At 72.5% G+C, this 113,339-nt stretch carries 106 protein-coding genes and 1 pseudogene (1 of these 107 cut by a window edge); 60 read left to right on the top strand and 47 right to left on the bottom strand.

Annotated features, from left to right (window positions below; all coding sequences use genetic code 11):
- Positions 1 to 2,224 carry the 3' portion of a LuxR C-terminal-related transcriptional regulator gene (locus ACSP50_RS25840; protein WP_014692239.1) on the top strand. It extends 164 nt beyond the left edge of the window, so only the last 2,224 of its 2,388 coding nucleotides appear in the window; its start codon lies beyond the left edge, outside the window; it ends in the stop codon at positions 2,222 to 2,224.
- On the opposite strand, the gene ACSP50_RS43135 is transcribed toward ACSP50_RS25840, so the two are convergent.
- Entirely contained in the window at positions 2,217 to 4,679 is a 2,463-nt protein-coding gene (locus ACSP50_RS43135) for a LuxR C-terminal-related transcriptional regulator (protein WP_014692238.1), read from the bottom strand. The two genes, ACSP50_RS25840 and ACSP50_RS43135, sit on opposite strands and share 8 nt — an antisense overlap.
- Positions 4,680 to 4,838: 159 nt before the next feature.
- On the opposite strand from ACSP50_RS43135, the gene ACSP50_RS43130 reads away from it, so the two are divergent.
- Positions 4,839 to 7,328, top strand: coding sequence for a heparin lyase I family protein (locus ACSP50_RS43130; protein WP_014692237.1), 2,490 nt, complete (start codon positions 4,839 to 4,841; stop codon positions 7,326 to 7,328).
- Positions 7,329 to 7,385: 57 nt separating this feature from the next.
- On the opposite strand, the gene ACSP50_RS25825 is transcribed toward ACSP50_RS43130, so the two are convergent.
- Entirely contained in the window at positions 7,386 to 8,345 is a 960-nt protein-coding gene (locus ACSP50_RS25825) for a LysR family transcriptional regulator (RefSeq protein ID WP_014692236.1), read from the bottom strand.
- 88 nt (positions 8,346 to 8,433) lie between these two features.
- The gene (locus ACSP50_RS25820) at positions 8,434 to 9,000 is read right to left on the bottom strand and encodes a hemerythrin domain-containing protein (RefSeq protein ID WP_014692235.1); all 567 of its coding nucleotides are present in this window, start codon (positions 8,998 to 9,000) and stop codon (positions 8,434 to 8,436) included.
- 68 nt (positions 9,001 to 9,068) lie between these two features.
- On the opposite strand from ACSP50_RS25820, the gene ACSP50_RS25815 reads away from it, so the two are divergent.
- Together ACSP50_RS25815 and ACSP50_RS25810 are read left to right on the top strand one after the other, a co-directional pair.
- A complete protein-coding gene (locus ACSP50_RS25815; protein WP_014692234.1) occupies positions 9,069 to 10,373 on the top strand; it encodes a M20/M25/M40 family metallo-hydrolase in 1,305 nt (434 codons plus the stop codon).
- A 38-nt stretch (positions 10,374 to 10,411) separates the two neighbouring features.
- Complete coding sequence (locus ACSP50_RS25810; RefSeq protein ID WP_014692233.1) at positions 10,412 to 11,080, top strand: hypothetical protein; 669 nt, start codon at positions 10,412 to 10,414, stop codon at positions 11,078 to 11,080.
- A gap of 40 nt (positions 11,081 to 11,120) precedes the next feature.
- Here ACSP50_RS25810 and ACSP50_RS25805 read toward each other — a convergent pair whose 3' ends face one another.
- From ACSP50_RS25805 to ACSP50_RS25790, 4 genes are read right to left on the bottom strand one after another with little or no spacing between them, the layout of a single operon-like run.
- The gene (locus ACSP50_RS25805) at positions 11,121 to 11,312 is read right to left on the bottom strand and encodes a DUF5703 family protein (RefSeq protein ID WP_043512189.1); all 192 of its coding nucleotides are present in this window, start codon (positions 11,310 to 11,312) and stop codon (positions 11,121 to 11,123) included.
- Between the two features lie 53 nt (positions 11,313 to 11,365).
- Entirely contained in the window at positions 11,366 to 12,007 is a 642-nt protein-coding gene (locus ACSP50_RS25800) for a response regulator transcription factor (protein ID WP_014692231.1), read from the bottom strand.
- Positions 12,004 to 13,080: a sensor histidine kinase gene (locus tag ACSP50_RS25795; protein WP_052311949.1), complete on the bottom strand. Its 1,077-nt coding sequence runs from the start codon at positions 13,078 to 13,080 to the stop codon at positions 12,004 to 12,006. Before ACSP50_RS25795 ends, ACSP50_RS25800 begins: the two co-directional genes overlap by 4 nt.
- 7 nt (positions 13,081 to 13,087) lie before the next feature.
- Complete coding sequence (locus tag ACSP50_RS25790) at positions 13,088 to 14,083, bottom strand: aldo/keto reductase (protein WP_014692229.1); 996 nt, start codon at positions 14,081 to 14,083, stop codon at positions 13,088 to 13,090.
- A gap of 138 nt (positions 14,084 to 14,221) precedes the next feature.
- Between ACSP50_RS25790 and ACSP50_RS25785 the strand changes: the two genes are divergently transcribed.
- The 6 genes from ACSP50_RS25785 (at position 14,222) to ACSP50_RS25760 (ending at position 19,418) form a co-directional block, all read left to right on the top strand.
- Positions 14,222 to 15,274 carry an LLM class F420-dependent oxidoreductase gene (locus ACSP50_RS25785; protein WP_014692228.1) on the top strand — a complete coding sequence of 351 codons (1,053 nt, stop codon included), beginning with the start codon at positions 14,222 to 14,224 and terminating at the stop codon, positions 15,272 to 15,274.
- Positions 15,274 to 15,966: a histidine phosphatase family protein gene (locus ACSP50_RS25780; RefSeq protein ID WP_014692227.1), complete on the top strand. Its 693-nt coding sequence runs from the start codon at positions 15,274 to 15,276 to the stop codon at positions 15,964 to 15,966. The genes ACSP50_RS25785 and ACSP50_RS25780 overlap by 1 nt, the downstream gene beginning before the upstream one ends.
- 109 nt (positions 15,967 to 16,075) lie before the next feature.
- Positions 16,076 to 16,678, top strand: coding sequence for a DUF3090 domain-containing protein (locus tag ACSP50_RS25775; protein WP_014692226.1), 603 nt, complete (start codon positions 16,076 to 16,078; stop codon positions 16,676 to 16,678).
- The gene (locus ACSP50_RS25770) at positions 16,675 to 17,490 is read left to right on the top strand and encodes an SCO1664 family protein (protein ID WP_014692225.1); all 816 of its coding nucleotides are present in this window, start codon (positions 16,675 to 16,677) and stop codon (positions 17,488 to 17,490) included. The genes ACSP50_RS25775 and ACSP50_RS25770 overlap by 4 nt, the downstream gene beginning before the upstream one ends.
- 54 nt (positions 17,491 to 17,544) lie before the next feature.
- A complete protein-coding gene (mshC, locus tag ACSP50_RS25765; RefSeq protein WP_014692224.1) occupies positions 17,545 to 18,795 on the top strand; it encodes a cysteine--1-D-myo-inosityl 2-amino-2-deoxy-alpha-D-glucopyranoside ligase in 1,251 nt (416 codons plus the stop codon).
- 332 nt (positions 18,796 to 19,127) lie between these two features.
- On the top strand, positions 19,128 to 19,418 hold the full coding sequence (locus ACSP50_RS25760) for a hypothetical protein (protein ID WP_014692223.1): 291 nt from the start codon (positions 19,128 to 19,130) through the stop codon (positions 19,416 to 19,418).
- A 206-nt stretch (positions 19,419 to 19,624) separates the two neighbouring features.
- Here the strand turns inward: ACSP50_RS25760 and ACSP50_RS25755 are convergent, their stop codons facing one another.
- Together ACSP50_RS25755 and ACSP50_RS25750 are read right to left on the bottom strand one after the other, a co-directional pair.
- Positions 19,625 to 20,335, bottom strand: coding sequence for a response regulator transcription factor (locus ACSP50_RS25755; RefSeq protein WP_014692222.1), 711 nt, complete (start codon positions 20,333 to 20,335; stop codon positions 19,625 to 19,627).
- Positions 20,323 to 21,477: a sensor histidine kinase gene (locus ACSP50_RS25750; protein WP_014692221.1), complete on the bottom strand. Its 1,155-nt coding sequence runs from the start codon at positions 21,475 to 21,477 to the stop codon at positions 20,323 to 20,325. Before ACSP50_RS25750 ends, ACSP50_RS25755 begins: the two co-directional genes overlap by 13 nt.
- A 111-nt stretch (positions 21,478 to 21,588) precedes the next feature.
- On the opposite strand from ACSP50_RS25750, the gene ACSP50_RS25745 reads away from it, so the two are divergent.
- Positions 21,589 to 22,938, top strand: a complete 1,350-nt coding sequence (locus ACSP50_RS25745; RefSeq protein WP_014692220.1) for an alpha/beta fold hydrolase — start codon at positions 21,589 to 21,591, stop codon at positions 22,936 to 22,938.
- A gap of 4 nt (positions 22,939 to 22,942) precedes the next feature.
- Here ACSP50_RS25745 and ACSP50_RS25740 read toward each other — a convergent pair whose 3' ends face one another.
- Entirely contained in the window at positions 22,943 to 23,734 is a 792-nt protein-coding gene (locus ACSP50_RS25740) for a GntR family transcriptional regulator (protein ID WP_014692219.1), read from the bottom strand.
- Positions 23,735 to 23,886: 152 nt separating this feature from the next.
- A complete protein-coding gene (locus tag ACSP50_RS25735) occupies positions 23,887 to 24,756 on the bottom strand; it encodes a PAC2 family protein (RefSeq protein WP_014692218.1) in 870 nt (289 codons plus the stop codon).
- A gap of 114 nt (positions 24,757 to 24,870) precedes the next feature.
- Between ACSP50_RS25735 and ACSP50_RS25730 the strand changes: the two genes are divergently transcribed.
- The 3 genes from ACSP50_RS25730 to ACSP50_RS25720 are packed head-to-tail and all read left to right on the top strand — an operon-like array spanning position 24,871 to position 26,250.
- A complete protein-coding gene (locus ACSP50_RS25730; protein WP_231956716.1) occupies positions 24,871 to 25,425 on the top strand; it encodes a hypothetical protein in 555 nt (184 codons plus the stop codon).
- A 58-nt stretch (positions 25,426 to 25,483) separates the two neighbouring features.
- Entirely contained in the window at positions 25,484 to 25,813 is a 330-nt protein-coding gene (locus ACSP50_RS25725; protein ID WP_014692216.1) for a helix-turn-helix transcriptional regulator, read from the top strand.
- Positions 25,810 to 26,250, top strand: coding sequence for an SRPBCC domain-containing protein (locus tag ACSP50_RS25720; RefSeq protein ID WP_014692215.1), 441 nt, complete (start codon positions 25,810 to 25,812; stop codon positions 26,248 to 26,250). The genes ACSP50_RS25725 and ACSP50_RS25720 overlap by 4 nt, the downstream gene beginning before the upstream one ends.
- 153 nt (positions 26,251 to 26,403) lie before the next feature.
- On the opposite strand, the gene ACSP50_RS25715 is transcribed toward ACSP50_RS25720, so the two are convergent.
- Both ACSP50_RS25715 and ACSP50_RS25710 read right to left on the bottom strand, forming a co-directional pair.
- Complete coding sequence (locus ACSP50_RS25715; RefSeq protein ID WP_014692214.1) at positions 26,404 to 28,938, bottom strand: ABC transporter permease; 2,535 nt, start codon at positions 28,936 to 28,938, stop codon at positions 26,404 to 26,406.
- The gene (locus ACSP50_RS25710; RefSeq protein ID WP_014692213.1) at positions 28,938 to 29,705 is read right to left on the bottom strand and encodes an ABC transporter ATP-binding protein; all 768 of its coding nucleotides are present in this window, start codon (positions 29,703 to 29,705) and stop codon (positions 28,938 to 28,940) included. The genes ACSP50_RS25715 and ACSP50_RS25710 overlap by 1 nt, the downstream gene beginning before the upstream one ends.
- Positions 29,706 to 29,995: 290 nt before the next feature.
- Between ACSP50_RS25710 and ACSP50_RS25705 the strand changes: the two genes are divergently transcribed.
- Positions 29,996 to 30,631, top strand: a complete 636-nt coding sequence (locus ACSP50_RS25705) for an HAD family phosphatase (protein WP_043512183.1) — start codon at positions 29,996 to 29,998, stop codon at positions 30,629 to 30,631.
- On the opposite strand, the gene ACSP50_RS25700 is transcribed toward ACSP50_RS25705, so the two are convergent.
- Both ACSP50_RS25700 and ACSP50_RS25695 read right to left on the bottom strand, forming a co-directional pair.
- A complete protein-coding gene (locus ACSP50_RS25700) occupies positions 30,615 to 31,331 on the bottom strand; it encodes a response regulator transcription factor (RefSeq protein ID WP_014692211.1) in 717 nt (238 codons plus the stop codon). The genes ACSP50_RS25705 and ACSP50_RS25700 overlap by 17 nt on opposite strands.
- On the bottom strand, positions 31,324 to 32,529 hold the full coding sequence (locus ACSP50_RS25695) for a PD-(D/E)XK nuclease family protein (protein ID WP_014692210.1): 1,206 nt from the start codon (positions 32,527 to 32,529) through the stop codon (positions 31,324 to 31,326). Before ACSP50_RS25695 ends, ACSP50_RS25700 begins: the two co-directional genes overlap by 8 nt.
- Positions 32,530 to 32,630: 101 nt before the next feature.
- Between ACSP50_RS25695 and ACSP50_RS25690 the strand changes: the two genes are divergently transcribed.
- The 3 genes from ACSP50_RS25690 to ACSP50_RS25680 all read left to right on the top strand — a co-directional run bounded on the left by ACSP50_RS25690 (position 32,631) and on the right by ACSP50_RS25680 (position 35,423).
- Positions 32,631 to 33,782, top strand: a complete 1,152-nt coding sequence (locus ACSP50_RS25690; protein ID WP_052311721.1) for a site-2 protease family protein — start codon at positions 32,631 to 32,633, stop codon at positions 33,780 to 33,782.
- A 65-nt stretch (positions 33,783 to 33,847) separates the two neighbouring features.
- Positions 33,848 to 34,768 carry a tRNA (adenine-N1)-methyltransferase gene (locus tag ACSP50_RS25685; RefSeq protein WP_014692208.1) on the top strand — a complete coding sequence of 307 codons (921 nt, stop codon included), beginning with the start codon at positions 33,848 to 33,850 and terminating at the stop codon, positions 34,766 to 34,768.
- 64 nt (positions 34,769 to 34,832) lie between these two features.
- Positions 34,833 to 35,423 carry a hypothetical protein gene (locus tag ACSP50_RS25680; protein WP_043515408.1) on the top strand — a complete coding sequence of 197 codons (591 nt, stop codon included), beginning with the start codon at positions 34,833 to 34,835 and terminating at the stop codon, positions 35,421 to 35,423.
- Here the strand turns inward: ACSP50_RS25680 and ACSP50_RS25675 are convergent, their stop codons facing one another.
- A complete protein-coding gene (locus ACSP50_RS25675; RefSeq protein WP_014692206.1) occupies positions 35,424 to 35,711 on the bottom strand; it encodes a ferredoxin in 288 nt (95 codons plus the stop codon). It lies immediately after the preceding gene.
- A gap of 174 nt (positions 35,712 to 35,885) precedes the next feature.
- Here ACSP50_RS25675 and arc point away from each other — a divergent pair, with 174 nt between their 5' ends.
- The 11 genes from arc to ACSP50_RS25620 all read left to right on the top strand — a co-directional run bounded on the left by arc (position 35,886) and on the right by ACSP50_RS25620 (position 47,475).
- Entirely contained in the window at positions 35,886 to 37,667 is a 1,782-nt protein-coding gene (gene arc / locus ACSP50_RS25670; RefSeq protein ID WP_014692205.1) for a proteasome ATPase, read from the top strand.
- A gap of 63 nt (positions 37,668 to 37,730) precedes the next feature.
- On the top strand, positions 37,731 to 39,005 hold the full coding sequence (locus ACSP50_RS25665; protein ID WP_014692204.1) for an acyltransferase: 1,275 nt from the start codon (positions 37,731 to 37,733) through the stop codon (positions 39,003 to 39,005).
- A gap of 47 nt (positions 39,006 to 39,052) precedes the next feature.
- Complete coding sequence (gene dop / locus ACSP50_RS25660) at positions 39,053 to 40,570, top strand: depupylase/deamidase Dop (protein ID WP_014692203.1); 1,518 nt, start codon at positions 39,053 to 39,055, stop codon at positions 40,568 to 40,570.
- A gap of 109 nt (positions 40,571 to 40,679) precedes the next feature.
- Entirely contained in the window at positions 40,680 to 40,895 is a 216-nt protein-coding gene (locus ACSP50_RS25655) for a ubiquitin-like protein Pup (RefSeq protein ID WP_014692202.1), read from the top strand.
- A 147-nt stretch (positions 40,896 to 41,042) separates the two neighbouring features.
- Entirely contained in the window at positions 41,043 to 41,885 is an 843-nt protein-coding gene (prcB, locus tag ACSP50_RS25650) for a proteasome subunit beta (RefSeq protein ID WP_014692201.1), read from the top strand.
- A 32-nt stretch (positions 41,886 to 41,917) separates the two neighbouring features.
- Positions 41,918 to 42,715, top strand: a complete 798-nt coding sequence (prcA, locus tag ACSP50_RS25645) for a proteasome subunit alpha (RefSeq protein WP_014692200.1) — start codon at positions 41,918 to 41,920, stop codon at positions 42,713 to 42,715.
- Positions 42,716 to 42,851: 136 nt separating this feature from the next.
- A complete protein-coding gene (pafA, locus tag ACSP50_RS25640) occupies positions 42,852 to 44,210 on the top strand; it encodes a Pup--protein ligase (protein ID WP_014692199.1) in 1,359 nt (452 codons plus the stop codon).
- A 312-nt stretch (positions 44,211 to 44,522) separates the two neighbouring features.
- A complete protein-coding gene (locus tag ACSP50_RS25635; protein ID WP_014692198.1) occupies positions 44,523 to 44,717 on the top strand; it encodes a hypothetical protein in 195 nt (64 codons plus the stop codon).
- Positions 44,718 to 45,221: 504 nt separating this feature from the next.
- Positions 45,222 to 45,872, top strand: a complete 651-nt coding sequence (locus ACSP50_RS25630; RefSeq protein WP_014692197.1) for an O-methyltransferase — start codon at positions 45,222 to 45,224, stop codon at positions 45,870 to 45,872.
- 167 nt (positions 45,873 to 46,039) lie between these two features.
- A complete protein-coding gene (locus tag ACSP50_RS43125; RefSeq protein WP_043512179.1) occupies positions 46,040 to 46,360 on the top strand; it encodes a hypothetical protein in 321 nt (106 codons plus the stop codon).
- Entirely contained in the window at positions 46,282 to 47,475 is a 1,194-nt protein-coding gene (locus ACSP50_RS25620) for a GGDEF domain-containing protein (protein ID WP_014692196.1), read from the top strand. The genes ACSP50_RS43125 and ACSP50_RS25620 overlap by 79 nt, the downstream gene beginning before the upstream one ends.
- Before the next feature lie 7 nt (positions 47,476 to 47,482).
- Here ACSP50_RS25620 and ACSP50_RS25615 read toward each other — a convergent pair whose 3' ends face one another.
- On the bottom strand, positions 47,483 to 48,025 hold the full coding sequence (locus ACSP50_RS25615; protein WP_014692195.1) for a signal peptidase I: 543 nt from the start codon (positions 48,023 to 48,025) through the stop codon (positions 47,483 to 47,485).
- Between the two features lie 67 nt (positions 48,026 to 48,092).
- Between ACSP50_RS25615 and ACSP50_RS25610 the strand changes: the two genes are divergently transcribed.
- From ACSP50_RS25610 to ACSP50_RS25595, 4 genes are all read left to right on the top strand, one after another.
- Positions 48,093 to 48,752: a hypothetical protein gene (locus tag ACSP50_RS25610; RefSeq protein WP_014692194.1), complete on the top strand. Its 660-nt coding sequence runs from the start codon at positions 48,093 to 48,095 to the stop codon at positions 48,750 to 48,752.
- Positions 48,753 to 48,832: 80 nt separating this feature from the next.
- Positions 48,833 to 49,366, top strand: coding sequence for a hypothetical protein (locus ACSP50_RS25605; RefSeq protein ID WP_014692193.1), 534 nt, complete (start codon positions 48,833 to 48,835; stop codon positions 49,364 to 49,366).
- A gap of 73 nt (positions 49,367 to 49,439) precedes the next feature.
- Positions 49,440 to 51,734: a LamG-like jellyroll fold domain-containing protein gene (locus tag ACSP50_RS25600; protein ID WP_043512176.1), complete on the top strand. Its 2,295-nt coding sequence runs from the start codon at positions 49,440 to 49,442 to the stop codon at positions 51,732 to 51,734.
- Positions 51,731 to 52,357: a hypothetical protein gene (locus ACSP50_RS25595; RefSeq protein ID WP_014692191.1), complete on the top strand. Its 627-nt coding sequence runs from the start codon at positions 51,731 to 51,733 to the stop codon at positions 52,355 to 52,357. Before ACSP50_RS25600 ends, ACSP50_RS25595 begins: the two co-directional genes overlap by 4 nt.
- Here the strand turns inward: ACSP50_RS25595 and ACSP50_RS25590 are convergent.
- Together ACSP50_RS25590 and ACSP50_RS25585 are read right to left on the bottom strand one after the other, a co-directional pair.
- Positions 52,351 to 53,430: a DUF3866 family protein gene (locus tag ACSP50_RS25590; RefSeq protein WP_014692190.1), complete on the bottom strand. Its 1,080-nt coding sequence runs from the start codon at positions 53,428 to 53,430 to the stop codon at positions 52,351 to 52,353. The genes ACSP50_RS25595 and ACSP50_RS25590 overlap by 7 nt on opposite strands.
- Before the next feature lie 11 nt (positions 53,431 to 53,441).
- A complete protein-coding gene (locus tag ACSP50_RS25585; RefSeq protein ID WP_014692189.1) occupies positions 53,442 to 54,449 on the bottom strand; it encodes a cation diffusion facilitator family transporter in 1,008 nt (335 codons plus the stop codon).
- Positions 54,450 to 54,517: 68 nt separating this feature from the next.
- Between ACSP50_RS25585 and ACSP50_RS25580 the strand changes: the two genes are divergently transcribed.
- From ACSP50_RS25580 to ACSP50_RS25550, 7 genes are all read left to right on the top strand, one after another.
- Positions 54,518 to 55,513, top strand: coding sequence for a YafY family protein (locus ACSP50_RS25580; protein ID WP_043512175.1), 996 nt, complete (start codon positions 54,518 to 54,520; stop codon positions 55,511 to 55,513).
- On the top strand, positions 55,510 to 56,496 hold the full coding sequence (locus ACSP50_RS25575; protein ID WP_014692187.1) for a YafY family protein: 987 nt from the start codon (positions 55,510 to 55,512) through the stop codon (positions 56,494 to 56,496). The genes ACSP50_RS25580 and ACSP50_RS25575 overlap by 4 nt, the downstream gene beginning before the upstream one ends.
- Positions 56,497 to 56,511: 15 nt before the next feature.
- A complete protein-coding gene (locus ACSP50_RS25570; RefSeq protein WP_014692186.1) occupies positions 56,512 to 56,754 on the top strand; it encodes a hypothetical protein in 243 nt (80 codons plus the stop codon).
- 136 nt (positions 56,755 to 56,890) lie between these two features.
- Positions 56,891 to 57,289, top strand: coding sequence for a Sec-independent protein translocase subunit TatA (gene tatA / locus ACSP50_RS25565; protein WP_014692185.1), 399 nt, complete (start codon positions 56,891 to 56,893; stop codon positions 57,287 to 57,289).
- A 10-nt stretch (positions 57,290 to 57,299) separates the two neighbouring features.
- Positions 57,300 to 58,259 carry a twin-arginine translocase subunit TatC gene (gene tatC / locus ACSP50_RS25560; RefSeq protein ID WP_014692184.1) on the top strand — a complete coding sequence of 320 codons (960 nt, stop codon included), beginning with the start codon at positions 57,300 to 57,302 and terminating at the stop codon, positions 58,257 to 58,259.
- A gap of 407 nt (positions 58,260 to 58,666) precedes the next feature.
- A complete protein-coding gene (locus ACSP50_RS25555) occupies positions 58,667 to 59,686 on the top strand; it encodes a diacylglycerol kinase family protein (protein WP_063714021.1) in 1,020 nt (339 codons plus the stop codon).
- A gap of 42 nt (positions 59,687 to 59,728) precedes the next feature.
- Positions 59,729 to 59,929 (top strand): hypothetical protein, encoded by a 201-nt coding sequence (locus ACSP50_RS25550; protein WP_043512172.1) that lies wholly within the window; start codon positions 59,729 to 59,731, stop codon positions 59,927 to 59,929.
- Positions 59,930 to 60,139: 210 nt separating this feature from the next.
- On the opposite strand, the gene ACSP50_RS25545 is transcribed toward ACSP50_RS25550, so the two are convergent.
- Positions 60,140 to 60,865 (bottom strand): HAD family hydrolase, encoded by a 726-nt coding sequence (locus ACSP50_RS25545; RefSeq protein WP_052311720.1) that lies wholly within the window; start codon positions 60,863 to 60,865, stop codon positions 60,140 to 60,142.
- Between the two features lie 87 nt (positions 60,866 to 60,952).
- Here ACSP50_RS25545 and ACSP50_RS25540 point away from each other — a divergent pair, with 87 nt between their 5' ends.
- The 4 genes from ACSP50_RS25540 (at position 60,953) to ACSP50_RS25525 (ending at position 67,077) form a co-directional block, all read left to right on the top strand.
- Positions 60,953 to 63,709 (top strand): RNA helicase, encoded by a 2,757-nt coding sequence (locus ACSP50_RS25540; protein WP_014692180.1) that lies wholly within the window; start codon positions 60,953 to 60,955, stop codon positions 63,707 to 63,709.
- 247 nt (positions 63,710 to 63,956) lie between these two features.
- Positions 63,957 to 64,787, top strand: a complete 831-nt coding sequence (locus ACSP50_RS25535; protein WP_014692179.1) for an ATP-binding protein — start codon at positions 63,957 to 63,959, stop codon at positions 64,785 to 64,787.
- Positions 64,784 to 65,146, top strand: coding sequence for an STAS domain-containing protein (locus ACSP50_RS25530; RefSeq protein ID WP_014692178.1), 363 nt, complete (start codon positions 64,784 to 64,786; stop codon positions 65,144 to 65,146). Before ACSP50_RS25535 ends, ACSP50_RS25530 begins: the two co-directional genes overlap by 4 nt.
- Positions 65,147 to 65,202: 56 nt before the next feature.
- The gene (locus ACSP50_RS25525) at positions 65,203 to 67,077 is read left to right on the top strand and encodes an alpha amylase C-terminal domain-containing protein (RefSeq protein ID WP_043512169.1); all 1,875 of its coding nucleotides are present in this window, start codon (positions 65,203 to 65,205) and stop codon (positions 67,075 to 67,077) included.
- Here ACSP50_RS25525 and ACSP50_RS25520 read toward each other — a convergent pair.
- From ACSP50_RS25520 to ACSP50_RS25505, 4 genes are read right to left on the bottom strand one after another with little or no spacing between them, the layout of a single operon-like run.
- Positions 67,027 to 68,130 (bottom strand): MFS transporter, encoded by a 1,104-nt coding sequence (locus ACSP50_RS25520; RefSeq protein ID WP_014692176.1) that lies wholly within the window; start codon positions 68,128 to 68,130, stop codon positions 67,027 to 67,029. The genes ACSP50_RS25525 and ACSP50_RS25520 overlap by 51 nt on opposite strands.
- Positions 68,131 to 68,156: 26 nt before the next feature.
- Positions 68,157 to 68,537: a VOC family protein gene (locus tag ACSP50_RS25515; RefSeq protein WP_014692175.1), complete on the bottom strand. Its 381-nt coding sequence runs from the start codon at positions 68,535 to 68,537 to the stop codon at positions 68,157 to 68,159.
- 9 nt (positions 68,538 to 68,546) lie between these two features.
- Positions 68,547 to 70,310, bottom strand: coding sequence for a long-chain fatty acid--CoA ligase (locus ACSP50_RS25510; protein WP_014692174.1), 1,764 nt, complete (start codon positions 70,308 to 70,310; stop codon positions 68,547 to 68,549).
- 2 nt (positions 70,311 to 70,312) lie between these two features.
- Positions 70,313 to 70,924, bottom strand: coding sequence for a TetR/AcrR family transcriptional regulator (locus ACSP50_RS25505; protein ID WP_099343872.1), 612 nt, complete (start codon positions 70,922 to 70,924; stop codon positions 70,313 to 70,315).
- A 100-nt stretch (positions 70,925 to 71,024) separates the two neighbouring features.
- Here ACSP50_RS25505 and ACSP50_RS25500 point away from each other — a divergent pair, with 100 nt between their 5' ends.
- Together ACSP50_RS25500 and ACSP50_RS25495 are read left to right on the top strand one after the other, a co-directional pair.
- Positions 71,025 to 71,798, top strand: a complete 774-nt coding sequence (locus ACSP50_RS25500; RefSeq protein ID WP_014692172.1) for an inositol monophosphatase family protein — start codon at positions 71,025 to 71,027, stop codon at positions 71,796 to 71,798.
- Positions 71,799 to 71,870: 72 nt separating this feature from the next.
- Positions 71,871 to 72,476, top strand: a complete 606-nt coding sequence (locus ACSP50_RS25495; protein WP_014692171.1) for a glyoxalase — start codon at positions 71,871 to 71,873, stop codon at positions 72,474 to 72,476.
- A gap of 451 nt (positions 72,477 to 72,927) precedes the next feature.
- On the opposite strand, the gene ACSP50_RS25485 is transcribed toward ACSP50_RS25495, so the two are convergent.
- The 8 genes from ACSP50_RS25485 to ACSP50_RS25450 all read right to left on the bottom strand — a co-directional run bounded on the left by ACSP50_RS25485 (position 72,928) and on the right by ACSP50_RS25450 (position 83,658).
- On the bottom strand, positions 72,928 to 73,566 hold the full coding sequence (locus ACSP50_RS25485; protein ID WP_014692169.1) for an FHA domain-containing protein: 639 nt from the start codon (positions 73,564 to 73,566) through the stop codon (positions 72,928 to 72,930).
- Positions 73,563 to 74,828 (bottom strand): VWA domain-containing protein, encoded by a 1,266-nt coding sequence (locus ACSP50_RS25480; RefSeq protein ID WP_014692168.1) that lies wholly within the window; start codon positions 74,826 to 74,828, stop codon positions 73,563 to 73,565. The genes ACSP50_RS25485 and ACSP50_RS25480 overlap by 4 nt, the downstream gene beginning before the upstream one ends.
- 9 nt (positions 74,829 to 74,837) lie before the next feature.
- Positions 74,838 to 76,085, bottom strand: coding sequence for a PP2C family serine/threonine-protein phosphatase (locus tag ACSP50_RS25475; protein ID WP_014692167.1), 1,248 nt, complete (start codon positions 76,083 to 76,085; stop codon positions 74,838 to 74,840).
- Positions 76,086 to 76,122: 37 nt separating this feature from the next.
- Positions 76,123 to 78,486 carry a serine/threonine-protein kinase gene (locus tag ACSP50_RS25470; protein WP_231956715.1) on the bottom strand — a complete coding sequence of 788 codons (2,364 nt, stop codon included), beginning with the start codon at positions 78,484 to 78,486 and terminating at the stop codon, positions 76,123 to 76,125.
- The gene (locus ACSP50_RS25465) at positions 78,483 to 79,676 is read right to left on the bottom strand and encodes a hypothetical protein (protein ID WP_080128009.1); all 1,194 of its coding nucleotides are present in this window, start codon (positions 79,674 to 79,676) and stop codon (positions 78,483 to 78,485) included. Before ACSP50_RS25465 ends, ACSP50_RS25470 begins: the two co-directional genes overlap by 4 nt.
- Entirely contained in the window at positions 79,673 to 80,653 is a 981-nt protein-coding gene (locus ACSP50_RS25460; RefSeq protein WP_014692164.1) for a glutamate ABC transporter substrate-binding protein, read from the bottom strand. The genes ACSP50_RS25465 and ACSP50_RS25460 overlap by 4 nt, the downstream gene beginning before the upstream one ends.
- Positions 80,653 to 81,963 (bottom strand): hypothetical protein, encoded by a 1,311-nt coding sequence (locus tag ACSP50_RS25455; RefSeq protein ID WP_014692163.1) that lies wholly within the window; start codon positions 81,961 to 81,963, stop codon positions 80,653 to 80,655. Before ACSP50_RS25455 ends, ACSP50_RS25460 begins: the two co-directional genes overlap by 1 nt.
- A gap of 141 nt (positions 81,964 to 82,104) precedes the next feature.
- Positions 82,105 to 83,658, bottom strand: a complete 1,554-nt coding sequence (locus ACSP50_RS25450; protein WP_014692162.1) for a long-chain fatty acid--CoA ligase — start codon at positions 83,656 to 83,658, stop codon at positions 82,105 to 82,107.
- A gap of 150 nt (positions 83,659 to 83,808) precedes the next feature.
- On the opposite strand from ACSP50_RS25450, the gene ACSP50_RS25445 reads away from it, so the two are divergent.
- Positions 83,809 to 85,026: an EAL and HDOD domain-containing protein gene (locus tag ACSP50_RS25445; RefSeq protein ID WP_099343870.1), complete on the top strand. Its 1,218-nt coding sequence runs from the start codon at positions 83,809 to 83,811 to the stop codon at positions 85,024 to 85,026.
- Between the two features lie 123 nt (positions 85,027 to 85,149).
- Positions 85,150 to 85,728: a hypothetical protein gene (locus tag ACSP50_RS25440; RefSeq protein WP_014692160.1), complete on the top strand. Its 579-nt coding sequence runs from the start codon at positions 85,150 to 85,152 to the stop codon at positions 85,726 to 85,728.
- Here ACSP50_RS25440 and ACSP50_RS25435 read toward each other — a convergent pair.
- The gene (locus tag ACSP50_RS25435; protein WP_014692159.1) at positions 85,715 to 86,602 is read right to left on the bottom strand and encodes a DUF1028 domain-containing protein; all 888 of its coding nucleotides are present in this window, start codon (positions 86,600 to 86,602) and stop codon (positions 85,715 to 85,717) included. The genes ACSP50_RS25440 and ACSP50_RS25435 overlap by 14 nt on opposite strands.
- A gap of 66 nt (positions 86,603 to 86,668) precedes the next feature.
- On the opposite strand from ACSP50_RS25435, the gene ACSP50_RS25430 reads away from it, so the two are divergent.
- Complete coding sequence (locus tag ACSP50_RS25430; RefSeq protein ID WP_043512165.1) at positions 86,669 to 87,001, top strand: metalloregulator ArsR/SmtB family transcription factor; 333 nt, start codon at positions 86,669 to 86,671, stop codon at positions 86,999 to 87,001.
- Entirely contained in the window at positions 86,998 to 87,486 is a 489-nt protein-coding gene (locus ACSP50_RS25425; RefSeq protein WP_014692157.1) for an SRPBCC domain-containing protein, read from the top strand. Before ACSP50_RS25430 ends, ACSP50_RS25425 begins: the two co-directional genes overlap by 4 nt.
- A gap of 19 nt (positions 87,487 to 87,505) precedes the next feature.
- Here ACSP50_RS25425 and ACSP50_RS25420 read toward each other — a convergent pair whose 3' ends face one another.
- The gene (locus tag ACSP50_RS25420; RefSeq protein WP_014692156.1) at positions 87,506 to 88,084 is read right to left on the bottom strand and encodes a TetR/AcrR family transcriptional regulator; all 579 of its coding nucleotides are present in this window, start codon (positions 88,082 to 88,084) and stop codon (positions 87,506 to 87,508) included.
- A gap of 246 nt (positions 88,085 to 88,330) precedes the next feature.
- On the opposite strand from ACSP50_RS25420, the gene ACSP50_RS25415 reads away from it, so the two are divergent.
- Positions 88,331 to 88,936, top strand: coding sequence for an MBL fold metallo-hydrolase (locus ACSP50_RS25415; protein ID WP_043512161.1), 606 nt, complete (start codon positions 88,331 to 88,333; stop codon positions 88,934 to 88,936).
- A gap of 9 nt (positions 88,937 to 88,945) precedes the next feature.
- Here the strand turns inward: ACSP50_RS25415 and ACSP50_RS25410 are convergent, their stop codons facing one another.
- A complete protein-coding gene (locus ACSP50_RS25410) occupies positions 88,946 to 90,055 on the bottom strand; it encodes an LCP family protein (RefSeq protein WP_014692154.1) in 1,110 nt (369 codons plus the stop codon).
- Between the two features lie 123 nt (positions 90,056 to 90,178).
- On the opposite strand from ACSP50_RS25410, the gene ACSP50_RS25405 reads away from it, so the two are divergent.
- The 5 genes from ACSP50_RS25405 to lhgO all read left to right on the top strand — a co-directional run bounded on the left by ACSP50_RS25405 (position 90,179) and on the right by lhgO (position 95,535).
- Entirely contained in the window at positions 90,179 to 91,570 is a 1,392-nt protein-coding gene (locus ACSP50_RS25405; RefSeq protein WP_014692153.1) for a ferric reductase-like transmembrane domain-containing protein, read from the top strand.
- 10 nt (positions 91,571 to 91,580) lie between these two features.
- Positions 91,581 to 91,988, top strand: coding sequence for an FMN-binding protein (locus tag ACSP50_RS25400; RefSeq protein ID WP_014692152.1), 408 nt, complete (start codon positions 91,581 to 91,583; stop codon positions 91,986 to 91,988).
- 32 nt (positions 91,989 to 92,020) lie between these two features.
- Positions 92,021 to 92,728, top strand: coding sequence for a response regulator transcription factor (locus ACSP50_RS25395; protein ID WP_043512156.1), 708 nt, complete (start codon positions 92,021 to 92,023; stop codon positions 92,726 to 92,728).
- Positions 92,725 to 94,161 (top strand): HAMP domain-containing sensor histidine kinase, encoded by a 1,437-nt coding sequence (locus ACSP50_RS25390; protein WP_014692150.1) that lies wholly within the window; start codon positions 92,725 to 92,727, stop codon positions 94,159 to 94,161. Before ACSP50_RS25395 ends, ACSP50_RS25390 begins: the two co-directional genes overlap by 4 nt.
- Positions 94,162 to 94,344: 183 nt before the next feature.
- Positions 94,345 to 95,535, top strand: coding sequence for an L-2-hydroxyglutarate oxidase (lhgO, locus tag ACSP50_RS25385; protein ID WP_014692149.1), 1,191 nt, complete (start codon positions 94,345 to 94,347; stop codon positions 95,533 to 95,535).
- A 21-nt stretch (positions 95,536 to 95,556) separates the two neighbouring features.
- Here lhgO and ACSP50_RS25380 read toward each other — a convergent pair whose 3' ends face one another.
- The 4 genes from ACSP50_RS25380 to ACSP50_RS25365 are packed head-to-tail and all read right to left on the bottom strand — an operon-like array spanning position 95,557 to position 98,954.
- Positions 95,557 to 96,114, bottom strand: a complete 558-nt coding sequence (locus ACSP50_RS25380; protein WP_014692148.1) for a permease-like cell division protein FtsX — start codon at positions 96,112 to 96,114, stop codon at positions 95,557 to 95,559.
- 11 nt (positions 96,115 to 96,125) lie between these two features.
- On the bottom strand, positions 96,126 to 96,965 hold the full coding sequence (locus ACSP50_RS25375) for an ABC transporter ATP-binding protein (RefSeq protein WP_014692147.1): 840 nt from the start codon (positions 96,963 to 96,965) through the stop codon (positions 96,126 to 96,128).
- 25 nt (positions 96,966 to 96,990) lie between these two features.
- Positions 96,991 to 97,968, bottom strand: coding sequence for an iron chelate uptake ABC transporter family permease subunit (locus ACSP50_RS25370; protein ID WP_014692146.1), 978 nt, complete (start codon positions 97,966 to 97,968; stop codon positions 96,991 to 96,993).
- The gene (locus ACSP50_RS25365; protein WP_369793962.1) at positions 97,965 to 98,954 is read right to left on the bottom strand and encodes a FecCD family ABC transporter permease; all 990 of its coding nucleotides are present in this window, start codon (positions 98,952 to 98,954) and stop codon (positions 97,965 to 97,967) included. The genes ACSP50_RS25370 and ACSP50_RS25365 overlap by 4 nt, the downstream gene beginning before the upstream one ends.
- A 114-nt stretch (positions 98,955 to 99,068) precedes the next feature.
- On the opposite strand from ACSP50_RS25365, the gene ACSP50_RS25360 reads away from it, so the two are divergent.
- Positions 99,069 to 100,082 (top strand): ABC transporter substrate-binding protein, encoded by a 1,014-nt coding sequence (locus tag ACSP50_RS25360; RefSeq protein ID WP_043515386.1) that lies wholly within the window; start codon positions 99,069 to 99,071, stop codon positions 100,080 to 100,082.
- On the opposite strand, the gene ACSP50_RS25355 is transcribed toward ACSP50_RS25360, so the two are convergent.
- Positions 100,057 to 101,064: an MBL fold metallo-hydrolase gene (locus ACSP50_RS25355; protein WP_014692143.1), complete on the bottom strand. Its 1,008-nt coding sequence runs from the start codon at positions 101,062 to 101,064 to the stop codon at positions 100,057 to 100,059. The genes ACSP50_RS25360 and ACSP50_RS25355 overlap by 26 nt on opposite strands.
- Before the next feature lie 84 nt (positions 101,065 to 101,148).
- On the opposite strand from ACSP50_RS25355, the gene ACSP50_RS25350 reads away from it, so the two are divergent.
- From ACSP50_RS25350 to ACSP50_RS42280, 3 genes are all read left to right on the top strand, one after another.
- Positions 101,149 to 101,757 carry a TetR/AcrR family transcriptional regulator gene (locus tag ACSP50_RS25350; protein WP_014692142.1) on the top strand — a complete coding sequence of 203 codons (609 nt, stop codon included), beginning with the start codon at positions 101,149 to 101,151 and terminating at the stop codon, positions 101,755 to 101,757.
- A gap of 230 nt (positions 101,758 to 101,987) precedes the next feature.
- Positions 101,988 to 108,248: a DNRLRE domain-containing protein gene (locus ACSP50_RS25345; protein WP_014692141.1), complete on the top strand. Its 6,261-nt coding sequence runs from the start codon at positions 101,988 to 101,990 to the stop codon at positions 108,246 to 108,248.
- A complete protein-coding gene (locus ACSP50_RS42280) occupies positions 108,245 to 108,397 on the top strand; it encodes a hypothetical protein (RefSeq protein ID WP_014692140.1) in 153 nt (50 codons plus the stop codon). Before ACSP50_RS25345 ends, ACSP50_RS42280 begins: the two co-directional genes overlap by 4 nt.
- A gap of 90 nt (positions 108,398 to 108,487) precedes the next feature.
- Here ACSP50_RS42280 and ACSP50_RS25340 read toward each other — a convergent pair whose 3' ends face one another.
- The 7 genes and pseudogenes from ACSP50_RS25340 to ACSP50_RS25310 form a co-directional block, all read right to left on the bottom strand.
- Positions 108,488 to 108,835, bottom strand: a complete 348-nt coding sequence (locus tag ACSP50_RS25340; protein ID WP_043512149.1) for a hypothetical protein — start codon at positions 108,833 to 108,835, stop codon at positions 108,488 to 108,490.
- 112 nt (positions 108,836 to 108,947) lie between these two features.
- The gene (locus ACSP50_RS25335) at positions 108,948 to 109,295 is read right to left on the bottom strand and encodes an MmcQ/YjbR family DNA-binding protein (protein ID WP_014692138.1); all 348 of its coding nucleotides are present in this window, start codon (positions 109,293 to 109,295) and stop codon (positions 108,948 to 108,950) included.
- A 2-nt stretch (positions 109,296 to 109,297) separates the two neighbouring features.
- Complete coding sequence (locus ACSP50_RS25330; RefSeq protein ID WP_014692137.1) at positions 109,298 to 109,930, bottom strand: SRPBCC family protein; 633 nt, start codon at positions 109,928 to 109,930, stop codon at positions 109,298 to 109,300.
- A gap of 215 nt (positions 109,931 to 110,145) precedes the next feature.
- A pseudogene (locus ACSP50_RS43535) lies at positions 110,146 to 110,526 on the bottom strand (ArsR/SmtB family transcription factor); the annotation flags it as partial.
- A gap of 223 nt (positions 110,527 to 110,749) precedes the next feature.
- Positions 110,750 to 112,201 carry a cellulase family glycosylhydrolase gene (locus ACSP50_RS25320; RefSeq protein ID WP_014692135.1) on the bottom strand — a complete coding sequence of 484 codons (1,452 nt, stop codon included), beginning with the start codon at positions 112,199 to 112,201 and terminating at the stop codon, positions 110,750 to 110,752.
- A 247-nt stretch (positions 112,202 to 112,448) separates the two neighbouring features.
- A complete protein-coding gene (locus ACSP50_RS25315; RefSeq protein WP_014692134.1) occupies positions 112,449 to 112,895 on the bottom strand; it encodes a hypothetical protein in 447 nt (148 codons plus the stop codon).
- Positions 112,896 to 113,047: 152 nt separating this feature from the next.
- Positions 113,048 to 113,278 carry a hypothetical protein gene (locus ACSP50_RS25310; protein ID WP_014692133.1) on the bottom strand — a complete coding sequence of 77 codons (231 nt, stop codon included), beginning with the start codon at positions 113,276 to 113,278 and terminating at the stop codon, positions 113,048 to 113,050.
- Between the last annotated feature and the right edge of the window lie 61 nt (positions 113,279 to 113,339).

The raw sequence follows: 113,339 nt of genomic DNA, 5'->3' as shown, positions 1-113,339 counted from the left end.
CGCCAGCGCCGCCGAGCCGCTGGCGGCGGCCGGCGTCCTGCTACCGGGCTGGTCTCCGGCGGACGCCGGTGCCGCCGCGGTGCGCGCCGGCGTCGGCCGTATCCGCGAACTGGCGAACGGCCGCCCGGTGCTGGTGGTGGTCGACAACGCGAACCATGTGGCCCCGGAGTCGGCGGCGTTGCTGCGCCGGGTGGCGCCGGTCCGGGCCGCCTGGTTGCTGGCCTGCCCCGACGGCACCGAGCCGCCGGCCCGGCTCACCGAGGGCCGCCAGGTGCGCCGCGTCGTGGTGGCACCGCTGGGGCTGGAGCCGGCCCGCCGGTTGGCGGCCGGGCTTCTCGGCGGCCCGGTCGACGGGCTGACCGCGCACCGGATCTGGCGGAGCTCCGGCGGCAACCCGCGTCTGCTGACGCATCTGGTGCTGGAAGGCCACGCCGCCGGCGCGCTGGCCGAGCGGGCCGGCGTGTGGCGCTGGACCGGCGCCCCGCCTTCCGGGCCCGGGCTGCGCGACCTGCTGCTCGCGGTGACCGGGCAGCTCAGCGAGCGGGAGGTGACCGCGCTGGAATACCTGGCCTGCGCCGAGGGAGCGCCCGTGGGCCTGCTGTCCGGGCTGGTGGACCCGGCGGCCGTCGACGGTCTCCGGCGGCGCCGGCTGGTCGAGTTCGGCGCCGGCTCGATGATTATCCTGAGTCGTCCGCTGTACGCACAGGCGGTCTGCGCCCCGCGGAGCGCGCTCCGCCGTCGCCGCATCCACCAGGAACTGGTGGCCGCCGCCACGGCGACCGGTTCCGCGGTGCCGGCGGTGCTGCTGACCGAGTGGCGGGTACGTGCCGGGGAGACCGTGCCGGCCGCCACGCTCGCCGCCGCCGCCCGGCGGGCGCTGGCCGAGGGCGACGCGCGCGCGGCCGAGCGGCTGGCCCGGGTCGCCGGCGACGTGGCCCTGCTGGGCCGGGCCCTGGTCGCGCGGGACCGACCGGTCGAGGCGGAGGAGGCGTTGCGGCAGACGGCCTGCGCGCAGGTACGGGCGCTGAACCGGCTCTGGGGCCTGCGCCGGGCCGAGCCGCCGGCCGTGACCGCCGGCCCCGCCGCCCAGGCCGCCGCGCTCTTCGTGCCCGGTGTGCCGGCGACGGCGGCGACGGCAGTCGACAGTGCCGATCCGGTGCTGGCCGCCGCGGACGCGGCGCTCACCACGTTCCGTCTCGTCTTCGCCGGGGCGCCCGAGCGGGTGGTCCGGGAGAATCGCGAGCTGCCGCGCCTGTGGCCCTCGATGCGCGGCGCGGCGGCCGCCTGCCGGGTGCACGCCCTGGTGCTCACCGGGCGGATGACCGCGGCCCGGGACACCGCCCGGGCGTACTACGAAGCGGCCGTGGCCGGCGGCGAGCCGGCCGAACTGGCACCGCTGGCGCTGCAGCGCGGGGTGTGCGAGTGGTGGGCCGGCAGCCCGCGACGGGCCATGCCCTTCCTGCGCGAGGCGATGGCACTGGTGGACGATCGGGTGCCGTTCCCGATCCGGGCCTACGTCCGCAGCGAGTACGCGGTCTGCCTGGCCGCCCTCGGCGACGGACCGCAGGCGTACCGACTGATCGCCGCCCTGCGCACCGAGCAGAGCGCCGGGCCCGGGCTGGACGGGCAGCTCCGCACGACCGAACTGCAGGTCATGGCGTTGACCGGCCGGTATGTGCACGCCGCGGACCTGGCCGTCGCGCTGGCCGCCGACCTGGTGGCCACCGGTCGGGACACCGAGCGGGTGGAGGCGCTGTACCTGGCCTGCCGCCTGCGTCCGTCCCGGGCCGTCGCGGCCGGCCTGGCAGCCGCCGTGGACGCCGCCGACAGCCCGTTCTTCCCACTGCTCGCCCGGCACGCGGTGGCGCTCGCCGAGGGGGACGGCGCGGAGCTGATCCGGTGTGCGGACGCGTTCGAGCGCAGTGGGTATCCGGGGCTGGCCGCCGAGGCGTGCGCCGGTGTCGACGAGGCCCGGGCGCGGCGCCTGGTCGACAGCTGCGACGGTTTCCGGCCCGCCTGGCTGCCCGGCCGCTCGGGGCCGGCGACGCTGACCGGCCGGGAGCGTGAGGTGTGCGAGCTCGCCGCCGCGGGACTGTCCAACGCGTCGATCTCGCAACGGCTCGGCATCTCGGTGCGGACCGTCGGCAACCACCTGCAGCGGGCGTACGAGAAACTGCACCTCACCGGGCGCCGCGACCTGGGCGCCGCGCTCGGCCTCAGCTGACCGGAGCCAGCGCGGCGGCCAGTTCCTGCCGCCCGCGGACGCCCAGCTTGGCGTAACCACGGGCCAGGTGGTTGGTCACCGTGCGTACGGCGATCCCCATCCGCTGCGCGATCTGCCGGTTGTCGAGTCCGGCGGCAGCCAGCTCACAGGCCTGCCGTTCGCGCGCGCCCAGCCGCACCGGCCCGGGCGGGAACCGCAACCAGGCCGGCCGGAAACCGTCGCAGGCCAGCGTCAGCCGGGCGGCGACCCGCGCGCCCTCGGCGGTGCCCCGGTCGTCGCCGTCGCGCCGGGCCAGCCCCGCCGCGGCCGCCACCGCCTCGAGCGCGAAGCCGGAGTAGCCGCCCGCCTCGAACCGATCGGCCACCTCGCGCAGGCCGGCCCGGTCCGCGCCGGCGAGCGCCGTGGCGTGCGCGGCGAACAGCTCGAACAGCTCCCCGTCGCAGCGGCGTGCCACCGCGGCCAGCCGGTTCGCGACATCCGGGTCCCCGGTCAGCCGGGCGGCCAGGTAGTAGCCCTCGGCCGCGCTGGTCAGCCGCCCTTCCCGCAGGTTGCCGGCGGCGCGGCGCACCGCGGCTTCCGCGGCCCTGGACAGCTCCCCGGTCAGCGCCAGCACCCGGATCTCCCCGACGAGCAGATGGTTGCGCAGCCGGCCGCCGGCGGGCAGGGCGGCTCGCGCGCCGGCCAGCATGCGCAACGCCCGCCCACCCTCCCCCACGGCGGCCAGGCAGACGGCGTACTCGCTGGTCACGTATGCCTGCACCGGGTACGGCACCCGATCGTCGAGCAGCGCGGCCGCCTCCCGCAGGAACGGCAACGCCCGGGCCGGGCTGCCCGCCCACCACTCGCACACCCCGCGCTGCATCGCCAGCGGGGCGACCTCGGCCGGTTCCCCGCCGGTGACGGCCATGTCGTAGTACTCCGCCGCGACCTCCCGGGCCCGCGCGAGCCGCCCGGTGAGCACCAGGGCGTGCACCTGGCAGGCGGCCGCTGAGCCGCGCATCGACGGCCACACCAGGTCGGCGGCGTGCTCCGCGGCGATCCGGCCCGGCCGGCCTGTGAAGATCATTCGGTAGCCCCGGACGGCGGCGGCCGTGCTGGCCAGCAGCGGATGCCGGATCGGCGCACTGCGCACCGGCACGCCACCGCCGACCGTGGTGAACAGCGCCAAGGCCTCGCCGGCCAGTTCGAGCTCCGGCGGGTACGGCGGCTGCGCCGCGGCGAACGCCTCCCGCGCCACCCGGGCCGCTTCCTGGGGCCGGCGCAGCCCCCACAGCAGATTGACGATCCGCAGTGCGCGCGACGACGGCGGCAGCGCCGCGCCGATCCGGGCGAACAGCTCCTCGGCGTCGGTCACCCGGCCCTGTACGAGCAGGGCCTGGGCCCGGACGTCCGCGTGCGCCACCGAGTCGCCGGCGCCGGCCAGCCGGTGCGCCAGGTCGGCGTCGCCGCGAGCCAGTGCGATTCGCGCGTGCGCCACGCGCCGCCCGGGCGCGACGGCCAGACCACCGCGCACCAGCCAGTCCACCGTCCGCACCGGATCCGCACGGGCCGCCGTCGCGGCGCCGGCCAGCTCGCGCAGGAGCCGGGAACGGTCCGTGGGGGCGAGCTGTTCCCGGAGCAACGCCGCGTACAACGGCTGGCTCAGTCGCAGGACCGCCTCGCCGCCGGCCGGCTCCAGCCGGATGATCTCGTGTTCCTCCAGCACCTCCAGCGTGCGGGCATCGACCAGCCGCTCCAGCACCGGGACCGGCACCGGACCGGCCACGGCGAGGTACCGGGCGGCGGTGGTCGGCGGGGTGCCGGTCAGCGCCGTCACCGTGTCACGGACCGCGTCCAGCGGCAGCCGGCCGGACCAGCGCCACGTGCCGGCCCGCCGGATCAGCGTCCCGCTCGCCGGCGCCGCCGCCAGCAGCGCGCGCAACAGCCCCGGGTTTCCCTGGCTGTACCGCAGCAGCTCGGCCACCGTCACCGCATCGGCGCGTCCGCCGAGGGTGGCGGTGACCACGGCGGCGATGCCGGCCGCGGTCAGTGGCGGCACGGGCTCGCGTCGCAACGTTCCCCGCCGCAGCAGCGGCGCGACCGGTGCGGCGCAGGTGGCGCTGCTCGGCGCGGTGGCCAGGAGCCGCGCCACCTGAGCGTCGGCGAGGTGCTCGACGAGGTGGACGGTGTCCGTGGGCAGCAGGTGCAGGTCGTCCACGGCGAGCACCAGCGGGCGGTCGACCGCGCGGCGGCGCAGCGCGCGGGTCGTGGCGGCATACCGCCGCGGCGCCGGTGCTGCCGACGGTGCCGGCAGATCGTCCGGCCGGAGCACCACGGCCCGCCCGGAACAGGCCTGTGCCACCAGAGCGAGCAGCCGGGTCCGGCCGATCCCGGGCGGACCGGTCAGCAGGATGCCACCGGGCGGCGGCGCGCCGGTCAGCATCGCCGCCAACCGGCCGGCCAGCGGATCCGGCATCGGCGCGATCCCTTCTGCTCGGTGGTCGCGGGCCAGCGTGCCGGGACCCGGTGTCCCGGCGCAACCGGACGATGGCGAATTGAGCAGCGATTACTCAGGTGGTCGGGCGTCGCGGTGCACCACCATGGGCAGGCCCCGCGATCTGGAAGGACCGAATCGTTGACCTCCCGTACACCCCGACGAAGCCGGTGGGGTCTGCTCGCCGCCGGCATCCTCGCCGTCACCCTGGCCGGGCTCGGCGTGCCGCTGGCGCTGGCCGGCACCGGACGACCCGCGGCCACCGGCCCCACCCGTGCCGGGCTGCTCACCACGCTGGACTGGGAGAACGCCGCCGATCGGGCGCTCCCGCCGCCCGGCTGGCAGCGGCAGTACTGTTGCGCCAAGTCGCTGCAGGTCGTCACCGACCCGGTGCGCGACGGCGGGCACGCCGTGCAGTTCACCCTGGACCGCGGCGACCCGCACGTCTCCAGCAGCACCCGCAGCGAGCTCAGCCAGCCCGACCGGCAGCCCCCCGGGCTGGACCGGTGGTACGGGTTCAGCGTCCATCCGGCGCGCGACTGGACGGTGGACCGCTCCTCGGAGATCGTCAGCCAGTGGCATCAGCAGAGCGACAACGGGTCTCCGCCGCTCGCCCTGCTGACCAACAGGGGGGATTGGAAGATCGACTTTCGGGGCGAGATGATCGACCTCGGCACCTATCGGACCGTTAGCTGGACCGACTGGGTCTTCCACGTCGTCTGGCGCACCGACACCTCCGGCGTCCTGCAGGTGTGGCGCGACGGCAGCCTGGTGCTCGACCGCAAGGGCCGCACCCACGACGACGCGGCGCACTCCCCGTACTTCAAGTTCGGCATCTACAAGTGGGACTGGGACGGGCGGCCGAAGGTTTCCGACACCAGCCACCGCAGCCTCTTCTACGACGCTCTGCGGATCGGGGACCAGCGGGCCGGCTACGCCGGGGTCGCCCCGGGCGGCACGGTTGCGGTGTCCCCGCCGCCATCCGCCGGCTCGCCGGGCCCGAGCGGGACGACGCCGTCCGATCCGGCGTACTCGGTGGTCCCGGCGACGCAGAAGATCGCCCGCCGGTCCACCGTCACCGGCACACCCCGGGCCGTCCTGGCCGGCGCCCGCAACGAGTTCGTCTCCTTCCAGGTCGTCCTCGCCGGTGGTCAGCGCGGCGTGTCGGTGGCGCCGGGCCGGGCGCTGAGCGGATCCGGCGGGACCATCCCGAACAGTGCTGTGACGATCTACCGCGAGGACTATTACACGACCAGGCAGGCGTCGGCCGGTGGGCGTGCCGTGGGTGCCTGGCCGGACGCCCTGATCCCCGCGGTGGACCGGCTCTACGGCGAACGCCGCAACGCGTTCCCGGTGGACGTCCCGGCCGGGGAGAACCGGGTCGCCTTCGTCGACGTGCTGGTGCCCGCGGGCCAGGCGGCCGGCGGATACGACGGCTCGCTGACCGTCACCGGCAGCCGGGGCCGCGCCGACCTGCCGATCCACCTGGACGTGCACGGTTTCACCCTGCCCGCCACCTCGTCGCTGCGATCGCTCTGGAGCATCGGCTGGTCGACCGGCTGCGACGCGCTCCACGGCTCGTGCGACGCGTGGTCCAGCGCCGCGAACCTGCAGCGTGCCTGGCGCACCAACGCGGACTTCGCCCGGCTCGCCCTGGACGATCGGATGACCGTCGCCAACGCGCAGTTCCAGCCTCCGGCCCCGGGCAGTCAGCGGGCCGCCTTCGACCGGTATCTGCTGCCGCTGCTGCGCGGCACCGCGCAGACCCAGCTTCCCGGCGCCCGGCTGACCACGGTGGCGGTCGATCCCCAGCAGGTGCGGGTCTGGAAGGCGGTCGCCGATGCCGAGGGCTTCGCCGACCGGGCCGTGACCTACGACGCGCACGACTGCGACGAGCCGGGCAGCCGCGCGGCCAGGTGGAACGCCTGCCGCGCCGCCGTCGCCGGGTACAAGAAGGCGTGGCCCGGCCTGCCGAACGTGATGACCGCCGAGCTGTCCGACGTCGACCGGTACGACCCTCGGCACGTCGTCACCGACATCGTCACCCCCGTGGTGGACCACTTCGACGACAGCTCCGGGGACCAGCCGGCCGCGTACCGGGCGTTCGCGGCACGACCCGGCAAACAGATGTGGCTCTACACCTCGTGTGACGTGTCCGGTTGCGGTGGCGCCGACGAGCAGGACGCCGAGCTCCGTCTGCCCTGGGTCGACTACACGATCGACACGCAGGCGGCGCAGAACCGGGCGATGGGGTGGCTCGCCTACCGGTACCGGGCCACCGGTGAGCTGTACTACTCGACGACCCAGCAGCTGGGCACCGCGTGGACCGACCAGTGGGGCTTCGGCGGCAACGGCGACGGCACGCTGTTCTACCCGGGGACGACGGCCCGCATCGGGGGAAGCACGCCGATCCCGCTGGAGTCGCTGCGGATGAAGATGATCCGCAACGGCTATCAGGACTACGAATACCTGCGCCTGGCCGACCGGGCGGGCCGGTCCGCCGCGGCGCGGGGGGTGGCCGCCCGGCTGTACCCGTCGATGCACGCGGCCGCTCCGGCACCGGCGTCGATCGAGGCCGCCCGGGCGGAGCTGATCACCCTGATCGAGGGCCGGCCGGTGGCCGCCCGATGAGCGCGGGCGTGGGCGGGGAACGCCTCCGCCCACGCCACGGCCCACCCCGGACGATCGTCAGGCGACCGCCACCGTCGGATGATCCTGACTCCACGCCACATATCCGGCATTCCGGTTGATAACGTCCTGATACGCCTCGCGGGCCAGTTCCAGCACCTGCGGCGCCGAGCGCGCCGCCGGCGAGTCCGGATGCCAGCCGAGGATCAGCCGCCATCGCAGCGGCGCCCCCTTCAGCGGCCGCGTCGTCAGGCCGGCCGGCGGCCGGAACGTCGGCTGGCACAGCCCCAGCGCGACCCCCAGCTCCACCATGTCGATGCAGGCCCGCGCGTCGGCCTCGAGCACCCGGCGCGGCGCGAAACCGGCCCGGGCGCAGGCGGTCGCGAAACAGGTCTCGAAGCAGCCGTCGCCGGCCGCCGCCGACCACTGCTCGTCGGCGAGTTCGCCGAGGTCGACCTCGGCCCCCTTGGCCTGCGGATGGTCCTCGGGCATCAGCACGCACACCGCGTCGACCGCGATGGTGTCCCAGACCAGCCCGTAGTCCGCCGAGGGCAGCGCGTCGCCGCACACCCCGACCTGGGCGAAGTCGAGTTTGCCGTTGAGCACCATGGTGGCCAGCTCGTCGACGTAGTACGAGGCGTAGGTCGAGATCTGCGCCTCCGGCCGGGCGGCGGACAGCCGGTGCAGCAGGTGGGCGAAGACCGGCCCGCCGATCGCGCCCATCCGGTAGCGGCTCATCGTGGAGCCACCCCCGGCCGCCAGCCGGGCCGCCTCGTCCTGCAGGCCTTTCATCGCCGGCAGCAGCACCCGGGCCCGGGACAGCACGAGCTCGCCGAGTGCGGTGGGCCGTGCGCCGCGCCGGTCCCGGTCGAACAGGGGACCGCCGAGGGTGCGCTCGATCCGCTGCAGTTGGGCGGTGAGCGCGGGTTGGGCCAGGCCGAGTTGTGACGCGGCCTTGGTGACGCTGCCGGTCTCCGCGATGGCGCAGACCACCTTCAGATGCCGCAGCTCAAGGTTCATAGCGTGACGTTAGGACCAGAAAGGGATCGAAGGCTAGCCCTGTAACCCGTGACAAACTTGTTAAGTAACGGGAGTAAACATCCGAAAACTACAGATCTTTCGCGTACGTCGTACGTGCCGTCGCCACGTCCCGGAGCTTGTCGACCACGCCGAGCAGCGGATCCACGATCTTGTTCCACGGCGGCGTGACCGGGGTGGACGGGTGCGGCCGGGTCGGCGCGGCCTCCTGCGCGGTCTCCACCCGGTTGCCCAGCCGGATCATGTCCTCGATCGGCACCATCTGCTCCAGCAGCGGGAACAGCTCGTCCGAGTCGGCCTCGACGTGCCGGCGCACCGCCGCCCGCAGCGTGCCCATCTCCACCCCGTCGCGCATCATCACCAGCAGCTCACGGTCCTCGGCCAGCTCGCGGTCGGCGATCCGGTCGCCGTCCGGCACCGCCGTGCGGACCGCCGGGTAGAGATACTGCTCCTCGGCCGACAGGTGCCGGGACAGGGTGGCGATCAGCACGTCGCGGGCCCGACCGGACTCGTCGGTCAGCGCCCGGTCGGTCAGGCTGAGGATCTGCCGGTGCTGCTCGGACAGGACATCGACGACGTTACGCCCGGAGGTGGCGCCGGCCACCGGCGGCAGCGGCGGAAGATTCACGTCAGACATGACCGCGCCGGTACCCGTTCCGCCTCTCCCGCCAAACGTCTGTGACATCCGGCTGGTAAGAAGGGCGGATGGAAACCTCCGCCGATGAGGTCGTCGACCTCTGCCGGGATCTGCTGCGCATCGACACCACCAACACCGGGGATCCGCGGACCACGGTGGGCGAACGCGTCGCCGCCGAGTACGTCGCGACGAAACTCGCCGACGCCGGCATCGAGTCGCGGATCCTGGAGTCGGCGCCGACCCGGGCCAACCTGGTCGCCCGGATCCCCGGCGCGGACCGTTCCCGCGGCGCGCTGCTCGTGCACGGCCACCTCGACGTGGTGCCGGCCGACGCCTCCGAGTGGTCGGTGGACCCGTTCTCCGGCGAGATCAGGGACGGCTATCTCTGGGGCCGCGGCGCGGTCGACATGAAGGACTTCGACGCCATGGTGCTCGCGGTCGTGCGGGACTGGCAGCGCACCGGGTACGTGCCGCCCCGCGACATCGTGCTGGCCTACACCGCCGACGAGGAAGCCGGCATGGAGTTCGGCTCGCAGTGGCTCGCGCAGCACCACGCGGACGTCTTCGAGGGCTGCACCGAGGCGATCGGCGAGGTCGGCGGGTACTCGTACACGGTCAACGACAACCTGCGCCTCTACCTGGTGCAGACCGCCGAGAAGGGGCTCGACTGGCTGCGCCTGCACGCCAGCGGGCGGCCCGGGCACGGCTCGTTCATCCACGACGACAACGCGGTGACCGCGCTGGCCGAGGCGGTCGCCGCGGTCGGCCGGCACCGCTTCCCGGTGGTCGTCACGCCGACCGTGCGAGCCTTCCTGGAGCAGATCAGCGACGCGCTGCAGATCGACCTGGACCCGGACGACCCGGAGCTGGCGATCGCCAAGCTCGGCCCGATCGCCAACCTGATCGGCGCCACCATCCGCAACACCGCGAATCCGACCCGGCTCGCGGCCGGCTACAAGGACAATGTGATCCCGGGGAAGGCGTCGGCCACCATCGACTGCCGGACCCTGCCCGGCCAGGCCGAGTCGTTCCTCGCCGAGCTGCGTGACATCATCGGGCCGGATGTGGAGATCGAGCACGTGCACCGGCAGCCGGCCGTGGAGACCGAGTTCGGCGGGCCGCTGGTGGAGGCGATGGGCGCGGCGCTGCGCGCCGAGGACCCGGGGGCGCGTACCGTGCCGTACCTGATGTCCGGGGGCACCGACGCGAAGGCGTTCAGCACCCTGGGCATCCGATGCTTCGGGTTCGCCCCGCTGCAACTTCCGCCCGACCTGAACTTCGCCGCCCTGTTCCACGGCATCGACGAGCGGGTGCCGGTGGAGGGACTAAAGTTCGGCGTACGTGTGCTCGACCGTTTGCTCCGCAACAGTTAGCTGTTCGGCTCCACCAGGTGGAAGGACCCCCAACGAAGATGAGCGACCAGAACGCTGAGCTCGACGCCGCACTGGAGCGGGTCGTGGAGGCGGCGCGGGCGCACCTCGCGGCCGTGAAGGCGGCCGCGGGCCGGATCGACGACGACGACGTCTGGCAGGCGTACGTCGACCTCAACAACGCCTCGTTCGCCTACGACGAGAAGCTGCTCGACGCGTTCGGCGAAGTCACGCCGTGGGACGTCGAGTCGATCGACCCCGACGAGGCCGACCAGCGCTTCCTGGCCGGTGAGGCCGGCGCCGACGGCGGGGCCGGCGACGCGTACCCGCAGGTGATCTCGGTCCGGCAGCGCCGCGACTACCGGGTGCCGAGCGTCTCCGCCCTGCTGCGGGTCGCCGAGAACGCCCGGAAGAACGCGGTGCCCGAGGACGAGGAGGTCGGCCCGGTCGAGTCGGTCGGCGAGGCCGTCCTGGAGCTGCTGCAGGCCGGCGACGGCTCGCTGGCCTCGCTCGACGTGCCCGAGCTGGAGCCGCTCGACGGCCTGCTCACCGTCACCGAGGTCGAGGCCCCGCTGGACCTGGAGGCCTTCGACGACGCGGACGGCTCCGGCCCGTTCGCCCCGGCCGAGGGCGATCAGCTGGTCGGCCGCCTCGACGAGCACCCGTTCCTGCCCGACGAGGAAGACGACCACGCCGGCCACAACCATTAGCACCCGCTGAAAAGCCCGCCCGGGATCCGGGCGGGCTTTCTCAGTAGCTGAGGCCGGGCTGCGGCGTGGCCTGGAGCCGCCGGCGGAGCATCACCTTGCGGGTACCGTCCGCGAACAGCTGCACGCGGGCCAGCTCCCACCCGGAGAACTCCGCGGCGATGGCGAGCTGCGCCGCCGCGGTCAGACGATCGACATTCGAAGGCAACCGCAGCGGCGCATATTCGTAGTCCATGGGACACATCGTGCTCCTGCGACCGCGCCGTCGACAACCCTTTGACCTGCTGTTCAGGGTGTGATGAAGCCGGACTTGTACGCGGTGACGACGGCCTGGGTGCGGTCGCGGACGCCCAGTTTGGCCAGGATGTTGCCGACATGGGTCTTGACCGTCTCGACGCCGAGGAACAGCCGGGTGGCGATCTCCGCGTTGGACAGTCCATCGGCCATCAGGGTGAGCACCTCGGCCTCGCGCCCGGTCAGCCCGGCGTCCCTGAGGCCGCCGTCCGGACGGGCGTAGGCGGCCGCCAGACTCTTGATCGCGGCCGGGAAGAGCAGCGAGTCGCCGCGGGCCACCACCCGGACCGCCTCCACGATCTGCTCCGGGCGGGCGCGTTTGAGCAGGAAGCCGCTCGCCCCCGCCTGCAGCGCCGTGTAGACGTACTCGTCGTTGGCGAAGGTGGTCACCACGAGCACCCGGGGCGCGTCCACCGGGAAGCGGTCGAGCAGCAGCCGGGTGGCCTGGATGCCGTCCAGGTGCGGCATCCGGACGTCCATCAGGACGACGTCGGGCCGCCGACGCAGCGCGGCCGGCACCACCTCGGCGCCGTCCGCGGCCTCGCCGGTGACGGTGATCCCGGGCTGGGCGCCGAGGATGGCCCGAAGCCCGGCCCGGACCAGCGCGTCGTCGTCGACGATCAGCACGCCGATCATCGGGCGCGCACCGGGAGCCGGGCGGTGACCCGCCAGTTCTCGCCGTCCGGGCCGGCGGTCACCCGGCCGCCGAGCAGCCGGGCCCGTTCCCGCATGCCGGCGATGCCGTGCCCGCCCGGCCGGGCGTCGCCCGCCCCGCGCCGGTTGGTCACCGTGATCATCAGGTCCCCCTCCTGCCGGATGCGCAGCGTGACCGGGCCGGTCCCGTGCCGCGCCGCGTTGGTCAGCGACTCCTGCACGATCCGGTACGCCTCCCGGGACACCGCCACCGGCAGCTCGCCGACCGTCACCGAGGCCTGCACGGCGCCGGTCAGCAGCTGGTCCAGATCGGTCAGTGTCGGTCCGGTCGCCTCGTCGCGCAGCAGGCCCAGCACGGCGTCGAGCTCACCGGCCGCGGCCCGCCCGGTCTCCTCGATCGCGGTCAGGGCCTGCCGGGCGAACTCCGGGTCGCTGTCGAACACCGCCCGCGCCGCGCCGGCCTGCAGGGTCATCGCGGTCAGCGCGTGCCCGATCGAGTCGTGCAGCTCGCGCGCGAGACGGTTGCGCTCGGCCAGGTGGTGCTCGCGTTCCGAGGCGGACGGGCCGAGCAGGATCGGGGCCATGGTGGCGGCCAGCGAGCCCAGCCCGGCGACCGCGTAACCGGCCCCGGCCAGGATGACCGGCGCGGCGGCCAGCCACCACCAGCCGCCCCGGCCGAACGCCTCGCCACCGGTCAGCGCGATCAGGCCGACCGGGACCACGATCAGCAGCACGGCGCCGACCAGCACCCCGCTGACCAGATGCAGGCCGAACCAGAGGGCGGAGCGCAGCCGGGTCTCCCGCTCCATCCGGTGCCCACGGTCGTGCCCGGGCAGGCCGACGCCGAGCAGCGCCCGAGCCGCGGTGATCTCCAGCTCCCGGGTGCCGCTCAGGAACGCCGGCACCAGCGCGAGGCCGCCGATCACCAGGGCGGCGAACGCGACCCGCGGCCAGTGCCGCGGGTCCGCGGCGACGAGATGGGCGACGAATCCCGCGGCGATGGTGTACGGCAGGGCCAGCACCGCTCCGAGCAGCAGGAACACCGCGCGACGCATGACGGCGTCAGCGCGCCCCGTGCGGATCGCCGGCACCCTCACGCTCCGGATACCCGACGTCGATCGCCGACACGTCCTCCAGCGCACGGGCGATCTCGGCCGGCAGCACCAGCTCCTCGCTGCGCAGCGCGCCCTGCAGCTGGCCGGCGGTGCGGGCGCCGAGGATCGGGGCGGTCACCCCGGGCCGGTCGCGGATCCAGGCCAGCGCCACCTCCAGCGGTGACACGCCGAGCCCGCCGGCCGCGGTGACCACCGCCTCGACGATGCTGGAGCTGCGTGGCTCCAGATAGGTCTGCACGAACGGCGCGTAGTGCTCGGACGCGGCCCGGGAATCCAGCGGCCGGCCGTTGCGGTATTTGCCGGTCAGCACGCCGCGGCCGAGCGGGGACCAGGCCAGCACACCGAAGCCCAGCGCCGCCGACGCGGGCAGCAGCTCCCGCTCGATGCCGCGCTCGACCAGCGAATACTCCATCTGGGCGGCGACGATCGGGGCGCGTCCCGGATACGCCGACTGCCAGGTGGCGGCCCGGGCGGTCTGCCAGGCGGCGAAGTTGGACACCCCGACGTAGCGCACCCTGCCGCTGGTCACCGCGTGATCGAGAGCGGACAGTGTCTCCTCGAACGGGGTCTGCCCGTCGTAGCCGTGCACCTGCCACAGGTCGACGTAGTCGGTGCCGAGCCGGCGCAGCGAGGCGTCCAGCGAGCGCAGCAGGTTGCCTCGCGAGCCGTCGCGGGCCCGCCAGCCGTGCGGGGTGAGGCCGGCCTTGGTGGCGATCACCACCTCGTCCCGGGGGACCAGGTGGTCGAGCAGCGAGCCGATCACCGCCTCGGCGTCGCCGTTGCCGTACACGTCGGCGGTGTCGATCAGCGTGCCGCCGGCCTCCAGGAACAGTTTCATCTGCTCGGCCGCGTCGTCGGGGTCGGTGTCGCGTCCCCAGGTCATGGTGCCGAGCGCGAGCCGCGAGACCGCTAGCCCGCTTCGGCCGAGCGGTCGCTGATGCATGAGTGAACTTTATTCAGAGCTGTTCCGTAAAGAAATCCTCCGGCCCGTCAGGGTGCCGTCGGTTACCGGACGGAAACGTGAACCCGGGGGCATCAGTAGGCTGGGGCGGACAGCTCAAGATCTCGGGAGGGCAGGGCAGTGCGGCTCGGACTCAGTCTCGGCTACCAGACGGCGTGGAGCACGCCCGCCGACCACCTCGCCATGGCCCGGGAGGCCGACCGGCTCGGCTACGCGGTGGTCTGGGCCGCCGAGGCGTACGGATCGGACACGGTCAGCATGCTGGCCTGGATCGCCGGCCAGACGGAACGGATCGACATCGGCTCGGCGGTGCTGCAGATCCCGGCCCGCACCCCGGCGATGACCGCGATGACCGCGGCCACCCTGGACACCCTGTCCGGCAGCCGGTTCCGGCTCGGCCTCGGCGTCTCCGGCCCGCAGGTCTCGGAGGGCTGGCACGGCGTGAGATTCGCCAAGCCGCTCGCCCGGACCAGGGAGTATGTCGACATCGTCAAGATGGCGCTGCGCCGCGACCGGGTGCAGTACGACGGCGAGCACTACCAGCTGCCGCTGCCCGGCGGCGCCGGCAAGGCGATCAAGCTCGGCTTCCACCCGCCGCGCACCGAGATCCCGATCTACCTGGCCGCCGTCGGGCCGAAGAATCTGGAGCTCGCCGGCGAGGTCGCGGACGGCTGGCTGGCCATCTTCTTCGCCCCGGACGCCGCCGACGACCAGCTGCGGCACATCGCCGCCGGTCGCGCCCGGCACGGTCAGGGCCTGGCCGGCTTCGACGTGGCGCCCAGCGTGCCGGTGGTGGTCGGCGACGACATCTCGGCCTGCGCCGACGTGGTCCGGTGGTACGCCGCGCTCTACATCGGCGGGATGGGCAGCCGGGAGCAGAACTTCTACAACCAGCTTGCGGTACGGATGGGGTACGCGGACGCCGCGCGCCGCGTCCAGGATCTGTACCTGAACAGGCAGGTGGCCGAGGCGGCCGAGGCGGTGCCCCAGGAGTTCATCGAACGCACCTCGATCATCGGCAACAAGGCGCAGATCACCAAACGGATCAGGGAGTACGCGGCGGCCGGCGTCGGCACCCTGTCGATCAGCCCGTACGTCGGCGACCTGCAGTCCGGCCTCGACACGTTGCGCGTGGTCGCCGAGGCGTACGAAGAGTCCGGCGTGGCCCGCTAGTGGCCACCGTCCTGTTGCTGCGGCACGGCCGCACCACCGCGAACGCCACCGGCGAGCTGGCCGGCCGCCGCCCGGTCGAGCTCGACGAGACCGGCCGCACCCAGTCCGGCCGGGTCGCCGGCCGGCTCCGCGGCCTGCCCCTGGCGGCCGTGGTGTCCAGCCCGCTGATCCGCTGCCGGCAGACCGTCGAGCTGGCGCTGCCCGGGGTCACCCCGGTGCTGGAGGACGGGCTGATCGAGTGCGGGTACGGCGAGTGGGAGGGCCGCCCGCTCAAGGAGTTGGCCAAGGAGCCGCTCTGGCCGGTGGTGCAGCAGCACCCCAGCGCGGTCACCTTCCCCGGCGGCGAGTCGATGGCCGCCATGTCGGCGCGCGGCGTCGCGGCGATCCGCGACTGGGACGCCCGGGTCACCGCCGAGCACGGGGCCGGGGCGATCTGGCTGGCCTGCAGCCACGGCGATGTGATCAAGGCCATCGTGGCCGACGCGATGGGGCTGCACCTCGACCAGTTCCAGCGGATCGTCGCCGACCCGGCATCGATCACGGTGATCCGGTACACGTCGACCCGGCCGTTCCTCGTCCGGGTGAACGACACCGGCGAGCTGGCCTCCCTCGTACCGCCGAAAATCGATGGGGACAAGCCCGCCGAGAGCAGTGACGCGGCGGTCGGCGGCGGCGCCGGAGGCGGCGTCTGACGACCGAGCGTGATCGGGCTGTCGCCGCAGCGTGCACCCTATTGCGCCCAGGGCGAACCGGGGTCGTCGGGCCGGGCGCGGGCGGCCGTGGATGGCTAGGGTTGGTTCCATGACCCACCAAGTGCATGCCTTCGAGCCGCCCGAGCGGTTCGTCGCCGGGACGGTGGGCGAGCCCGGGGACCGGACGTTCTACCTGCAGGCCCGCGGTGGCGGCCGGGTGATCAGTGTCGCCCTGGAGAAGGTCCAGGTGTCACTGCTCGCCGAGAAGCTCGAAGAGCTCCTGCTGGAGGCGAACAAGCGGTTCGGGGTCACCCTGCCCGAGGCCCCGCTGCTGGCCGTGCACGACAACGAGCCGCTGGACACCCCGGTCGACGAGGAGTTCCGGGTCGGCACGCTGGGACTGGCCTTCGACGTCGACACGGCCACCGTGGTGATCGAGGCGATCGAGGCCGGCGAGGCCGAGGTCGAGATCTCCGGCGACCCGCTCGCCGAGGACGACACCGAGGACGAGGGCGACGACGAGGACGAGGACGACGAGCCCGACGACGACCTCGACCGGCTCCGGGTCCGGCTGACCCCCGAGGCCACCCGGGCGTTCATCGACCGGGCCCGCCGCGTGGTCGCCGCCGGCCGGCCGCCGTGCCCGCTCTGCGGCCAGCCGCTCGACCCGGGCGGCCACCTCTGCCCCCGGCACAACGGTTACCACCGGTGACAGCCGAGCCGACCGAGGTGCTCGCCGAGGCCGACGCCCTGGAGCTGCTGGCCCGCGGGCAGATCGAGATCGAGGGCCGGCTGGTCGACGCGTCGAACACGACGCTGCGCGCCGAGATCAGCCTGGCCGGGCTCACCCGCCGGTGCGTCTACAAGCCGGTCCGCGGCGAGCGCCCGCTCTGGGACTTCCCGGACGGCACGCTGGCCGGCCGCGAGGTGTCGGCCTACCTGGTGTCCCAGGCCACCGGGTGGGACCTGGTGCCACCGACGATCCTGCGGGACGGCCCGCTCGGCCCCGGCATGCTGCAGCTCTGGATCGACGAGCCGGAGGCGGCCGAGTCACTGATCGGGTTCGTGCCGGCCTACGACGTGCCGGCGGGATGGTTTCCGGTGGCCGCGGCCCGGGACGACGACGGCGACGCCTACGCGCTGGCGCACGCCGACGACCCCCGCCTGGCCCGGCTCGCCGTCTTCGACGCGGTGATCAACAACGCCGACCGCAAGGGCGGCCACGTGCTCTACCCGTCGACCGGCACGGTGCACGGCGTCGACCACGGCGTCAGCTTCCACGTGGAGAACAAGCTGCGCACCGTGCTGTGGGGCTGGACCGGCAAGCCGCTGCCCGCCGAGGCCGCCGAGGTGCTCGGCCGGCTCGCGGCGGGCTTGGACGGGCCGCTCGGCGAGGCGCTGGAGGAGCACCTGACCGTCGCCGAGGTGCAGCACGTCCGGCTGCGGGTGAAACGGCTGCTGCGGGCCGGCCGCTTCCCGAAACCGCCGACCGACTGGCCGGCCATCCCGTGGCCGCCGATCTAGAGGTTTACGTCACGCCCCCGGAAAACTGTCCGAGGGGCTGGATAGGCTCCGGGGATGGACGCTTGGACCGGGCATGACGTGCCGACCCTGCCGGGGGACGCCCCCACGCTGAAGCTGTACGACTCGGCGCGCCGGTCGGTGCATCCGGTCACGGCGGGCGGCGCGGCCGGCGGCGCCGCGACGATGTATGTCTGTGGCATCACCCCCTACGACGCCACCCACCTCGGCCACGCCGCCACGATGATCGCGTTCGACCTGGTCAACCGTCTGTGGCGGGACGCCGGGCACCCGGTCACCTACGTGCAGAACGTGACCGACATCGACGACCCGCTGCTGGAGCGCGCCGAGCGCGACGGTGAGGACTGGGTCGTCCTGGCGATGCGCGAGACCGCCCTGTTCCGCGAGGACATGGAGGCGCTGCGGATCATCCCGCCGGCCCACTACGTCGGCGCCGTCGAGTCCATCCCGGCGATTGCGGGGCACGTCCGCGACCTGGTCGCCAATGGCGCGGCGTACCGTCTCGACGACGGCACCGGCGACGTCTACTTCGACATCACCGCCGCACCCCGCTGGGGCTACGAGTCGAACCTGTCCCGCCCCGAGATGACCGAGCTCTCCGCCGAGCGTGGCGGCGACCCCGGCCGCCCCGGCAAACGCGATCCGCTCGACCCGTTGCTGTGGCGCGGGGCCCGCGACGGCGAGCCGGTCTGGGACGGCGGCGACCTCGGCCCGGGCCGTCCCGGCTGGCACATCGAGTGCGCCACCATCGCGCTCAACCTGCTCGGTGACACGATCGACGTGCAGGGTGGCGGCAGCGACCTGCTCTACCCGCACCACGAGTGCTCGGCGGCGCACGCCGAGGTGCTCACCGGCGCGGCGCCGTTCGCCGGGCACTACGTGCACGCCGGCATGATCGGCCTGGACGGGGAGAAGATGTCGAAGTCCAAGGGCAACCTGGTCTTCGTCTCCCGGCTGCGGGCCGACGGGATCGACCCGATGGCGGTCCGGCTCGGGCTGCTCACCGGGCACTACCGCGCCGACCGGGAGTGGACCGACGAGGTGCGCAAGGCGGGCGAGCAGCGGCTGGCCCGCTGGCGGGAGGCGGCGGCCGCGCCGGCCGGTCCGTCCGGCACGGGGCTGCTCGGCGCGGTCCGCGAGGCCCTCACCGACGACCTGGACGCGCCCGCGGCGCTGGCCGTGGTCGACGCGTGGGTCGAGGCGGCGCTGTCCGGGGCCGGGGACGACACCGCGGGTCCGGCGCTGATGGCGCAGACCGTCGACGCGCTGCTGGGCGTCCGGCTCTGAGTCCGCCGGCCGTCACCGGGCGGTGTCGCATGCCGCTTCGGTGATGGTGCCGATGCTGAGTGAACGGCCCGTCCGACCTTTTCGGGCGGGCCGTTCGCGTAGCCGGAATAGCTTCCGGGTGGCGCGTTATTCCGGCTTCTCCGCGGGTATCGGGCGCGGTTTCGGGCGGCGAGAAAGCACCCCCCGGACGGACTCTAGACGTTGATCACGGCGCGTCGCGGCAATTCGGCTAAATAACGCACTTTACGGTTTTATTCGTCGGAAATCCGTGCATTGTGGCGGCTGCCGCGACATGCTTTCGGAGGTCAAACCAACGTCCGAAAGGAACCAACATGCGTCGTCCGGCTATGTACCTCGCCGGTCTGTTCCTGGCCACCGGCGCGAGCCTCGCACTCGCTGCCCCTGCCTCGGCGGCCGGCACCCACTGCAAGAAGAACTACGGCGCCGCGGCTGTCCACGGATACGGGCACGGTGCCGCGTACGGCCACGCCAGCGGGGGTGGCTGGTACCCGGGGGGCTACGAGTACGGCTACCCGGTCGGCTACGAAGACAACGACTTGTACTACCAGAACAACACCCAGGTCGGCCTGATCAACATCAACGGCGGGCCGTTCGGCTTCTGATGAAGCCGATGCTCGCGGGAACCGGAATTCCGGACCCGCGGCGGTAAGCCACAGACCCGAGGAGCCTTTCGGCTCCTCGGGTCTGAGCTTTTTCTCGGCCGGTTCGGCACCCGGCTCTTTGATGGCCGGCGTGGCTGACAAGGGGTCGCGCAGATATGTCTGCCCGATCAGATAGGCATCGAAGCGGTAGACCTCCCGCCGGCCGATCAGATCAGCTCGGCGTCGTGCACCAGGAGAGCGATCTGCACCCGGTTGTTCAGGTCCAGCTTGGTCAGCAACCGGGACACGTGCCCCTTCGCGGTCGGCACGCTCATGCCCAGCCGGGCGGCGATCTCCGCGTTCGCGCAGCCCTGCCCCACCAGCACCGCGACCTCCCGCTCCCGGCCGGTGAGGTCGTCCAGCCGGCCCCGCGCCCGGGCCCGCCGGGTCCCCGCCGCCGGATCGGCGACGTGATCGATCAGCCGCCGGATCACCCCGGGGGAGAGGATCGCCTTCCCCGCGGCCACCGTCCGCACCGCCGCCAGGATCTCCAGCGGCGGCGTGTCCTTCAGCAGGAACCCGCTCGCCCCGCCCCGCAGCGCCTCCAGCACGTAGTCGTCCACGTCGAAGGTGGTCAGCACGATCACCTGCGGAGCACCCGCCCGCTCCCGGATCCGCCGCGTCGCGACCAGGCCGTCCACCCGCGGCATCCGCACGTCCATCAGCATCACGTCCGGCCAGTGCGCCTGCGCGGCCCGGATCGCCTCCGCGCCGTCTGCCGCCTCGGCCACCACCTCGATCTCCGGCGAACCGCCCACCAGGATCCGCAGCCCGGCCCGCACCAGCGGATCGTCGTCCACGATCGCCACCCGGATCGGCCGCACCCCGCCGTCGCCGGCGGCCGCGGGAGAATCGGGATCGCCCGTCAGGCCGGCCACGGCAGCTCCGCCTCCAGGCGGAACACGTCGCGCTCCGCGCCGTAGCGGAACTCCCCGCCGGCCAGGGCCACCCGCTCGCCGATCCCGACCAGGCCGAGGCCGGTGCGCGGCGGCGCCGGATCCGGCGTACCGCCGATCGGGTTGATGATCGTGATCCGCAGGCCGCGGCCGGCGGCGCCCGCCATGCGCACCGTCGCGGCCGGCTCCGACCCGTGCCGTCGCGCGTTCGTCAGCCCCTCCTGCACGATCCGGTAGGCGGTGCGCCCCAGCACCACGGGCGCCCCGGCCGGCACCGTGCTGTCGAAACCGACCCGCATCCCGGCCGCCCGCACGCTCGCCACCAGGTCCGCCACGTCGGCGAGGCCGGGCTGCGGCGGCTCCGGGCGCCCCCGCGGCACCCCGACCACCGCGCGCAACTCCTCCAGCGCCTCGTGCGCGCCGGTGCGGATCGCCCCGGCCGCCACGCGCAGCTCCTCCGGCCGCAGCGCCGCCCGTACCTCCAGCGCGCCGGCGTGCAGACTGATCAGCGACATCCGGTGGGCGAGCACGTCGTGCATCTCCCGGGCGATCCGGGCCCGCTCGGCCAGCCGGGCCCGCTCCGCACCCAGATGCCGGTCCGCCTCCAGCCGTGCGGCGTGCTCGCGCAGCGAGGTGGTCAGCCGCCGGTAGGCCCGCACGAACGACCCCCAGCCCAGCGCCGCCGTCGTGATCACCCCGCGGACCACGAAGTCGACCCAGACGTCGTAGGCCGGGCGCTGCTGCAGCACGAAGTACAGCCCGCCGGTGGCGAGGTTGACCGCGCCCAGCGCCAGCACCAGCGGGAAGCGCAGCCGGATCGCGGCGGTGAACAGCGCCACCAGGACCGGTCCGGTGGCGGTCACCGACACCGCCCCGAGCGGCAGCAGCGCCAGCAGCACGGCGAGCGGATGCCGCCGTCGGAACAGCAGCGCGGCCGCGCCGAGCACGCCGAGCGCCAGGTCGGCCGGCCACGGGATCGCCGCCCCGGGGCGCATCGCGTCGCCGAGCAGCATCATCGTCGCGCCGTAGAGCAGCGCGAGCGCGATCGCGACGGCATCGGCGAGCCGGTCCCGGACGGCGGCGCGCGGCCCACCCGGATCGGATACCAGCAGCAGGAGCAGCATGCCGCCGAGACTAGGCCGCGGGCCCGGCCGCCGGCACCCTGCCAAAGTAGGGGGTCGCACGGTTCCGCCGGCCGGTGCGGCGGGCTGCTGCCCGCGGTCACCCTGGCCGGCATGCATGATTTCCGCCGACTGTCGGTTCTGCTCGCCCCGGCTGCCTGGGGCGTCGTCGCCGCGCGCTGGACCCCGCACGGCCCGCTCACCGGTGCCGAGGCCCTCTGGTCGGTGCTGATCAGCGCCGGCGTGGGCTTCGGCGCGGGCCGCGTGCTGCGCTCGCGGTGGTCGATTCCCCTGACCCCGATCTGGTACGTGCTGTGCCTGGAGATGTCCCGGGTGCCGCCGGATCCGCCGCACGTGAGTCTTCTCGGGGTGGTCACCGCGCTCACCGGGCGCGGCGTGCACGGCCTGTTGTCGGTGTTCCCGATGGCCCTCGCCGCGGCGTACGGATGCGGCTTCCGGCGCCGCCGCGGCCGGTTCCTGGCCGGCGGGGGGACGCTGGTGCTGCTGCTGATCCTGGTCGCGGTGGCGATCCCGGCCCGCACGCCCGGCATCCCGGGCGGCGTCGCCGAGCTGACCACCGTGCCGGCGGCCGGGCACCGCCTCACCGTGATGATCCGTGGCCGGGACCGGACCCGGCCGGTCCTGCTGTTCGTCCCGGGCGCGCCCGGCGGCTCCGAGCTGGGCGCGATGCGGGCCCACCTGGCCGGGCTGGAGGCACACTTCGTGGTGGCCACCATGGAGCGCCGCGGGGGTGGTGCGTCCTATGCGGCCCTCGACCCGGTGTCCAGCGTGACGCCGGCCGGGTCGGTGGCGGACATCCTGGCGGTCACCGATCATCTGCGGTCCCGGTTTCAGCGGGACCGGATCGTGCTGCTGGCCCACTCCGGCGGCTCCCTGCTGGCGGTGTTCGCGGTCCGGCAGCACCCGGAGAAGTACGCGGCCTACGTCGGCACCGGGCAGGCGGTCGACGTCGAGGCCAGCGACCAGATCTTCTACGACGACATCCTGGCCTGGGCCCGCGCCACCGGGAAGGCGGACGTGGTGCGGACCCTGCGGCGGCAGGGGCGGCCGCCGTATCGCAGCTTCTGGGCGTACGAGCCGTTCCTGCTGCACGAGAACGAGGCGTACGCGCAGCGGGCCGCCCCGCTGGAGGTCTCCGGCCCGGAGTACACGCTGCTGCAGAAGGCGCACACGCTGAACGCGATCGTCGACACCTGGGCCGCGCTGTACCCCCGCGAGCAGGGCATCGATCTGCGCCGCGACGTGCCTGAACTCGCGGTGCCGGCCTACTTCGTGCAGGGCGGCCGGGAGATGCGCGGCCTGAGCGTCCTGTTCGCCGACTGGTACGCGACGCTGCGCGCCCCCGTCAAGCGCCTCGTGACGATCCCCGGCGCGGGACACCGGGCGATGTTCGAGGAACCGGCCGCGTTCACCGCCGCGCTCACCACGCTGCTGGCCCCGTGACCGGTCAGGCCAGCGCCAGGCCGGGATCCGGGTCCGGGTCGGGGGTGGGCGACGGGATCCGGTACTCCTCGGTCAGCGTGGTCATCGGGCCGGGCCAGGTCGCCTGGGCCACCTCGATCGGTTTGCGCGTCTCGTCGAAGGCCACGTGCAGCAGGTGCAGCACCGGTGTGTCCGGCCGGATCTGCAGGATCTCCGCCTCCTCCCGGCTCGGCTGCCGGGCGGTGATCGTGTCGGTGGCGGTGGTGTAGCGGCGGCCCAGCGCCTCCTCGGCCTCCTGGTAGAGCGGGCGCCCGAAAGCCTCCGGGCGTTCCAGGGTGGTGCCGCTGGTGTCGGCCACCCGGAACCAGGACGCGCCGAGCTCCACGGTGGCCTCGTCGGTGCGCACGATGTGCCGGCGAACCAGCATCTCGGTGCCGTCGCGAACCCCGAATGCGTCGGTCACCTCCGGCGGCGCCGCCTCCCGGCCGACGCCGACGAGTTGCTGGCGGTAGCGAGCGGCGAGGTCGGCGTGGTAGCCGCGGTGCGCGCCGTACCGGCCCCGGGACAGGCGGTTCAGCCGCCGGCGGGTGCCCCGGACGTACGTGCCGGAGCCCGGCTTGGTGATCAGGACCCCCTCGACCCGCAGCTGGTCGACGGCCCGCTGCACGGTCTGCTTGGCCACCCCGAACATCTCCGCGATGCCCGGGATCGACGGCAGACGCTCACCCGGCTGCCACTCACCGCGGCGCACCCGCTCCCGCAGCTGTGCCGCGATCTGCCGATGCGGGAACTCGGCGGCGCCCGGGTTGATCGTCATGCGGTCCTCCAGCACGGAGCGGAACTCAGCTAGGTTCCTAGGATGACCTGCGGGTCGGTTTCCGCGCCACCCGACACGCCGCGCTGCCACCGCGGGCCGTTCGCGGTGGCAGCGCCGGCACCACCGGGCGCCGGCGCTGCCGCTGAAGCGTCCTACCAGGAGCCGGCGGTGGGGCCGGCGGAGCCGCCGCGGCGGCGCAGGTATTTCTCGAACTCGCTGGCGATCTCGTCGCCGGTGAGCGGCTGGATGCCCGCGTCACCGACGCGTTCCTCCAGTTCGCGGACGTATTCGCCGAGCTCGGCGTCCTGCTCGGCGGCGGCGTGGACGCGCTTCTCCCACTCGTCGGCCTCCTGGGCCAGATCGGCCATCGGGACCGGCAGGTCGAGGACGTCCTCGATGCGGCTGAGCAGGGCCAGGGTCGCCTTGGGGCAGGGCGGGTTGTTGGCGTAGTGCGGGACGTGCACCCAGAAGGACAGGGCGTCGAGTTCGGCGCGGGTGGCGGCCTCCTGCAGGACGCCGACGATGCCGGTGGGGCCGTCGTAGCGGGTGGGGACCACGTTGTACTTCTCGGCGATCTCCTGGGCCGACGCGCTGCCGCTGATCGGCAGGGGCCGGGTGTAGGGGACGTCGGCGAGCAGGGCGCCGAGCAGCACGATCCGGTTGACCTCGAGGCTGTGGCAGATCTCCAGGACCGACTCGCAGAAGGTGCGCCAGCGCATGCTCGGTTCGATGCCGCGGATCAGCACCACGTCGCGGTCGCTGCCGGGCGGGCTGGCCACGGTGAACCGGGTGGTGGGCCACTCGATTTTGCGGGTCTCGCCCTCGGCCATGGTGATGGTGGGGCGGCTCACCTGGAAGTCGTAGAAGTCCTCGGGGTCGATGCTGGTGACCTCACGGGCCTCCCAGACCTGCTCGAGGTGTTCCACGGCCGCGGTGGAAGCGTCCGCAGCATCGTTCCAGCCCTCGAAGGCGGCGATGGCCACGGGGGAGCGGAGCAGCGGGAGGCCGTCGAACTCAGTCATGCAACACAGCCTACGTGCGGGCCTGGAAACGCACCCGGCGGCCGCGCCGTGGCCCCTCCCCGGTCGCGAGCGGTTTTCGCCATGAAGGGGTGCATAAGCCAGCATAATTCGGCTGTGACCAGCCACGTTGATCAGGTCCTCGGCCCGTCCGACGACACGGTGTCCTTCATCCAGCCGCGCGCCATGTTCTACGTGACGGTGCTGTGGGTGGTGGCCGCCGGCTGGGCCGCGCTGCTGCTGCTGTTCCTGCTGGTCTCGGTGGTGTTCGGCGAGCGTCCGGGTGCGGCGGGCATCGTGGTGTACATCGAGGTGGCGATGATCGTCCCGGTGATCGTGGCGGCGGTGGTGCTGCTGGCGGTGTACCGGCGGCTCGGCTGGCTGCACACGTCGGTGCACGGCATCGACTTCGCGGCGACCGGGCGCCGGGCGGTGCATCTGCCGTGGTCCGGGATCGCGTCGGTGGGCCTGCACGGGTGGGGGCCGTTCACCGAGCTGGTGGTCACCCCGATCGGCGTCGACTATGCGCGGGTGCTGGACGGGCCGGGGTTGGCGCCGCGGGTCCGGCATCGGGGCGGGGAGATGTCGTACGTCGTCGATGTGGGTCTGATGTCGCCGGGGCCCGAGGTGCTGCTGGCCGAGTTGCATCGCCGGATCCCGTCCAAGGTTTGACGGACGGTGCGCCGCGCGCTACGTTCTTAACCACTCCGTTAATTAACAGGGGGGTTAAGTGACCGACCGGCTCAGCGTGATCTTCGCGGCCCTGGCCGATCCGACGCGGCGGGCGATCCTGGCCCGGCTCGCCGAGGGTGAGGCGACCGTGACCGAGCTCGCCGAGCCGTTCGACATCAGCCTCCCGGCGATCTCCCGGCATCTGAAGGTGCTGGAGACCGCCGGTCTCATCTCGCGCAGCCGCTCGGCGCAGTGGCGCTCCAGCCGGCTGGAGGCGGCGCCGCTGCGCGAGGCGACAGCCTGGATGGAGCGGTATCGCCGGTTCTGGGACGAGAATTTCGCGCGCCTCGACGCCCATCTCAAGCGCCTGCAGGAGGAGAAGCCATGACCGACCTCGTGATCACCCGGATCTTCGACGCACCCCGGGACCTCGTCTACCGTGCCTTCGTGGACCCCGATCAGGTGGCCGCGTGGTTCGGCCCGGTCGGCTGGTCGGTGCCGCGCGACACGGTCGAGATCGACGCCCGTCCGGGCGGACGGCAGGCCTTCACCATGGTCAACGACGCCGACCCGGCGACGTCCTCGGCGGTGAACGCGACCTTCGTCGAGGTGGTGGAGAACGAGCTGCTGGTCGGCGAGGAGGACGTCAGCCACATCCCGGCCTTCGGCGCGGAGAAGCTGACCCTGCGTCTGGAGTTCTTCGACGAGGAGGGCGGCCGGACCCGGCTGGTGCTGACCCAGAGCCCGTTCCCGGCGGCGATGGAGACCGGCGCCCGCGAGGGCTGGGGCTCCAGCTTCACCAAGCTCGACAAGATCCTGGCCTGAAGCGCTGCCGCGGCGTCCGCCGCCGGCCTGCGATCGCCGCGGCGGTACGTCGGCGGCGCGCGATCGAGGTGCCGGCAGGTTGCCCGGGTGGCGATCGAGGTGGCGGTACGTCGGCGGCGCGCGCCGCATCGGCTGTGGCGCGCGCCGTGGGCGTCAGTCGTGGGCGATCGCCCCGAGGACGTTGAGGCGGGCGGCGCGGATCGCCGGCACTACCGCCGCGATCACCCCGACCAGGGCGGCCAGCACCAGGTAGGTGCCCATCCGGCCCCAGGGCAGCACGATCGTGGTGATCCCGTCGTCCCGGAGGGCGCGGGCCACCGCCGAGCCCATCCCGGCGCCGACCGCGACGCCGAGCAGCGCGCCGAAGACCGAGATCACCACCGCCTCCACGGTGATCATCCGCATGGTTTGCGCCCGGCCCAGCCCGACCGCGCGCAGCAGGCCGAGTTCGCGGGTGCGTTCCAGCACGGACAGGGCGAGGGTGTTGACCACGCCGAGGACGGCGATCAGGATGGCCAGTCCGAGCAGAATCTGGATCATCGTGATGATCTGGTCGAACTGGGCGGCCTGGCCGTCGACGAAGGTCGCCGCGTCGGTCGCCGACACCTCGGGGCTGTCCGCGAGCAGCTGCTTGACCTGCGGCAGCACCGACGAGACGGCGACCCCGTCGTCGAGCCGGACGAAGCCGACCACCGGCTGGGTGATGCCGAAGTCGGCGAGCCGGGACCCGGGCAGGATGATGGAGCCGGGCAGCGTGTCGTCGGCGAAGATCCGGGTGACGGTGTAGGTGTGCGGGTCGCCCCGCGAGTTCTGGATGGTCACCCGCTGCCCGGTCGGCCAGTGCTCGTCGGTCGCGGTCGACCGGCTGACCGCGATCTGGTCGTCGGCCAGCGCGGTGGCCGTCGTGCCGTAGGCCTGGGCGAGCCGGCTCAGATCGGTGGTGCCGGCAACGTACTGCCGCTTGCCGTCGACCGACGCCACGTCGTTCCAGAGGCCGGCGGCCGCCCGCACCCCGCCGATCGCCGTGATCTTCTGCAGAACGGATTGATCGTACGTCGGTGGCCGGGACCCGGACTGGTCACCGCTGATCATGATCTGTGCCTTGAGGACCGTGGCCGCCTCGGCCCGCAGACTGCTCTTCGCCGAGTCCATGACCACCGTGACGCCGGTGACCAGGGCGATTCCCACCATCAGCGCGGCCGCGGTGATCGCCGTGCGGCGCGGGTTGCGTCCCGAGTTGAGCCGGCCCAGCCGGCCCGGCACCGACCAGGCGAAGATCCGGCCGAGCACACTGATCACCGGCCTGCTGAGCAGCGGAGTGAGCAGCGCAACCCCGATGAACGAGACCAGCACGCCGCCGAGGATCAGCCACAGCGTCACCGGCGCGCTGGTGCTGACGAACAGGCCGGTGCCCAGCATCGCCGCGCCGGCCGAGAGCACCACGCCGCCGAAGACGCTGATCCGGGTCAGTGGCCGGTCCGGGATGCTGACCTGGTGCATCGCGGCGACCGGGGCGATCCGCGAGGCACGCAGCGCGGGCAGCACCGCGGCCACCACGGTGACCAGCAGGCCGACGGTGAACGCGCTGAGCACCGCGGACAGCGGCACCCCGATCGCGGCGAGCGTCATGTCGGCGAACCTGCCGAACAGGCCGGCCAGCGCGGCGCCCACGCCGACGCCGGCGGCCAGGCCGAGGATCGAGGCGATCAGGCCGATCATGACGGCTTCGATCAGCACCGAGCCGATCACCTGGCGGCGGCTGGCGCCCATCGCCCGCAGCAGGGCGAGCTCCCGGGTGCGCTGCGCCACGATGATCGAGAAGGTGTTGAGGATCAGGAAGATCCCGACGAACAGCGCCACCCCGGCGAAGCCGAGCAGGATCCGGTTGAAGAACTTCAGCCCCTCCTTGATGCTCGACGCGCTCTCGTCGGCCAGTTGCCGACCGGTCTTCACCTGATAGCCGTCGCCCAGCGCGGCGGCCACCCGGTCCCGCAGCGCGTCCGGGGTGACCCCGTCGGCGGCCTGGACGGTCACCGAGGTGAACGCGCCGGCCTGACCGACCATCAGCCGCTGGGCGACCGGGGTGGTGAAGGCGACCTCCTGCGCCCCGCCGACGCTGTCCCGGTTGCCGGTGTAACCCCAGATGCCGACCAGGGTGAACTGCTTCTTCGGGGCCAGGGTGAGCACGCCGACCCGGTCGCCGAGTCGGAGCCCGGCCAGTTTCGCGGTGGTGGCGTTGACCGCGATCTCGTCGTCGGCCTGCGGGCCACGGCCGCCGCGCAGCTCCATCGTGGCGTCGGTGCCGGTCCAGTTCTCGCCCAGACGCGGCGGGCCGGACGAGGTGACCACCTTGCCGTCGCCGCCGATCACCCGGGCGCCGTCGGCGTCGACGCGGCCGGTCGCCGAGCGTACCCCCGCCATCGTTCTGATCCGGTCGACCGTCGCGGCCGGGAGCGGCGCCGCGACCTGCTCGCCCTCCATCCGGGCGACCTCGACCCTGGGCTTCGCGCTGACCGACACGTCGGTGGCCGCGAACGCGTCGGCGAAGATGGCGTCGAAGGTGCGGTCGAGGGTGTCGGTGACCACGAACGACCCGGACACGAACATCACGCCCAGCACCACGGCCAGGCCGGAAAGGATCAGCCGTAGCTTGCGGGCGAGCAGGCTCTTCAGCGTGGCGCGCAGCATCAGAGCATCACCGGGTCGCCGTGCTTGTCGAGCCGCTTCATGGTGTCCAGCACCGTCTCGGCGGTCGGGTCGGTCAGCTCGTCCACGATCGCGCCGTCGGCCAGGAAGACCACCCGGTCGGCATAGGCGGCGGCGACCGGGTCGTGGGTGACCATGACGATCGTCTGACCGTGCTCGCGCACCGAGGCGCGCAGGAAGGCCAGGACCTCGGCGCCGGAGCGCGAGTCGAGATTGCCGGTCGGCTCGTCCGCGAAGATCACGTCGGGGCGGCCCATCAGCGCCCGGGCGCAGGCGACCCGCTGCTGCTGGCCGCCGGAGAGCTGGCTGGGGCGGTGGCCGAGCCGGTCCCGCAGGCCGACCGTGTCGATCACGACGTCCCACCACCGCGGGTCCGGCTTGCGCCCGGCGATGTCCAGCGGCAGCCGGATGTTCTCCGCCGCGCTCAGCGTCGGCAGCAGGTTGAACTGCTGGAAGATGAACCCGATCCGGTCCCGGCGCAGCCGGGTCAGCGCCTTGTCGCCGAGCTTGCTGATCTCCGTGCCGCCGACGTGGACGGTGCCCTCGTCGACCGTGTCCAGGCCGGCCAGGCAGTGCATCAACGTCGACTTGCCGCTGCCCGACGGGCCCATGATCGCCGTGAACCGGGCCCGGCCGAACTCGGCGCTCACCCCGCGCAGCGCGGTGACCCGCGCCTCGCCGCTGCCGTAGACCTTCCAGACCTGCTCCGCGCGCGCCGCCACCGGCTCGCCGGCCAACGTCCCAGTCACCGTTCGTCTCCCCCTGATCGTGGACCCGCCGGGGCACGACGCCCCGGCGGGCCAGCCCAGTGTCTCGGCGCGACCGGGCGGCGGCGTCCGCCGCACGGCGTAGCCGGGGACTGATATTTCGCTGGGGGAGCCCACTTAGGCAGGCTCAGGGTTGTCCCTGAGTGTTGGAGCGGGGGGCACCCGTCGAGCTGTGACCTCCGGAACACTCCTTCGGCCCGCCCGGTCCGCGCCGGTCACAATGGCTGCTTTGACCTGGGAGGATTCAGCTGAGCGGGACACGACCGGCCGCGGTGCTCTTCGACATGGACGGCACCCTGGTCGACAGCGAGAAACTGTGGGGCGTCGCGCTGGAGGACCTCGCCGTCCGGGCCGGCGGGCAACTCTCCGAACGCGCCCGGCTGGCCATGGTCGGCACCAGCATGCCGGTCAGCATGGCGATCTTCCGGGCCGACCTGGGGCAGCCCGACCGGCCCGCCGGACCCGACGTGGCCTGGCTGACCGACCGGGTCGCCGAGCTGTTCGCCGCCGGCCTCGACTGGCGGCCCGGCGCCCGCGAACTGCTCCACGCGGTGCGCGCCGCCGGCATCCCGACCGCCCTGGTCACGTCCACCTCGCGGCGTCTCGCCGAGATCGCGCTCGACACCCTGGGCGCCTTCGACGTGACGGTCTGCGGCGACGAGGTCGACAGTCCCAAGCCGGACCCGGAGCCGTATCTGACCGCCGCCACCCGCCTCGGCGTGCCGATCGCCTCATGCGTCGTCATCGAGGACTCGCCGAGCGGGGTGACCAGCGCGGTCGCGGCCGGGGCGGTGGTCGTCGCCGTCCCCTCCGACGTCACGCTGCCGGTCATCGCCGGAGTCCACCTGCGGACCTCCCTGCTGGAGGTCGACCTCGGCGGGCTCGCGGCGCTCATCCCCCGGGTGTGACCAGGCCGCTCTCGTAGGCCAGGACGACCGCCTGGGTGCGGTCGCGCAGCCGCAGCTTGCCGAGCATGTGGCCGACGTGCGTCTTCACCGTGGTCTCGCTGACCCGCAACGCCTCGGCGATCTCGGCGTTGGTGTGCCCGCGGGCCACGTGCCGCAGCACCTCGCGTTCCCGGCCGGTCAGCACCCGCAGGTCGGCGGTGACCGCGGGGCCCGGCGCGGTGGTGGCGGCGACGAACCGGGGCAGCGCCCGGGCCAGCACCCGCGGCGTGATCACCGCGCCGCCGGCGGCCACCGCGCGGATCGCCGCGAACAGCTCCTCCGGGGGCGCGTCCTTGCACAGGTAGCCGGCCACCCCGGCGCCGAGCAGCTCGATCAGCTCGTCGTCGGTGTCGTGCTCGGTCAGGACCAGCGTGCGCACCGGCAGGCGCGCCGCCGCGACCGCCCGGGCCAGCGCGGCCGGGCCCCGCCGGGGGAGTGCGGCGTCGGCCACCAGCACGTCCGGTGACAGCCGCCGGGCCAGCTCCAGAGCCTCCGCCCCGTCACCGGCCTCCCCCGCGACGATCAACTCCACGTCGCCGGGCGCGGCGACGACCGCCGCGCGCAGGCCGGCCCGGTGCAGAGCGGACGAATCGGCCAGCAGCAGCCGCAGCGGCCGGATGCCCGGCCCCCGCCGGGCATCCGACGGTGCGTGGTCAGGCAACGAGGCCGTCCCGGACGGGGGTGGTGAGGCGGTCGGGCCCGGCGTCGTCGCCGACCGGGGTGGCGAGGCGGTGGGGCTCGGCGTCGTCGCCGACCGGGGTGGCGAGGCGGTGGGGCTCGGCGTCGTCGCCGACCGGGGTGGCCAGGCGGTCGGGCTCGGCGTCGGTGGGCAGGCCGGCGGCGGGCAGGGTGGGGAACGGCGGTGGGGTGCCGCCGAACTCCGGGCACCGGGCCTGGTGGCTGCACCAGCCGCAGAGCCGGCTCGGCTTGGGGCGGAAGTCCTGGTCGCGGCGGGCGCGTTCGACGGCGTGGGACAGGGCGATCAGGGTGCGCTCGAAACGCTCCAGCTCGCCGGCGTCGGGGCTGTAGTCGAGGACCTCGGCATCCTTGAGGTAGAGCAGGCGCAGGACCCGGGGGACGACGCCGCGGGTGCGCCACAGCACCAGGGCGTAGAACTTCAGCTGGAACAGGGCGCGGCCCTCGAACGCCTCGCGCGGGGCGCCGCCGGTCTTGTAGTCGACGACGCGCAGGTCGCCGGCCGGGGAGACGTCCAGACGGTCGATGTAGCCGCGGATCAGCAGCTCGTCGTCGCCGATCATGGTGGAGATCAGGGTCTCCCGCTCGGCGGGCTCCAGACGCTGCGGGTCCTCGACGGCGAAGTAGCCGGCCAGCAGATCGCGGGCACCGGAGAGGAACGCGGCCAGCCGGGCCGCCTCGGCCGCCCCGGCCGGAGCGTCGACCAGCGCGATCTGCCCGGCGGCATCGACCTCGGCGGCGATCGCGGCGGGATCCCGGACGAGCGCGGGCGACTCAGTGGCGTGTGCCACAGCCGGCGCCGGGGGCTCGGCGGCGAACAGCGCGGTCAGCTCGGGCTCGTGGCCGACCAGGCGCTCCCACTCCGGGGCGACCAGGGCGGCCGCCGCCTCCGGCGTGCGCTCGGCGGCCGGCAGGTCGAACAACCGCTCCAGCACCGCGTGCACCAGGGTGCCCCGCACCTGGTCGGCGGAGGGCTGCTCGGGCAGCTTGTCGATGGTGCGGAAGCGGAACAGCAGCGGGCAGGTCTTGAAGTCGGCGGCCCGCGACGGCGACAGTGACGGCCCGGCCGGCCGGTCGTCCAGGCCGGGGCGCCCGGCGGACGTGGCGGGGGACGCGGGCGCCGGCGCACCGGGGCGGGGCTGCGGGGGAGAGAACGCCGTCATGCCAGCCAGGCTAGGGCAGGGGTACGACGAAAACGCCGGGGACACCCGTCCCCGGCTATCAAGATCCACGCGAGGGCCGGCGGGTCCGTAGCATCAACCGGATGGGAGACAGCGCGACGCGCAGGCCACCGGCGGCGCCCGGTGGGCGGCCGGTGGGCCGGGTGCTGGGCATCCCGGTGCACGCGAACGGCTCGATGCTACTGCTGGCGCTGCTGGTCACGGTGGTTTACGGCAATTACGCGCGCGACGAGCTCGGGCTCGCACAGCCCTGGGCGTACCTCATCGGCCTGGGTTTTGTGGCCTGTCTGCTGGGTTCGGTGCTGCTGCATGAGCTGGGGCACGCGCTGATCGCCCGGCGTAACGGCATCGGCGTGCGCCGGATCACTCTGGAGCTGCTCAGCGGGTGGACCGAGATGGAGCGCGACGCGCCCAGCCCGCGGGTCGACGCCGCCGTGTCGCTGGCCGGCCCGCTGGTGTCGCTGCTGCTCGGCGGGGTGGCCACCGGTGCGGCGCTGGTGCTGCCGGAGGACACCGTGCCCGGGCAGATCGCCTTCCAGCTGGCGGTCAGCAACGTGCTGGTGGCGGTCTTCAACGTGCTGCCCGGGCTGCCGCTGGACGGCGGGCGGGCGCTGCGGGCCGGGATGTGGGCGCTGCTCAAGGACCGGAACCGGGCGACCGTGGTGGCCGGCTGGGCCGGGCGGGTGATCGCGTTCGGCACCGCGGTGGCCGTGCTGGTGCTCTTCGAGCTGGGCCTGCTCACCCTGTTCGGGATGCTGTTCGTGCTGCTGGTCACGCTGACCCTGTGGCACGGTGCCGGCCAGTCGATCCGGCTGGGCCGGATGACCGGGCGGTTCCCGCTGCTCGATCTGGGTGTGCTGGCCCGGCCGCTGCTGACGGTGCCGGCCGGCACCCCGCTGGGTGAGGCGCAGCGGCGCCGCGCCGAGGATCCGCGGCCGGACGTGGTGCTCGCGGTCGCCGACGGGGGCGGTAATCTCACCGCTCTGGTCGATCCGGTCGCCGCCGAGCGGGTGCCGGTCGACCGGCGGCCCTGGGTGAGCGTGGAGAGCGTGGCCCGCTCCCGGGACGCGCTGACCAGCCTGTCGGTCGAGCTGACCGGTGAGCAGGTGGTCCGCGCGCTGCAGGCCCACCCGGGTGCGCAGTACCTGGTGACGGCAGGCGAGGATGTCATCGGCGTCCTGCGGGTCGCCGACGTCGCGGCCGTCCTCGAGCCGCGGCGGGCGCAACGCACCTGAATGTGCGAGAGCAACGCACCTGAATGTGCGAGAGCAACGCACCTCATTGAGCGAGAGAAGAGTTCGTGACCACGATCCCCGCCCACCGCGGCCCGTTCCGCCCGGGTGACCGCGTCCAGCTCACCGACCCCAAGGGGCGGATGCACACGATCGTGCTGGAGCCGGGCAAGGCGTTCCACACCCACCGCGGCGCGCTGGAGCACGACCAGCTCATCGGCCTGGCCGACGGCAGTGTGATCGCCGCCACCAGCGGCACCCAGTATCTGGCGCTGCGGCCGCTGCTCAGCGACTACGTGCTCAGCATGCCGCGCGGTGCGCAGGTGATCTATCCGAAGGACGCGGCGCAGATCGTCGCGATGGGTGACGTCTTCCCCGGGGCGAAGGTGCTCGAGGCCGGCGCCGGCTCCGGCGCGCTGACCTGTTCGCTGCTGCGGGCCGTCGGCGAGTCCGGCGAGGTGCACAGCTACGAGCTGCGCCCGGACTTCGCGGCGATCGCCCGCAAGAACGTCGAGGCGTTCTTCGGCGGCCCGCACCCGGCGTGGCACCTGCACGAGGGCGATGTGGCCGGCAACGAGATCGGCGGATTCGACCGGATCGTGCTGGACATGCTGACCCCGTGGGAGGCGCTCGACATGGTGGAGCGCTCGCTGATCCCCGGCGGGGTCTTCATCGGTTACGTGGCGACCACCCCGCAGCTGTCCGAGCTGGTCGAGGCGCTGCGCGAGCGGGGTGGCTGGACCGAGCCGCGGGCCTGGGAGTCGCTGATCCGCGACTGGCACGCCGAGGGCCTGGCGGTCCGCCCGGACCACCGGATGATCGCGCACACCGCGTTCCTGGTGTCCTCGCGCAAGCTGGCACCGGGCGTGACCGCGCCGGCGCGCCGCCGCAAGCCGAGCAAGGGCGCCGAGGCGTACGCGCTGCGCCGGGCGGCGATGGCGGCGCTGGCCGCCGAGAGCAAGGAGTCTGCGGACACCTCCGGGGAGTGACCACGATCGCCGCGTCGGGTAGGTTCCTCGGTGGCGTCGATGGGAGGACGAAGGGGTGGGCGCGATGAGTTCTCCGCCGTTCGGCGGCAGCAACGAGATGCCGGCGGTGTTCCCGGACTGGTCGCCCTACCCCGACCTGGATTCGGCGGCCCGTGCCTACCTGCGCGACCCCGAGGTGGCCCTGGAGGCGCTGTTCGGCGTCCTGCGTGGCGCCTCGGTGCTCTGCTTCACCCTGGAGCGCTTCGTCAACGAGGTGAACGGGGTGTGGCAGGAGGTCGTCGTCTGCGACGGCAGCCGCCTGGTGCTCTGGCACGGCGAGGACGTGGCGCCCGGGGACGGCCCGGCCGGGTCGATGACCTCGTCGCTGCGCGTGGTGCCGCTGTCGACGATCACCGAGGTGGGCTGCCGGCGGCGGCTCACCCGCACCTCGACCGGGCAGGCCCGGGTCGACAGCATCGACGTCTACCTGCTGCTGAGCTCGGTCGACGACGCTCTGCCGCCACCCGGGTTGGCCGAGGAGGAGGGCCGGGCGCCGCTGCGCCACGACGCGCTGCGCTTCGGTAAGACCCTCGACGACGGCGGGCCGGGGCAGATCGCCCGGTTGGAGGAATTCTCCCGGGTCGTCGCCTCCCTGGTGGGCCGCCCCACCCTCTGATCAGGCGGCGTCCGGGCCGGCGACCTCCACGTCGTCGGCCGTCCGCACGACGTGGATGCAGTCGCCCGGGCACTCCTTGGCGGAGTCGATGACTTCCAGGATCAGATTGCGGGGTACGCCGGTGCGCACGCCCGGGTTCTGCAACAACGCGCCGGAATCGGATTTCACGTACGCGAGGCCGTCGATGTCCAACTCGAAGACCTCCGGCGCGTATTGGACACAGAGTCCGTCACCGGTACACAAGTCCTGATCGATCCAGACCTGCAGCTCATCAGTGTCTGCTGACACTCCTACCTCCCACAACCGGTTGCGGCAGATGGTATGCGAATGCTGGCCGACCGGCTCACCGGCGGTGGGCCCAATCGATCAAGAGTCGGTGACGAGGGTGTTGCATAGGGGGAAATCCGCCCCGCAACAGCTAGTGTTGACCCAAGACGTTCGAGCCCCCCGGGGAGGTGGGACGTGGCACGTAGCGACGAAGCGGACTCCCGCGCCGCACGATGGGAGAAAGAGGCCAACGATCTCTCCAGCCAGGTCGCGTTCCTGCAAGAGGAACTCGCCCTGGTTCGGCGGAAGTTGACCGAGAGCCCCCGACACGTCCGGCAGCTCGAGGAACGGCTTGCGGCGACGCAGGCGCAGCTCTCCCGAGTGACCGAGAACAATGAGCGGCTCGTGGCGACCCTCAAGGAAGCCCGCGCCCAGATCGTCACTCTCAAGGAAGAGATTGACCGGCTCGCCCAGCCGCCCAGCGGCTACGGCGTTTTCCTGTCGGCCCACGAGGACGGCACGGTGGACGTGTTCACCGGTGGCCGCAAACTGCGGGTGGCGGTCTCGCCGTCACTCGCCGCGGACGAGCTGCAGCGGGGCCAGGAGGTCCTGCTCAACGATGCGCTGAACGTGGTGGACGCGTTCGGTTTCGAGCGCACCGGTGAGGTCGTCCTGCTCAAGGAGGTCCTGGACAACCCGGGTGGCGGCACCGCCGACCGGGCCCTGGTGGTCTCCCACGCCGACGAGGAGCGGATCGTCTTCCTCGCCGAGTCGCTGGAGATCGCCAAGCTGCGCGCCGGCGACTCGCTGATGATCGAGCCCCGTTCGGCGTACGCATATGAGCGGATCCCCAAGAGCGAGGTCGAGGAGCTCGTCCTGGAGGAGGTCCCCGACGTCGACTACACCGACATCGGCGGCCTGCACTCGCAGATCGAGCAGATCCGCGACGCGGTGGAGCTGCCCTTCCTGCACGCCGACCTGTTCCGGGAGCACCAGCTGCGCCCGCCGAAGGGCATCCTGCTCTACGGCCCGCCCGGCTGTGGCAAGACCCTGATCGCCAAGGCGGTGGCCAACTCGCTGGCCAAGAAGATCGCCGAGCGCCGTGGTGAGGAGAAGCACACCAGCTACTTCCTCAACATCAAGGGCCCGGAACTGCTGAACAAGTACGTGGGTGAGACCGAGCGGCACATCCGCCTGGTCTTCCAGCGGGCCCGGGAGAAGGCCGGCGAGGGCACCCCGGTGATCGTGTTCTTCGACGAGATGGACTCGATCTTCCGGACCCGGGGCTCCGGTGTCTCCAGCGACGTGGAGAACACCATCGTTCCCCAGCTGCTCAGCGAGATCGACGGTGTCGAGGGCCTGGAGAACGTCATCGTCATCGGCGCCTCCAACCGGGAAGACATGATCGACCCGGCGATCCTGCGCCCCGGCCGTCTCGACGTGAAGATCAAGATCGAGCGTCCGGACGCCGAGGCGGCCAAGGACATCTTCGCCAAGTACATCCTGTCCGACCTGCCGCTGTCCGAGGACGACCTCGGCGAGCACGGCGGGAACCGGGAGGCCACGGTCGCCGCGATGATCGAGGCGGTCGTCCTGCGGATGTACACCGAGTCCGAGGAGAACCGTTTCCTCGAGGTCACCTACGCCAACGGTGACAAGGAGGTCCTGTACTTCAAGGACTTCAACTCCGGCGCGATGATCCAGAACATCGTCGACCGCGGCAAGAAGATGGCGATCAAGGAGTTCCTCACCTCCGGGACCAAGGGCCTGCGCCTGCAGCACCTGCTGGACAGCTGCGTCGACGAGTTCCGGGAGAACGAGGACCTGCCGAACACCACGAACCCGGACGACTGGGCCCGGATCTCCGGCAAGAAGGGCGAGCGGATCGTCTACATCCGCACGCTCGTCTCCGGCGGTAAGGGCACCGAGGCCGGCCGTTCGATCGAAACAGCGAGCAATACCGGTCAGTATCTGTAACGAGTAGTCACGCGAAAGGGTGGCGGGGGAGACCTCGCCACCCTGCACGCTATCCTCGCCCGCGTGACCCGATCCCGCCTGACCTGGCTCGATGCCCTTCGGGGTTTCGCCGCCGCGGTCGTCGCGCTCTTCCACCTCAGCCCGTCCGTAATCGGTCTCGATCGGCACGCGGCGATGCAGCAGCACTTCGACCTCGGCCGCTACGGCGTGCTGCTGTTCTTCCTCGTCAGTGGATACGTCATTCCGATGTCGCTGGAGCGGCACGGGTCACTGCGGCGGTTCTGGATCGGGCGGGTCTTCCGCATCTACCCCGCCTACCTGCTGGCGATCGGGGCCGGGCTGCTGGTCGCCGGGGCGGGCCTGCAGGAGCTGCACGGCAGCCTGTACTCGAACACCTTCGCGTCGGTCCTCGGGCACGCCACGATGATGCAGGACCTGCTCGGCCTGCGCGGCGTGGTGCGTCCGATCTGGACCCTGGCGTACGAGATGGTCTTCTACCTAATCGTGGCCGGCCTCTTCGTCTGGGGCCGGCAGCGGGCCAGCGCCTGGTGGGCCGGCGGTCTGGCGCTGCTCGCGCTGGTGGCCGGCCGCCGGCTGCCGGACGGGGTGTTCGCCGCCGACTTCCACGACCGCCGCATCACCGCCGTCGTGCTCACCGTGATCCTGGTGGCCAGCATCGCCGCGTACCTCAGCGGTGCCCGCCCGGTGATGCTCGCCGCCGGTCTGGTCGGCGTGGCCATGGTGCTGCTGCCGATGCTCAACGGCCAGCCCACCCGGTATGCCACCCCGGGCGCCTCCAGCACCGCCATCCTGCTGCTCGCGGTGATGTTCGCCGGTACCGTGATCTACCGCGCGCAGCACCGCGAACTCCACCGGTGGGTGGCCGGGGCCACGCTGACCCTGGTCCTCGTCGTCCAGGCGGTCAATCAGTGGCTGCTGGACGGTACCCAGCTGGTGCGCAACATCAGCGTCGCCGGCGCGGTGGCCGGCACCTTCGCGGTCGCCTTCCTGATGCGCCACCGCGCCGTCCCGGGCTTCCTCACCTGGCTCGGCGTGGTCAGCTATTCGGTCTACCTCTTGCACATGCCGGTGCTCGCGGTCGTCACCCGGCTGCTCAACGGTCACCCGCTGCCGCTGTTCGCGGCCTTCGTCGTGGCCACCCTGGCGGCCGCCTGGACCTCCTACCACCTGGTCGAACTCCCCGGGCAGGAACTCGGCCGGCGGGTCCAGCGCCGCCTGGACGCCCTCCTGGGCCCCGACACGCCGCGGACCGCCACGACCACGGAAGGTGGCACGCCGAGCACGGGCAGCTTCGGTATGCGCCATGAGAGCGTCTAGGCTCGATACATGAGCACGCTTGGCTTCGTGGCGGACAGGGTGGTCGCATGAGCGTTCGACGGATTATGGGCACCGAGGTCGAGTACGGCATTTCGGTGCCCGGCCAGCCCGGCGCCAACCCGATGGTCACCTCCTCGCAGGTCGTCAACGCCTACGGCGCCCGGCCGGAACTCAACCGTGGCCAGCGCGCCCGCTGGGACTACGAGGAGGAGTCCCCGCTGCGTGACGCCCGTGGGTTCACCTACTCCGGCGCCGCCTACGACCCCGCCGAAGCCCTCGCCGACGAGGATCTCGGCCTGGCCAACGTGATACTGACCAACGGCGCCCGGCTCTACGTCGACCACGCCCACCCGGAGTACAGCACTCCGGAGTGCACCAACCCGCTCGACGTGGTCAAGTGGGACAAGGCCGGCGAGCGGGTGATGGCCGAGGCGTCCCGGCGGGCCGCCACCATCCCCGGCGCCCACCGCATCCAGCTGTACAAGAACAACACCGACAACAAGGGCGCGTCGTACGGGTCGCACGAGAACTACCTGATGCGCCGGCAGACCGCGTTCGCCGACATCGTCGCCCACCTCACCCCGTTCTTCGTCACCCGGCAGATCTTCTGCGGGGTCGGCCGGGTCGGCCTCGGCCAGGACGGCAGCGGCGCCGGTTTCCAGATCTCGTCGCGCGCCGACTTCTTCGAGGTCGAGGTCGGCCTGGAGACCACCCTCAAGCGGCCGATCATCAACACCCGCGACGAGCCGCACGCCGACGCCGACAAGTACCGCCGGCTGCACGTCATCATCGGCGACGCGAACCTCTCGGAGATCGCGTCGTACCTGAAGATGGGCACCACCGCGCTGGTCCTCAACATGATCGAGGAGAAGGTCTTCACCGGCGAGCTCGGCATCGCCGACCCGGTCAGCGAGCTGCGCGCGGTCAGCCACGACCCCACCCTCAAGCACCTGATGCGGCTGCGTGACGGCCGCCGGCTCACCGCGCTCGACCTGCAGTGGGCGTACTACGAGCGGGCCAAGGCGTTCGTCGACGAGCGCTACGGCGCCGACGCCGACGAGCAGACCACCGACGTGCTCAACCGGTGGGAGGACGCGCTCGACAAGCTCGGCCGTGACCCGATGCTCTGCTCCGACACTCTGGACTGGGTGGCCAAGCTGCGGCTGCTGGAGGGTTACCGCGACCGGGAGAACCTCACCTGGGCGTCGCCGAAACTGCAGCTGGTCGACCTGCAGTACGCCGACGTGCGCCCGGAGAAGGGGCTGTACCACCGGCTGGTGGCGCGCGGTTCGATGAAGACGCTGCTCGACCCGGACGACACGCAGCGCGCGATGTACGACCCGCCGGAGGACACCCGGGCCTACTTCCGCGGCCGCTGCCTCGCGCAGTACGCCTCCGAAGTGGTCGCCGCCAGCTGGGACTCGGTGATCTTCGACGTCGGACGCGAGTCGCTGGTGCGGGTGCCGATGATGGAGCCCGAGCGCGGCACCAGGAAGCACGTGGGCAGCCTCTTCGACACCTGTGAGAGCGCGAAGGATCTGCTGGAAGTGATCACGAGTCGGTAATAAAACACCCGTTGCGGCGGGGCGTTTCGTCACCGGGTCGAGGTAGGTTTTCGGTACCCGATGTTGCATCGGGGGCTTGGCAGTCGGCTGGCTTTGAAGGGGGACATCCATGGCAACCCGAGACACCGGTGGTCAGTCGCAGAGCGGGCGTGGCTCCAGCGACTCCGAGATCGAGGACGTCACCGTCGAAGCCAACCCTGAGGTGGCGGAGCGGCACGCGGAAATCACCGAGGACGTCGACGACCTGCTGGACGAGATCGACTCCGTCCTGGAGGAGAACGCCGAGGAGTTCGTCCGCGGCTATGTCCAAAAGGGCGGCCAGTGACGTATATGTCCGATTAGTGACCTGCCGGGCGCCCGCATGGGCGCCCGGCGAGCATTTACGGACACCCCGCAAGATCGGGATAATGAGCTTCAACCCGCAGCGGCGGCAATTCCGCGCCGCTGCGATCACGTACCTGAAAGGAACCACGTGGCGACGGGTTTTGATCCATCCGGGCGGCTACCGGATATCTTTCTCAACACGGGGACGTCCTCCTTCACGCAGTTCCTGAGTGCGGCGGCCCCCGAACTCCTGCCCGGGCGGCGCCCGCTTCCGCCGGGGCTGTCCGCGGGTGACGTGGCGCCGCACGGCACCACGATCATCGCGATCGCGACCGCCGACGGGGTCGTGATGGCCGGTGACCGCCGGGCGACCATGGGCAACCTGATCGCCAGTCGGGACATCCGCAAGGTGCACCCCGCCGACTCGTACTCACTGATCGGCATCGCCGGCACGGCCGGCATCGGCATCGAGCTGATCCGCCTGTTCCAGGTCGAGCTGGAGCACTACGAGAAGACCGAGGGCGCGATGCTCTCGCTCGACGGTAAGGCGAACCGGCTGGCCGCGATGGTCCGCGGCAACCTGGGCGCGGCGATGCAGGGCCTGGCCGTGGTCCCGCTGTTCGCCGGCTTCGACCTCGCCCCGGCCGACTCCTCGCGGGCCGGGCGGATCTTCAGCTTCGACGTGGCCGGCGGCCTCTACGAGGAGACCGGCTACGAGGCGATCGGCTCCGGTTCGCTGTTCGCCAAGTCGGCGCTGAAGAAGAAGTACCGCGCGGGCGTCAGCACCGAGGAGGCCATCCGGCTCGCGGTCGAGGCGCTCTACGACGCCGCCGACGACGACACCGCGACCGGCGGCCCCGACCTCACCCGCAAGATCTACCCGGTGGTGATGACCGCGACGGCCAACGGCACGGTGCGGCTCAGCGACGAGGAGATCACCACGGTGGCCGAGCAGGTCGTCTCCGGACGCATGGAGAACCCGGGCGGTTGAGCCGTCTGACGCGAGAGAAGGAGTAGCCACCCGTGGCCATGCAGTTCTACGCATCGCCCGAGCAGGTCCAGCGGGACCGCTCGGAGTACGCCCGCAAGGGCATCGCCCGCGGCCGCTCGGCCGTGGTGCTGTCGTACGAGGGCGGCATCCTGCTGGTCGCCGAGAACATCACCACCCTGCGCAAGATCAGCGAGATCTACGACCGGATCGCGTTCGCCGCGGTGGGGCGCTACAACGAGTTCGAGAGCCTGCGCCGGGCCGGCGTGCGGATGGCCGACATGACCGGCCTGACCTACGACCGGCGCGATGTGACCGGGCGGGCGCTGGCCAACGCGTACACCCAGACCCTGGGTGCGATCTTCTCGGAGACCCAGAAGCCGTACGAGGTGGAGATCTGCATCGCGCAGGTCGGCGCCACCCCGGAACAGGACGAGCTGTACCGGATCATGTACGACGGCTCCGCCCTGGACGAGCCCGGCTTCATGGCGATGGGCGGCCAGGCCGAGGCGATCGCGAACGTGCTGCGCGAGCGGCACGACGTCGCGGCCGATCTGCCGACCGCGCTGGCGCTGGCCGCCGAGGCGCTGGGCAGCGTCGGCGGGGAGAACGGCGCGACCCGCACCCTCGGGCCCAAGCAGCTCGAGGTGGCGGTGCTGGACCGCCGCCGGGTCGGGCGGACGTTCCGGCGGATCGCCGACGCGGCGCTGACCACGCTGCTGGGGCACGAGGCCGTGCCGGACGCGGATCTCGGGGAGACCGACGCCGCCCCGCCGGCGCCGGCCGACAGCAAACCCACCGAGTCGGCCGCTTCGGAGAGTACCGAGGGCTGAGCGGTTCGTGAGCGGGCGCGGCGAAATGCCGCGCCCGCCGCAAACATGCCGCGCCGCGGTGAAGATCCCCGAAAACCCGATTACTGGGGCCCTTCGGTGGCTGCCAATGCGCCCCGGATGCGGCTAGTGTCTTGTCATGGAACGGCGAATTTTCGGCCTCGAGACCGAGTACGGAGTCACGTGCACCTATCGGGGGCAGCGGCGGCTGTCGCCGGACGAGGTGGCCCGCTACCTGTTCCGCCGCGTGGTGTCCTGGGGACGCAGCAGCAACGTCTTCCTCCGCAACGGCGCCCGCCTCTACCTCGACGTCGGTTCCCACCCGGAGTACGCGACACCCGAATGTGACTCGGTCACCGACCTGGTCGCCCACGACCGGGCCGGCGAGCGGATCCTGGAAGGCCTGCTCGTCGACGCGGAGAAGCGTCTGCACGACGAGGGCATCGCGGGCGAGATCTACCTGTTCAAGAACAACACCGACTCGGCCGGCAACTCGTACGGCTGCCACGAGAATTACCTGGTCAGTCGCCACGGCGAGTTCGGTCGCCTGGCCGACGTGCTGATCCCGTTCCTGGTCACCCGCCAGCTGATCTGCGGTGCCGGCAAGGTGCTGCAGACCCCGCGCGGCGCCGTCTTCTGCCTCTCGCAGCGCGCCGAGCACATCTGGGAGGGCGTCTCCAGCGCCACCACGCGCAGCCGCCCGATCATCAACACCCGCGACGAGCCGCACGCCGACGCCGAGCGCTACCGCCGCCTGCACGTCATCGTCGGCGACTCCAACATGAACGAGGTCACCACCCTGCTCAAGGTGGGCAGCGCCGACATCGTGCTGCGCATGATCGAGGCCGGCGTGGTGATGCGCGACCTGTCGCTGGAAAACCCGATCCGCGCCATCCGCGAGGTCAGCCACGACGTCACCGGCCGCCGCAAGATCCGCCTGGCGAACAACAAGGAGGTCTCCGCGCTGGAAATCCAGCAGGAGTACCTGGCGAAGGCGACCGAGTTCGTCGAGCGCCGCGGCGGCGACCCGGTCGCCAAGCGCGTCGTCGAACTGTGGGGCCGCGTCCTCAACGCCATCGAAACCGAGAACCTCGACCCGGTCGCCCGCGAGATCGACTGGGTCTCGAAATACCGGCTGATCGAGCGCTATCAGGCGAAACACGACATCCCGATGTCGCATCCGCGGATCGCCCAGCTCGACCTCGCCTACCACGACGTGCGCCGCGGCCGGGGCCTCTACGCCCTCATGGAGAAACGCAAGCAGGTCGACCGGATCGCCAACGACCTGCAGATCTTCGAGGCCAAGGAAACCCCGCCGCAGACCACCCGCGCCCGCCTGCGCGGCGAGTTCATCAAACACGCCCAGGACAAGCGGCGCGACTTCACCGTCGACTGGGTGCATCTGAAGCTGAACGACCAGGCGCAGCGGACCGTGCTGTGCAAGGACCCGTTCCGCGCCTACGACGAACGAGTGGAAAGACTCATCGCCAGCATGTGAGCGGAGGCATCGTCGGCGGATGGGCCGCGAGGGTTCGGCCGGCCGGTGGGCGATCCTCGCGGCTGCGCCGGCGACCCTCGTCGGATCGCCGGTGGTGCCGGTCGGTCTTCGGTGAGGCGCTGGTGTTTCCGGCTCCTGCTGCGGTGCCGGGTGTGTTGGCGGCTCCTGCGGGGGTGCCCGGTGTGTTGGCGGCTGTCGCCGGGTGCTGGGGGTGGTGGCGGCTCCTGCCGCGGTGCCGGGTGTGATGGCGGCTCTCGCCGCGGCGAGGCTGTTCGTTGGCAGGTGAGCGGGTCGCGTTAGGCTTGCCCGGTTATGACATCGATCAACTCCGGCCAGCCCGATCCCGAGGATGTGCGCCGCCTCAACCGTGCCGACCGTCGTCGGGAGCGGATCCGCCAACAGGTGCAGCAGGCGCGGCACGGCCGCAAACTGATCCCGACGTGGCTGATGGCGGCGGTATTGGCGCTCTTTCTGGCCGGCTGGGTGTATCTGATCGTCACCAAATAGGGTGCGGATCGGTCGTCGTTCGCATCGCCGTGCAAAGACGCAGAACGATCCCCGCACCCTTCCGCATCGTCGGTTGGGCGCGGTGGGAGCAAACCGCCGAGCGCAACACCGATCCCGTGCCCCGCGTCCGGCTTCGACCGTCCTGCGCCCGCGCTTGCGGTCCGCGCCCCCGCGTCCGCGCCCCCGCGTCCGCGCCCCCGCGTCCGCGCCCCCGCGTCCGCGCTTGCGGTCCGCGCCCCCGCGTCCGCGCTTGCGGTCCTTGCCCTCCCGTGTCTGCGGGTCTGGTGCGGATGCGTCCCGCGGTGACCGTGCGGGGCCCCCGCGCCCGCGCTTGAGGTCAGCTCGGCGGCGGTCTCGCGGGCCGGTGGATCGCTTCTCGCGGTTACCCCGTCCGGAAATGTCGGGTGTGTGGCCTCTGGGGATGGGCGCGGCGGGTTGTCACAGCGGAGGCCGCCGGTAGGGAAGGGGGTGCGGGATCGGCCGGTTTGCGAGAGGCTCCGGGCTATGACCGAGATTCTGGGGCCGGGCATCGAGGACTACCTGCTGGCGCACAGCACGCCGGCCGATGAGCTGCTGCGGGAGTTGGCGGCGGAGACCAGGGCGTCGCTTCCGCCGGATTATGCCGGCATGCAGGTCTCCGCGGACGAGGGCGCCCTGCTCACCATGCTGGTGCAGCTGACCGGCGTGGATTATGCCGTCGAGGTGGGCACGTTCACCGGGTTCTCGTCGATCTGTATCGCGCGCGGGTTGCGGCCCGGTGGGCGGCTGCTGGCCTGTGACGTGTCCGCGGAGTGGACGAGGATCGCCGGCGGCTACTGGGAGCGGGCCGGGCTGCGGGACCGGATCGAGTTGCGGCTCGGGCCGGCGGTGGAGACGCTGCGTGCGCTCCCGGCCGATCCGGTGATCGACTTCGGGTTCATCGACGCCGACAAGATCAACTACCCGGCCTACTACGAGGAACTGGTCACCCGGCTGCGTCCCGGCGGGCTGCTCGCCCTCGACAACGTCCTGCGTGACGGCCGGGTGCTGCACCCGACCGATCCGGCCGACCGCGCCATCGCGCAGCTCAACGACCGGATCGTCGGCGACGACCGGGTCAGTTCGGTGATGCTGCCGGTCCGCGACGGCGTAACCCTGGTCCGCAAGCGCGACTGAACCCACCGCGAGCTGCGCCCCGCGACGCCGGCCGGTGCGGCGCCGTCCAGCACCGGCTCGGGCCACCGCCGGCTCGCGTGGCGAGCCGTGCGCGACGGGCCGGCCGACTCCCGGGGGAAAACGGGATTGAACCCGTTCCGCAACCGGGATGGCGTCTCCTGATTCGGGTGATCATTGGTCGGGGGCGGTTCGCGGTCGCCGCGGTGGTGGCGATCGTGGCGTACCAGTTCCTGCCGGCGGTCGGCTGGCTGACCGTCTGCTGGCAGGTGGCGATCGGCTGGGCCAGCGCCGCCGTGATCGTGGCCGGGGCCCGCCGGCAGACGTGCCGGGATCGGGCGCCGTGGTGGTGCTTCGCCGCCGGCGTGTTCAGCAATGCGACCGGCATCCTGGTCGCCAAGGTCAGCGCGGTGTGGTGGAACCTGGCGGATCTGCCGACCCGTTCTTCCTCGGGCTGTATCCGGCATGCGCGGCCGGGATCGCCCTGCTGATCCGCCGCCGCGACGAGTGGCGCAACGGGACCGCCCTGGTCGACGCGGCCACCATCACGATCGGGTTCGGGCTGCTGGCCTGGGTGTTCGTGATCGAGCCGGCGCATGGGGACATTCAGATGGACCGGCTGGCGTACGGCACCCAGGTCGCCTATCCGATCGGTGATCTGCTGCTGATCGCGATGATGACCCGGCTGGTGCGCGGCCGCGGTGCCCGGGGGCCGGCGCTGGCCGCGATGGTCGCGGCGCTGGGGGCCCTGCTGGTCGGCGACAGCTCGTGGGTGATCATGGACAATCTGGGCGGCGCCGAGAAGTGGCTGGGGCTGCTGCCGTGGCTGGGCCGCGCCCTGGAGTCGGTGTTCGTGACCGCGTTCGCGCTGTTCGCGGTAGCCGCCCTGGACCCGGGCGCGGGGCGGCTGGCGGAGCCGGCGCAGGAGCGGTCGGCCCGGCTCGGCCCGGGCCTGCTGGCCCTGCTGACCGGCGCTTCGCTGATCGCCCCCGGGTTGCTGGCCGGCCAGTTGCACAGCGGGTCGGTGAAGAACGGCTGGAGCATCGTGCTCTGCTCCACCACCCTGTTCCTGCTGGTCGTGGTGCGCATGGCGGGTCTGGTGCGGGAGGTGGAGCGACAGGCCCGGCAGGTGCGGGACCTGGCCCGCTCGGATGAGCTGACCGGTCTGCCGAACCGCCGGGCGTGGAACGACGAACTGCCCCGCGCCCTGGAACGGGCCCGCCGCGATCACCAGCCGGTGGTCGTCGCGATCGTCGACCTGGACCATTTCAAGCGGTTCAACGACACGTACGGTCATCCGGCCGGTGACCGGCTGTTGAAGGCGGCCAGCGCGGCCTGGCACGAGACGCTGCGCAAGGCGGATCTGCTCGCCCGCTACGGCGGCGAGGAGTTCGTGGTGCTGCTGCCCGGCTCGGATGCGGCGCACGGGCACGGCGCGTTGAGCCGGATGCTCGCCGCCACCCCGCAGGGGCAGACCTTCTCCGCCGGTCTGGCGGTCTGGGACGGCCAGGAGACCTCGGACGAGCTGTTGCAGCGCGCCGACCAGGCCCTCTACCTGGCCAAGGAGCGGGGCCGCAACCGGATCGAGATGCCGGCCGCCGCGTGACCCGCGGTCAGCGCCGGTGCCGCGGGCGCCGCCGGTGACCCGCCGCATGGTCCGCGGCCTCCTCGTTGCGCATCGCCACGGCCAGCAGCACCGCGACGGCCACACCGGTGGCCAGCACTTTGCGGTGTTCGCCGCGGCCGTGCCAGTAGACCGGCAGGCCGATCCACCGGATCAGAAGCCGGGGTAGCCCGCGCACCGAGGACGGCGGCACCGGCGTCGAGTCCTCGGTCGCGTTCGCGTCGCCCTTGGTGATCAGGCTGCCGTCGGCGGTGCGCCGCACGACCCGGTGCAGCAGCAGGTGCCCGGGGCGGGCGGGGTTGTCGACGAGGACCGCCATGCCGGGTCTCATCTTCGCGGCGCTGATCGGGCCGGCGATCGCCACGTCGCCGGAGTGGATCTTCGGGAGCATCGAGCCGGACACCACGACCACGCTGGTCCAGCCGAAGACGACGGGCAGCAGCGACCAGAGCACCGCCACCGCGCAGGTGCCCAGCAGGATCCGGGCGAGCACGCTCGCGATGAACCAGGCCCAGGCACGGGCTTCCGCCATCCCTCAAGTGTCCGGCCGGACGTCCGATCGGGAGCGGCGTTCCGCTGGAGAGCCGCAGGGAGTCGCCATGTCGCAGACCGATGCCGCCGAGCGCCGCCGTCGCCGGCGTCGCCGGTTCTCCGGGCTCGCCGTGCCGTTGAGCATCCTGCTGGGGTCGATGCTGGTCTGGCAGTCGTCCGAGTCGGCGTACACGACGACCTCGTCGACGCTGAACAACACCTGGACCGCGGTGAGCGTGGCGCTGACCAACAGCCAGGTGGCGTCGGCGCCGTTCACCGTGTCGGTCGCGGTGCCGGACGCCTCGGCGAGTTCGATCACGCTTGCCGGGTTCTCGCCCAGCAGTGTGCGGACCGGTGGTCAGATGTGCATCATGGTCGACTACCAGACCGGTGCGCCGGCGCACATCCGGATGCGGATCGACGACAACGCGGACGCCCTGTCCGCGGCGCTGGAGATGGTCATCGACGAGGGCACCGGCGCGACGAACGCGGCATGCTCGGGTTTCACGTCCAACGGCACCTACGTGTACGGGACGGGTGCGGCCAGCACCGCGAAGGTCAGCGGCCTGCCGACGACGTGGGGCACCAGCACCGCGGGGGAGTGGACCGCGGCCACGGCGGCGCAGCTGTGGTACAGGGTGACCTGGCTGCTGCCCTCGAACGCGCTGGCGGCGACCTCCGGCACCAGTGCCGACTTCAAGTTCCAGTGGGAGGCGCAGCCCTACTGATGCCCGGGGTACGACGGTCCCGACCCCGCCATCGGCGTCACCTTCGGTGGCACCGGCGGTGGTGGCCGGCCGCCGTCCTGGTGATCGTCACGGCCGCCGCCCTGCCGGTCACCGGCGCCGGGTACACGGGCACCACGTCGACCCCGGTGAACACGTTCACCGCGGGAACGGTGGTGGTCTCGGCGTCCGCCCCGGCCGGCAGGGTTTTCGCGATCACCAACGCGATCCCCGGCACGGTCGGTACGACGTGTGTGATCACCGCGTACACCGGAACCGCCCCGGCGACCGTGAAGATGTACTTCACCTCGGTCGCCGGGACGCTCGGCGCCTACCTGGTGGCCCAGGTGCAGAGCGGCACCGGGGCGCAGACCGACTGCTCGGATTTCGGCTCGTCCGCCACGCTGTACAACGGGAGCGCGCCGGCCACCGGCGGCCCCACCCTGGGCCCGTATCTGGCCGCGCACACCGGCTGGTCCAGCGGCGACGGCGCGTGGGCGGTGTCCGGGCCGGCCACCCGGGCATGGCGGTTCGACCTCCTGCTGCCGAACACCGCCGGTGACGCCGCGGCCGGGCTGGGGCTCACCTTCACCGCCACCTGGGAGGCGCAGACCTGATTCGTCGGTCCGTCGCGGCTCAGCAGTCTCCCGCCTCCGACCGATGGGACCAGGGAGGATGCCGGGGGGAAGCATGGCGACGTGGAGCCGGCGCCGGCGGGTGGCCGCGGTCCTGTTCGCCGGCACCCTGCTGGTGGCGATGCCGCTGGCCTGGCGGCCGGTGGCCGCCCAGTACACGGCCACCACCGCGGTCCCGGCCACGGTCGCCGCCTCGGCGGGTTTCCCCGGCCTGCCGCAGCTGGTCACCGACGGCGGGCCGCTGTTCTACCACCGGGGCGAGGAGAGCCAGACCGGCGCGCTCAGCTCGACCGCCGTGGACTCGTCCGGCAACGGCCAGGACGGCGCGTACGCGAACAGCACGAACGGTCCGTCGCTGTGGTGGCCGATGGACGACGGCCCGGCGGCCACAAGGTACCGCGACCTCTCCGGCACCACCGACACCGGCAAGCCCACCGGTACCCCGATGACGGTCACCAACACGACCGGGCCGACCGGCGGCGCGTACATGCTCGGGGCCTCGACCGCGAGCTGTTGTGCCCAGGCGACGCTCTCCTCGGTGCTGTCGCCGTTCCGGGCGGACCGGGACTTCACCGTCGCGCTGTGGGTCGACATCGGCGACACCGCGCCGGCTGCCGGGAGCCGGTTCTCCGCCTTCCACATGACCAACAGCTCCTACCGGCGCAGTGACGTGGCGCTGCTGGTGGACAACAGCGCGTCCTGCGCGATGGCACCGTGCTGGGCGTTCACCATGGCCAAGGATCCGAACAGCACCACGGTGACCGGCTGGGACACCGCCTACGGTTCGGCCGCCGCGGTGAACACCTGGACCCACCTGACCGCGGTCTTCGTCGCCGCGACGGGCACGATGAGCCTGTACGTCAACGGCGTCGCCCCGCCCGCGACCGCCACGCACACCGTCCCGGCCGACGCCGCCACCGACCGGAACGTGGGTTTCGGCCGGTACCGTACCGGCGCCGGTACCGGCAACTGGGCCGGCTACGGCGGCCGGAACACCGGCATCGGCATGATCATCGGCGAGGCGCGCACCTGGCGGCGCGCGCTGAGCGCGGCCGAGGTGGCCGAGCTGCCGGTCCGGGCCACCAGCCGCTGGACCTTCGACGAGGCCACCGGCACGACACCCGGGTACACCACCGCGTCGGCGAGCACCGGCACACCGTCGGTGACCGGCTCGTCGACCGCCGGGGTGACGGCCGGCGCGGCGGCCGCCCTGACGACCGGCCGCACCGGTAACGCGCTGACCATCGCCACGGCCGGCGTGAACGGCTACGTGCAGGGACCCTCGGCGCAGGTGACCACCAGCGGCAGCTTCTCCGTGGCGGCCTGGGTCAGGCTCACCGACACGAGCGCGGACCGCACGATCGTCTCGCAGAACGGGGTGCTCGGCACCGCCTTCACGCTCGGCTACGACAGCACCGCCAACCGCTGGCGGATGCGCTGGTGGCCGAGCGACGCCGCGGTGGTCACGCCGAAGAGCACGGTCAGCGCGGCGGCGCCGGTGCTGAACCAGTGGACCCACGTCGCCGGGGTCTACGAGGCGGGAAAGGAGATCCGGCTGTACGTCGACGGCCGCTCCAGTGGCACCGCCACCCCCGCGACCACGGCCGCCTGGCCGTCCCTCGGGGCGACCCAGATCGGCCGCCGGGTGGTCGGCGGCGCCACCGCCGAGGGCTGGCAGGGTCAGATCGACGACCTGCGCGTCTACAACGGCTACCCGGTGGTGTCCACCACGATGCGGCAGCTGGTCGGCAGCGTCGAGGTCGAGGAGACCGGTGGTCTGGCCGGCACGCGTCCGCTGCACGCGAACACCACCGCGATGGCCTTCGGCGGTTCGTCCAGCGGCGGGAACGGCCGGTTCGCCGCCGCGGTGGCCGGTCCCGCCTTCACCGAGGAGTGCCTGATCCGGGTGGCGAGCGGCGAGACCGGGGTGATCGGCGGGTTCGCCGACACCGACGACCAGCTCGACAGCACCGTGACCGACCGGCTGATGTACGTCGACACCACCGGCAGGGTGCGGTTCGGCGTGCTCGGCGCGGGCGTCCCGGTCACCGTGGTCAGTGCGGCGGCGGTCGACGACGGGACGTGGCACCACGTGCTGGCCAGCGTCGGCGCGGCCGGTCTGAAGCTCTACGTCGACGGCGTCAAGGTGACCGGCACGGCCGTCACCGCGGCCGCCTCCACGACCGGCTACTGGCGCTGGGGCGGGGTGGCGATGCTGCCGCTGAACGGCTGGCCGTCCGCCCCGTCGAATCCCTACCTGACCGGCACGATCGACGAGTTCGCGGTGTACGACCGGCAGCTGACCGATCAGGAGGACCTTTGGCGGGTGTACGCGGACTACCTGGAGTGAGGCGGCGGCGGATCGCCGGCCTGGCGGTGCCGCTGAGCATCCTGCTGGGCTCGGTGCTGGTCTGGCGGTCGTCGACATCGGCCTACAGCGCGACCACCTCGACGCCGAACAACACCTGGACCGCGGTCAGCGTGACGCTGACCAACAGCCAGGTGGCGACGGCGCCGTTCACCGTGCCGGTCGCGGTGCCGGACGCCACGGCGAGCTCGATCACGCTGGCCGGCTTCGCGCCCAGCAGCACCCGCACCGGCGGGCAGGCGTGCATCATGGTCGATTACCAGACCGCTGCGCCGGCGCACATCCGGATGCGGATCGACGACAACGCGGACGCCCTGTCCGCGGCGCTGGAGATGGTCATCGACGAGGGCACCGGGGCGACGAACGCGGCGTGCGCGGGCTTCACCGCCAACGGCACCTTCGTGTACGGGACGGGCACGGCCAGCACCGCCAAGGTCAGCGGCCTGCCGATCACCTGGGGGACCAGCGCACCGGGGGAGTGGACGACGGCCACGGCCGCCCAGCTGTGGTACCGGGTGACCTGGCTGCTGCCGTCCAACGCGCTGGCCGCCACCTCCGGCACCAGCGCCGACTTCCGGTTCGTCTGGGAGGCGCAGCCCTACTGATCGGCGCCGAGCAGGGCGGCGGCGTGCCGGCCGGCCGCGGCGGCGGCCAGGAAGTACGCGTGGTCCCGGTCCAGCCCGCGGCCCATCGTCGACAGCGGCACCGGCGACGCCCGCAGCGCCGCGTCCAGGCCGCCGGTGGGCACCTCGACGATCCGGTGCCGCTCGGCGAGCGGCGCGATCGAGGCGGCCAGGGCCGCCGGCAGACCCTCGGGCACCGGCAGGTCCGCTCGGATCAGGGCGACTTTCCCGTACGCCGTGAGACTGTGATGGGACACCCCGCGGTGCCGTTCCCGCCCGTCGCCGTCGGAGATCCGCAGCGACCCGACCGGCCGCCCGCCGAGCACACCGATCGCGTTGACCGCCTCGCCCAGCGCCACCCCGGAGAACCCCCAGGTGGTGCCGGTACCCAGGTTGCCCGGGCCCTGCGCGACGACGGTCACGTCGGCGCGCAGCACGTGCCGGGCGGCCAGCAGCCCGGTGTGCACGGTGCTCGCCTCCAGGTCGCCGCCGAAGGCCTGTCCGGTCGTCACCGTCCCGGCCAGGTGCCCGGTGAGCCCGTCCAGGGTCCGGGAGAACCACGCGGGCAGCGCGCCGCCGTCGGTCATCACGTACGCCACCCGGGCGTCCGGCCGGTCCGCGCGGACCCCGGCCAGGATCGCCGGCAGCGCGGAGTGCAGGTCGGCGGTGACCACCGGCATCGCCTCGAGCGACTCGGCGGCTGCCAGCACCGCCCGGTGCGGGGAGGCCTCCTCGTCGACCCCGAGCAGGATCGGCTGCAGCGGCGTGTACCGCGCCTTCACCAGGTGACCCGCGTCGCGGGTGGTGCCGTCGTCGGCCGGGTCCGCGGGCAACCGGTCGGGCAGCGCGACGACCAGCGCGTACCCCCCGGTGCCCAGGCCCATCACCAGCGCGCCGACGTTGAGCAGCACCCGGTCGCCGGGCTCCGGCGAGCCGACCAGCTCCGGGTAGGCCAGCGCGCGCACGCCGCCGCCGTCGCACAGCACGTCCAGCTCGATGGCGCCGCGCCAGCGTCGCCGCACCGAGGACACCGTTCCGGACCGCCAGCGCACCATGAGCCGGAACCCTATCGGTCCAGGCCACCGTCGATGTGGTCGCGTCCCGGAACGCCGCGGGTGGGGTCCAGGAAGACGTACCGGATCTCCGGATAGCGGTCGCGCAGCCGGCGTTCGGCCTCGTCCGAGGCGGCCTCGATGTCCCGGCCCGGCACCTCGTCGTCGAAGTCGACCTTCGCCGCGACCAGGATGTCGCCCGGCCCGATCTGCATGGTGAACAGCGTCGGCACGCCGGTCACCACCGGGATGGACCGCAGATCGGCCGCGATCTGGTTGTGCATCCGGCGCGGCACCGCCCGCCCGACCAGCAGCGACACGTTGGTCCGGGCCAGCACCGAGGCGACCACCAGCAGCAGGGCGCCGATCAGCACGGAGGCCGACCCGTCCCACACCTCACTGCCGGTGAGCTGGGTCAGCGCCAGCCCGGCGGCGGCCAGCAGCAGCCCGATCAGGGCCGCCGCGTCCTCGAAGAAGACCGCCTTGACCGTGGTGTCCGAGGTGAGCCGCAGGAAGCGCTGCGGGCTGACGTTCCACCGGCGGGACTGCTCGCGCACCTGGCGGCGGGCCTTCAGGAACGAGGATCCCTCGGCGACGAACGAGATCGCCAGCACGACGTACGACCACAGGTAGTCGCCGGCGTCCGCGCCGCTGACGATGGTGCTGATCCCGTGGTAGATGGAGAAGCCGGCACCGCCCACGAAGGTGAACAGCGAGGCGATGAACGCCCAGACGTAGCTCTCCTTGCCGTACCCGAACGGGTGTTCCTCGTCCGCCGGTTTTCCGCCCCGGCGCAGCGCGACGTAGAGGAAGATCTCGGTGACCGTGTCGGCGAACGAGTGCGCCGCCTCGGACAGCATCGCCGCCGAGCCGGACAACAGCCCGGCGACCAGCTTGGCGACCGCGATGACCAGGTTCGCCAGCAGCGCCAGCAGCACCGTCCCGACGCTTTCGGTCGCGGCCTGCGGCTCGTTGTCGGGCAGACCGGTCGGTGCGGTCTCGGGCTCGGGTGCGATCGTCACGTCGTCCTTGGTTCCCCGCCCCGCTCGCGTTTAACGGTCTGGACACCCGGGCTGCTAGGTTTCCTGTCGTGTCGCGCACTCGAACCGAGCGCCTGGTGAACCTGGTGATCTGCCTGCTGTCCACGCGACGGTTCCTGACCGCCGCGCAGATCGCCCTGACCGTGCCCGGTTACGAGCACGACCCCTCGGATCCCCGGGACCACGAAGCCTTCCAGCGCAAGTTCGAGCGGGACAAGGCCGAGTTGCGCGAGCTGGGCGTGCCGCTGGAGACCGGCACCGCGAGCATCTTCGACCAGGAGCCCGGATATCGGATCGCCCAGCGGGAGTACGCGCTGCCCGACATCCTGCTCGAACCCGACGAGGCCGCCGCGGTCGGCATCGCCGCCCGGCTGTGGCAGCACGCCGGGCTGGCCGCCGCCGCCTCGTCCGGCCTGGCCAAGCTGCGTGCCGCCGGGGTCGAGGTGGACCCGCAGGCCACCCTGGGCGTCGAGCCGGTGGTCACGGTCGACCCGGCGTTCGGCCCGCTCACCGCGGCCGCCCGGGCCCGCCGCGCGGTCCAGTTCAAATACCGGGTGCCCGCGGTCGACGAGCCCAGCGTCCGGCGCCTGGAGCCGTGGGGCGTGGTCTGCTGGCGCGGCCGGTGGTACGTGGTGGGCCACGACCGGGACCGCAACGCCGCCCGCTGCTTCCGGCTGTCCCGGATCGTCGGCGACGTGCGCGCCGTCGGCCGCCCGGAGGCCTTCACCCCGCCCGCCGACGCCGACCTGATCAGCCACGTGGCCCACAGCACCGGGCCGATCGCGCGCACCGGCCGCGCCACCGTCACCGTGCGTCCCGGCCGGGCCGCCGGGCTGCGCCGGCTGGCCAGCGAGGTCACTCCCGGTCCGGACGGGGACAGATTGACTATTTCGTACGGCGATCCGGACTGGCTCGCGTCCCGGATCGCGGGGTACGGGCCGGACGCCCGCGCGGACGGCCCGCCGGAGTTGCGGGACGCGGTCATCCAGCAGCTCAAGGAGCTCACCACCCGGTACGACCGGGACGTCCCGGCGGTCGCCCGATGACCGCCCCGCGCACCCCGTCCGCCGACCGGCTCGGCCGCCTGCTCAACCTGGTGCCCTACCTGCTGGCCCGCCCCGGCATCCTGATCGCCGAGGCCGCCGACGACCTGGGCGTCACCGCCAAGCAGCTGCGCGAGGACCTGGAGCTGCTCTGGGTCTGCGGGCTGCCCGGTTACGGCCCCGGCGACCTGATCGACATGGCGTTCGACGGCGACCGGGTGACGATCAGCCACGACGCCGGCATCGACAAGCCGCTGCGGCTCAATCAGGACGAGGCGCTCGCCCTGGTGGTGGCGCTGCGGATGCTTGCCGAGACACCGGGCATCGGCTCGCGGGACGCGATCGAGCGCGCCCTCGCCAAGATCGAGAGCGCGGCCGGTGACCTGGCGGACGCCCCGGTCGCCGTGAAACTCCCGGCCAACCAGGAGAAGCTCGCCAAGGTCCGGGCCGCGGTCGACTCCGGGCACGCGCTGCGGCTCACCTACTACACGGCGGCCCGCGACGAGACCACCGAGCGGGTCGTCGACCCGATGCGGATGCTGACCGTCGGCACCTTCGCCTACCTGGAGGCCTGGTGCCGCCGGGCCGAGGCGACCCGGATGTTCCGGATCGACCGGATCGACGCGTTCACCGAGCTCGACGAGCCGGCCCGGCCGCCGGTCGAGGCGGTCCCGCACGACGTCACGCACGGCGTCTTCCAGCCCGGCCCGGAGCTGCCCCTGGTCACCCTGCGGGTGGGCCGCGGCGGCCGGTGGATCACCGAGTACTACCCGGTCGAGCAGGTGCAGCGGGAGCCCGGCGAGTGGCTGGTCACGATGCGGGTCACCGACCTGGTCTGGGCCCGCCGCTTCCTGGTCGGCCGCGCCGACGTCACCGTGGTCGGCCCACCCGAGCTGGTCGAGCAGATCCGTGACGCCGCGCACGAGGCCCTCGACCAGTACGCCGCGCCGCACTCACTCGCGGCGGACCGGGCCCCGGCCGGATAGGGTGGCGCCGTGCTGATGTGGGTCTGGATCGCCGTGGGTGCGATCGCGTTGATCATCCTGGTCGTCACCGCCGCGCGGCTGCTGGGCCGGCTGCCCGAGCTGCGCCGGGCGGCCGGGCGGTTGCAGCGGCGGCAGGCCGAGGCGATGGGCCTGCAGGCCGGGGCGGCCCGGCTGGAGCAGACCCTGCAGGGCCTGCAGCAGCGGGCCGAGCGGGCGCAGGAGCACGTGGAACGGATCAAGGCCGGTTCCGGCCACTGACCTGAGGCGTTCGAGCCCCGTTGTCCGGCATGTCAACCGAATGCGCAAGAATCTCGCGGGTTCCGGCCTACGACATCGCCGGAATTGACACGTACGATGGACCCCGCAACCTGATCCGACCGACTGGAGTCTCTCCATGGGCGCCCTCAAGCCATGGCACCTCATCTTGCTCGTCGTCGTCCTCGTGCTGCTCTTCGGCGCGAAGCGGCTGCCGGACGCGGCGCGCTCCCTCGGGCGCTCGCTGCGGATCATGAAGGCGGAGACCAAGGGTCTCATCGACGAGAACAACAACGACAACCTGGCGGAGAAGGCCGACGCGCAGTACTCGCGCCAGCCGCTGCAGGGTGACGTGCAGGGCGGCTACCCGCAGCAGGGTTACCAGCAGCAGCCCCCGCCGGGCTACCAGCAGCCCCAGCCGGGTTACCAGCAGCCGCAGCCGGGTTACCAGCCGCACCCGCAGCCGGGCTTCCAGCAGCCGCAGCAGCCGCCGGCCCAGCCGTTCGTCGACCCGGTGCAGCGCACCAACGACCGCTGATCCGCCCGCGATGGCTTCCCTGACCCTGCGTCGCAACAAGAAGCCGAGCAAGTTCGAGCAGGCCGCCGACGGCTCGATGACGCTCATCGAGCACGTCCGCGAGCTGCGCAACCGGCTGTTCATCGCCTCGATCGGCATCGTTCTCGGCCTGATCGTCGGCTTCGTCATCTCGCAGTGGGCCTTCGACATCCTGAAGGCGCCGTACTGCGCGCTGCCCAGCTCGATCAACGACCGGACCGGCAGCTGTGAGTTCATCACCCTCGCGGTGACCGACCAGCTGATGCTTCGGCTGAAGATCTCACTCTGGCTCGGTCTGGTCCTCGGCGCACCCGTCTGGCTCTACCAGCTGTGGGCCTTCGTCGCCCCCGGTCTGCACCGGCACGAGCGCAGGTGGGCGTACCTGTTCGTCGCGCTGGCCCTGCCGCTGTTCGCCGCCGGCGTCATCATGGCGTACCTCGTGATCGGTCACAGCCTGGCCTTCATCATGAAGGCCGGTGTGCTCGGCCAGCCGACCAAACTCGAAGTCACGTCGTACGTCGGCTTCGTGATGAACATGCTGATGCTGTTCGGTTGTGCCTTCGAGTTCCCGCTCCTGCTGCTGATGCTGAACTTCACCGGCGTGGTCACCGGCAAGCGCCTGCTCAGCTGGTGGCGTGCGGTCGTGTTCCTGGCGTTCGCGTTCGCCGCGATCGCCACGCCCGACCCGGGCCCGTTCGGCATGGCCCTGCTCGCCGCCTGCATCAGCGCGCTGTACTTCGTCGCGGTCGGCGTGGCGATCCTCAACGACAGGCGCAAGGGCCGCGGCAAGGAGATCTACGAAGGCCTCTCCGACGACGAGATCTCCGCTCTCGACGAGGAGCGGGTCCCGGTCGGCGCCTCCGACCCGATCTCCGCCCCGACCCCGGTCGACGCTCCGACACCCGTGGAGGCCCCGCGTTCCATCGAGCGGCGCTTCGACGACATGACGTGAGCTAGCTGGCTCCGCTTCGCTCCGCGGCGAATCGCCTGGTAACCGGTGAGTTGTCAGCCGTTTTCTCGTCGCCGCAAAGAGCGCGGCGGCGGGAAAACGGCTGACAACTCACCGGCGGCGATTCGCGGGAATGGGGGGTTGGTCTGGCGAAAGTTGGCGGGGTGGCTGCTGTCCTGGCGGGTCTGTGGGCGGACGTCGGCCTAGCCAAGGTTGGCGGGGAGGGTGCTGGCCTGGCGGGTCTGTGGGCGGACGTCGGCCTGGCCAAGGTTCGCAGGGCGGGTGCTGGCCTGGCGGGGTTCGCGGGGCAGAGGGCGGCCTGCCCCAAGGTTTGTGGGGTGGGTGCCGGCCTGCCCCAAGGTTTGTGGGGTGGGTGCGGTGCGTCGGGGTGGGGGCTAGCCTCGGCGGCTGTGACGAGCGACTTCATCGCGGTGCTGGCGAACGCCCGGGCGGGGCGGGGTCGGCACCGCGGTCTGCTTCCGGGGGTGTTGCAGGCGCTCGGCGGCGCGGGGCATGCCGTGCGACTGCTGGATGCGGACAGCGGGGCCGGCGCGGAACGGGCCTGTCATCAGGCGGTGGCCGAGGGCGCGGTGGCGCTGGTCGCGGTGGGCGGGGACGGGACCGTGCACCGGGCGCTCCAGGCCGTGGCGGGTGGTGGGCCGCGAGTGGGGGAGTCGGCGCCGCCCGGCGCGCAGTCCTGGGGATCCGCGAATTTCGGGGCGGCTGCTGCGGGGGCCGTGGATTCCGGGCTGGTTGCCGCGGGGGCCGCGGCGCGGCGGGTGGGGTTCGGAGTGGTCGCGGCGGGCACCGGGAACGACTTCGCGGGTGCCGTCGGCGTACCGGGCAATCCGATCGAAGCCGCGCGGGAGATATCCGCGGCCCTGGAAGCGGGCCGTGCGCAGTCGATCGATGCGGTGCTGACGGCGGATGCCGTCGGGCGGCAGCGGTGGTTCTGCGCCGTGCTGGCGGCCGGGTTCGATGCGCTGGTGAACGAGCGGGCCAACCGGATGGCCTGGCCGCGCGGGCCCCGACGGTACGACCTGGCGATCGTGCTGGAGCTGGCGCGGCTCCGGGCCCGGGCCTACACGCTGGAGCTGGACGGCGAGACCCTGCATCGGGACGCGGAGATCGTGGCGGTGGGGAACACGGCGAGCTACGGGGGCGGGATGCGGATCGTGCCGGCGGCCGACCCGTCGGACGGGCTGCTCGACGTGATCTGGGCCGGTGGACTCGGGCGGGGTGGGCTCAGCCGGCTCACACCGCGGCTGCGGCAGGGGACGCACGTCACCGATCCGCGGGTGCATCAGCGGCGGGCCCGGCACGTGCGGGTGGCCGCCGAAGGGATCGTCGGATACGCCGACGGGGAGCGACTCGGCCCGCTGCCGCTCGACATGAAACTAGTCCCGGGTGCGATCCGGTTGCTCCGGTGAGCCGGGGGTCAGTTTCCCCGGGAAGCACCCGAACCTGGGGGCATGGCGATGAACACGGTCTCCGGCACCGCGAACTCGATGACCTCCCTGGCGACGTCGGTCTTCGGCAACGCCCGCCAGGCGTTCAAGGCGATGGCCGAGGCGGCCACCAACCAGCAGTTCGGCGCGGACACCGCGGCGACCGCGCAGGCCACCCCCGGCAGGTCGGCGCGGCGCGGCACCATCCTCGACCGCTACATCTGAGCCGGCGCGGGGATCGGCCCGCGGCGGAGAGTGGGGGCGCGACGGGCGGCGGGCCCGCGGCGCAGGGTCGGGCACGGCGGGTCGGCCCGCGGCGCTGGGTTGGGCACGGCGGGTCGGCCCGCGGCGCAGGGTTGGGCACGGCGGGAGGGCGCACGGCGCAGGGTTGGGGCACGGCGGGTGGGCTCACGGCGTAGCGCCGCCATCGGATCTTCAGATGCAACCGGCGAGGGCGAGCGTGGCGCCGAGGCCGTTGTTGCGGCCCGGCTCGGCGGCCGGGACGACCAGGGCGGTGCAGCCGGCCTTGACCGCGCCGGCGTCCGCCGGGGTGTCTCCGACCATCAGCGTGCGTTCCGGATCAGCGCCCAACATGCCGCAGGCGCGCAGGAAGATCGCCGGGTCGGGTTTGATCCGGCCCACCTCGAAACTCAGCGCGAACGCGTCCACCAGACCGTCCAGCCCCCAGTGCGTGAACAGCGGGCGGATGTCGAAGCCGATGTTGCTGACCACGCCGACCTTGATCCCGGCGTCGTGCAGCTTGCGCAGGGTGGGCTCGGTGTTCGAATATGGCAGCCAGCCGTCGGGGCTCAGCAACCGGTCGTAGAGCGCGTCGGCAAGGCCCTCGACATCGGTCGGCACGGTGGCCGCCAGCCCGGTGTAGGCGGCCCGGTGACTGTGCGCGTAGAGATCGCGGTCGGACCAGTGCTCGGCCAGCTGCGGCGGCACCCGGTGCGGCAGCGGGCCACCGGCCCGGCCCGCGGTGACCAGCCGGTCGGCCAGGATCGTGGCCTTACCGCGGTCCAGCGTGGCGCCGCAGGCCGCGGCGGCCGCGACGACCCAGGTCACCGGGTCCTCGACCTGGGCGAGCGTGCCGTGGAAGTCGAACAGGACGGCTTCCACGAGCCGCGCGGACGGGGGATGTTCGGGGGCAAGCGGCACTCGTGCACCTTACCGATGACCGGCCGATGCCCCCGAGCGCCCATACCGTGTCGCACATTGTCGTACCCGCGAACTAGTCTTTTGTTCATGACTAGTCCCGCCGACAGGTATGCGGAATCCAAGCGGCGGGCGGCGCGGGTCGCCACCTTCCCGGCGCTCGACGACTTCATGCTCGACGTCGGTTTCGACCTGGACGACTTCCAGCGCGAGTCCTGCGAGGCGCTGGAGCGCGGCAACGGGGTGCTGGTGTGCGCGCCGACCGGCGCCGGCAAGACGGTGGTGGGCGAGTTCGCGGTGCATCTGGCATTGCGCGCCGGCGAGCGCAAGTGCTTCTACACCACGCCGATCAAGGCGCTGTCCAACCAGAAGTTCCACGACCTGGTGGAGCGCTACGGGCCCGACAAGGTCGGCCTGCTCACCGGCGACAACGTGATCAACGCGGACGCCCCGGTGGTGGTGATGACCACCGAGGTGCTGCGCAACATGCTCTACTCCGGCTCCAGCCAGCTGAAGAATCTGGCCTACGTCGTGATGGACGAGGTGCACTACCTGGCCGACCGCTTCCGTGGCGCGGTCTGGGAGGAGGTGATCATCCACCTTCCGGCCTCGGTCACCCTGGTCTCGCTGTCCGCCACGGTCAGCAACTACGAGGAGTTCGCCGACTGGCTGGTCACCGTCCGCGGCGAGACCTCGGTGGTGGTCTCCGAGCACCGGCCGGTTCCGCTCTGGCAGCACATGCTGGTCGGCCGGCGGATGTTCGACCTGTTCCACGACGCCGACGCGGCCAGGAAACACGACGTCCACCCCGAGCTGCTGCGCTACACCCGGGAGATGGAGCGCCGGCTGGAGCTCGGCGAGCGTGCCTCCGGGTGGAACGGGCGGGGTGGCCGGGGCCGCCGCTGGCAGCCGCCGCCGCGCGCCGAGGTGGTCGACCGGCTGGAGCGTGCCGGTCTGCTGCCGGCCATCCTGTTCATCTTCAGCCGGGCCGGCTGCGACGCCGCCGTCCAGCAGTGCCTGGGCGCCGGTCTGCGGCTCACCGACCCGGACGAGCGTGCCGAGATCCGCCGGATCGCCCAGGCCAAGGTCGCCAGCATCCCCGCCGAGGACCTGTCGGTGCTCGGCTACTGGGAGTGGCTCGACGGGCTGGAGCGGGGCGTCGCCGCGCACCACGCCGGCATGCTGCCCGCCTTCAAGGAGGCGGTCGAGGAGTGCTTCGTCAACGGGCTGGTCAAGGCGGTCTTCGCGACCGAGACGCTGGCCCTGGGGATCAACATGCCGGCCCGCTGCGTGGTGCTGGAGCGGCTGGTCAAGTTCAACGGGGAAGCGCACGTCGACCTCACTCCGGGGGAGTACACGCAGCTCACCGGCCGGGCTGGGCGCCGCGGCATCGACGTCGAGGGGCACGCCGTGGTGCTCTGGAGTCCCGAGGTCGACCCGCGGCACGTGGCCGGCCTGGCCTCCACCCGCACCTATCCACTGCGCTCGTCGTTCCGCCCGTCCTACAACATGGCGGTCAACCTGGTCGGCACGGTCGGCGCGGACAAGTCCCGCGAGCTGCTGGAGTCGTCGTTCGCCCAGTTCCAGGCGGACCGGTCGGTGGTCGGGCTGGCTCGCCAGGTGCAGCGCAACGTCGACACGATGCAGACCTACGGCGCCGACGCCGCCTGTCACCACGGCGACTTCGACGAGTATTTCGGGCTCCGGGTCGCCATCGCCGACCGGGAGAAGGCGATGGCCCGGCAGGGGGTGGCGCAGCGCCGGTCGGCGGCCAACGACTCGCTGTCCAAGGTGCGGATCGGCGACGTGATCCGGGTGCCGCAGGGTCGGCACGCCGGCCTGGCCGTGGTGCTGGAACCGGCCGCCGGCGGGTTCGGCGAGCCCCGGCCGATGGTGCTCACCCAGGACCGCTGGGCCGGCCGGGTCAGTCCCGCCGAGTTCGGCGGCGAGGTGGAGGTGCTCGCCCGGCTGCGGGTGCCGAAGAACTTCAACCACCGCTCCCCCGGCGCCCGGCGGGACCTGGCCGCCCAGGTCAGCGGCACCGGGCTCGACCGGCATCCGGACCGGCGGCGCAGCCGGGGCCGGGCCAACCCGGGGGAGGACGCCGAGATCGCCCTGCTCAAGGTGAAGCTGCGGCAGCACCCGTGTCACGCCTGCCCGGAGCGGGAGGACCATGCCCGCTGGGCCGAGCGCCGGCACCGGCTGCAGCGCGACACCGACGCCCTGCGGGACAAGGTGGCCGGCCGTACCGGGTCGCTGGCCCGCACGTTCGACCAGGTCTGCTCGGTGCTGACGGCCCGCGGCTACCTGTCGCACGACGGTGAGGTCACCGAGGCCGGCCGGACGCTGGGCCGGATCTGGTCGGAGGCCGACCTGCTGGTCGCCGAGTGCCTGCGGCAGGACGTGTGGGCCGGTCTGGCCCCCGAGGAACTGGCCGCCGCGGTGTCGATGGTGCTCTACGAGTCGCGCCGCGAGGGTGAGGACCGCGCCTCGGTGCCGAAGGGACCGATCAGCGAGGCGGTCGACGCCTGCGCCAAGCTGTGGACGGAGATCGCCACCGAGGAGGGCGAGCACGGGCTGTCGCTGACCCGCGAGCCCGACCCGGGCTTCGTCTGGCCGATGTTCCGCTGGGCGCGCGGTGAGCCGCTCGCCAAGGTGCTGGCCAGCGGCCACAACTATGACGCCGACATGCCGGCCGGCGACTTCGTCCGCTGGGCGCGGCAGGTGCTCGACCTGCTGGGGCAGATTCGCGAGGCGGCGGTGGCGTCGCCGGGGGTCAAGGAGACCGCGCGCAAGGCGATCAGCGCGGTGAATCGCGGGGTGCTGGCCTATCAGGCCGGCCTCTGACACCTGAAGCGCCGGCGGGCCGGGCGTCCCACGCCCGGCCCGCGACGTACGGCCCGGTTTCAGGGTTACCGGATCGGGCCAATGACTCACGGTGAGTGACTTGCCGGTGCCCTCCCGCCGCGATCATCGACGCATGGTGAATCTGCGTTGACGGTGTCTTTGGGGCGATTCAAGAATTGCGGGCGACAGTGATGGATGTCGCTGAGTTCCCTTGTGGGGTGAACCGGAAGAACCGGGAGAAAGGTACATGGTTGCGGGCTCGCCCCATCTGATCGGGTGGTCCGGGGACGCGCGCGCCGACGCCGTGCTGGCGGTCATCGACCCGGAGACCGCGGTCATCGAGGTGACCCTGTGCGGGCCCTGGGACCGGCAACTGTCCGCGCAGGCCCGCGCTGTGCTGGACAAGTGCCTGGCCGAGCACCCGACCGGCATGATCGTCGACCTGCACCGGCTGACCGACCCGCGTGCGGTCAGTGCCGCCCTCTGGCTCACGCTCTGCGCACAGGGCGCGGCGATGCGGCCACCGATCGCGATCGGGGTCTGCCTGCCGGCGTCCGCCCCACTGGCCCGTCGGCTGCGCCGGCTCGGCGCCCGCGACTGGCTGGTCATGCACGCGTCGGTGCAGCAGGCGCACACCGCCCTGGCCCACCGCCGCCCGCTGATCGACCGGATGCAGCTGGCCCTGCCGCCCGACCCGGCCGCCGCCTCCCTGGCCCGGGCCCTGATCGGGGACGCCTGCCAGGGCTGGGATCTGCCGCACCTGCTGGAGCGTGGCCGGCTGGTCGCCTCCGAGCTGGTGGTGAACGCGGCCGAGCACGCCGGCACCGACATCGCGATGATCGTGTCGTCGCGCGGGGAGGGCGTCACCGCCGCGCTGCACCTCGCGGTGCACGACGGCGATCCGGCGCTGCCGCAGGTCCGCGACCCGGTTCCGGGCCCGCTCGGGCCGTCGCTCACCGACCGCGGCCTGGGTCTGCGGATCGTCGGGGCGGCCGCCTCGGCGTGGGGCGCGCTTCCGGCCCGGGGTGGGAAACTGGTGTGGGCGATCCTGCGCAACCGCCCGGAGGTGCCGGGATGATCGGCGGACGCGACGAGCCGCGGTTCGCGGGCGCCGGCGTGGCCGGCGCCCGCACCGGTGACCGGCTGCTCATCCACCTGCGCGGCAGCCTGGACGCGATGTCGGTGACCGCGCTGCAGACCCAGCTGTACGACCTGACCCGGGTGCACGACGTGCTGGGCCTGGCCGCACCGGTCCGGCAGATCCACATCGATCTGGCCGAGGTGGACTTCTGCGACGCGGCCGGGCTGCGGATGCTGGTCGCGGCCCGCTGTGTGGCCGATGCCCGGGACGCCACCTGTCACCTGCGCAACCCGCAGCCGCATCTGCGCTGGCTGCTGCGCGCCACCCGGGCCAGCGACCTGTTCCAGGTGGACTGAGTCGCACACCCGACGCGCCGGGGGTGACTGCCGAGGCGGGCTCCTACCGTGTGGGGATGGTGGCTTCGCAGGAGCATGTCACCGCCGATCTGGCGCGCGGGGCGACGCTCGTCGGCGGCGGGGTGGCGGTCCGGTTCTGGGCGCCGGCGGCGCGGCGGGTCTTCGTGGCGTTCGACGGGGTGCTCAGCTATCTGCCCGATCCGGCGGACGAGCTGGTCCAGGATCCGGTGACCGGCGACTGGACCGGCTGGTTTCCCGGGGTGGGCGCCGGCACGAAGTACCGGTTCTACGTGATCGGGGCCGGCGGGGAGGGCTTCAAGCGGGACCCGCAGGCGCGGGAGCTGGAGCTGTACGGCTATCCGGAGTGTGACGCGCTGGTCGTCGACGACGACGCGTATCCCTGGCACGACCAGGGGTGGACGCCGCCGGGCGCGGCGGAGCTGATCGTCTACCAGTTCCATGTGGGGGTGTTCGCGGCGGCCGATCCGCTGGGCCACGACCGCAGGCCGCACCGTACCGCCAAACTGCTCGACGCCGTGCAGAGGGTGCCCTATCTCGCGGCGCTCGGGGTGACCGCGGTGCAGCCGCTGCCGGTGGTCGAGTTCCAGGGGGAGTGGAGCCTCGGATACAACGGCACGGATCTGTTCTCGCCGGAGATGGACTACTGCGTGGATCCGCACGCGCTGCCGCCCTATCTGGACGCGGTCAACGAGCTGCTGGCCGCGACCGGGGCCGGGCCGCTCAAGTTCGAGCAGCTGGCCGGGCAGGTGAACCAGTTGAAGGCGTTCGTCGACGTCTGTCACCGGTTCGGGATCGCGGTGCTCTTCGACGTGGTCTACAACCATGCCGGCGGCGGTCTCGACCCGCAGAGCCTGGACTACATCGACATGCCGGCCGCGCCGGGGCCGGACAACAACGCGTATTTCACCGGCGACGGCTGGGCCGGTGGCCGGGTGTTCGCCTTCGGCCGGCCGGCGGTGCGCGAGTTCCTGACCGCGAACGCGCTGATGTTCCTGCGCGACTATCACGCCGACGGGTTGCGCTTCGACGAGGTGACCGTGATCGACGCGAACGGCGGCTGGGGTTTCTGCCAGGAGCTGACCGGCACGCTGCGGGCGGCGAAGCCGGCGGCCGTGCAGATCGCCGAGTACTGGGGCGAGTTCCGCGGGCTGGCCGTCGCGCCGCCGCCCGGCGGGATGGGTTTCGACCTGGCCTACGCGGACACGTTGCGCGACGCGGTGCGCGCGGTGCTGGCCGATCGGGGAGCCGGGGTCGGTCGGCTGGTCGCCGGGTTGCACTCGCCCGGCTGGTCCTACAACTGCCTGGAAAACCACGACCTGGTCCTCGACATGGACGACCACCGGGCGCCGCGGATCGCCACGCTGGCCGACAGCGCCGACCCCCGGTCCTGGTACGCGCGCAGCCGGTCCCGGGTGGCCACCGGCCTGCTGTTGACCGCGCCCGGTGTGCCGATGCTGTTCATGGGCCAGGAATTCCTGGAGGACACGCTCTGGTCGGACAGCCCGGGGCGCACCGACCGGCTGATCTGGTGGGACGGGGCGCTCGGCGCCGACCGGCACATGGTCGACTTCCTGCGCTGCACGCGGGACCTGGTCCACCTGCGCCGGGAGTTGCCGGCGCTGCGCTCGGCGGCGGTCGACGTGCTGCACGTCGACGAGGACAACCGGGTGGTCGCGATGCGGCGCGGCGACGACGTGGTGGTGCTGCTGACCTTCAGCGAGTCCACGCTGTACGACTACCGGCTGAACCTGCCGTGGGCGGGCCGGTGGCGCGAGGTGTTCAACAGTGACTACTACGACTTCTTCCCCAACCCGATGGTGGCCGGGAACGCGGGCGCGGTGACCGCCGCCCCGGAGGTGTCACTGACCGTCCCGGCGAACGGGATGATGATTCTGCAGGCGGACCACTGACAGCCCGGCCGGGCCGATCGCGGCCACCGCGAGCGCGGCCAGCAGGCCGTATCCGCCGATGGTGAGCAGTCCGGTGGAGGCGAGCCCGCCGGCCGCGGCGGCGACCCAGACCATTCCGTCGACGGTGCCCTCGGCGCGGGCCCGCAGCGGCTCCGGCACCCGGGTGGCCAGGACGGCGCTGCCCCCGATCAGGCACAGGTTCCAGCCGTAGCCGAGCAGGAGGAACGCGAGCACCCGGGGCGCGCCGACCGCCGCCAGGACCGGTCCGGCGGCGACCGTGACCAGGCCGGCCGCCATCACCGGGCGGGCGCCCAGCCGGTCGGCGAGCCGGCCGGTGACCGGGGACAGCGCGAACATGCCGAGGGTGTGCGCGGACAGCACCACCCCGATCGTGGCCAGCCCGTGGTGGTGCACGTGCATCTCCACCGGGGCGGCGGTCATCACCGCGACCATCACCACCTGCGCGGTGCCCATCACCAGCAGCGGGGTGCGGATGCCGGACAGGTCCATCCGGCCGGTCGGCGGCTCCGCGGCGACCGTGCGGGGCAGGGTGGCGGCGCCCGCCGCGGCGGCCGCGGCGGCCAGCGCGGCGACCAGGAAGACCACGGTGGCCGGGTGCAGGACGCCGAGCAGCAGCGGGCCACCGACCGCGCCGATCGCACCGGCCCAGACCAGCAGGCCCATCGCGGTGCCGCGGTGCCGCGCCGGATGCGTCTCGGCCACGGCGTAGCGGGCCAGCAGCGCGCCGGCGTTGCCGTAACCCAGCAGCACCAGTGCGACGCTCAGCGGGACCGGCCCACGGGCCGCGGCGGCGAGCAGCCCGCCGGCCACCGCGCAGCAGAAGGCGACCAGCAGCCCGTGCCGCCAGCCGCGCCGGCTGACCGACCGGGCCAGGATCAGCGCGCCCACCCCGGTGCCGGTGATCGCGGCGGTGCTGGGCACGCCGCCCCAGGCCGGCCCGAGCCGGTCGGCGACGACCAGGGTGGCGACCGGGCTGGCCGTCGCCATCGCGGTGTTCATCGCGGCGGCGGCCACGAACAGGGACTTCGCCATCCCCCCAAGCTATGACGAGCGTCTATTCAGGACCAGACCCGGGAGTCGCCGGCGAACAGCTCCGGGGAGCTCTGCACCGGCACCACGCAGACCAGGTGCCCGCCGGGCGCCCGGAGGATCCGGTGGCCGCCGCGGTCCTCGACCAGCTGGGCGCCGAAGCCGAGCAGCCGGGCGGTCTCCGCCTCGACGTCGTCGGTCTCGATGTCCAGGTGGATCCGCGGCCGGTCGTCGACCGCCTGGACGACCACGGCGACACCCGGGACCACGTCGGCGACCCGGGTGTACTCCGGCTCGTCCGGATCCTGCCGGGCCGAGCCGCCCAGCGCGGCGGTCCAGAACGAGACCGCGGCGCCGGCCTCGGTGGCCGGGGTGTCGACGAGCATTCCGAACAACCGGCTTCGATGCATGGGCCGACCCTACGCGTACAGGCCGTCCAGCACCGGCCGGAAACGGTCCTCGATGACCCGTCGGCGCAGTTTCAGCGAGGCGGTCAGCTCACCGGACTCGACGCTCAGATGCCGGTCGAGAACGGCGAACCGCTTCACCGTCTCCCACGGATTGAGCGTGCCGTTGAGCCGGTCCACGCATTCCTGCAGGGCGGCGCGCAGCTTTTCGGAACCGGCGATCTCGGCGTGCGAGGCGTCCCCGAGTCCGTTGGCCGCCGCCCATTTCGCCATCTCGTCCGGATCGAGGTCGATCAGCGCGGTGACGTATCTGCGGTTCTCCCCGTGCACCAGGAACTGGCCCGCCAGCGGGCAGATCGCCTTGAATCGCGACTCCAGGGTCTGCGGCGCCACGTACTTGCCGTTCGACGTCTTGATCAGGTCTTTCTTCCGGTCGGTGATCCGCAGCGAGCCGCGCTCGGTGATCTCCCCGATGTCGCCGGTGTGCAGCCAGCCGTCCCGCAGCGCCGCGCCGGAATCGAGGCCGTGGTAGCCCTGCATCATGCCGGGTCCGCGCAGCAGCACCTCGCCGTCCTCGGCGATGCGCACCTCGGTGCCGGGCAGCGGCATTCCCACGGTGCCGTATTCCGGGCGGTCCGGCCGGTTGAAGACGGTGGTGGCGCACGATTCGGTGAGGCCGTAACCCTCGGCGATCGGCAGCCCGATCGCGCCAAACCAGCGGGCGATGCCCGGATCGAGAGTGGCCGCTCCGGAGATGAAATACCGCATGCGCCCGCCGAACCGCGCCCGCACCCGGGACAGCACGAGCCGGTCGGCGATCCGGAATCGCCATCCGGAACGCCGCCGTCCGGCCGTTGCCACGGCCCAGTCCAACAGCCGCTTCTGTACGCCGTCGGCGGCGCTCACCGCGGCATAGACCTTCTCGAAGATGCGCGGCACGGCCGGCATGATCGTGGGCCGCACCTCACCGAGCCGCTGCACGACCCGGCTCACGTCCCCGTCCACCGCGAACGGGAAGCCGACCGAGAGCTGACAGCTGAGCAGTGCCTTGCCGAACGCGTGCGACAGCGGCAGCCACAGGTAGCCGACGTCGTCGGGCCGCACGATGCCCATCGCCTGGATCGCCAGCCCCTGGTAGACCCACGCCCGGTGGGCAACCCGGACGCCCTTGGGCAGCCCGGTCGTGCCGGAGGTGTAGATCAGCGTGGCCAGGTCGTCCGGGCGGACCGCGGCGACCGCCTCGGCCACCCGGGCCGGGTCGCCGAGGGCGCGCAGCTCGGCCAGGGTCAGCACGCGCGGGTCCGCGGCGGTGCCGTCGATGAGGACGGCGCGTTCCACCGGCGTACCGGGAAAGAGGATCTTGGCGAGCTGGGCCGGGTTCTCCGCGATCGCGAAGCGGCTGCCGGAGTCGGTGAGGATGTGTGCCACCTCGTCCGGCGACGACGAGGGGTAGATGGTGGTGGTCGCGCCCCCGGCGCACATCACCCCGAAGTCGGCCTCGATCCACTCGACCCGGGTGCCGCTCGCGATCGCCACCCGGTCCTCCGGGTGCAGGCCGAGCGCGAGCAGGCCGGCGGCGATCTCGGTGACCGCCCGCGCGGTCTGCGTCCAGGTCTGGCTCTGCCAGCCGTCGTCGCCGGGCCGCAGGTAGGCCACCGCCTGCGGCTGGCGCTCGGCGACGGCCAGGAACATCGCGCCGAACGAGGCCGGCTCGTCGCGCCGCAGCCGGGTCAGGAGGTCGTGCTCGGCCGGTGGGGCGGTGCAGGTCTGCGTCACGTCTACTCCTTGAGCATGCGGGTCAGCCAGGGGGTGAGCTCCGGGGCGAGGGCCGTCAGGTCAGGGGTGCCGCCGGCGTCGAGGGCGTCCGAGGTGATCTGGCGCAGCGCGTAGATCGCGCCGATGTGGGCGTTCAGCGGGACGCCGGGCGCATCGCGCAGGCCGGCGATCAGCGCGGCGAGCCGCTCGATCGCGGCCCGGCGCCGCCGGCGCGCGGGCCGGCCCAGCGCGTCCATCTCGACCTGGAAGGCGCGGGCGGCGACCCGGTCGCTGTCCAGCACCTGAAGGTACGTCGTGACGAAACCGTCTATCGACACCGCTCCGGCCGCCAGGCGGCTCATCAGCACCTCGATGAAGCGGTCGTACGCGGTGTGGATGCACGCGTCCTTGTCGGCGAAGTTGTCGTAGAAGGCGGCCCGGGACACCGCCGCCCGGGCGCAGATCTCGCGCACCCCGAAACCGCGGTAGCCCGCCCCGGCCAGCAGCTCGGTGGCGGCGATCAGCATCTTCTCCCGCTGGGCGGCGACCACCTGGTCCCGGGCGAGCTCGTGCCGGCCGCGGGGCAGCGACGGCGGGGTGGTGAAGACCACGCCGCTGGCGATCCGGTCCGGCACGGGCGGACATCCCATCTGAGTACGTCTTGTTACTCCAATCTTCCCACGCCGTTCCCGCGTCACCCGACAAGACCTCCCCCGGGTTCGGCAGGATGGAGGCGTGGAGACCGACCTGGAACTGGCCCAGCGGGCCGCACTGACCGGCGCGGCCGAGGCGCTGCGCCACTTCGCGGTGATCGCCGACCTGCCGCGGGAGACGAAGAAGGACGGCAGCGTGGTCACCCTCGCCGACCGGGCGGTGGAGAACGCGATCCGGGGCGTGCTGACCGAGGCCCGGCCGCAGGACGCCATCCTCGGCGAGGAGCACGGCGAGACCGCGAGCGGCAACGGCCGGCGCTGGATCATCGACCCGATCGACGGCACCGCGCTGTTCGTCCGCGGTGACGACCGGTGGCTGGTGCTGATCGCCCTCGAGGTGGACGGCGAGGTGACCACCGGCGTGCAGATCGTGCCGGCGCAGGGGCTGGCCTGGTGGGCGCAGCGCGGTGCCGGCGCGTACCGGGGCCGGGTCGCCGGCGGCGCCCTGGTGGACGCGGAGCGGATCCACGTCGCGGCGGCCCACGGTCGGGCGACCGGGAGCCGGCTCGGTGTGGTGCCGCTGGACTGGGGGCGGGAGGTGGCCGCGCCACTGGTCGCGGTGGCCGACGAGCGGACGTGGCCGATCCACCCGCCGCTGCTGGTGGCGCAGGGCGACCTCGACGTGGCGGTGCAGACCGGCGGGCAGATCTGGGACTTCGCGGCCAGCTCGGTGATCATCCCGGAGGCCGGCGGGGTGTTCCGCGGCCTCGACGGTTCGCCGCGCCCGGGCGCCGGCCCGCACGTCTTCGCCAGCAACCCGGCGCTGCTCGACGAGGCGCTGCGGATCCTCCACTGAAAGACGCCGAGGACACGCATCGGTCAGGAATCGAGAAGCAGCGGAGGGGGGCCGATTCGTAGCGTGGTGCCCATGACAACGATCGACTCCATCAGCGTCGGAGCGTCCGACCCCACCGCCGCCGCGGCGTTCTACCGGGCCGCGTTCGACCTGGGCGACATCGTCCAGGTGCACCGTTCGGACGCACCGACCACCGGCTTCCGTGGGTTCGCGGTCTCCCTGGTCGTCGCCCAGCCCGCCGACGTCGACCTGTTCGCCGCGGCCGCTCTGCATGCCGGCGCCACCGCACTCAAGCCGGTGACCAAGGGCTTCTGGGGCTACGGCGGCGTCGTGCAGGCACCGGACGGGGCGATCTGGAAGCTGGCGACCTCGTCGAAGAAGAACACCGCGCCGGCCACCCGGCAGATCGAGGCCATGGTGCTGCTCCTCGGCGTCGAGAACGTCAAGGCGACCAAGCAGTTCTACCTCGAGCACGGCATGACTGTCGCGAAGAGCTTCGGCAGCAAGTACGTCGAGTTCACCGCCGGAAGTTCGCCGATCAAGCTGGCGTTGTACACCCGTCGTGCCGCGGCCAAGGACGTCGGGGTGCCCGCGGAAGGCACCGGATCACACCGGATCGCCATCAACGGTGACACCGGCGGGTTCACCGATCCTGACGGTTTCGTGTGGAATGTCTGACGGCCGGTGGCGCTCCCGGGACGGGGAGCGCCACCGTCGCGGGATCAGGCCGCGTAGCTGTTCAGGAAGGCGAGCAGGTCCTGGTTCAGCCGGGTGTCGGTGATGCCGTGCGGGCCACCGGCGTACACCTGGGCCTCGCTGCCGGCGTTGTCCAGCACCAGCAGGCAGCAGCGCGCAGAGCTGGCGGGAGCGTTCGTCGTCGGTCTCGCCGATCCGCCGGGACCCGATCTCACCTGCGCGCAGCAGCCGCAGCAGCGCGTCGCCCGGGGTCATCGGCTCGGCGTCGGTGCCCCGCAGGTCGAGGTAGAAGCGGCCGTCCGGGTACTGCTCGCGCAGCTGCTCGGCGAGGCGGACGGCGAGGGCGGTCTTGCCGTAACTCACGCAGCCTGCTTCCGAACTCCGACACCGCATCAAGATCACATACGGTGCCGGGGTCCGGCAGCGGCGGGCATCACTCCGGGGCGTGCAGGGTGAAGGTCGTCCACACTCCGACGTGGACCTGATCCCCGTCCTTCAGGGTCCTGGACTGGCCCGCGGTCAGCGGCTGGTCCTCGTCGTTGAGGTACGTGCCGTTGGTCGAACCGAGGTCGGTGACCAGCCACACACCGTCGATGTTCAGGGTGAGTAGCGCGTGGTTGTGCGACACCCCCGGATCGGTGTCGGCCAGGTCGATCTCCGGGCTGGTGCCCTTCGACGAGCTGGCCCGGCCGATCCGGACCTGCGGCGGAGTCAGCGTGATGGTGCGCTCCCCGGTGTCGGCCGGGAAGCTCACCCCCTCCACCGCGTTCATCGCGAAGTACGCCGGGTCGGCGACCACCGTGGCGGTCCAGTCGGCGGCCGGGGCCGCCGGGATCGGCAGCACCTCGGTCAGCTGGGGCACCTTGCCCGTGGTGTGGTCGTAACCGCAGTCCTCGCAGAACCGGGCGCTGCCCGCGCGTGGCGTCCCGCAATGGGGACAGAGTTCGCCCCTGGGTGCGGTGTCCACCAGCGTCGGCGGGTCGGCCGGCGCGGAACCGATCAGCGCCCCGCATGTGTCGCAATAGTCGGACTCGCCGGAGTCATGCCCGTTGGGGCAGCGGTAAGTGGTCACTGCGACCGCCCTACCCGCACCGTCTTGGTGCTCTGCGTGTCCAGCGCCATCTCGTCCGCCGCGTTCACCTTGCGCCGCAGCCGCACCGTGCCGGTCGCCGCGTCCTCGATCTCCACCACCTTGGCCAGCAGCTCCTCGGTCGCCGAGTTCCCGCTGGCGTGCGCCAGCTGTGCGGCCCGGCCGAACTTCAGCGTCGCGGTCCGGTCGTCGCCGGCCTCCCGGGCGGCGATCCCCTCCTGGATCGCGTCGGCCAGCTCGGCTTGCCCGGTGTAGTGCGCCACCTGCCGGTTGATCCGGGTGCTCAGCGCGGTGTCCTCGGTCCACACCGCCCGCACCAGCGACTGCGCGTGCACCGTGTCGCCTTCGACCACCGAGATGCGCGCGGCCAGCATCTCGTCGCCCGACTTTCCCGGTGGCACGTCGATGCAGACGTGGTAGTCGCGGCTCTCCTGGCCCCAGGAGCCCAGCGGGTAGCGCCCGGCGCGCGGACCGTCCTCGGACCGTTTGCCGGTGAGGTCCAGCACCTGCGGCTCGACCTGTTTGACGAAGCGGACCGTGGCGTTCACCGGGGTCCACACCTTGAGCTGCACGTCGGCCGCGGTCTTGCCCATGGCCGCGGTGATCATCTGCTCGAACGCCGCGGTCAGTCCCTCCGGGCGGGCCACGATGTCGACGGTGCCCAGCATCGCGGTGGCGATCTTGCGCAGCTCGGAGACCTTCCAGTTCGTGCCGACGCCGCGGCAGTCGCAGACGAACCGGCCGCCGACCTGCTCCAGCACGCTCTCCAGGTAGCCGTACCGCTCGCCGTTGTCGCCGTCGGTGAGCAGGATGGCGTGCTTGATGTCGCCCGGTCGCTGGTCGAACAGCTGGGCGGCCAGCAGCAGCCAGGCGCCCATCGCGGTGCCGCCGCTGGCCTGCAGCCGGTCGATCGCCCGCAGCGCGTCGGCGCGGCTCTGCGGGGTGGCCACGGCCAGTTGGCCCGGGTCCGGGAACAGCTGCTGCGCGGTGCTGACCCCGGCGATGATGGCGAACCGGACGCCGTCGTCCAGGCAGTTCACCGCCGCCTTGGCGGCCTGCCGGGCGGCCGCCATCCGGCCCTCGGCCTGCATCGACCCGGACGCGTCCACGATGATGATCTCGGTCGCCTCGGCGCTGCGGCGGCCGCCGTCGCCGCCCGAGGAGGTGACGGTGACGATCGCGTTGACCTCGCTGGCGCCCATCGCGAGGTACTCGTTCTGGAAAGCCTCGGCGCTGTAGGACACGGAAACTCCTTATGCTTCGCTGGGCTCGGTGATGTCGGCGTCGCCTTCGGCGTCCGCCGTGGATCGCGGGACCACCGGCACGATGGCCACGGTGATGTTGTCGGCGCCTCCGGCGGAATTGGCGTACGCCACGAGCGCCCGAGCGGCCTCCAGCAGCGGGCGTGGCCCGGTCGCCAGGGTCAGCGCCGACCGCACCGCGTCACCGAAATCGGCCGGGTCGGTCAGGTAGTTCCACAGCCCGTCGCTGCAGAGCACCAGGTGGCCCGGCGTCTGCGCGGTGAACGCGCCGAGATGCGGCAGGATCGGCCCGGCGTCGGCGCCGAGCCAGGCGGTGATCGCGTGCGCCTTCGGGTCGTTCATCGCCACCCGCGGGTCGGCACCCATCGCGATCACGTGCCGGGCCCACGAGTCGTCCTCGGTGAGCTGCTGGGCCGGGCCGCCGGCGGTCACCCAGTAGGCACGGCTGTCACCGACCCACCCGAAGCCGACGTGCGGGCCGCGGACCGCGGCGGCGACGATCGTGCAGGCCGGGTTGGAGGCGGCGCGGCGCGGATCGCCGTTGCCGACCAGGGCGGCGACGGCCTGCCCGGCCTCCTGGATCGCCGTTGCGACGATCTCGGCGATCGCCATCCCGGGGTCCGGTTCGCCGCCTGCTTCCGGATCGATTGCCGCCCGCGGTACGTCGTCGTCCGCCGGCCCGGCGGCCGCGACGCTCTCGACCGGCCCGGTCGCTCCGGCCGCGTCCGCGGCCTCGGCCACCTGGGCGGGCTCCAGCGGGTGCTGTGCCCGGGCCAGCAGGTCGCCGGCGGCCCGGGCGGCGGCCTCCGAGGCGACGTCCGGGTCGAACGAGGAGGAGACGCCGTCGCAGACGACCACGTCGGCCGCCTCGACACCGACCGCCAGCCACATGGCGTCCTCGTTGCGGTGGTGCCGCCGGCCCCGGTCACTGACCGCGGCCGCCACCGTGTCGCCGTCCGCCTCGACGTGGTCGCGGGGGCGCCCGGCCAGCAGGCCGCACTCCTCGCAGTAGCCGTCGGCGTCGACCGCGCCGGCCGCCGCGCAGTGCGGGCAGTCCCGGCCGCGTCGAGGCCCGGCGGCCGGGCTCACCGGCGTACCGCCGCCATCGTCCTTGTCGTTCGGCGGTTCCGCGCCGTCGCCGACGGCGGCGGTCTCGGTCAGCGGGCGCCCGCACGCCTCGCAGAACGCAGCGCCGGACGCGCGCCCCTCAGCACAGGAGTCGCACTCGGTCAGAATCAACTTGCCTTCTCTCGGGACGTGCCGGTGTGGTGCCTACTCAGGTGCGGGTTCGCGGCCGGGCCGCGTTCGCCAGATCGACCAGGCGGATCTTCTCGGCGCCGTGCGCGGCGCGGGCCATCTCGCGGTACGCGTCCTCCAGGGCGAACCGCACCTCCTTCTCCACCGTGTCGCCGGTGCGCGCCGGGCCGAGCACCGACGCCGGCACCTGGTGGCCGCCCCTGAGCGAGGACAGCGTCTGCTCCAGCAGCTCGGCGCGCAACTCGGCGAGCTGGGCGCGCTCCACCTCGAGCCGCTCGATCAGCGCCGCCGCGTCGGTCAGCGACTGCACGTCCACCTGCGCCACCGGATGCGCCCGGACCAGCGCCCGGACCGCGCCCACCTGGGAGATCGCGTACGCCGAGGAGGTGCCCGGCACCCGCTGGTACGCCTCCACCGCGCCGGCCCGGTCGCCGCCGGCGAGCCGGCAGCGGGCCAGCCCGGCGGCCGCCGTCGTGTACGCCGGATCGGTGCGGCTGACCACGTCGTAATACCACGCCGCCGAGCCGGGCCGGCCGGCCAGCTCCTCGGCGAAGGCGAACCCCAGCTGCGGGGCGAGCTCGCCGGGCAGCGCCGCCCAGACCGCCTCGAACCGGGTCCGGGCCGTGGTCCAGTCCTCGACGGCCAGCGCGAGCAGCCCGTCGTACCAGGCCAGCCGCCAGTCGTCGCCGTGCAGCTCGGCGAACGAGTCCCGGGCCTTCATCGCGTCGCCGAAGAAGCCGTGGCGGGTGCCCAGGTCGATCTCCGCCCGCAGTGCCCGCAGCCGCACCTCGGGGGTCTCCTGCGGGGCGTGCTGGAGCAGGGCGAGCACCTCGGCCGGATCGGTCACCGTGATCGAGGCGAGGAAGACCGCGGCCGGGTCGGCCAGGTCGATCAGCGGGGTGGGCAGGTCCTGCCAGCGCGGCGCGTCCGACTTCAGGTCGGTGCGCAGCTCACCGGTGAAGACCTTGGACGGCGCCGGTTTCGGGGTGCCTTGCGCGGCCACCACCTGGCGCAGTACGCCGAGCATCTGCTCCTGCATCTCGGCCGCGTCCACGAACCGCTCGTCCGGGTCGCGCCGGGTGGCCCGGTCGACCAGGCGGTAGAACGACTCGTGCTGCTTGTAGACGTCGAACGAGTCCCGGTCCGGCAGGCTCTCCTTGAACGTCGTCTGGTAGCCGCGGAAGTCCGTGGTGAGCACGGCCAGGGTGCGGCCGATCGTGTACAGGTCGGAGGCGACCGACGGGCCGTCGGTGGCCATCTCCGGCGCCTGGTAGCCGACCGTGCCGTAGAGCGCCGCGTCCTGGTCGTCGATGTGCACCACACCGCCGAGGTCGATCAGCTTCATCTGGTCGCCGGACTGGATCACGTTGTCCGGCTTGAAGTCGCAGAAGATCAGGCCGCGCTCGTGCAGGTAGCTGAACGCCGGCATGATCTCGATGAGGAATTCCAGGGCCTGGTCCAGCGGCAGCGGGTCGGCGTCGCCGTGGTTGGCGTCGCGGCGCTGCTTGAGCATGTCCTTGAGGGACTTGCCGCCGACGTACTCCATCACGATGTAGCCGGCGCCGTCGTGCTCGACGAAGTTGTAGATCTTGACGATGTTCGGGTGCTCGACCTCGGCCAGGAACCGCTGCTCGGCCAGGGCGGCGGCCAGCGCGTCCTCGTCACCGGAGTTGAGCAGGCCCTTGAGCACCACCCAGCGGCGCGACACGTTCAGGTCGACGGCCAGGTAGACCCAGCCCAGGCCGCCGTGCGCGAGGGCGCCGGCCACCTCGTACTGGCCGCCGACGACGTCGCCCTTGACCAGCTTCGGGGTGAAGTTGAACGCCTCGCCGCAGGACGGGCAGAAGCCGGAGGTGCGGCCCGGGCGGTCGCCGCGGGACCGGCCGACCGGGTTGTTGCACTTGGCGCAGTACCGCTTCGACTCCGGGACCTGCGCGTCCGCCATGATCGTGCTGGCCGGGTCGACCCTGGCGATCGGGGCGATCTCGACCAGGCCGCTGCCGAAGCGGCGGCTGGAGCCGGTGCGGCCGCTGCCGCGGCGGCTGGAGCCGGTGCGGGTGGAGAGGGCGCCGGTGGTCCGTGACGAGCTCTGCGTCCCGGTGTTCCGCGAGGCCTTCTCCGGGGTGCGCTGTGCCGGCACGCTCGGCGCACCGGCGACCGGGGCCAGACCGCAGGTGTCGCAGTAGCCGTCCTCGATGGTGCCGCCGCAGCCGTCGCGCCGGCACGTGCCGCCCGCCGGTGCCGCCGCCGCAGCGCTGGCCGCCGCAACGCTGGGCCCCGCCGCGCTGGGCGCCGCCGCCGGTGTGGTGGCCGGGGCCAGGCCGCAGTTGTCGCAGTAGCCGTCCTCGATGGTGCCGCCGCACCCGTCCCGCTGACATTTCATGACCGGGCATCCCTCGCGATCGTGGCGGTGAGCATTTCCTGGTACGCGTCGACCGCGCGCCGAGCCTGCTCCAGCTCGCAGGGCGCGGTGTGCAGAAGGGTCCGGGCCCGCTCGGCGAGCGGGGTGAGCCGGGGGTGTTCGCCGAGACCGTGGCGCAGCGCCTTGGCCTGGTAGGCGCTGAGCCGGCCGCGCAGCTCGTCCCGGTCGGCGAGCAACCGGTCGTTGTGGTGACGCACCGCGGCGAGCGCGGCCAGCCGCTCCCCGGCCTCCCGCGACCAGCGGGCCAGCCGGGGGCTGATCAGCGCCCACTGGCCGGCGGCCGCGAGCGCCTCGACCGCGGCCAGGTCGGGTCGCAGGTTCACGGCGCGGACCGTGGCGATCCGGTCGGCCGCGAACCGGCCGTCGACCCGCTCCCGGGCCCGGATCGCCTCCCGCTCCGCGCGGTCCAACTCGTCGGCCCGGTCGCGGGCGTCGGCCAGCCGGCGGTGCAGCGAGTCGCGCAGCTCGGCCGCCGAGGTGCGCTCCGCGTCGGCCCGCTGCAGCAGGTCACGGACCCGCTGCAGGATCGCCGGGTCGGCGCCGAGCGGGTCGCCGGCCAGCGTGCCGGTCAGGTCGCCGAGCAGCCGGTCGGCCTGGTCGAGCAGCGCGGTGGGCGCGCCCGCCTCCCGGCTGAGCCGCCGGGCCCGCTGCAGCGCGTCGGCCACCTCGCCGGCCGCCGGCAGCAGCCGCTGCCAGGCCTCCGAGGCCCGGGTGGCGACGTCGACGGCGGTGCTGAACGAGCGCTCCATCGCGGCCAGCAACTCGGCCGGTGAGCAGGTGGTGGTGACCTGCCCGGCGCCGAGCAGCCCGCGCTGGGCCAGCGGCACCGTGGTGGTGGAGAGAAGGATCGACGGGCCGAGCACGACGTGCACGTAGGTGGCCCGGTCACTGTCGCTGAGCCGCCGCTGGGCGCGCAGCGACTGGGCACGCGCGATCGACTCGGAGAGCATCCGGAAACCGTCCCAGAGCGCGGCCATCGCGACGCTCGCGTCGGCCCACTCGGCCGCCGTCCGGCCGGTCAGCGTCGCGGCGTCCAGCTCCTGGCGGGCCGGCAGCTGGTCGAGCTCGACGAGGTTGCGCGACATGGCTTCGACCGCGGTCTCGAGGCGCGCCAGCTCGGCGTCGGCGGGGGCTACCGATGGTGCCGTCATCGGTACTGTGCCGCCGGCGGCTTCGGCGCCGCGCCGAAGCGGCCCAGCCATGTCTCGTACGTTTTCGCCCAGGTGCCGTCCTGCCGGGCCCGGTCGAGCACCGCGTTGACGAACCGGGTGAACTCCGGGTGCTGCTTGTTCATCGCCATCCCGTACGGCTCCTCGGTGTATCGCTGGCCGACCACCTTCGCATACGGGTCCTGGGCGGCCATCCCGGCCAGGATGGTGTCGTCGGTGGAGATGGCGTCCACCTCGTTCTGCTGGAAGGCGACCAGGCAGTCGCCGAAGGTGGGCTTGGCGACCGGGATCGGCTTGGTCCGCACCCTGGCGATGGTGTCGTACGACGTCGAGCCGGTCGCCGCGCACACCTTCTGCCCGGCCAGGTCCTCGATCCCGGTCGCCGTAGAGTTGATCTTGACCAGCACCTTCTGCCCGGCCTCGTAGTACGTCGTGGAGAAGTCCACGTCCTTCCACCGGGCGCAGTTCGCGGTCATCGTGTCGGCGACCAGGTCCACGTCGCCGCGCAGCACCGCGTTGACCCGCTCGTTGTACGGGATCACCTTGATCTGCACCTTGTCCCGGTCGCCGAAGATCGCCTGGGCGACCAGCCGGGCCATGTCGACGTCGAACCCCTCGACCTTGCCGGTCTGCGGGTTGCGCGAGCTGAACAGCAGGGTGTCCTGGCTGGTGCCGAGGATCAGCCGGCCGCGCTGCCGGATCTGGGCCATCAGCGAGGCGGCCGGCATCGCGCCCGGCTGCGGCAGGGCGCCGCTCGGCCGCAGGCTGGCCCGCGGGTTGCAGGAGGTGTCCGGGGCCGGCGTGGCGCCGGTGGACGGGCCGGGCGCGGCGTCGATCACCGTGCCGCCGCTGGTGGTGGGGCCGGGGGTGGCGTCGTAGCGCGGCGACGAGTCGCCGGCGCAGCCGGCTGAGCCGAGCAGCAGCGCCGCGGTGACGATCAGGGCGAGACGGGCACGCATCACCGGTATTCCTCCAGACGGGCGCGGATGCCCACGAAAACCAGCGCACAGGCGGCCAGGGCGAGCAGGGGACCGAGCACGGTCAGCAGGGTCAGCCCGGCGCCGGCCCCGTCGATCTCGTCGGCGAACGCCGCCCGCCGCTCGCTGATCGACCGGTCCAGGGCGTCGGTGAGCCCGGTGAACGCCCGGGCCGAGGTGTCGCTCAGGGCCGCCTTGACCGCGCCGTCGTAGTCACCCCCGGCGTTCAGCTTCTGCACCTGCCCGTGCTCCTGCACGTAGGCCGCATGCTGCCGGCGGGCGGTGTCCAGCAACCCCGGCGAGGTGGCCCCTAGGCGGGGATCGTCGAAGTTGACCCGGCCGGAGACCGCCGCGAAGTCGGCCTCCTTGTCGACCGTGCCGCGGGACCCGAGGGTGAGCGCCTCGTCGGCCCGCTCGGTGAGCGCCGCGATCCGGATCTCGGCCAGCGCCGCGACCGGGGCCGACCCGTCCCGGGTGGCGTCGTCGAGGTGTGCCCGCTGGTTGGTGAACAGCACGCCGGTGGTCAGCGCGAGCAGCGCGAAGAGGGCGGTGGCGGCGACCATCGGGACGTTGAAGGTGCGCCGGGTGGTCCGGCTCAGGTAGCCCTGGCCGGCGACCAGCGCGATGCCCAGCGCCACGAACAGCACCAGCAGCAGGATCAGCCACCAGGAGCTGCGGGCCGTCGCGTAGCCCCGGGACAGGCCCCGGTCGGCGACCCGGAACAGCGCCTGCGCCTGCGGCTGCAGGGTCTCCCGGTTGAGCTGGGAGGCGGCCGCCAGGTAGGAGGCGCCGATCGGCAGGTTCTGCCGGTTGTTCGCCCGCGCGGTGGCGACCAGAGCGGCGTACCGGGAGATGCCGGTGGCCAGCGCCTCGACCTGACGGTCGGCGTCGCTGTCGTCGGGCGCCAGCCGGGCGGCCCGGGTCAGCGCGGCGCCGGCCCGGCCCAGGTCGTCGTCGTACCGCTGGGTCATCCCGGCCGGCTCCAGGCCGCCGGCCAGGAACGCCTGGGCCGCGGTGGTGTCCGCGTCGGCCAGCGTCGAGTAGATCGTTTCGGCCTCCACCATCAGCGGCTGGGCGCGCCGGCCGAGATCCGCGGTGCCGGCGCTCGCCGAGTGCGCGGTCAGCCCGGCCACCAGGCCGGTCAGCAGGCCCAGGGTGAGCAGGCCGGCGAGGATCAGCTGCAGCCGCCCGGGGGAGTGGTGACGCAGGTCGGCGACCCGGCGCGCCAGCCGGCCCGCCGGCGGCGAATAGGCCGCGGTCGCCGTGGGTCGATGCGCCAGGGTGGTGGTCACGCGTGCCTCCCGAGTGCGGGTCGTTCCTAGCCGTCCACTGTGCGTCACCGGTGCAACCGATCATCGCCAGCGCTCTGTCACAGCCGGTGCCCGGCGAGGTCTCCCGCCGGGCACCGGTGTCGCCTGCTGTCGCCGCGCGGCTCAGTCGAGCTCGCGTTTGAGCAGTTTGCCGGTCGCCGTCATGGGCAGCGACTCGACGATCTTGACGATCCGGGGGTACTTGTACGAGGCCATCTGCTCCCGGCTCCAGGCGACCAGCTCGTCCTCGGTGGCCGAGGCGCCCGGCTTGAGGATCACGTACGCCTTCACCTCCTCGCCGTGGCTGGGGTGCGCCACCCCGATCACCGCGGCCAGCGACACCGCCTCGTGGGTGAGCAGCACCTCCTCGATCTCCCGCGGGTACACGTTGAAGCCACCGCGGATGATCATGTCCTTGGCCCGGTCGACGATGTAGTAGAAGCCGTCCTTGTCCCGGCGCGCCAGATCCCCGGAGCGGAACCAGCCGTCCCGCATCACCTCGGCGGTCGCCTCCGGTCGGTTGTAGTACCCCTTCATGATGTTGTGGCCGCGGATCGCGATCTCGCCGATCTCGTCCACGCCGGTGACCGTGTTCCACTCGGCGTCGATCAGCTTGACCTCGACGCCCCAGATCGGGATGCCGATCGAGCCGGGCCGGGGCTCGCCGTCCGGGTCGCTGAAGGTGGCCACCGGGGAGGTCTCGCTGAGCCCGTACCCCTCCAGGATGGTGACCCCGAAGCGCTCCCGGACCGCCTTGATGATCTCGATCGGCAGGCTGGAGCCGCCGGAGACGGCGACCCGCATGTTCGCCGCGATCCGCTCGACGTCGACGCCCTCGTTGGCGCTGAGCGCGTTCAGCAGCCCCCAGTACATGGTGGGCACGCCGGCGAAGAAGGTCACGTTCTCGTCCTGCAGCAGCCGTACGGCGGCGTTCGCCTCGAACCGGGGCAGCAGCACCAGGGTGGCCGCCACCGAGAAGCCGGCGTTCATGTTGACCGTCGAGCCGAACGAGTGGAACAGCGGCAGCACCAGCAGGTGCGTGTCGGTGGCCGGCTGGGAGTTGAACAGCCGGTTGCAGGTGAGCGCGTTGAGCACCAGGTTCGAGTGGGACAGTTCGGCGCCCTTGGCCTGGCCGGTGGTGCCGCTGGTGTACAGGATGACCGCGGCGTCGGTCTCGGCGCGCAGCACCGTCTCGAAGGTCGGGCCGTGCCCGGCGAGGGCCTGCCCCAGGGTTTCGGTGCCCTCGATCGGCGAGGCGGCCGCCGGGTCCGCGGTGATCAGGAAGAAGTGCTCGCAGTCCGCGGCGCCCTCGAAGCCGGCCCGGCCCTCGACGCCCATCGGCAGCTCGGCGGTGCCCTCGAAGCAGAAGTACGCCGTCGCCTGCGAATCCTTCAGGTGGTACGTGATCTCCCGCCCCTTGAGCAGCACGTTCAGCGGCACCACGACCGCGCCAGCCTTGAGGATGCCGTAGTAGACGATCGGGAAGTACGGCAGGTTCGGGCAGGAGAGGGCGACCCTGTCACCCGGCTGGATGCCACGCGCGACCAGCATGTTCGCCACCTGGCCGGCCGCCGCCTCCACCTGGGCGTAGGTCAGGCGCTGCGGGCCGAGCACCACGGCGGCGCGGTCCGGGTGACGACGGGCGCTGTCCTCCAGCAGAATGGAGAGGTTGAGCATCCGGTGGATCCCTTCGAGTGGTGCTGTGACTGGTGCTGTGACGGCGGTCTCATCCCAACATGAGCCTGCCTCGCGGCGGAACCACCGTTTCGGCATTGTTTCCCCGGCGGTATTCGTCAGGTCGCCGGTTTTTGTGCCGATGGCGACGGCGTGGGAATTCCGGTGATGGAAGCGGTGCACGTCGGTCGGCAGCCGATCTTCGACGCGCAGGGCGCTGTTGTCGCATACGAGCTGCTCTTCCGCGGCCGTATGGACGACGTCGCGTCGGGCCGTCAGGACACCTATGCGACCAGCACCGTCATGATCAACGCGTTCACCGAGTTCGGGATCGCGGAGGTGGCCGGCAACCGGCCGTGCTTCATCAACCTCACCCGTGAGTTCGTGACCGGCCGGCTGCCGTTGCCGTTCGGTCCGGAACAGGTCGTGCTGGAGGTTCTGGAGACGGTCACCGTCGACGACGAGGTGATCGAGGGGATCACGCAGCTGACCGCGGCCGGCTACAAGATCGCCCTGGACGACTTCGTCTGGGGCTCCGGTCACGAACAGCTGCTCGCGCTCGCCTCGTACGTCAAGCTCGATCTCCTGGACGGCGACCTCAGCCGGCTCGACGAGATCGTCGCCGCCTGTCGTCGGTACCCGGGCATCGCGCTGGTCGGCGAACGTCTGGAGACCGACGAGCAGATCGCGATCGCGGACCGCTACGGCATGGAACTGCGGCAGGGGTACGCCCTGAGCCGCCCCCAGGTGCTCAGCGCCCCCAGCATGTCCCCGTCCCGGCTGCGCCGCCTGGAACTGGTCGCGGCCCTGATGTCCCCGGACGTCCCGCTGGAGAAGATCACCTCGATCATCGTCAGCGATCCGGCTCTGGCCATGCGCGTCCTGCGGGTGAGCAACTCGGTGGCGGCCGGCGTGGTCAGCCGGATCTCCTCGGTGCGCCAGGCGGTCATGCTGGTCGGCCTCACCCGGATCCGCCGCTGGGCCACCCTGATGGTGGTCGACGACGTCGCCGAGGCCCCGGAGGAGCAGCTGCTCACCGCGCTGACCCAGGCCCGCCTCTGCGAGAACCTGGCCCAGCGCTTCGGCGCCGACCCGGGTGCCGCCTTCGTGGCCGGGCTGGTCACCGGGATGGCCCGGCTGATGGGTTTCACCCCGACCGCGATGGCTGAGCACCTGCCCCTGACCAGCGACGTCTCGGACGCGCTCACCCACGGCACCGGCCGTCTCGGCATGGTGCTGGGCGCGGTCCGGGCCTACGAGGCCGGCGAGCCCGGCTCCGAGGACCTGGCCGTCCCGGCGCTGGACGCGATGCGCTGGTCCACCCGCACGCTCACCGCCGCGCACCGGTTCAACCCCAAGCGGCGTCGCTGACCGGGGCCCGGCTATCGGCTGACTTCAGTGTGCTACCGGTATTTCCGGTAAAAGGCACATCCAGCGCTTTCATCCCTGTAATGATCATTTTGGGATGCAAGTGGGCGGGGGACGGTGGGACACATGGGGTTCGAGGAGCGCGCGACCGCGCCGGTGATGAGCCGGCGCACCATCATCACGCTGGATCTCCCCGGCGGGGTGCCGTCGATCTGCCGGCTCCGGCCCACCGACCCGGTCACCGCTGAACGCTTCGTGGTCCGGCGCGAACTCGCCCCGGCCCACTGCGGCGTGCCGATGATGCTGCGCGTCCGGGTGCTCGACGCGGTCGACCGTCCGCTGCCCGGGGCGGTCCTGGAGATCATCCACCGGGGCCCGCTGCCGACCGCGCCCGAACTCAGCGGTGCCCAGGTCACCGACCCGCACGGGTACGCCGAGTTCAAGACGGTCTATCCGGGCTGGGCGTCGGACCGGCCGGCCGGCATCGACCTGGTGCTGTACCTGGCCGGCTCGTGCGACCGGGGCCGCCTGCACTTCCCGGCCCCGGTGACCGCCCAGGTCGCGAGGCTCACGGCGTACCGGGAGAACCCGGACCCGCTGCCGCCGCCGGAGCCGCCGGCCGGGTTCCCGAACATCGTGCCCCGCGACCGCTACGACCTCGCGGCCGGCCTGCTCGCCTCGATCAACGCGGTCACCGACCGGTAGCTCCGCCCGGCGGCTCGGATCGGCGGGCGGACGCGGCCTGGTCCGCCGCGGCGGCGGCCCGCAGGTGGGCCAGCACGAGCGGATCGATCGACCCGGGCACGATGCGCATCTCCAGGTTCTCGATGCCGGCCCAGGACGCCAGCGCCTCGTCCAGGTCCGGTTCCGTCCGGCCGGCCCCGCGCAGCCGGTCCGCCACCTCTGCGGCCAAGGAGCCGGTCAGCGGCAGCAGCGTCGTCGGGTCGGGGCGTTCGAAATACAGGGTGTGCACGGCGAGCAGCCGGGCGAGTTCGGTGACCGGGTCGGGGTGGTCGTCCACCCGCAGGTCGGCCAGGACGTCGCCGGTGCCCGCGTACCCCCGTCCCTTGGCGACCACCAGCAGCGCCGCGCTCTGCCGCCCGCGCCGGTCACCGCCCGCCTGATCGCCCGCGCGGAGCGCGGTGACCAGCCGATGCGCCAGCCGCGCCTCGCCGGTGGACCGCAGCCAGGTGTCCTCCATGTCGGCCACGACGGCCGGCCCGGCCAGCATGTTGCCCTGAATGGCGTAGCCGTCGCCGGCCGTCCCGCCGGCCCACGGGTGGCAGGCCGGCCCGGTGTAGGTGGCGCCCGGCCCGCTCGCGCCGACCACGCCGACCTGCCGATGCCCGACCGGGCCGTCGTCGCCGGCGACCAGCGCCCGCACCGTGTGCTCGGCCGGCACGCCGGTGGACAGCAGGGTGAGGGCCTGCGGGCGGTAGGCGAGGTTGGCGTACGACTGGGTGGCGACCGCTCCCACGTCGGCGAGGGCGGCCGGGACCGCCGCGCCGACGCCGAGGAACCTGCTGGCGACGGCCACCCCGAACATGTCGGCGGAGCGGGCCACGATCGAGAACGTCATGTCCGGCACGCTATCCGATCCGCAGCGGGTTGTGATCTTCGTCGGCCGGCGATAACGTACAACCAAATGGTTGTAGATGGAGCGAACGAGGACCGCGTGTTCCACGCGCTCTCCGACGCCACCCGCCGCGACATCCTGGCCCGGGTCACCCGGGCCGGGGAGTCGGTCTCCGGCCTGGCCGGGCTCTACCCGATGAGCTTCGCGGCGGTGCAGAAACACGTCGCCGTCCTGGAGCAGGCGGGCCTGGTCACCAAGGAGCGGCGGGGCCGCGAGCAGATCGTGCACGGCGACGTGGCCGCGCTGCGCGGTGTCGTCGGCGGGCTGCTCGACACCTATGAACGGATCTGGCGGCAGCGGGCCGACCGGATCGCCGACATCCTTCTGGAGGAGGAGCAGTGACCGTCCGCGAGACGATTCCCGACGCCGAGGCGTTGACCCTGACCTTCGTCACCGAGTTCGACGCGCCGGTCGAGCGGGTCTGGCGGGTCTGGTCCGACCCGCGCCGGCTGGAGCGCTGGTGGGGGCCGCCGACCTGGCCGGCCACCTTCGAGCGGCTCGACTTCGTGCCGGGCGGTGCGGCGCGATACCACATGACCGGCCCGGACGGGACGAAGGCGCGCGGCTGGTGGTCGATCACCGCGATCGACGAGCCGTACCGGTTGGAGTACGACGACGGCTTCGCCGGCGACGACGGTGAGCCGCTCGACGCCGATCAGCCGATGCACGCCGTGGTGACCCTGGAACGGGCCGGCGACCGCACCCGGATGACCGTGGTCAACCGGTTCGCCGACGCCGCCCAGTTCGAGCGGCTGATGACGATGGGCATGGCCGAGGGGATGGGGCTGGCACTGGGCCAGATCGACGAGCTGCTCCGGGCGGCCTGACGGCGTCCCCGACGGCCGCTCAGGTGCCGGCCGCGTCCATCACCGCGCGCAGGTGCCCCATCGGGTCGGTCAGCTCGCCGGGCAGAAAGTCCTCGTACCAGATCCGGAAGGCGGCGGTGCTGCAGGCGACCAGCAGCCGCCGCCGCCAGTCGGCCGGATCCGCCCCGGGGTGCCGCGCGGCGAGCATCCCGGCGATGTCCGGCTCGGTGTCGGTGCGGATCACCAGGCCGCACGTGCGCAGGTGGGTGGAGTCCTGCACGACGGTGCGCAGCGCGGCGAGCAGCTCCCGGTTGGTCACCACGTGCCGGGCCAGCCGGGTCATCGCCTCGCGCATCACCGCCCGGTCGTCGGCCTCCGGCGGTGCGCCGGCCACGTAGTCGGTGACCAGCCCGGTCATCTCCCGGACGGGCTCCGCGACCACGTCCTGCTTGCCGGCGAAGTACCGGTGGAAGGTGCGCGGGGCGATGTCCGCCGCGGCGCAGATGTCGCTCACCGTCACGTGGTCGTAGCCGCGCTCGATGAACAGCTCCCAGGCGGCCCGTACGGTCGCCACCCGGTTCTGCTCCCGTTTGCGGTCTCTCAGGTTGGTGCCGGTCATTCCGGGATTATCGCCGACGCCGTGTCTTGGCGCGGTCTGCCTTGTGGCATGGTCTGCCACGAGATTGACGCAGTCGGGATGACCCACGTGCCCGCTCGGAGCGGGCGGCGACCACCGACGCGGCCCTGCCGGAGTGACCACGGCGGTGATGCGGCCGGCGATCACCGCCGGCCGCGTCACCCGCGGTCCGCTGCCGGTTGCGGCGGCGATGGCGGCGGTACGCGGGTGGCAGGGCACAATCGGGGAATGCAGCCGGCGCGGGTGGATCATGGCGTGGTCAGCGGGACGTTCAGCCTGGACGGGCAGACGTTCGACGTCGACAACAACGTCTGGGTGGTGGGCGACGACACCGAGTGCGTGGTGATCGACGCGCCGCACGACGTCGACGCGATCATGGCGATCGTGGGCGAGCGCCGGGTCACCGCGATCGTCTGCACCCATGCCCACGACGACCACGTGCGGGTCGCCCCGGCGCTGCGCGAGCGGACCGGCGCGCCGATCCTGCTGCACCCCGCCGAGGCCCCGCTCTGGAAGCTGACCCACGGCGACGCGGTGACCTGGGACGCGGACCTGGCCGACGGTGACCGGGTCCAGGTGGCCGGCACCACGCTGACCGTCCTGCACACCCCGGGTCACGCCCCGGGCGCGGTCTGCCTGCACGCCCCCGACCTGGGTTGCGTCTTCACCGGCGACACCCTGTTCCAGGGCGGCCCGGGTGCCACCGGCCGGTCCTACTCCGACGCCGACCTGATCGTGGCGTCGATCGAGGCCCGGCTGTTCACCCTGCCGGGCGCGACGGTGGTGCACACCGGACACGGCGCCGACACGACGATCGCGGCGGAGCGCGCCTGAGCGGCGGTGTCAGAGTCTGGCGTCCAGCGAGACCAGCCCGGGATGGGTGCGCAGGAACGCAGCGATCCGGTCCCGCTGGACGGCCGCGAAGAACGGCGTGACCGTCGGCGGCAGTTGCTCACCCTGGTAGGCGCCGTTCTCGAAGAGCGGATAGCCGGGCAGGCCGATCCCGGTCATGTCCCTGGTCCGCAGCGACCCCAGGGCCGCCGCCCAGTCGGCGATCGGGTGCCCGTTGCCGATGAAGGTGAGCGAGCTCCCGACCGTCGCGGTCAGCCGCGGCAGGGCGGCCGGATCGGTGAGGATCCGCCGCTTCATCTTCTTGGCCAGCGCCTGCACGAACTGCCGCTGGTGACGCTGCCGGTCATAGTCGGAGTGCGGCAGTCCGTACCGTTGCCGGCAGTAGTCGAGTGCCTCCCAGCCCTGGAAGTGCACCGGCTTGTCGCTCTTCGGATAAACCTTCTGCACGCCGATGTACGGCCGGTGGCAGTCGTCGTGGCCCGGGCACTGCGGGAGCCGGTCCCGCGAGGTGCCGTCCGGTTTGCGGTGCTCGGAGACGACCGTCTCGTCCACCGGCACGCTGACTCCGCCCATCGCGGCGACCAGCGTGGTGAACCCGCCGAAATTCAGGATCGCCCCGGCGTCGAACCGGATCCCGGTGACGTTCCGGATCGTCTCGGTGAGCAGCTCGAAGCCCTGCGCCGGACTGTACCGGTGCTCCCCGATCCGGCTGCCCAGCGCCATCGCCGCATTCAGCTTGGCCCGTTGCGCCGGGCTGCCCGACTTGGCGAACGCCGGGATCGGCACCACCAGATCCCGCGGCAGGGAGAACAGGTAGGCGCCGCTGCGGTCCGCCGGGATGTGCGCGACCACCATCGAGTCGGAGAGCGGCGCGGTGTGGTCGTCGCGCGGGTCGATGCCGATCAGCAGGATGTTGAGCGGTCCCCGGATCGGTTCGGTGAGCGCCCCGATCACCCCCGCCCGCAACTGCGCCGCGGCGGCCGGCAGCCCGCCCAGTGCCGTGGCCGAGAGTCCGCCGAGCGTGTTCACCGGCCCGGCGAATCCGGCGGAGGTGGCCAGAAGGCACCCGACGGCGATGCCGCACTTCGCCCAGAGCCGCATTTATTCTCCTATAACCCGATTCATCCCAACCTGCGGATGGTCGCACGGGACGCCGGCCTGCTCTTAGCGAACGCTTAGGTTTCCGCCCTTCACGTCTTAGGCGCGGCGCCGAATCTTGAGGACATGACCGCGACAGCTCTGCGCCCCCCGAAAGCGCCCCTCGGCAACACCCCGCGCTGGTACGCCGACCTCGGTGGCGTGGCCGCCGCGATCAGCCTGCTGATCGTGGTGGCGCTCTGGGTGGGCAACCGCGGGCTGCAGCAGATCGCCGGGGGCGGCGCCGAGGCGATGTCGGCGGCCGGCCGGCTGACCGGCCTGATCGCCTCCGACCTGCTGCTGCTCCAGGTGCTGCTGATGGCCCGGATTCCGGTGGTCGAGCGCGCGTTCGGGCAGGACCGGCTGGCCCGCTGGCACCGGTGGACCGGGTTCACCTCGTTCTGGCTGATGATCGTGCACATCGTCACGATCACGCTGGGCTACGCGGCGTCCGCGCACGCCACCGCCTTCGCCGAGCTGTGGGACATGATCTGGACCTACCCGGGGATGCTGCTGGCCACCGCCGGCACGCTGCTGCTGATCCTGGTGGTGGTCACCTCGGTCCGGGCGGCCCGGCGCCGGTTGCGCTACGAGTCGTGGCACCTGCTGCACCTCTACGCCTACCTCGGGGTCGGGCTGGCGCTGCCGCACCAGCTGTGGACCGGCGCCGACTTCACCGCCTCGGCCGCCGCCCGGCTGTACTGGTGGACGCTGTACGGCGTCTCGGCCGGTGCCGTCCTGGCCTACCGGATCGGGCTGCCCGCCTGGCGCAACCACCGGCACCGGCTGGTCGTCACCCGGGTGGTCCCCGAGGGGCCGGGCCTGACCTCCGTCTACCTGTCCGGCCGGGACCTGTCCGGGCTGCCGGCCCGGGCCGGGCAGTTCTTCACCTGGCGCTTCCTGGACGGTCCGGGCTGGACCCGCGCCAACCCGTACTCGCTGTCCGCGACGCCGGGCGGCGACCAGCTGCGGATCACCGTGAAGAACCTGGGCGACAGCAGCTCCCGGGTGGCGAACCTGCGGCCGGGCACGAAGGTGCTGGTCGAGGGCCCGTACGGGAAGCTGACCGGGGAGACCTACACCGGTGGCCCGGTGGTGCTGGTGGCCTGCGGCATCGGCGTCACCCCGCTGCTCTCGCTGCTCGGCGAGCTGCCGTACCGGCCGGGCGAGGCCACCCTGATCTACCGGGCCCGCTCCGAGGCGGAACTCGCCTTCCGGGGTGAGCTGGAATGGTTCGCCGCGCACCGCGGGGTCCGGGTGGTCACCCTGCTCGGGCCGCGCGCCGGCCACCCGTCCTGGCTGCCCGCCGACGTCGCCGCGCACGGCGACGTCCAGGCGTTGCGGCAGATCGCGCCGCAGATCGCCGGCTCGCAGGTATACGTCTGCGGCCCCGAGGCCTGGACCGCACAGGTGCACGCCGCGGCCCGGGCCTCCGGGGTCGCCGCCGACCGCCTGCACACCGAACTCTTCTCCTGGTAAGGAAGCCCCCATGCGTCGCATTTCCCTGTGGATGCTCTCCACGGTGGTCGGACTCGTGCTGCTCTTCAGCTACCGGACCAGCCTCGGTGGCGGCGCCGTCGCCACCGCCGCGACGGTCGCCACCGCCGGTGGCACCGGCACCGGCACCGCCTACGACGGGTCCACCGCGTCGACCCGGTGGGGCGACGTCCAGGTCCGGATCACCGTCGACAACGGCAGGATCACCGGGGTCACCGTGCCGGTCTACCCGACCGGGAACGGCAAGGACCAGGAGATCAACGCGTACGCGCTGCCCAAACTGGTCCAGGAGACGCTGACCGCGCAGAGCGCTGCCATCGACGCGGTCTCCGGCGCGACCGTGACCAGCGGCGGCTACATCGAGTCGCTGCAGGCCGCGCTCGACGCCGCCCACCTCTGACCGGCGAACCGGAGGCTGGCAGGGTGGAGAGCATGCGGATCCTGGTGGTGGAGGACGACGCGGCGGTGCGCGACTCGCTCGCCCGCACGCTGCGGTTCGAGGGATATCAGGTGGAGATCGCCGGCGACGGGCTGCAGGCCCTCGACGCGGTCCGCGCCGCCGAGCCGGACGCGGTGATCCTCGACGTCAGCATGCCCCGGATGGACGGCCTCGAGGCGTGCCGGCGGATGCGCGCCGACGGGCTGCTGCTGCCGGTGCTGATGCTCACCGCCCGGGACAGCGTCGGCGACCGGGTCGCCGGGCTCGACGCCGGTGCCGACGACTACCTGATCAAGCCGTTCGCCCTGCAGGAACTACTGGCCCGGGTCCGGGCCCTGCTGCGCCGCTCGGCGCTGACCGCGCCGGCCGGCGCCGCCGGTGCGACGGAGGCGGGTGAGCTCCTGGTCTTTTCCGATGTACGCCTCGATCCCGGCACGCGGGAGGTGCAGCGGGCCGGTCGCCAGCTGCGGTTGACCCGCACCGAGTTCGACATCCTGGAGGCCTTCCTGCGGCATCCGCGGCAGGTGCTGACCCGGGCCGCGCTGTTCGAGCAGGTCTGGGGCTACGACTTCGGCGAGCAGTCCAACAGCCTGCACGTCTACCTCGGATATCTGCGCCGCAAACTGGAGGCGGAGGGCGAGCCCCGGCTGCTGCACACGGTGCGCGGCGTCGGCTTCGTGCTGCGGGAGGAGCCGCTGTGAGACGGTCCGGACGCTGGTGGCGGGCGCGGACGCTGCACACCCGGCTGGCGCTGCTGGTCGCGGCGGCGGTGGGGGCGGCCGTGCTGTTCGTCGCCGCCGGCGCCTGGGTGGCGGTCCGCGAGATCCAGCGGCATCAGGCGGACGGGCAGCTGGCCGACGCCGCCCAGCAGATCGCCGCCAACCCCGGGCAGTGGCTGGCCACCGAATCGTCCCGGACCCGCGACCTGCCCACTCTGCCGCCGCCGCACGGCCCGGGCCGCGGCGGTCACCACGGCCGCGAGATCGGCACGTGCTGGCAGATCCTCACCGCGGCCGGCACCGCTTCCGGCGGCAGCCGCACCACCCTGCCGGTCACCGCCGCCGCCAGGCAGGTGGCCGGCGGCGCCCGCACCCGGCCCGCCAAGGAGCAGATCACCCTCGGCCCGGACTCGTACGTGATGCTCACCGTGCCGCTGGCCGGCGGGGGAGCGGTCCAGGTCGGCATGGACCAGGACCCGGGGGAGAACGTGCTGACCGCGTTCGCCGCCCTGCTCGCCCTGGGCTGTCTGGCCGGGGTCGGCGGTGCCGCGTTGCTCGGCCGCACGGTGGCCCGGGCCGGCCTCGCCCCGGTGGACCGGCTCACCGAGGCGGTCGAGCACGTCGCCGCCACCCAGGACCTGAGCCGGTCGATCGAGGTGGACGGCACCGACGAGATCGCCCGGCTGGGCCGCTCGGTCAACGCGATGCTGGCCGCCATCGACGCCTCCCGCGGCGCCCAGCGGGCCCTGGTCGAGGATGCCGGCCACGAGCTGCGCACCCCGCTGACCAGCATCCGGACCAACGTGGAGCTGCTGCTCGAACTGGAACGCCGCCCCGAGCTGGCGCACCGGCTGCCCCCGGAGGAACGCGCCAAGCTGCTCGCCGACCTGGACGCCCAGGTGCAGGAGCTGGCCACGCTGACCACCGAGCTGGTCGAGCTGGCCCGGGAGGAGGCGACCCGGGAGACGGTCGAGCCGGTCGACCTGTCCGAGGTGGTCGCCGCCGCGGTCGCCCGGGTCCGGATCCGCGCGCCCGGGCTGACCTACGACACCGACCTCGCGCCGTCGACCGTCGACGGCCGGCCCGGCGAACTGGAGCGGATGGTGGTGAACGTGCTGGACAACGCGGCGAAGTGGAGCCCGGCCGGCGCCGTGGTCCGGGTCCGGCTGGCCGGGGCCGAGCCGGGGTGGACCGAACTGACCGTGACCGACAGCGGCCCGGGGATCGCCGAGGAGGACCTGCCGCACGTGTTCGACCGGTTCTACCGGGCGACGGCGGCGCGGTCGATGCCGGGTTCCGGTCTGGGGCTGGCCATCGTGGCGCAGACCGCGTCCCAGCACGGCGGCACGGTGATCGCCGCCCCCGCCGACGGCGGCGGGACCGTGGTGACGATCAGGCTGCCCGCGGCGGCCTAGGCGGGCCGCGATGATCCGCTCGCACGACGGCGCCTCGACCAGGCGCTCGCCGGGCAGATGTGCGCCGCGCAGGACGGCCTCGCGCAGCGTGCCGCGGGCCCGGGCGGTGCTGGGCCACCGCCGTGCGCCCCGAGGGATTAGGGTCCACTTCGGCCGGCCGTGACGCAGGGGAAGAGGCAGACAGTGGCTGACGAGATCATCGGGATCGTGGGCGCGGGCATCGTCGGCCTGGCGATCGGACGGGAGATCACCCGACGGCGGCCCGGCACCAGGGTCGTGGTGCTGGAGAAGGAGAGCGCGGTCGCCCAGCACCAGACCGGCCACAACTCCGGCGTGGTGCACGCCGGCATCTACTACACCCCGGGCAGTCTCAAGGCGCAGCTGTGCACCCGCGGCCGGTCGCTGCTCAAGGAGTACTGCCAGGAGCGGCAGATCCCCTACGACGAATGCGGCAAGCTGGTCGTCGCGGTCCGCGCCGACGAGCTGGGCCGGCTGGACGACCTGGAGAAGCGGGCCCGGGAGAACGACGTGCCCGGCCTGCGCCGGGTCGATCCGGCCGGGATCCGCGAGATCGAGCCGCACGCCGCCGGGCTGGCCGCCCTGCACTCCCCGGAAACCGCGATCACCGACTTCCCCGCGGTGGCCCGGGCGCTGGCCGCCGACATCGTCGCGGCCGGCGGCGAGGTCCGGCTGAACTGGCCGGTCACCGGCCTGGACAGAACGGAGAGGATCGAGGTCCGCTCCGGCGACCGCCGCCTGACGGCCGACCGGCTGATCATCTGCGCCGGCATCCAGAGCGACCGGGTCGCCCGCCTCGCCGGCGACCGCGCGGAGCCGATCATCATCCCGTTCCGCGGCGAGTACATGCGGGTCACCTCGGCCAAGGCGGACATGGTCCGCGGCATGATCTACCCGGTCCCCGACCCGCGCTACCCGTTCCTCGGCGTGCACTTCACCCGCCGCGTCACCGGCGTCGTCGAGGTCGGCCCGAACGCGGTGCTCGCCACCGCCCGGGAGGGCTACCGGCGGTCCGCGGTCTCGGTTCCCGACCTGGCCGCGCTCGCCGCCTGGCCGGGCGCCTGGCGGATGGCCCGGCAGCACTGGCGGACCGGGATCAAGGAGGTCCGCGGCTCCGTGTCGAAGACCCGCTACATGGCCGAGGCCATGCGCTACGTCCCGGAGATCGGCCCGGCCGACGTGGTCCGCGCCGGCGCCGGCGTGCGCGCCCAGGCCCTGGACCGGGACGGCAGCCTGGTCGACGACTTCCGGATCCACCGGATGGGCGCGGTCACCGCCGTCCGCAACGCGCCCTCACCCGCGGCGACGTCCTGCATGGCGATCGCCGAACACGTCGTGGACGCAATCTTCGCCTGACGCCCGGCCGGCGGGCCGGTGCTACCGGTACTCGGCATCACAGGTGATGCTGGCGATGTAATGGTTCACCGGTGCCTGCACCACCTGCACCTTCTGGACGCCCGGCAGGTGACGGACCGTGGCGTAACCCGTGCAGTCGAACAGCCGACCCTTGGTCTCCAGGCTGAACGACTGCGGCATGACATCCGGGTTCACGCTGTCCAGGAAGTCCGGGTCGTCCTTGAACAACTCCTTGGCGTGTCGCCACGCCTTGTCTCGGTCGATGAAGGTGATCGGCCCGACCGGCTGGAAGGCGGGAAGTGCCGCTTCGATCGCCGCCTTCTGCTCAGCGGTGACGTCATCCTTCAGGTACACGCTGACACTGAAGTGCTGCACCGGCTGTCCCGGCAGCCCGCGGACCAGCCACACGCCGGTCGCCACGGCCGCCCCCAGCAGGATCGACACCACGATGGCGCCCGCGACCAGGCTTTGCCGGATCCACGTTCGATCCGGGGCTTCCGGCGTCTCCGGGGTTCCCGGCGTCGCCGGCTCCACGGTCGGTTCAGTGGCTTCTGCGGTCACGCCGGCGTCGTCTGACACGGCCGATGAGCCTAACAGCGAAGATCATCATTGCCGCGGACGCCTGGTGGCCGGGGCCGGACCGCCGTTCGGCGGCGGGCGGCCGGGACGACCAGCGGGGTGCCGGTCTCCGGGTCGTCGATGACCCGGCAGGGCAGGTCGAAGACCTCCTCGACCAGGCTCGCGGTCAGCACCTGCGCGGGCGGCCCGGCCTTGACCACCCGGCCGGCGCGCATGGCGATCAGGTGGGTGGCGTAGCGGGCCGCGTGGTTCAGGTCGTGCAGCACCGCGACCAGTGTGCGGCCCTGGCGTTCGTGCAGGTCGGCGCAGAGGTCGAGGATCTCCAGCTGGTGGGCGACGTCGAGGAAGGTGGTGGGCTCGTCGAGCAGCAGCAGCGGGGTCTGTTGGGCCAGGGCCATCGCGATCCAGACCCGCTGGCGCTGACCGCCGGAGAGTTCGTCGACGCTGCGGGTGGCCAGGTCGGCGACGCCGGTGGCGGCCATCGACTCGGCGACGATCCGGTCGTCCTCGGCGGACCAGCGGCGCAGCAGGCCCTGGTGCGGATACCGGCCGCGGGAGACGAGTTCGGCGACGCTGATGCCGTCCGGCGCCGTGGCGGACTGCGGCAACAACCCCAGGACCCTTGCGACGGTACGTGTCGGCAGGGACTGCACGTCGGCCCCGTCCAGCAGCACCGTGCCGGTGGTGGGCTTGAGCAGCCGGGACAGCGCCCGCAGCAGGGTGGACTTGCCACACGCGTTGGGCCCGATGACGACGGTGAACGAGCCGTCCGGGATCGCCACGCTCAACTGTTCGGCGATGACCCGCTTGTCGTATGCCAGGGTCATCCCGGTGCCACGGAGCCGGCTCATCCTCGTACCCCCAGGGATTCTCTCATCAGATCCGGCCCGCCCGGCGGGCGGCGATCAGCAGCCAGATCAGGTATCCGCCGCCCAGCGCGCCGGTGACCACGCCGACCGGCAGCGCATGGCCGGAGTGCATGGCCAGCCAGTCCGCGCCGACGGTGAGCAGCGCGCCGACCGCCATCGACGGCAGCAGGCCGGGGCCGGGCGCGCGGGTCAGCCGGCGGGCGATGTTCGGCGCGATCAGCGCGACGAAGTTGACCGGGCCGGCCGCCGCGGTGGCGCACGCCACGATGATCGAGGCGGTCAGCAGGGCGCCGTTGCGCAATCGTCTGACCGGCACGCCGAGACCGGCCGCCAGGTCGTCGCCCATCTCCAGCATCCGCAGACCGGGGCCACCGGCCAGAGCCAGGATCGGGACGGCGACCAGCAGTACGCCGAGCAGCGGCAGCGCCTGCGTCCAGCCGCGGCCGTCGAAGCTGCCGGTGAGCCAGAGCATGGCGCGGGCGTTCTCCATCTGCTGGCCCCTGGTGAGCAGCCAGCCGATGACGCCGTTGAGGATCGCGGTCATCCCGATGCCGATCAGGATCAGCCGGTAGCCCCGCAGGCCGCGCCGGCCGCCGATCAGCTGGATCAGCAGGGCGGTGGCGACCCCGCCGGCGACCGCGGCGAGCGCGAGCGCGGTGCTGCCGCCGCCGAGGATCACCACGGTCAGCGCCGCGGCGCCCGCGCCGCTGGTGATGCCGAGGATGTCCGGGCTGCCCAGTGGGTTGCGGGTGATCGACTGGAAGATCGCGCCGCCGGCCGCGAGGGACATGCCGACCAGGATCGCGGTGATCACCCGGGGGAGTCGTAGCTCCCCGATGATGAACGCCTGGGCGGCGCTGCCCTGGCCGGCCAGGGTCTTGACGACGTCGGCCGGGGCGATCGGGTAGTCGCCGGTGCCGAGCGTGAGCACGGCGACCGCGGTCATGAGCACGATGGCGACGAGCGGGACCAGGCGGGTTCTCATCGGGCGACCCGCACCAGGTAGAGGAACAGGGGGCCGCCGAGGACCGCGGTGACCACGCCGACCTGCAATTCGCCGGGGCTGCCGACGACCCGGCCGAGCACGTCCGCGCCGACCAGCAGGACCGGGGCGAGCACCGCCGCGTAGGGGAGCATCCAGCGCAGATCCGGCCCGGTGAGCGGGCGGACCAGGTGCGGGACGAGCAGGCCGACGAAGACGATCGGGCCGCACGCCGCGGTGGCCGCGCCACACAGGAGGGTGACCGCGGCGATCACCATGGCGCGGATCACGCCGGGGCGGGCGCCCAGGGCGCGGGCCGCGTCGTCGCCGAGGGCCAGCGCGTTCAGCGGGCGGGCGGCGGCCAGCGCGAGCACCACGCCGGCCGCGATGAACGCAATGAGCCGGCGCAGCGTGTCGAAGTCGGCGCTGGCCAGTGAGCCGACGGTCCAGAACCGTACCTTCTGGATCGACGCGGTGTCCGACAGCAGCACCGCGCTGACATACGAGTAGAGCGCCGCGTTGAGGGCCGCCCCGGCCAGCGCGAGCCGGGCCGGGGTGGCCGAGCGGCCGCCGCCCACCGCGTAGACCAGCGCGGTCACCACGGCCGCGCCGGCCAGGGCGAACCAGACGTACCCGGAGAACGAGGCGACGCCGAGGAACGCGGCGGCGGTGGCGACCGCGGCCGAGGCGCCGGCATTGATCCCGAGCAGTCCCGGGTCGGCGAGGGGATTGCGGGTCAGCGCCTGCATGATCGCCCCGGCCAGGCCCAGGGCGAGACCCACGATCAGGCCCGACAGCGTACGCGGCAATCGCATCTGATGAACGATCCGGTAGTACGGCGATGCGGGGTCGATCAATCCGGCCCAGACCTCGCCGGGGGTCAGGAAGCGGGCTCCGAAGCCGATGCCGAGCACCAGCACGACGGCGAGCACCGCGACCGCGGCGAGCAGCCCGACCCAGCGGACGCCGGTGCGCCGGTCGGCGGCGATGTCGATGGTGGACAGCAGAGACTCCCGTCGGATCCGGTTGACGCGCCTTCGGCTGATTAGGTTAGCCTAACCATGCTCCGGCCGAGTGGCCGGGCCGCTGCCCTGCCGAAAGATGTGACCATGCCTGTTTCGTCCCTGCCCCTGTCCCGTCGTGGCCTGCTCGCGGCCGGTGGTGTCGCCGCTCTCGGGGCGGTGCTGACCGCCTGTGGCACGAAGGAGGACGCCACCGCCGGCCCGGCCGGCCAGGCCGCCGCGGGGCCGTGGACCTTCACCGACGACCAGCCCAAGGCGCTCCAGGCGGCGAAGACGCCGTCGAGGATCGTCGCCTTCACCGGCGTCGCGGCGGCCCTGGCCGACCTGGGCCTGCAGGACCGGATCGTCGGCGTCTTCGGCGAGGCCCGGACCCAGGCCGGAGACCTCGACGTCACCAAGGTCCAGGTCATCGGCGACGCGTGGGGCGAGTTCTCGGTCGAGAAGTACGCCGCGCTCACCCCGGACCTGCTGGTCACCCACGAGTTCGACCCGGGTGCGTACTGGTACGTGCCGGACGAGTCCAAGGACAAGATCCTCGCGGTCGCGCCGTCCGCTCTGATCAACGTCGGCCGGGTGCCGCTGAACAAACCGATCGAGCGGTACGCCGATCTGGCCAGGTCGCTGGGTGCCGACCTGACCGCGCCCAAGGTGACCGAGGCCAAGGCCCGTTTCGAGAAGGCCGCCCAGGACCTGGGCGACGCGGCCAAGGCGTCCGGCGGGATCAAGGTGCTGTTCGGCTCGGGCAGCGCGGACATCTTCTACGTGTCCAGCGCGGACGTCAGCTCCGATCTGATGTACTTCAAGTCGCTCGGCGTCGACCTGATCGTGCCCGAGGTCGAGGGCAAGGACTACTACGAGTCACTGAGCTGGGAGAACGCCGACAAGTACCAGGCCGACATCATCTTCCTGGACGCCCGCACCGGCACCCTGCAGCCCAAGGACCTGGCCGCCAAACCGGCCTGGAACGCACTGCCCGCGGTCAAGGCGAACCAGGTCTTCCCGTGGCAGGCCGTGCCGATCTACTCCTGGAACCACGCGGCCCCGCTGGTCGAGGCGATCACCGCCGCGATCAGGAAGTCGAAGAAGCTGGGCTGACCGTCTCCCCGGACCAGTGCAGGGCGCCACGGTCGGCGAGATAGCGCACGTGTGCCATCGTTTCGGCGACCGCGCCGACCCGCATCGGCCCGATCTCCGCCCACGGCCGCGACCAGGTCAGGCTCGCGGCCAGCGTCCAGATCGTCGGCGCGCCGAGCGCCGCCACGGTGGCCACGATCTCGTCGCAGCGCGCCTCGTGGTGCTCCCGCAACTGCCGGGAGCGGGCCGCGATGCCGCGGAACCGGTACTCGTGCGCCGGGAAGGCCTCCAGTTCGTCGTGCTTGGCGACCCGGTCCAGCGACTCCAGGAACGACTCCAGCGGTGACGAGCCGGGCCGCTGCAAGCCGATGTTCGGACTGATCCGGGGCAGCAGGTGATCGCCGGTGAGCAGCACCCCGGCGGCCGGCTCCAGCAGGCAGATGTGCCCGGGCGTGTGGCCCGGCGTCCACACCGTGGTGACCGTGCGCCCGGCCAGCGGGATCGGGTCGCCGTCCTGCAGCAGCACGTCGGGCTGGGCCGGCTCGCTCAGTCGGTGCTGCCCGATCGTCCCGGCCAGCGCCGCGATCTCGTCCTCCGGCACGTGGTGCGCGCGCAGCCAGTCGGCGGGGGAGCCGCCGGGGTGCAGCGCGTCCCGCTCGGCGGGGTGCATGGCCACCCAGGCGCCCAGGTCCTGCAGCCTTTTCGACAGGCCGTGATGGTCGGAGTGCACGTGGGTGACGACCACGCCCCGCACGTCGCCGGTGGTCGCGCCGGCCGCGGACAGGCCGGCGTGCAGGGCGGCCCAGCCCTCGGCGCTGTCCCAGCCGGGGTCGACGACGACCAGGCCGTCGTCGCCGGGGATCAGGTAGGACAGCGTGTAGCGCAGCGGGCTCTGCGGGATCGGCACCGGGACCGACCAGATGCCGCCGGCCAGGCGCTCCACCGGGGGGAGCGCGCGCGATCGCCATGCTTCGAGCTGCGCCTCGCCGGTCACGGTGATCATGTGGTCCCCCATTCCTAGACTAATTCAGTCTAGGAACGCGACCCTATAGTGATCCGGATCCGCCGAGCAACGGGAGGCCGCGCGATGTCAGCAACCCCACAGGCGGCCACCGGCCGTCCCCGCGACCCGGCCGTCGACGAGCGGATCACCCGGGCCGCCGCCGAGGTCTTCGGCGAGAACGGGTGGCACCGGTTCACCATCGACACCGTCGCCCGGCGGGCCGGGGTGGGCAAAGCCTCCGTCTACCTGCGCTGGCCCAACAAGGAGGCGTTGCTGGCGGCCGCGCTGACCGCGCGGCTCAACGGCATCGAGGACATCGACACGGGTACGGTACGGGACGATCTGATCAGCCTCGCGCGGCAGATCCAGCGGTCCTACCTGGGCGAGTCCGGACGGGCCGCCCTGCAACTGCGGGTCGACGCGCAGCGGGTGCCCGAGGTGCGCGACCACCTGCACCGGCTGCAGGAGTCCCAGGTGCTGGCGGCGCGGGCGATCGTGCGACGGGCCATCGCCCGGGGTGAGTTGCGATCGGACACCAGCGTGACCCTGCTGCTCGACTGCGTCTGCGGGGGAGTGATGAACCACGTGCTGGCGACCCCGCCGCAGCTGCGCGACCAGGTCGCGGCCGGTGCCGACGAGTACGCCGCCGCCCTGGTCGACTTCGTGCTGTCGGCGGCCCGCCCCGCGCCCTAGGTGAACGCAGGGAGAATCAGGATGGTCCCGCCGGTGACGTTCCGGAAGTGCCGGATGTCATGGAAGTTCGATGATATCCGTCAGCAAAGTCATGATCGTCCAACTGCGAAGGTCCCTCTGGTTAGGACGGTCAACTTCGCGGCACCGTCCGACCTCACTCCTGTGAGGTAAATGTGTCCAGTTCCCACCGAGGGAACACCTACCGGCGGCGGACGTGGCCGAGTCGCCGGATGCTGGCGTACGGAACCGTCCTGCTGGTGACGGCGGCCGGCCTCGCGGCCCCCTGGTCGGCCTCGCCGGCCGTCGCGGCCCCGGCATCCCCCGCACGTCCGGACAAGGCCGAGCGCCCCGACAAGGTGTCGGCCTTCCTGGCGGCGCAGGCCACCGGCCGCGACATCCTGGTGACCGGGGAGACGTCGGCGACCACCCTGACGTACGTGCGTCCCGACGGATCGCTGCGCTCCGAGGTCACGCCGGCGCCCGTGCGGGTCAGGCAGCGGGACGGCTCCTGGGCCGGGGTGGACTACCACCTCGTCAAGGTCGGCGGCGGGTACGCGCCCCGGGTGTCGCCCGCGAACGTGGTGTTCTCCGCCGGTGGCGACGGCCCCGCGGTGACCCTCGACAACGGCCGCCGGGCCGTCGACCTGCGCTGGGCGAAGTCGCTGCCCGCGCCGGCGATCAGCGGCAACAGTGCCGTCTACCAGCTCACCGACAACGAGCAGCTGGTGCTGACGGCGACCTCGGACGGCTTCGAACAGTCGTTGAAGCTGCTGGCCCGGCCGGCCGGCGTGCCCAAACTGCGGCTCGGGTTCGACGCCACCGGAATGACCATGGTCGCCGACGGCACCGGCGGCTACCGGTTCGTCGCGACCGAATCCGGCAGAGCGACCTCCACCGTGCTCTACACCATGCCGACGCCGCGCATGTACTCGTCCCAGGTGATCAACGAGGAGCACACGCAGATCCAGCGGGTCCCCGTGACGCTGGCGACCGACACCGACGGCACCCAGTACGTCGACCTCAGCGCGGGCAAGTCGTTCCTCGACGATCCGGCCACCGTGTACCCGGTGTGGATCGACCCCGCCGTGTCGTCGGTGTCCCGGTACGGTGACACCTACGTGACCGAGGCGGACTCCGACTCGCACGTGTCCGACAGTGACCTGCGCATCGGCAACTCCACCAACGGCAACATCCGGCGGTCGCTGGTGCGGTTCAACACCACCGGCAGCATCCCGGCCGGCGCCCACGTCACCTCCGCGGCGCTCAAGCTCTGGACGAACTACTCGGGCACCTGCTCGGCGCGGTCGATGGCGGCCTACCCGATCACCGAGAACTACACGATGACCAGCGCGACCTGGGCGAACCAGCCGTCGTACTCGACCTCGTCGGCGTACAGCGCGTCGTCGTCGTTCGCCTTCGGCAACGAGGATCTCGGCTGCGCCAACGGAACCGGCACCGTGCCGGTGACGAACATGGTCCAGGCCTGGGTGTCGGGCAAGCTGGCCGACTACGGCATGCTGCTCAAGGCGGGCAGTGAGACCGACACGACCTACACCAAGTACTTCTGCGCGATGAACGTGGACGCGACCGGCGCGACGAGCTGCACCAGTTCGGCGCACTATCCCACCATGTCGGTGGTCTACAACACCTACCCGGGAACGCCGGGCAGCGTCACCTTCTCCCCGCGGGTCGCCGGCACCACCAGCGACAGCAACACCGGCGGCGCGCGGATCTTCTCGACCTCACTGACCCCGAAGTTCTCCGCCAAGCTCGCCAACGCCGACGGTGGCAAGGTCACCCTGCAGGTGAAGCTGTCGCACGACGTCAACAACACCGGCGAAGGCACCGGCGAGATCACCACCTTGACCTCGACCGCGGTGACCCCCGGCTCGACCGCCACGGTGGCCGTACCGGCCGGCGTGCTGACCAACAACACGCACGTGATGTACCAGACCCGGGCACGGGTCACCAACGGCGCGGGCGGTTACGACTACTCGGCCTGGACGCCGGCTTCGCTGTCGGCCACCACCGCCACGAAGTTCCTGCTCAACACCGACACGCCGGCCGAGCCGTCGATTGCCTGCGGTGCGTACCCGGCCGGCACCTGGACCGCGCAGGTCGGCGCCACGACGTCCTGCGCGATCGACACGACCGCGGCCGACGGGGCCGGCTACTACTGGGGTCTGGACGACCCGTCGGCCCCGAACCTGGCCGCCGACAGCAGCAACACCGGCGCCGCCGTGACGGTGTCCACGATCGCCACCACCCCGGGCTGGCACACGCTCTACGCACGGTCCCGGGACACCGCCCTGCACCTGTCCACCGGCACCACCGCCTACATCTTCGGGGTCGGTGCGGGCGGGGTGTTGAGCCCCGAGCCGGGTGCCTCCACGGCCAAGGGCGTGGCCCTGTCCGCCTCCACCGGCTCGGCCTACACCGGGGTCACCTACCAGTGGGCCGCCGGCACCACCGGGACCACCTGGACCGACCTGCCGACCGCCGACGTCACCCCGGCCGGGTCGTCGACGCCGATCACGGCGTGGCCGCTGACCGGCACCGCCGCCGGCCCACTGGTCTCCTTCACCGGATACAACTGGAACGTGGCCGCGACCCTGGCCGCCGCCGGTGAGCCGGACGGGGCACTGCGGGTGCGGGCCAGGTTCACCACCGCGTCCGGGAGCACCGGCTACTCGGCGGAGCGGGTCTTCACCCTCGCGGTGACCACCTTCGGGCAGAACGCCGCCACCAGCGACCTGGGCCCCGGCACGGTGTCGCTGACCACCGGCGACTTCCAGGTGTCGGCGGGCGACTCGTCGGTCGGTGGGCTCAGCATCGGCCGTACCGCGACGAGCCTGGTCCCCGCCGCCGCCTCCAACGGCCCGTCCGGGGTCTTCGGCCCCGGCTGGCGGGCCTCGCTGCCCGGCGCGGACGCCGGCGCCGGCGACGCCGTGCTGCTCGACAACTCGGTGTCGGGCTCGGTGACCCTCCAGCACGCCGACGGTACCGAAGCGGTCTACGTCAAGCAGTCGTCCGGCGCCTACCGGGGGGTGGGCGGCGCGAACGACGGCACCGTCCTGACCCGGTCGACGTCGATCACCAACCCGGCGGATCCGGCCGACACCACCGCGTACACCGGCTGGCAGTTGACCGATGCCGGCGGCACCGTCACCACCTGGACCAGAACCTCGACCGGCATCTGGACGGTGGCCTGGATCGACGAGCCCGGCAAGGAGGGCGAGACGGCGTACGCCCGCGACGGCAACGGCCGGGTGACCACCATCCTGGCTCCGGCGCCGACCGGCGTCACCTGCACGACCGGTTCGTTCAACGCGGCGGGCTGCAGCGCGCTGCGGCTGACGTACGCCACCGGTACCACCGCGTCCAGCACCGACGAGGCCGGCTGGGGCACCTACAACGGCCTGCTGTCGGGCGTCTCCTGGACCGGTTACGACCCGGCTGCCGCCACCATGGTCACCAAACCGGTCGCGGCCTACCTCTACGACTCGACCGGGCACCTGCGTGCCGCCTGGGACCCGCGGGACACGACCCCGCTGAAGATCCGGTACGGCTACGACGCCGCCGGCCGGATCGCCACCATCACGCCCGCGGGCCTCAACCCGTGGACGCTGAGCTACGACAACCGGGGCCGGCTCGCCGGCGTGTCCCGCAACGACCCCGCGAACGGCGTGGCCACCCGGGCGGTCGCCTACGACCTGCCGGTCTCCGGCCTGGGCGGCGCGCCCGACGTCTCCGGGACGGCCGCCGCGGGCTGGGGACAGACCACCGACCTGGCGTACTCGGGAGCCGCGGTCTTCCCCGCGTCCCACGTGCCGGCCGCCGACAAGGCCACCGGCGCCTACGCCCCGGCCGCGGCCGACTGGCCGTACGGGTCGGTGACGTACGCCGACGTCGACGGCCGCGTCGTCGACGTCGCCGGATACGGCGCGTCGGCGTGGCAGATCGACGCCACCCGCTACGACACCGACGGTGACGAGATCTGGTCGCTGACCGCCGGCAACCGCGCCCAGGCCCTGAGCCCCACCGCGGACACCGACCCGTACGTGGCGTCGCAGAGCTCCTCGGCGGCCCGGGCCAACCTGCTGGCCAGCACCAGCGTCTACGACGCGGACGGTGTCGACCTGCTCAGCACGCTCGGGCCGGCGCATCCGGCCCGACTCGCCGACGGGACGGTGGCGTCGATCCGCCTGCGGACCGACTACACCTACGACGCCGGAGCGCCCACGACCGACGCGTACCACCTGGTGACCAGGACGGTGACCGGCCCGGTGGCGCTGGACGGCTCGGTCACCACCGCGGCGGACACCAGGACGACGGTGACCGGCTACAACCCCATCGACGGCTCATCGGCGACCGGCAACACGTCCGGCTGGGTGCTGCACACCCCCACCACGGAGACCACCTGGCTGGGCAGCAGCGCCTCGGCGGCCGACCTGACCCGGCAGACGCGGTACGACGCCGCGGGCCGGGTGGTGGAGTCCCGGCTTCCCGGCGGCTCCGCCACCGACGCCGACACCACCGTCACCACGTACTACACGACAGGCTCGAACACGACCTATCCGGCGTGTGGCGGGAAGCCGTCCTGGGCCGGGATGGTGTGCCGGACCGATCCCGGCGGCGCGCCCTCGACCGGGTACGCGGTGCCGTCCAAGGCCTACACGTACAACCTGTACGGGCAGCCGCTCACCGTCACCGAGACCTCCGGTGCCGTCGTGCGTACCACCACCACCGGCTACGACGGGGTGGGCCGCAGCACCGGGACCAGCCTGAGCGTCACCGGACTGCCGGGCTCCGCGGCGGTCACCGCCACCGGGCGCACCTACGATCCCGCGACCGGGCTGCCGGCCACGACGACCCAGGGTTCAGCGGTGCTGACCAGCACGTACGACGCCATCGGGCGGCAGGCCAGCTACACCGACGCCGACGGCGCGGTGAGCACCTACGGGTACGACCTCGACGGGCACACCACCCGCTTCGTGGACGTGCGCACCACCACCTACACCTACGACTCCGGCACCGAGCACCGCGGCCTGCTCGTCGGGATGAACGCCGGGATGGACAACGCCCCGTCGACCTTCACCGCCGGCTATGACGCGGCCGGGAAGATGACCGTGCAGTCCTACCCGAACGGGACGACCGCCGCCTATCACTTCGACAACACCGGTCAGCCGACGAGCCTGTCGTACCAGCTGCCCACCTATTCCGGTGGCACCGCCGGCACGATCGAGTTCTCCACGGTCGCCAACCCGGACGGGCAGACGGTGCACGCGCAGTCACCGCTGTCGGCCCAGGACTACACCTACGACAACGCCAAGCGGCTCACCGAGGTACAGGACACCACCGACGGCTCCTGCGTCACCCGCCGGTACGGGTTCGACAAACAGTCCGACCGGACGAGCCTGGCCAGCTACGCGGCCACCGCCGACGGGGGCTGCCAGACGACGACCGCCGCCGGCACCAGCACCAGCACCTATGACACCGCCAACCGGATCACCACCGCCGGATACACCTACGACCAGCTGGGCCGGACCCTCACCGTCCCCGCCGCCGGGCTGGCCTCGGGCAGCAGCGCGCTGACCGTCGCCTACCAGGACACCGACATGCCGGTCAGCATGACCCAGGGGACCGCGGGCAAGACGTTCACCCTGGACCCGGCCCGCCGGTACCGGCAGGTGGTCGACACCACCTCCGGGGCGGAAACCAGGCGCACCGTCAACCACTACGCCAACAACTCCGACTCACCGTCGTACCTCACCGTGTCGGCAGACGGTGGCGCCACCGCCGCCTGGGCCCGCAACATCATCGGCCTGGACGGCAGACTCGCGGCGGTGCACGGCTCCGACGCGGTCGCCACGCTCGAACTGACCAACCTGCACGGTGACGTCGTCGCCACCGTCCCCGACCAGGTGCCGACCGCCACCGACACCACGGGGGCCAGCGCCACGGCATACTTCGAGTCCACCGAATACGGCACCGCCCGGGACGGCACGCTGAACGGGCGCTACAACTGGCTGGGCGGCGCACAGCGGTCCACCGACGCGGTGGCGTCCCTGGTCCTGATGGGCGCGCGGCTCTACAACCCGGCCAGCGGGCGGTTCCTCACCGTCGACCCGGTCGCCGGTGGCAACCAGAACGCGTACGACTATCCCAGTGATCCGATCAACTCGTTCGACGTCACCGGTCTCAAACGGCACGGTGGCTTCTCCCGGCACTGGTGGGGAATCAGCCTCTACCTCACCGAATGGGCGACCAACCGGCTGATGCGCGGCTTCGCCGCCGGATCCGGGGTGGCCTGGGCGGCCGCCGAGCTCACGTCCTGGACGGGAATCGGCGGAGTGACCGGCGGGGCGATCGCGGCCCTGCTCGCCGCCATGGGCGGTGGCATCTGGCTCTGCGACTGGAACGATCGGGGCGTCGGGTTCCACTACACCTATCCCTGGTACGGCGGTGCGTTCTGGTGCTGGGCCCGATGACGAGCACTCTCCGAACGGTCGCCGTGATCTGTGGCCTGACCGGCCTCGCCCTGGCGATCTGGGCATTGTTCGGCGGGCCGTCGTTGTTCCCCGGCCTGTTCCTGATCCTGCTCGCCGGGGGGTTGAGCGCCCTGTCGCGCGGTAGGTGACAGCAGTGCAGGGTTGGGGCCGGGCCGCACACCAGCGGCCCGGCCCGAGCCTTGCCGGCCGTCGGTGGCGACCGTGTGGTCCGTGGCGGATCAGGCCGCGGCCCCCGGTGATCCGCCGGAGCGACGCCGGGCCCGGCGCCACCGGGTGACCAGGAAGCTGACCAACCAGGGAACCAGCAGCCAGGTCAGCACGCAGAAACCGCCACCGACCACGTCGGCCAGAAAGTAGCCCTGGTCGGTGTCCCACTGGGCGATCACGAAGGACGCGACGAACCAGATCAGCAGCAGCAACGCGGTCAGCCGGCCGGCGGCCCGGGACCGGGCGGTGCGCCCGGCGCCGCTGAGCACCCCCAGGCCGGCCATGACCCAAGGCATCAGGAACAGCCCGATCGCGGTCATCGCGTACATGTAGTCGGCGCCCGGGCCCAAGGAGTCCACGGTTGTCACGATGGCAGGGCGCCGCCATCGATGCACGGGGCATCCTCCGGCACCTCATGGGCCGTCCAGCCCACTCCGCCGCCGCCCGCCGACGAGCCCGGGCGCTGAAACCTCACCCGGTCGGCCGGTCCTTCTTCGGCAGCGACGCCACCACCGCGTCGTAGGACGCGTCCACCGCTTCGAGGATCTCCTCGGCCGGGATCGCACCCCGCAGCCGCAGCGTGTTCCAGCCGTGCCGGCCGATGTAGGCGCTGGCCGTGGCATCCTCCGGATACCGCGCGAGCCACTCGTCGGCCAGGTCACGTCCCTTGCCGCACTTGACCCCGACCGTCTCGCCGGTGCTGCCGAGAAACGCGAAGATCTTCGGCCCGACCTTGGCCACGACGTCGCCCTCCCACGGCTGGTCCGGCCACGCGCCCGGCTTGTCCAGGCAGTATTTCTTCAGCGTCTCGGCATCCATGATCACTCCACCCCCGTGTACGCGGCGTAGGTGTTGGCCGCCCGCGCCCGGGCCTCCGCGGCATCGGTGCCGGCCGCGATGTCCGCTTCCGCCCAGGCCTGCCCGCTCAGCCGCATGAACCTCTGGGCATCCTCGGAAGCGGTCCACGCCGCGATCGCCGCGTTGTCGCGCGGCGCGTCCGGCGCCGCCACGTGCATCGAGAGCCCGAGCAGCCCCATTTCCCAGCCGATCCCGACCGCACCCGGTCCGAACCGGTCCCAGTGCTCGTCGACCGGCGCGGTGTGCTCCAGGGTGAACCGGGTCCGTTCGTCCCCCTCCGGCGTCAGCCTGATCTCGACCCAGCTCACCTGACCGGCGAACTCCCACGTCAGGGCGAGGACATGCGGTCGGTCACAGCGGGTGATGGTCCCGCCGGCCTGCCCCTCGAACTGATACTTCCCGCCCTCGCGCAACTCACCGGAGATGGGCAGGAACCAGCGCTCGAGCCGCTCCGCCGTGGTCACCACCTCCCACAGGTCGTCGAGCCCGGTGTCGTAAACCTGGCTGATCGTCAGCACCCGGGCCTCACCGGCTTGCAGGGTGCGCCCCGCCAACGTACGCCGGGTCCGGTTGATCTGCTCACTGGCATCAATCATCGAAGCTCCTGATAGTCGTCGGAGGCGCCCGGCCCTCCGCGGTCGGAAGCGGCCGGGGCCGGTGGGCGTCGGACGGCCGCACGGCGTCTACCGGGATCGGCCCCGGGTTGGTCCTCGGGGGTGGCGGGGCGGCGCAGTCGATCGGCCCCGGGTTGGTCCTCGGGGGTAGCGGGGCGGCGCAGTCGATCGGCCCCGGGTTGGTCCTCGGGGGTAGCCGGGCGGCGCAGTCGTTGGTCGGGAGTGGTTCCGGGTTGGTCGTCGGGGGCGGCCAAGCGGCGCAGTCGTTTGCCCCGGGCCACCTCGGTGGCCATCGCGGCGAGGTGCGGCGTCCAGAATCGCCGGAACCGCCCCAGCCACTCGTCGGCCTGTCGCAGCGCGGTGTCGTCCACCGCGTACAACCGCCTGGCTCCATCCGGGCGCACCGTGGCGAAACCGTTGTCTCGCAGCACCTTGAGGTGCTGCGAGACGGCGGGCTGGGAGATGCCGAACTCGGCGCGGATCACCGCGGTCACGGCGCCGGAAGTCTGCTCGCCGTCCGCGAGCACCTCCATGATCCGCCGCCGCACCGGATCCCCAAGCACGTCGAACGCATGCACCAGCGCATCCTATCAAAGTTGCCTTATATAAGGGAGCTCTTTTAGGGATCGACCCGTCCCAGGAGGCCCGAAGACCGGGCCGGGGTCAGGGCCCGGCCCGGTTCGAGCGGTCCGCACGCAGGGGAGGGCGGACCGGAGACGGTGAACGGTATTGCTCGTGCCCCGGTGGGGATGGTCAGGCGCCGGTGTCGGCGGCGCCTGACCATCCTGGTGGGAAGGGTGGTCAGAAGTCGTCGGGCGTGCGGATCCGGGAGCGGATCAGCTGGCCCGACGGGGTGAGGGCGCCGGTGCCGGAGAACGCCCCGGCGTTGCACGACCCCGGCTTCAGGATCGAGCTGCCCTCCGCCTTGTCGCCGAAGTTCCAGTTCGCGTAACTGATCTTCAGTTTGTCCAGCAGGTCGAGCCAGGCGGTGGTGCCGGCCGTGTCGACCGCCCCGTCGCCGCTGGCGCTGACCGTGCCGAACTCGGTGACGAACAGCGGGATCGAGGCGGCCGCCTTCTGCACCTCGGCGCGATAGTCGTCCTTGTGCGACGCGGCGTAGAAGTGGAACGCGTACATGATGTTGGTGGCGTTGACCGGGTTGTCGATGATCTCCGCCGACGAGGAGCCCTCTGACACGCCCAGCGACGACCAGCCGCGGGTGCCGATGATCACGATGCCGTCCGGGTCGTTGGCCCGGATCACCGGGATGACCTGCTCGGCGTAGCTCTTGATGCCGGCCCAGCTGACCCCGTTGGGCTCGTTGGCGATCTCGTAGATCACGTTCTTCTTGGCCGCGTTGCGCGCCGCCACCTTGGCGAAGAACTCCTTGGCCCGGGCCAGGTTGAGGTTCGGGTCGCCCGGGTTGAGGACGTGGAAGTCGATCAGCGCGTACATCCCGTGGGCCTCGGCCATGTCGACCAGGCTGTTCACCTTGGCGGTCTGCCCGGTCGGGTCGGACTCGTAACCACCCTCCTGCACGTACATCGCGATCCGGAAGAGGTCCGCGTTCCAGTCGGTGGCCAGGGCGTCCATCGCCGCACCGGTGTAGCAGCCGGGGAACCAGTGGATGCCGTGGCTGCTCACGCCGCGCAGCTGGATCTTCTTGCCGTTCTGGTTGCACAGTCCGGCGCCGCAGACCTTGAGCTGCCCGTTCGCGGCCAGCGGCGTGCCGCCGGCGGTGGCCGTCCGGGTCGGGGAAGCGGTCGTCGCGCTCGGCTTGGGGGCGCCCGTGGCGGTCGCCGGCGCGCTGGTCGGCGTCTTGCCCGGCGCGCTCGTGGCGGTCGCGGACGGCGCCCCGGTCAGGCCGGTGCAGGCCTGCCCGTTGACCGTGCACGAGGTGGGCCGCCCGGTTCCGGTGACGACGAAGCCGAAGCTGGTCGCGCTGCCGCCGGCGATCGTCCCGTTCCAGCCGGCCGGGGTGAACGTGAAGGTCTGGCCGCCGGTCGCGAGGGTGGCGTTCCACGCCTGGCCGATCGTCGAGCCGGCCGGCAGGGTGAGCTGCACCTTCCAGGTGTTGATCTTCGAGGAGGCCGGGTTGCTGACCGTGACCTCACCCTGGTAGCCGGTGCTCCACGAGTTGGTCACCGTGAACGAGGCGGCCTCGGCACTGGCCGGCAGTGCGAAGAACGCCACCGTGCCCACGGTAGCCGCGGCGAGCGCCGAGGCCAGGATCAGTTTCAAGCTACGCTTCAACGCTGCGTCACCTTTGGGGAAGAATACTTGGGAGCGCTCCCATATCGAGGTGGCGACTGTAACGTGCCCGGGAATACGTGTAAACAGCGCCCCCGGATCAATCACCCCGCCGCATCTTCGCCCAGCTCACGCTTCGGTGGTCACGTTCAATCGCGGCGTCATGCCGTCGCCCGGTGTGCGGGCTGTGTCAGCGCGGCGCCTACCGGGGTCGCCGGGGGTACCGCCTGCGACCGGCGGCCCTCGCGGATCAGTCGCAGCGCCAGAGTCGGCGCGGCCGTGGCTGATGCGGGGACGGTGGCACGGCGGCGGCCGCGGCGGCGAGGGCCGTCGCGGCCACCTTCGCATCCCGCAGGTCGGCCGGATCCCGGGTCGCCTGGTGGCGTAGCAGCAGCGCCTGCCACTGCCGTCGCCAGGCCCGAACGGCCAGCTCGGTGCCCGGCTCGGCGACCAGGACCATGCAGCCGCCCGCGTCGACGAGCGCATCCCAGTCGCCGAGGTCGCCGGACTGTTCAGCCTGCTCCTGGAGCAGATCGAAGAGAACACCCCACCCGATGACGAGATCGGGATGGCCCGCCGGGGCCTCGTGCAGCAGGCGGTAGATCTCGTCAATGGCGTGCTGCAGGCCCCGGGGGTGGCCCGAGTCCGCCGTGAACGCCACGACGAGGGCCGTGTGGATGAACTCCTCGTCGCTCATACCCAGAACGGTAGACGTGGATACGCGCGGGTCAAGCCCTATGTAGATTTCACTCCAGAGCAACCGGAACCGGACGCAGCGTGAGTCGCACCGCGATGCCCGGCGCCAGCTCGCCCAGCTCGGTCCCGCCCTCCTGCGCCACCTCCCGGTGATCACCGGGAGGTGATCGTGACCCGGCCGATCGGCCGCGGGAAGCTGGCCGTCAGCACCCGCCCCGATCCGTCCGGATCAGGGACGATACTGATCGACTCCGGTCGCACCAGCGCCGTGGCGATCCCGCCTGTGTGTGGTGCGACCAGTGGCAGCCGCTCGCCCAACACCTCGATCACGTCGCCTTGGACGGTGCCGGGCAGCCGGTTGCTGAGACCCGCGAAATCGGCCACGAACGCGGTCGCCCGGCGCAGATAGATCTCCGCGGGGCGGCAAGCTGTTCAAACTTCCCGG

This window comes from Actinoplanes sp. SE50/110 (assembly GCF_900119315.1).
In the GTDB taxonomy this organism is placed as follows: Bacteria; Actinomycetota; Actinomycetes; order Mycobacteriales; family Micromonosporaceae; genus Actinoplanes.
The sequence above is the reverse complement of the archived record's forward strand: the minus strand, read 5'-3'. Positions and strand labels throughout refer to the sequence as shown.

Bases quoted from the DNA above. Each gene is read 5' to 3' on its own strand.
- ACSP50_RS25535 (WP_014692179.1), top strand. From the start codon at position 63,957: ATGGTTGCGGGCTCGCCCCATCTGATCGGGTGGTCCGGGGACGCGCGC.
- ACSP50_RS25800 (WP_014692231.1), bottom strand. From the start codon at position 12,007: ATGATCGGCGTGCTGATCGTCGACGACGACGCGCTGGTCCGGGCCGGG.
- ACSP50_RS25315 (WP_014692134.1), bottom strand. From the start codon at position 112,895: ATGAGCGACGAGGAGTTCATCCACACGGCCCTCGTCGTGGCGTTCACG.
- ACSP50_RS25615 (WP_014692195.1), bottom strand. From the start codon at position 48,025: ATGGCGGAAGCCCGTGCCTGGGCCTGGTTCATCGCGAGCGTGCTCGCC.
- ACSP50_RS42280 (WP_014692140.1), top strand. From the start codon at position 108,245: ATGACGAGCACTCTCCGAACGGTCGCCGTGATCTGTGGCCTGACCGGC.
- ACSP50_RS25735 (WP_014692218.1), bottom strand. From the start codon at position 24,756: ATGACTGAGTTCGACGGCCTCCCGCTGCTCCGCTCCCCCGTGGCCATC.
- ACSP50_RS25435 (WP_014692159.1), bottom strand. From the start codon at position 86,602: ATGACGTTCTCGATCGTGGCCCGCTCCGCCGACATGTTCGGGGTGGCC.
- tatC (WP_014692184.1), top strand. From the start codon at position 57,300: ATGGCTTCCCTGACCCTGCGTCGCAACAAGAAGCCGAGCAAGTTCGAG.
- ACSP50_RS25370 (WP_014692146.1), bottom strand. From the start codon at position 97,968: ATGAGAACCCGCCTGGTCCCGCTCGTCGCCATCGTGCTCATGACCGCG.
- ACSP50_RS25775 (WP_014692226.1), top strand. From the start codon at position 16,076: ATGACCCACCAAGTGCATGCCTTCGAGCCGCCCGAGCGGTTCGTCGCC.
- ACSP50_RS25820 (WP_014692235.1), bottom strand. From the start codon at position 9,000: ATGTCTGACGTGAATCTTCCGCCGCTGCCGCCGGTGGCCGGCGCCACC.
- ACSP50_RS25610 (WP_014692194.1), top strand. From the start codon at position 48,093: ATGTCGCAGACCGATGCCGCCGAGCGCCGCCGTCGCCGGCGTCGCCGG.
- ACSP50_RS25575 (WP_014692187.1), top strand. From the start codon at position 55,510: ATGACCGCCCCGCGCACCCCGTCCGCCGACCGGCTCGGCCGCCTGCTC.
- ACSP50_RS25400 (WP_014692152.1), top strand. From the start codon at position 91,581: ATGCGTCGCATTTCCCTGTGGATGCTCTCCACGGTGGTCGGACTCGTG.
- ACSP50_RS25805 (WP_043512189.1), bottom strand. From the start codon at position 11,312: ATGGACTACGAATATGCGCCGCTGCGGTTGCCTTCGAATGTCGATCGT.
- ACSP50_RS25795 (WP_052311949.1), bottom strand. From the start codon at position 13,080: ATGCGTCGCGCGGTGTTCCTGCTGCTCGGAGCGGTGCTGGCCCTGCCG.
- ACSP50_RS25720 (WP_014692215.1), top strand. From the start codon at position 25,810: ATGACCGACCTCGTGATCACCCGGATCTTCGACGCACCCCGGGACCTC.
- ACSP50_RS25690 (WP_052311721.1), top strand. From the start codon at position 32,631: ATGGGAGACAGCGCGACGCGCAGGCCACCGGCGGCGCCCGGTGGGCGG.
- ACSP50_RS25655 (WP_014692202.1), top strand. From the start codon at position 40,680: ATGGCAACCCGAGACACCGGTGGTCAGTCGCAGAGCGGGCGTGGCTCC.
- ACSP50_RS25680 (WP_043515408.1), top strand. From the start codon at position 34,833: ATGAGTTCTCCGCCGTTCGGCGGCAGCAACGAGATGCCGGCGGTGTTC.
- ACSP50_RS25405 (WP_014692153.1), top strand. From the start codon at position 90,179: ATGACCGCGACAGCTCTGCGCCCCCCGAAAGCGCCCCTCGGCAACACC.
- ACSP50_RS25420 (WP_014692156.1), bottom strand. From the start codon at position 88,084: ATGACCGGCACCAACCTGAGAGACCGCAAACGGGAGCAGAACCGGGTG.
- ACSP50_RS25350 (WP_014692142.1), top strand. From the start codon at position 101,149: ATGTCAGCAACCCCACAGGCGGCCACCGGCCGTCCCCGCGACCCGGCC.
- ACSP50_RS25345 (WP_014692141.1), top strand. From the start codon at position 101,988: ATGCTGGCGTACGGAACCGTCCTGCTGGTGACGGCGGCCGGCCTCGCG.
- ACSP50_RS25495 (WP_014692171.1), top strand. From the start codon at position 71,871: ATGACAACGATCGACTCCATCAGCGTCGGAGCGTCCGACCCCACCGCC.
- ACSP50_RS25450 (WP_014692162.1), bottom strand. From the start codon at position 83,658: ATGCTCAACCTCTCCATTCTGCTGGAGGACAGCGCCCGTCGTCACCCG.
- dop (WP_014692203.1), top strand. From the start codon at position 39,053: ATGAGCGTTCGACGGATTATGGGCACCGAGGTCGAGTACGGCATTTCG.
- ACSP50_RS25540 (WP_014692180.1), top strand. From the start codon at position 60,953: ATGACTAGTCCCGCCGACAGGTATGCGGAATCCAAGCGGCGGGCGGCG.
- ACSP50_RS25790 (WP_014692229.1), bottom strand. From the start codon at position 14,083: ATGCATCAGCGACCGCTCGGCCGAAGCGGGCTAGCGGTCTCGCGGCTC.
- ACSP50_RS25415 (WP_043512161.1), top strand. From the start codon at position 88,331: ATGCAGCCGGCGCGGGTGGATCATGGCGTGGTCAGCGGGACGTTCAGC.
- ACSP50_RS25430 (WP_043512165.1), top strand. From the start codon at position 86,669: ATGGTTGTAGATGGAGCGAACGAGGACCGCGTGTTCCACGCGCTCTCC.
- ACSP50_RS25470 (WP_231956715.1), bottom strand. From the start codon at position 78,486: ATGAAATGTCAGCGGGACGGGTGCGGCGGCACCATCGAGGACGGCTAC.
- ACSP50_RS25745 (WP_014692220.1), top strand. From the start codon at position 21,589: ATGCATGATTTCCGCCGACTGTCGGTTCTGCTCGCCCCGGCTGCCTGG.
- ACSP50_RS25525 (WP_043512169.1), top strand. From the start codon at position 65,203: ATGGTGGCTTCGCAGGAGCATGTCACCGCCGATCTGGCGCGCGGGGCG.
- ACSP50_RS25695 (WP_014692210.1), bottom strand. From the start codon at position 32,529: ATGACGGCGTTCTCTCCCCCGCAGCCCCGCCCCGGTGCGCCGGCGCCC.
- ACSP50_RS25515 (WP_014692175.1), bottom strand. From the start codon at position 68,537: ATGCATCGAAGCCGGTTGTTCGGAATGCTCGTCGACACCCCGGCCACC.
- ACSP50_RS25520 (WP_014692176.1), bottom strand. From the start codon at position 68,130: ATGGCGAAGTCCCTGTTCGTGGCCGCCGCCGCGATGAACACCGCGATG.
- ACSP50_RS25750 (WP_014692221.1), bottom strand. From the start codon at position 21,477: ATGCTGCTCCTGCTGCTGGTATCCGATCCGGGTGGGCCGCGCGCCGCC.
- ACSP50_RS43135 (WP_014692238.1), bottom strand. From the start codon at position 4,679: ATGCCGGATCCGCTGGCCGGCCGGTTGGCGGCGATGCTGACCGGCGCG.
- ACSP50_RS25330 (WP_014692137.1), bottom strand. From the start codon at position 109,930: ATGATTGATGCCAGTGAGCAGATCAACCGGACCCGGCGTACGTTGGCG.
- mshC (WP_014692224.1), top strand. From the start codon at position 17,545: ATGGACGCTTGGACCGGGCATGACGTGCCGACCCTGCCGGGGGACGCC.
- ACSP50_RS25530 (WP_014692178.1), top strand. From the start codon at position 64,784: ATGATCGGCGGACGCGACGAGCCGCGGTTCGCGGGCGCCGGCGTGGCC.
- ACSP50_RS25715 (WP_014692214.1), bottom strand. From the start codon at position 28,938: ATGCTGCGCGCCACGCTGAAGAGCCTGCTCGCCCGCAAGCTACGGCTG.
- ACSP50_RS25570 (WP_014692186.1), top strand. From the start codon at position 56,512: ATGTGGGTCTGGATCGCCGTGGGTGCGATCGCGTTGATCATCCTGGTC.
- ACSP50_RS25760 (WP_014692223.1), top strand. From the start codon at position 19,128: ATGCGTCGTCCGGCTATGTACCTCGCCGGTCTGTTCCTGGCCACCGGC.
- tatA (WP_014692185.1), top strand. From the start codon at position 56,891: ATGGGCGCCCTCAAGCCATGGCACCTCATCTTGCTCGTCGTCGTCCTC.
- ACSP50_RS25460 (WP_014692164.1), bottom strand. From the start codon at position 80,653: ATGCGTGCCCGTCTCGCCCTGATCGTCACCGCGGCGCTGCTGCTCGGC.
- pafA (WP_014692199.1), top strand. From the start codon at position 42,852: ATGGAACGGCGAATTTTCGGCCTCGAGACCGAGTACGGAGTCACGTGC.
- ACSP50_RS25440 (WP_014692160.1), top strand. From the start codon at position 85,150: ATGGGGTTCGAGGAGCGCGCGACCGCGCCGGTGATGAGCCGGCGCACC.
- ACSP50_RS25410 (WP_014692154.1), bottom strand. From the start codon at position 90,055: ATGCGGCTCTGGGCGAAGTGCGGCATCGCCGTCGGGTGCCTTCTGGCC.
- ACSP50_RS25635 (WP_014692198.1), top strand. From the start codon at position 44,523: ATGACATCGATCAACTCCGGCCAGCCCGATCCCGAGGATGTGCGCCGC.
- ACSP50_RS25590 (WP_014692190.1), bottom strand. From the start codon at position 53,430: ATGGTGCGCTGGCGGTCCGGAACGGTGTCCTCGGTGCGGCGACGCTGG.
- ACSP50_RS25810 (WP_014692233.1), top strand. From the start codon at position 10,412: ATGAGCGACCAGAACGCTGAGCTCGACGCCGCACTGGAGCGGGTCGTG.
- ACSP50_RS25465 (WP_080128009.1), bottom strand. From the start codon at position 79,676: ATGACGGCACCATCGGTAGCCCCCGCCGACGCCGAGCTGGCGCGCCTC.
- ACSP50_RS25600 (WP_043512176.1), top strand. From the start codon at position 49,440: ATGGCGACGTGGAGCCGGCGCCGGCGGGTGGCCGCGGTCCTGTTCGCC.
- ACSP50_RS25355 (WP_014692143.1), bottom strand. From the start codon at position 101,064: ATGATCACCGTGACCGGCGAGGCGCAGCTCGAAGCATGGCGATCGCGC.
- ACSP50_RS25825 (WP_014692236.1), bottom strand. From the start codon at position 8,345: ATGAACCTTGAGCTGCGGCATCTGAAGGTGGTCTGCGCCATCGCGGAG.
- ACSP50_RS25740 (WP_014692219.1), bottom strand. From the start codon at position 23,734: ATGACGATCAACCCGGGCGCCGCCGAGTTCCCGCATCGGCAGATCGCG.
- ACSP50_RS25815 (WP_014692234.1), top strand. From the start codon at position 9,069: ATGGAAACCTCCGCCGATGAGGTCGTCGACCTCTGCCGGGATCTGCTG.
- ACSP50_RS25375 (WP_014692147.1), bottom strand. From the start codon at position 96,965: ATGAGCCGGCTCCGTGGCACCGGGATGACCCTGGCATACGACAAGCGG.
- ACSP50_RS25630 (WP_014692197.1), top strand. From the start codon at position 45,222: ATGACCGAGATTCTGGGGCCGGGCATCGAGGACTACCTGCTGGCGCAC.
- ACSP50_RS25335 (WP_014692138.1), bottom strand. From the start codon at position 109,295: ATGGATGCCGAGACGCTGAAGAAATACTGCCTGGACAAGCCGGGCGCG.
- ACSP50_RS25395 (WP_043512156.1), top strand. From the start codon at position 92,021: ATGCGGATCCTGGTGGTGGAGGACGACGCGGCGGTGCGCGACTCGCTC.
- ACSP50_RS25550 (WP_043512172.1), top strand. From the start codon at position 59,729: ATGGCGATGAACACGGTCTCCGGCACCGCGAACTCGATGACCTCCCTG.